General features: G+C 68.0%; 111 protein-coding genes and 4 tRNA genes (2 of these 115 cut by a window edge). 53 read left to right on the top strand and 62 right to left on the bottom strand.

Annotation, left to right across the window (positions count from 1 at the left end):
- The 9 genes from FS845_RS12150 to rpsT all read left to right on the top strand — a co-directional run.
- Positions 1-66 carry the 3' end of an ExbD/TolR family protein gene (locus tag FS845_RS12150; protein WP_144635088.1) on the top strand. Its footprint begins 348 nt before the window's first position, so only the last 66 of its 414 coding nucleotides appear in the window; the start codon falls outside the window, past its left edge; its stop codon occupies positions 64-66.
- Entirely contained in the window at positions 63-1,115 is a 1,053-nt protein-coding gene (gene lpxK / locus FS845_RS12145) for a tetraacyldisaccharide 4'-kinase (RefSeq protein ID WP_144635085.1), read from the top strand. The genes FS845_RS12150 and lpxK overlap by 4 nt, the downstream gene beginning before the upstream one ends.
- 54 nt (positions 1,116-1,169) lie before the next feature.
- Complete coding sequence (locus FS845_RS12140) at positions 1,170-1,364, top strand: Trm112 family protein (RefSeq protein WP_144635080.1); 195 nt, start codon at positions 1,170-1,172, stop codon at positions 1,362-1,364.
- Between the two features lie 181 nt (positions 1,365-1,545).
- A complete protein-coding gene (gene kdsB / locus FS845_RS12135; RefSeq protein WP_144635078.1) occupies positions 1,546-2,313 on the top strand; it encodes a 3-deoxy-manno-octulosonate cytidylyltransferase in 768 nt (255 codons plus the stop codon).
- 91 nt (positions 2,314-2,404) lie between these two features.
- Complete coding sequence (gene adk, locus FS845_RS12130) at positions 2,405-3,061, top strand: adenylate kinase (RefSeq protein WP_144635076.1); 657 nt, start codon at positions 2,405-2,407, stop codon at positions 3,059-3,061.
- A gap of 126 nt (positions 3,062-3,187) precedes the next feature.
- Positions 3,188-3,946, top strand: coding sequence for a 3-hydroxyacyl-CoA dehydrogenase (locus FS845_RS12125; protein WP_144635073.1), 759 nt, complete (start codon positions 3,188-3,190; stop codon positions 3,944-3,946).
- Positions 3,947-4,021: 75 nt separating this feature from the next.
- Positions 4,022-5,584: a murein biosynthesis integral membrane protein MurJ gene (murJ, locus tag FS845_RS12120; protein ID WP_144635070.1), complete on the top strand. Its 1,563-nt coding sequence runs from the start codon at positions 4,022-4,024 to the stop codon at positions 5,582-5,584.
- A 200-nt stretch (positions 5,585-5,784) separates the two neighbouring features.
- A complete protein-coding gene (locus FS845_RS12115) occupies positions 5,785-6,804 on the top strand; it encodes a FecR domain-containing protein (protein ID WP_260986260.1) in 1,020 nt (339 codons plus the stop codon).
- Between the two features lie 341 nt (positions 6,805-7,145).
- Positions 7,146-7,409, top strand: coding sequence for a 30S ribosomal protein S20 (gene rpsT / locus FS845_RS12110; RefSeq protein ID WP_066133630.1), 264 nt, complete (start codon positions 7,146-7,148; stop codon positions 7,407-7,409).
- A gap of 284 nt (positions 7,410-7,693) precedes the next feature.
- On the opposite strand, the gene garL is transcribed toward rpsT, so the two are convergent.
- From garL to FS845_RS12085, 5 genes are all read right to left on the bottom strand, one after another.
- Positions 7,694-8,461: a 2-dehydro-3-deoxyglucarate aldolase gene (gene garL / locus FS845_RS12105; protein ID WP_144635067.1), complete on the bottom strand. Its 768-nt coding sequence runs from the start codon at positions 8,459-8,461 to the stop codon at positions 7,694-7,696.
- Positions 8,462-8,696: 235 nt separating this feature from the next.
- Entirely contained in the window at positions 8,697-9,806 is a 1,110-nt protein-coding gene (locus FS845_RS12100) for an Ldh family oxidoreductase (RefSeq protein WP_260986259.1), read from the bottom strand.
- Positions 9,807-9,902: 96 nt separating this feature from the next.
- A complete protein-coding gene (locus FS845_RS12095) occupies positions 9,903-10,613 on the bottom strand; it encodes a FadR/GntR family transcriptional regulator (RefSeq protein WP_260986271.1) in 711 nt (236 codons plus the stop codon).
- Positions 10,614-10,732: 119 nt separating this feature from the next.
- The gene (locus tag FS845_RS12090) at positions 10,733-11,752 is read right to left on the bottom strand and encodes an SMP-30/gluconolactonase/LRE family protein (RefSeq protein ID WP_144635772.1); all 1,020 of its coding nucleotides are present in this window, start codon (positions 11,750-11,752) and stop codon (positions 10,733-10,735) included.
- Between the two features lie 300 nt (positions 11,753-12,052).
- On the bottom strand, positions 12,053-12,982 hold the full coding sequence (locus FS845_RS12085) for a dihydrodipicolinate synthase family protein (protein WP_144635061.1): 930 nt from the start codon (positions 12,980-12,982) through the stop codon (positions 12,053-12,055).
- A gap of 213 nt (positions 12,983-13,195) precedes the next feature.
- Between FS845_RS12085 and FS845_RS12080 the strand changes: the two genes are divergently transcribed.
- The 3 genes from FS845_RS12080 (at position 13,196) to FS845_RS12070 (ending at position 16,317) form a co-directional block, all read left to right on the top strand.
- The gene (locus FS845_RS12080) at positions 13,196-14,200 is read left to right on the top strand and encodes a Bug family tripartite tricarboxylate transporter substrate binding protein (protein WP_144635058.1); all 1,005 of its coding nucleotides are present in this window, start codon (positions 13,196-13,198) and stop codon (positions 14,198-14,200) included.
- Between the two features lie 106 nt (positions 14,201-14,306).
- Positions 14,307-15,272, top strand: a complete 966-nt coding sequence (locus tag FS845_RS12075; protein ID WP_144635055.1) for a Bug family tripartite tricarboxylate transporter substrate binding protein — start codon at positions 14,307-14,309, stop codon at positions 15,270-15,272.
- Positions 15,273-15,363: 91 nt separating this feature from the next.
- Entirely contained in the window at positions 15,364-16,317 is a 954-nt protein-coding gene (locus tag FS845_RS12070; RefSeq protein ID WP_144635052.1) for a 2-hydroxyacid dehydrogenase, read from the top strand.
- A gap of 39 nt (positions 16,318-16,356) precedes the next feature.
- Here the strand turns inward: FS845_RS12070 and FS845_RS12065 are convergent, their stop codons facing one another.
- Positions 16,357-16,647 (bottom strand): DUF3579 domain-containing protein, encoded by a 291-nt coding sequence (locus FS845_RS12065; RefSeq protein WP_144635048.1) that lies wholly within the window; start codon positions 16,645-16,647, stop codon positions 16,357-16,359.
- A gap of 323 nt (positions 16,648-16,970) precedes the next feature.
- On the opposite strand from FS845_RS12065, the gene FS845_RS12060 reads away from it, so the two are divergent.
- Both FS845_RS12060 and argF read left to right on the top strand, forming a co-directional pair.
- Positions 16,971-18,152, top strand: coding sequence for an aspartate aminotransferase family protein (locus FS845_RS12060; RefSeq protein WP_144635045.1), 1,182 nt, complete (start codon positions 16,971-16,973; stop codon positions 18,150-18,152).
- A 59-nt stretch (positions 18,153-18,211) separates the two neighbouring features.
- Entirely contained in the window at positions 18,212-19,156 is a 945-nt protein-coding gene (argF, locus tag FS845_RS12055; protein ID WP_144635042.1) for an ornithine carbamoyltransferase, read from the top strand.
- A gap of 61 nt (positions 19,157-19,217) precedes the next feature.
- Here the strand turns inward: argF and FS845_RS12050 are convergent, their stop codons facing one another.
- Positions 19,218-19,787 carry a DUF4286 family protein gene (locus FS845_RS12050; protein WP_144635039.1) on the bottom strand — a complete coding sequence of 190 codons (570 nt, stop codon included), beginning with the start codon at positions 19,785-19,787 and terminating at the stop codon, positions 19,218-19,220.
- Positions 19,788-20,123: 336 nt separating this feature from the next.
- Between FS845_RS12050 and argG the strand changes: the two genes are divergently transcribed.
- Together argG and FS845_RS12040 are read left to right on the top strand one after the other, a co-directional pair.
- Positions 20,124-21,476, top strand: coding sequence for an argininosuccinate synthase (argG, locus tag FS845_RS12045; RefSeq protein ID WP_144635036.1), 1,353 nt, complete (start codon positions 20,124-20,126; stop codon positions 21,474-21,476).
- A 26-nt stretch (positions 21,477-21,502) separates the two neighbouring features.
- A complete protein-coding gene (locus tag FS845_RS12040; RefSeq protein WP_144635031.1) occupies positions 21,503-21,877 on the top strand; it encodes a response regulator in 375 nt (124 codons plus the stop codon).
- Positions 21,878-21,997: 120 nt separating this feature from the next.
- Here FS845_RS12040 and FS845_RS12035 read toward each other — a convergent pair whose 3' ends face one another.
- From FS845_RS12035 to FS845_RS11980, 12 genes are all read right to left on the bottom strand, one after another.
- Complete coding sequence (locus FS845_RS12035; RefSeq protein ID WP_144635027.1) at positions 21,998-23,890, bottom strand: potassium transporter Kup; 1,893 nt, start codon at positions 23,888-23,890, stop codon at positions 21,998-22,000.
- Positions 23,891-24,010: 120 nt separating this feature from the next.
- Positions 24,011-25,132, bottom strand: a complete 1,122-nt coding sequence (locus tag FS845_RS12030) for a sensor histidine kinase (RefSeq protein WP_144635024.1) — start codon at positions 25,130-25,132, stop codon at positions 24,011-24,013.
- Positions 25,133-25,200: 68 nt separating this feature from the next.
- On the bottom strand, positions 25,201-25,872 hold the full coding sequence (locus tag FS845_RS12025; protein WP_066415600.1) for a response regulator transcription factor: 672 nt from the start codon (positions 25,870-25,872) through the stop codon (positions 25,201-25,203).
- A 62-nt stretch (positions 25,873-25,934) separates the two neighbouring features.
- Positions 25,935-26,417 carry an ExbD/TolR family protein gene (locus FS845_RS12020; protein ID WP_144635021.1) on the bottom strand — a complete coding sequence of 161 codons (483 nt, stop codon included), beginning with the start codon at positions 26,415-26,417 and terminating at the stop codon, positions 25,935-25,937.
- Positions 26,417-27,283 carry a MotA/TolQ/ExbB proton channel family protein gene (locus tag FS845_RS12015; protein ID WP_144635018.1) on the bottom strand — a complete coding sequence of 289 codons (867 nt, stop codon included), beginning with the start codon at positions 27,281-27,283 and terminating at the stop codon, positions 26,417-26,419. Before FS845_RS12015 ends, FS845_RS12020 begins: the two co-directional genes overlap by 1 nt.
- A gap of 1 nt (position 27,284) precedes the next feature.
- Positions 27,285-28,088, bottom strand: a complete 804-nt coding sequence (locus FS845_RS12010; RefSeq protein ID WP_144635015.1) for an energy transducer TonB — start codon at positions 28,086-28,088, stop codon at positions 27,285-27,287.
- A gap of 235 nt (positions 28,089-28,323) precedes the next feature.
- Complete coding sequence (locus FS845_RS12005) at positions 28,324-28,689, bottom strand: hypothetical protein (protein ID WP_144635012.1); 366 nt, start codon at positions 28,687-28,689, stop codon at positions 28,324-28,326.
- Positions 28,690-28,958: 269 nt separating this feature from the next.
- Positions 28,959-29,034: transfer RNA gene (locus FS845_RS12000), tRNA-Val, on the bottom strand.
- 119 nt (positions 29,035-29,153) lie between these two features.
- On the bottom strand, positions 29,154-29,426 hold the full coding sequence (locus tag FS845_RS11995) for an HU family DNA-binding protein (protein ID WP_003812968.1): 273 nt from the start codon (positions 29,424-29,426) through the stop codon (positions 29,154-29,156).
- 308 nt (positions 29,427-29,734) lie between these two features.
- Positions 29,735-30,976: a cystathionine gamma-synthase family protein gene (locus FS845_RS11990; protein WP_144635009.1), complete on the bottom strand. Its 1,242-nt coding sequence runs from the start codon at positions 30,974-30,976 to the stop codon at positions 29,735-29,737.
- Between the two features lie 34 nt (positions 30,977-31,010).
- Positions 31,011-31,748 (bottom strand): 23S rRNA (guanosine(2251)-2'-O)-methyltransferase RlmB, encoded by a 738-nt coding sequence (gene rlmB / locus FS845_RS11985; RefSeq protein ID WP_144635006.1) that lies wholly within the window; start codon positions 31,746-31,748, stop codon positions 31,011-31,013.
- Between the two features lie 159 nt (positions 31,749-31,907).
- On the bottom strand, positions 31,908-32,756 hold the full coding sequence (locus FS845_RS11980; protein ID WP_144635000.1) for an SDR family oxidoreductase: 849 nt from the start codon (positions 32,754-32,756) through the stop codon (positions 31,908-31,910).
- A 97-nt stretch (positions 32,757-32,853) separates the two neighbouring features.
- Between FS845_RS11980 and FS845_RS11975 the strand changes: the two genes are divergently transcribed.
- Positions 32,854-33,318, top strand: a complete 465-nt coding sequence (locus FS845_RS11975) for a winged helix-turn-helix transcriptional regulator (RefSeq protein ID WP_144634996.1) — start codon at positions 32,854-32,856, stop codon at positions 33,316-33,318.
- Here the strand turns inward: FS845_RS11975 and rnr are convergent.
- Positions 33,315-35,777 (bottom strand): ribonuclease R, encoded by a 2,463-nt coding sequence (rnr, locus tag FS845_RS11970; protein WP_144634993.1) that lies wholly within the window; start codon positions 35,775-35,777, stop codon positions 33,315-33,317. The two genes, FS845_RS11975 and rnr, sit on opposite strands and share 4 nt — an antisense overlap.
- A 166-nt stretch (positions 35,778-35,943) precedes the next feature.
- Between rnr and FS845_RS11965 the strand changes: the two genes are divergently transcribed.
- A tRNA-Leu gene (locus FS845_RS11965) sits at positions 35,944-36,028 on the top strand.
- A 221-nt stretch (positions 36,029-36,249) separates the two neighbouring features.
- Here FS845_RS11965 and FS845_RS11960 read toward each other — a convergent pair.
- From FS845_RS11960 to FS845_RS11945, 4 genes are all read right to left on the bottom strand, one after another.
- The gene (locus FS845_RS11960; protein WP_144634988.1) at positions 36,250-37,179 is read right to left on the bottom strand and encodes a phosphatidate cytidylyltransferase; all 930 of its coding nucleotides are present in this window, start codon (positions 37,177-37,179) and stop codon (positions 36,250-36,252) included.
- A 15-nt stretch (positions 37,180-37,194) separates the two neighbouring features.
- Positions 37,195-37,821 (bottom strand): lysophospholipid acyltransferase family protein, encoded by a 627-nt coding sequence (locus FS845_RS11955; protein WP_144634984.1) that lies wholly within the window; start codon positions 37,819-37,821, stop codon positions 37,195-37,197.
- Complete coding sequence (locus FS845_RS11950) at positions 37,818-38,429, bottom strand: CDP-alcohol phosphatidyltransferase family protein (protein WP_260986258.1); 612 nt, start codon at positions 38,427-38,429, stop codon at positions 37,818-37,820. Before FS845_RS11950 ends, FS845_RS11955 begins: the two co-directional genes overlap by 4 nt.
- Positions 38,430-38,578: 149 nt before the next feature.
- The gene (locus FS845_RS11945) at positions 38,579-39,367 is read right to left on the bottom strand and encodes a tRNA-uridine aminocarboxypropyltransferase (RefSeq protein WP_260986270.1); all 789 of its coding nucleotides are present in this window, start codon (positions 39,365-39,367) and stop codon (positions 38,579-38,581) included.
- A 129-nt stretch (positions 39,368-39,496) separates the two neighbouring features.
- Here FS845_RS11945 and FS845_RS11940 point away from each other — a divergent pair.
- The 6 genes from FS845_RS11940 (at position 39,497) to FS845_RS11915 (ending at position 44,632) form a co-directional block, all read left to right on the top strand.
- A tRNA-Leu gene (locus FS845_RS11940) sits at positions 39,497-39,581 on the top strand.
- A gap of 273 nt (positions 39,582-39,854) precedes the next feature.
- Positions 39,855-41,270, top strand: coding sequence for a cytochrome ubiquinol oxidase subunit I (locus FS845_RS11935; RefSeq protein WP_144634973.1), 1,416 nt, complete (start codon positions 39,855-39,857; stop codon positions 41,268-41,270).
- 1 nt (position 41,271) lies between these two features.
- On the top strand, positions 41,272-42,279 hold the full coding sequence (gene cydB / locus FS845_RS11930; RefSeq protein WP_144634968.1) for a cytochrome d ubiquinol oxidase subunit II: 1,008 nt from the start codon (positions 41,272-41,274) through the stop codon (positions 42,277-42,279).
- Positions 42,279-42,416 carry a DUF2474 domain-containing protein gene (locus FS845_RS11925; RefSeq protein WP_144634963.1) on the top strand — a complete coding sequence of 46 codons (138 nt, stop codon included), beginning with the start codon at positions 42,279-42,281 and terminating at the stop codon, positions 42,414-42,416. Before cydB ends, FS845_RS11925 begins: the two co-directional genes overlap by 1 nt.
- Before the next feature lie 243 nt (positions 42,417-42,659).
- The gene (locus tag FS845_RS11920; RefSeq protein ID WP_144634958.1) at positions 42,660-43,346 is read left to right on the top strand and encodes a c-type cytochrome; all 687 of its coding nucleotides are present in this window, start codon (positions 42,660-42,662) and stop codon (positions 43,344-43,346) included.
- A gap of 11 nt (positions 43,347-43,357) precedes the next feature.
- Positions 43,358-44,632, top strand: a complete 1,275-nt coding sequence (locus tag FS845_RS11915; RefSeq protein ID WP_144634955.1) for a c-type cytochrome — start codon at positions 43,358-43,360, stop codon at positions 44,630-44,632.
- Positions 44,633-44,645: 13 nt separating this feature from the next.
- Here the strand turns inward: FS845_RS11915 and FS845_RS11910 are convergent, their stop codons facing one another.
- Positions 44,646-45,086, bottom strand: coding sequence for a GNAT family N-acetyltransferase (locus tag FS845_RS11910; protein ID WP_144634948.1), 441 nt, complete (start codon positions 45,084-45,086; stop codon positions 44,646-44,648).
- Between the two features lie 101 nt (positions 45,087-45,187).
- On the opposite strand from FS845_RS11910, the gene FS845_RS11905 reads away from it, so the two are divergent.
- From FS845_RS11905 to FS845_RS11895, 3 genes are all read left to right on the top strand, one after another.
- The gene (locus tag FS845_RS11905) at positions 45,188-46,471 is read left to right on the top strand and encodes an arsenic transporter (RefSeq protein ID WP_144634943.1); all 1,284 of its coding nucleotides are present in this window, start codon (positions 45,188-45,190) and stop codon (positions 46,469-46,471) included.
- 72 nt (positions 46,472-46,543) lie between these two features.
- Positions 46,544-47,770, top strand: a complete 1,227-nt coding sequence (locus FS845_RS11900; protein WP_144634938.1) for a YeeE/YedE family protein — start codon at positions 46,544-46,546, stop codon at positions 47,768-47,770.
- A 180-nt stretch (positions 47,771-47,950) separates the two neighbouring features.
- Positions 47,951-49,630, top strand: coding sequence for an FMN-binding glutamate synthase family protein (locus FS845_RS11895; RefSeq protein WP_144634933.1), 1,680 nt, complete (start codon positions 47,951-47,953; stop codon positions 49,628-49,630).
- Between the two features lie 129 nt (positions 49,631-49,759).
- Here the strand turns inward: FS845_RS11895 and FS845_RS11890 are convergent, their stop codons facing one another.
- On the bottom strand, positions 49,760-51,172 hold the full coding sequence (locus FS845_RS11890; RefSeq protein WP_144634930.1) for a phospholipase D-like domain-containing protein: 1,413 nt from the start codon (positions 51,170-51,172) through the stop codon (positions 49,760-49,762).
- A complete protein-coding gene (locus FS845_RS11885) occupies positions 51,169-51,786 on the bottom strand; it encodes a hypothetical protein (RefSeq protein WP_144634927.1) in 618 nt (205 codons plus the stop codon). Before FS845_RS11885 ends, FS845_RS11890 begins: the two co-directional genes overlap by 4 nt.
- A 341-nt stretch (positions 51,787-52,127) precedes the next feature.
- On the opposite strand from FS845_RS11885, the gene egtD reads away from it, so the two are divergent.
- From egtD to FS845_RS11865, 4 genes are all read left to right on the top strand, one after another.
- On the top strand, positions 52,128-53,099 hold the full coding sequence (egtD, locus tag FS845_RS11880; RefSeq protein WP_144634924.1) for an L-histidine N(alpha)-methyltransferase: 972 nt from the start codon (positions 52,128-52,130) through the stop codon (positions 53,097-53,099).
- A gap of 29 nt (positions 53,100-53,128) precedes the next feature.
- Complete coding sequence (gene egtB / locus FS845_RS11875; protein WP_144634920.1) at positions 53,129-54,472, top strand: ergothioneine biosynthesis protein EgtB; 1,344 nt, start codon at positions 53,129-53,131, stop codon at positions 54,470-54,472.
- Positions 54,473-54,700: 228 nt separating this feature from the next.
- Positions 54,701-55,810: an S-(hydroxymethyl)glutathione dehydrogenase/class III alcohol dehydrogenase gene (locus tag FS845_RS11870; RefSeq protein WP_144634917.1), complete on the top strand. Its 1,110-nt coding sequence runs from the start codon at positions 54,701-54,703 to the stop codon at positions 55,808-55,810.
- Between the two features lie 147 nt (positions 55,811-55,957).
- Positions 55,958-56,248, top strand: a complete 291-nt coding sequence (locus FS845_RS11865; RefSeq protein ID WP_144634912.1) for a metal-sensing transcriptional repressor — start codon at positions 55,958-55,960, stop codon at positions 56,246-56,248.
- Positions 56,249-56,666: 418 nt separating this feature from the next.
- On the opposite strand, the gene FS845_RS11860 is transcribed toward FS845_RS11865, so the two are convergent.
- The 3 genes from FS845_RS11860 to FS845_RS11850 form a co-directional block, all read right to left on the bottom strand.
- A tRNA-Met gene (locus tag FS845_RS11860) sits at positions 56,667-56,743 on the bottom strand.
- A 107-nt stretch (positions 56,744-56,850) separates the two neighbouring features.
- Positions 56,851-57,702, bottom strand: coding sequence for a DNA/RNA non-specific endonuclease (locus tag FS845_RS11855; RefSeq protein WP_260986257.1), 852 nt, complete (start codon positions 57,700-57,702; stop codon positions 56,851-56,853).
- 103 nt (positions 57,703-57,805) lie between these two features.
- Positions 57,806-58,234 carry a bleomycin resistance protein gene (locus FS845_RS11850; RefSeq protein ID WP_144634906.1) on the bottom strand — a complete coding sequence of 143 codons (429 nt, stop codon included), beginning with the start codon at positions 58,232-58,234 and terminating at the stop codon, positions 57,806-57,808.
- 461 nt (positions 58,235-58,695) lie between these two features.
- Here FS845_RS11850 and FS845_RS26520 point away from each other — a divergent pair, with 461 nt between their 5' ends.
- Positions 58,696-59,079, top strand: coding sequence for a hypothetical protein (locus FS845_RS26520; protein WP_186332252.1), 384 nt, complete (start codon positions 58,696-58,698; stop codon positions 59,077-59,079).
- 149 nt (positions 59,080-59,228) lie between these two features.
- Here the strand turns inward: FS845_RS26520 and FS845_RS11840 are convergent, their stop codons facing one another.
- Positions 59,229-60,314: an AI-2E family transporter gene (locus FS845_RS11840; RefSeq protein ID WP_144634903.1), complete on the bottom strand. Its 1,086-nt coding sequence runs from the start codon at positions 60,312-60,314 to the stop codon at positions 59,229-59,231.
- A gap of 60 nt (positions 60,315-60,374) precedes the next feature.
- Positions 60,375-61,082: a DUF3053 family protein gene (locus FS845_RS26515; RefSeq protein WP_186332251.1), complete on the bottom strand. Its 708-nt coding sequence runs from the start codon at positions 61,080-61,082 to the stop codon at positions 60,375-60,377.
- A gap of 624 nt (positions 61,083-61,706) precedes the next feature.
- On the opposite strand from FS845_RS26515, the gene FS845_RS11830 reads away from it, so the two are divergent.
- Positions 61,707-61,994: a hypothetical protein gene (locus FS845_RS11830; RefSeq protein WP_144634898.1), complete on the top strand. Its 288-nt coding sequence runs from the start codon at positions 61,707-61,709 to the stop codon at positions 61,992-61,994.
- A 163-nt stretch (positions 61,995-62,157) separates the two neighbouring features.
- Entirely contained in the window at positions 62,158-62,847 is a 690-nt protein-coding gene (locus FS845_RS11825) for a cytochrome b/b6 domain-containing protein (RefSeq protein ID WP_144634895.1), read from the top strand.
- A gap of 54 nt (positions 62,848-62,901) precedes the next feature.
- Here FS845_RS11825 and FS845_RS11820 read toward each other — a convergent pair whose 3' ends face one another.
- Positions 62,902-63,357 (bottom strand): c-type cytochrome, encoded by a 456-nt coding sequence (locus FS845_RS11820; RefSeq protein ID WP_144634892.1) that lies wholly within the window; start codon positions 63,355-63,357, stop codon positions 62,902-62,904.
- 106 nt (positions 63,358-63,463) lie between these two features.
- Entirely contained in the window at positions 63,464-64,840 is a 1,377-nt protein-coding gene (purB, locus tag FS845_RS11815) for an adenylosuccinate lyase (protein ID WP_144634889.1), read from the bottom strand.
- A gap of 252 nt (positions 64,841-65,092) precedes the next feature.
- Between purB and FS845_RS11810 the strand changes: the two genes are divergently transcribed.
- Positions 65,093-65,704 carry a glutathione S-transferase N-terminal domain-containing protein gene (locus FS845_RS11810; protein ID WP_144634886.1) on the top strand — a complete coding sequence of 204 codons (612 nt, stop codon included), beginning with the start codon at positions 65,093-65,095 and terminating at the stop codon, positions 65,702-65,704.
- Positions 65,705-65,841: 137 nt separating this feature from the next.
- On the opposite strand, the gene FS845_RS11805 is transcribed toward FS845_RS11810, so the two are convergent.
- The 3 genes from FS845_RS11805 to FS845_RS11795 form a co-directional block, all read right to left on the bottom strand.
- Positions 65,842-66,657: a sulfite exporter TauE/SafE family protein gene (locus tag FS845_RS11805; protein ID WP_144634883.1), complete on the bottom strand. Its 816-nt coding sequence runs from the start codon at positions 66,655-66,657 to the stop codon at positions 65,842-65,844.
- 137 nt (positions 66,658-66,794) lie between these two features.
- Positions 66,795-67,907, bottom strand: coding sequence for a tRNA 2-thiouridine(34) synthase MnmA (gene mnmA / locus FS845_RS11800; protein ID WP_144634880.1), 1,113 nt, complete (start codon positions 67,905-67,907; stop codon positions 66,795-66,797).
- Between the two features lie 12 nt (positions 67,908-67,919).
- On the bottom strand, positions 67,920-68,846 hold the full coding sequence (locus FS845_RS11795) for a LysR substrate-binding domain-containing protein (RefSeq protein WP_144634877.1): 927 nt from the start codon (positions 68,844-68,846) through the stop codon (positions 67,920-67,922).
- 223 nt (positions 68,847-69,069) lie between these two features.
- Here FS845_RS11795 and FS845_RS11790 point away from each other — a divergent pair, with 223 nt between their 5' ends.
- The 7 genes from FS845_RS11790 (at position 69,070) to FS845_RS11770 (ending at position 74,533) form a co-directional block, all read left to right on the top strand.
- The gene (locus tag FS845_RS11790) at positions 69,070-70,053 is read left to right on the top strand and encodes a Bug family tripartite tricarboxylate transporter substrate binding protein (protein WP_144634874.1); all 984 of its coding nucleotides are present in this window, start codon (positions 69,070-69,072) and stop codon (positions 70,051-70,053) included.
- Positions 70,054-70,168: 115 nt separating this feature from the next.
- Positions 70,169-71,044, top strand: a complete 876-nt coding sequence (locus FS845_RS11785; RefSeq protein WP_144634871.1) for an N-formylglutamate amidohydrolase — start codon at positions 70,169-70,171, stop codon at positions 71,042-71,044.
- Between the two features lie 136 nt (positions 71,045-71,180).
- Positions 71,181-71,348: a hypothetical protein gene (locus FS845_RS26510; RefSeq protein ID WP_186332276.1), complete on the top strand. Its 168-nt coding sequence runs from the start codon at positions 71,181-71,183 to the stop codon at positions 71,346-71,348.
- A gap of 9 nt (positions 71,349-71,357) precedes the next feature.
- The gene (locus tag FS845_RS26505) at positions 71,358-71,516 is read left to right on the top strand and encodes a hypothetical protein (RefSeq protein ID WP_186332250.1); all 159 of its coding nucleotides are present in this window, start codon (positions 71,358-71,360) and stop codon (positions 71,514-71,516) included.
- A gap of 134 nt (positions 71,517-71,650) precedes the next feature.
- Positions 71,651-72,769, top strand: a complete 1,119-nt coding sequence (locus FS845_RS11780) for a Re/Si-specific NAD(P)(+) transhydrogenase subunit alpha (protein ID WP_144634868.1) — start codon at positions 71,651-71,653, stop codon at positions 72,767-72,769.
- Between the two features lies 1 nt (position 72,770).
- The gene (locus FS845_RS11775; RefSeq protein ID WP_144634866.1) at positions 72,771-73,094 is read left to right on the top strand and encodes an NAD(P) transhydrogenase subunit alpha; all 324 of its coding nucleotides are present in this window, start codon (positions 72,771-72,773) and stop codon (positions 73,092-73,094) included.
- The gene (locus FS845_RS11770; protein WP_144635769.1) at positions 73,094-74,533 is read left to right on the top strand and encodes an NAD(P)(+) transhydrogenase (Re/Si-specific) subunit beta; all 1,440 of its coding nucleotides are present in this window, start codon (positions 73,094-73,096) and stop codon (positions 74,531-74,533) included. The genes FS845_RS11775 and FS845_RS11770 overlap by 1 nt, the downstream gene beginning before the upstream one ends.
- Before the next feature lie 70 nt (positions 74,534-74,603).
- On the opposite strand, the gene FS845_RS11765 is transcribed toward FS845_RS11770, so the two are convergent.
- From FS845_RS11765 to FS845_RS11730, 8 genes are all read right to left on the bottom strand, one after another.
- On the bottom strand, positions 74,604-74,996 hold the full coding sequence (locus FS845_RS11765; protein ID WP_144634863.1) for a coiled-coil domain-containing protein: 393 nt from the start codon (positions 74,994-74,996) through the stop codon (positions 74,604-74,606).
- A gap of 212 nt (positions 74,997-75,208) precedes the next feature.
- The gene (gene glcF / locus FS845_RS11760) at positions 75,209-76,432 is read right to left on the bottom strand and encodes a glycolate oxidase subunit GlcF (RefSeq protein WP_144634861.1); all 1,224 of its coding nucleotides are present in this window, start codon (positions 76,430-76,432) and stop codon (positions 75,209-75,211) included.
- Positions 76,433-76,439: 7 nt separating this feature from the next.
- A complete protein-coding gene (gene glcE, locus FS845_RS11755) occupies positions 76,440-77,537 on the bottom strand; it encodes a glycolate oxidase subunit GlcE (protein WP_144634858.1) in 1,098 nt (365 codons plus the stop codon).
- 9 nt (positions 77,538-77,546) lie between these two features.
- Positions 77,547-79,049 carry an FAD-linked oxidase C-terminal domain-containing protein gene (locus tag FS845_RS11750; protein WP_144634855.1) on the bottom strand — a complete coding sequence of 501 codons (1,503 nt, stop codon included), beginning with the start codon at positions 79,047-79,049 and terminating at the stop codon, positions 77,547-77,549.
- Positions 79,050-79,146: 97 nt separating this feature from the next.
- On the bottom strand, positions 79,147-80,556 hold the full coding sequence (locus FS845_RS11745; protein ID WP_144634852.1) for an FAD-binding oxidoreductase: 1,410 nt from the start codon (positions 80,554-80,556) through the stop codon (positions 79,147-79,149).
- Positions 80,557-80,633: 77 nt separating this feature from the next.
- Positions 80,634-81,707 (bottom strand): 3-deoxy-7-phosphoheptulonate synthase AroG, encoded by a 1,074-nt coding sequence (gene aroG / locus FS845_RS11740; protein WP_144634848.1) that lies wholly within the window; start codon positions 81,705-81,707, stop codon positions 80,634-80,636.
- A 451-nt stretch (positions 81,708-82,158) separates the two neighbouring features.
- Entirely contained in the window at positions 82,159-83,619 is a 1,461-nt protein-coding gene (gene tldD, locus FS845_RS11735) for a metalloprotease TldD (RefSeq protein ID WP_144634845.1), read from the bottom strand.
- A gap of 9 nt (positions 83,620-83,628) precedes the next feature.
- Positions 83,629-84,450 carry a carbon-nitrogen hydrolase family protein gene (locus FS845_RS11730; RefSeq protein ID WP_409929291.1) on the bottom strand — a complete coding sequence of 274 codons (822 nt, stop codon included), beginning with the start codon at positions 84,448-84,450 and terminating at the stop codon, positions 83,629-83,631.
- A gap of 139 nt (positions 84,451-84,589) precedes the next feature.
- On the opposite strand from FS845_RS11730, the gene FS845_RS11725 reads away from it, so the two are divergent.
- Complete coding sequence (locus tag FS845_RS11725; protein WP_144634839.1) at positions 84,590-84,967, top strand: H-NS family nucleoid-associated regulatory protein; 378 nt, start codon at positions 84,590-84,592, stop codon at positions 84,965-84,967.
- A gap of 91 nt (positions 84,968-85,058) precedes the next feature.
- Here the strand turns inward: FS845_RS11725 and FS845_RS11720 are convergent, their stop codons facing one another.
- The gene (locus FS845_RS11720) at positions 85,059-85,703 is read right to left on the bottom strand and encodes a DUF4136 domain-containing protein (RefSeq protein WP_144634836.1); all 645 of its coding nucleotides are present in this window, start codon (positions 85,701-85,703) and stop codon (positions 85,059-85,061) included.
- A gap of 121 nt (positions 85,704-85,824) precedes the next feature.
- Between FS845_RS11720 and pepN the strand changes: the two genes are divergently transcribed.
- Both pepN and FS845_RS11710 read left to right on the top strand, forming a co-directional pair.
- The gene (gene pepN, locus FS845_RS11715) at positions 85,825-88,533 is read left to right on the top strand and encodes an aminopeptidase N (protein WP_144634833.1); all 2,709 of its coding nucleotides are present in this window, start codon (positions 85,825-85,827) and stop codon (positions 88,531-88,533) included.
- A 531-nt stretch (positions 88,534-89,064) separates the two neighbouring features.
- On the top strand, positions 89,065-90,090 hold the full coding sequence (locus FS845_RS11710) for a class 1 fructose-bisphosphatase (RefSeq protein ID WP_144634830.1): 1,026 nt from the start codon (positions 89,065-89,067) through the stop codon (positions 90,088-90,090).
- 113 nt (positions 90,091-90,203) lie between these two features.
- Here FS845_RS11710 and FS845_RS11705 read toward each other — a convergent pair whose 3' ends face one another.
- The 4 genes from FS845_RS11705 to alaC all read right to left on the bottom strand — a co-directional run bounded on the left by FS845_RS11705 (position 90,204) and on the right by alaC (position 94,679).
- Positions 90,204-90,425 (bottom strand): YgdI/YgdR family lipoprotein, encoded by a 222-nt coding sequence (locus tag FS845_RS11705; protein WP_144634827.1) that lies wholly within the window; start codon positions 90,423-90,425, stop codon positions 90,204-90,206.
- A 153-nt stretch (positions 90,426-90,578) separates the two neighbouring features.
- Complete coding sequence (gene thrC / locus FS845_RS11700) at positions 90,579-91,988, bottom strand: threonine synthase (protein ID WP_144634824.1); 1,410 nt, start codon at positions 91,986-91,988, stop codon at positions 90,579-90,581.
- A gap of 69 nt (positions 91,989-92,057) precedes the next feature.
- Positions 92,058-93,362 carry a homoserine dehydrogenase gene (locus FS845_RS11695; protein WP_144634821.1) on the bottom strand — a complete coding sequence of 435 codons (1,305 nt, stop codon included), beginning with the start codon at positions 93,360-93,362 and terminating at the stop codon, positions 92,058-92,060.
- Positions 93,363-93,422: 60 nt separating this feature from the next.
- Complete coding sequence (gene alaC / locus FS845_RS11690; RefSeq protein ID WP_144634818.1) at positions 93,423-94,679, bottom strand: alanine transaminase; 1,257 nt, start codon at positions 94,677-94,679, stop codon at positions 93,423-93,425.
- Between the two features lie 191 nt (positions 94,680-94,870).
- Between alaC and FS845_RS11685 the strand changes: the two genes are divergently transcribed.
- The 4 genes from FS845_RS11685 (at position 94,871) to pdxA (ending at position 98,591) form a co-directional block, all read left to right on the top strand.
- Entirely contained in the window at positions 94,871-95,329 is a 459-nt protein-coding gene (locus tag FS845_RS11685; RefSeq protein ID WP_144634815.1) for an Mth938-like domain-containing protein, read from the top strand.
- On the top strand, positions 95,329-95,793 hold the full coding sequence (locus FS845_RS11680) for a peroxiredoxin (RefSeq protein WP_144634812.1): 465 nt from the start codon (positions 95,329-95,331) through the stop codon (positions 95,791-95,793). Before FS845_RS11685 ends, FS845_RS11680 begins: the two co-directional genes overlap by 1 nt.
- Positions 95,794-95,877: 84 nt before the next feature.
- Positions 95,878-97,602 carry a PhoH family protein gene (locus tag FS845_RS11675; protein WP_144634809.1) on the top strand — a complete coding sequence of 575 codons (1,725 nt, stop codon included), beginning with the start codon at positions 95,878-95,880 and terminating at the stop codon, positions 97,600-97,602.
- A 2-nt stretch (positions 97,603-97,604) separates the two neighbouring features.
- Positions 97,605-98,591 (top strand): 4-hydroxythreonine-4-phosphate dehydrogenase PdxA, encoded by a 987-nt coding sequence (pdxA, locus tag FS845_RS11670; protein ID WP_144634806.1) that lies wholly within the window; start codon positions 97,605-97,607, stop codon positions 98,589-98,591.
- 88 nt (positions 98,592-98,679) lie between these two features.
- Here pdxA and FS845_RS11665 read toward each other — a convergent pair whose 3' ends face one another.
- Positions 98,680-99,366 (bottom strand): RraA family protein, encoded by a 687-nt coding sequence (locus FS845_RS11665; protein ID WP_144634803.1) that lies wholly within the window; start codon positions 99,364-99,366, stop codon positions 98,680-98,682.
- Between the two features lie 32 nt (positions 99,367-99,398).
- On the bottom strand, positions 99,399-100,364 hold the full coding sequence (locus tag FS845_RS11660; protein ID WP_144634800.1) for a Bug family tripartite tricarboxylate transporter substrate binding protein: 966 nt from the start codon (positions 100,362-100,364) through the stop codon (positions 99,399-99,401).
- 57 nt (positions 100,365-100,421) lie between these two features.
- On the opposite strand from FS845_RS11660, the gene FS845_RS11655 reads away from it, so the two are divergent.
- Together FS845_RS11655 and FS845_RS11650 are read left to right on the top strand one after the other, a co-directional pair.
- Positions 100,422-101,120 carry a GntR family transcriptional regulator gene (locus FS845_RS11655; protein WP_144634796.1) on the top strand — a complete coding sequence of 233 codons (699 nt, stop codon included), beginning with the start codon at positions 100,422-100,424 and terminating at the stop codon, positions 101,118-101,120.
- A 92-nt stretch (positions 101,121-101,212) separates the two neighbouring features.
- On the top strand, positions 101,213-102,193 hold the full coding sequence (locus FS845_RS11650) for a bile acid:sodium symporter family protein (protein WP_144634793.1): 981 nt from the start codon (positions 101,213-101,215) through the stop codon (positions 102,191-102,193).
- A gap of 102 nt (positions 102,194-102,295) precedes the next feature.
- Here FS845_RS11650 and FS845_RS11645 read toward each other — a convergent pair whose 3' ends face one another.
- From FS845_RS11645 to FS845_RS11600, 10 genes are all read right to left on the bottom strand, one after another.
- Positions 102,296-103,669, bottom strand: coding sequence for a replicative DNA helicase (locus FS845_RS11645; protein WP_144634790.1), 1,374 nt, complete (start codon positions 103,667-103,669; stop codon positions 102,296-102,298).
- 189 nt (positions 103,670-103,858) lie between these two features.
- Positions 103,859-104,314, bottom strand: coding sequence for a 50S ribosomal protein L9 (gene rplI / locus FS845_RS11640; RefSeq protein WP_144634785.1), 456 nt, complete (start codon positions 104,312-104,314; stop codon positions 103,859-103,861).
- Positions 104,315-104,328: 14 nt separating this feature from the next.
- Positions 104,329-104,601 (bottom strand): 30S ribosomal protein S18, encoded by a 273-nt coding sequence (gene rpsR / locus FS845_RS11635; protein WP_144634783.1) that lies wholly within the window; start codon positions 104,599-104,601, stop codon positions 104,329-104,331.
- A 74-nt stretch (positions 104,602-104,675) separates the two neighbouring features.
- Complete coding sequence (gene priB, locus FS845_RS11630) at positions 104,676-104,999, bottom strand: primosomal replication protein N (protein ID WP_144634781.1); 324 nt, start codon at positions 104,997-104,999, stop codon at positions 104,676-104,678.
- Between the two features lie 46 nt (positions 105,000-105,045).
- Entirely contained in the window at positions 105,046-105,423 is a 378-nt protein-coding gene (rpsF, locus tag FS845_RS11625; RefSeq protein WP_144634778.1) for a 30S ribosomal protein S6, read from the bottom strand.
- A gap of 207 nt (positions 105,424-105,630) precedes the next feature.
- Positions 105,631-106,428, bottom strand: a complete 798-nt coding sequence (folE2, locus tag FS845_RS11620) for a GTP cyclohydrolase FolE2 (RefSeq protein WP_144634775.1) — start codon at positions 106,426-106,428, stop codon at positions 105,631-105,633.
- Between the two features lie 160 nt (positions 106,429-106,588).
- Entirely contained in the window at positions 106,589-108,451 is a 1,863-nt protein-coding gene (gene dxs, locus FS845_RS11615; RefSeq protein WP_144634772.1) for a 1-deoxy-D-xylulose-5-phosphate synthase, read from the bottom strand.
- Between the two features lie 52 nt (positions 108,452-108,503).
- Entirely contained in the window at positions 108,504-109,415 is a 912-nt protein-coding gene (locus FS845_RS11610; protein WP_144634769.1) for a polyprenyl synthetase family protein, read from the bottom strand.
- 5 nt (positions 109,416-109,420) lie between these two features.
- Positions 109,421-109,690 carry an exodeoxyribonuclease VII small subunit gene (locus FS845_RS11605; protein WP_144634766.1) on the bottom strand — a complete coding sequence of 90 codons (270 nt, stop codon included), beginning with the start codon at positions 109,688-109,690 and terminating at the stop codon, positions 109,421-109,423.
- A 148-nt stretch (positions 109,691-109,838) separates the two neighbouring features.
- Entirely contained in the window at positions 109,839-110,687 is an 849-nt protein-coding gene (locus FS845_RS11600; RefSeq protein WP_144634763.1) for an IclR family transcriptional regulator, read from the bottom strand.
- 104 nt (positions 110,688-110,791) lie between these two features.
- Here FS845_RS11600 and FS845_RS11595 point away from each other — a divergent pair, with 104 nt between their 5' ends.
- Entirely contained in the window at positions 110,792-111,763 is a 972-nt protein-coding gene (locus FS845_RS11595; RefSeq protein WP_144634760.1) for a Bug family tripartite tricarboxylate transporter substrate binding protein, read from the top strand.
- Positions 111,764-111,946: 183 nt separating this feature from the next.
- Positions 111,947-112,045, top strand: partial view of an acyltransferase gene (locus tag FS845_RS11590; RefSeq protein WP_144634757.1) — the 5' end (the start) only. 912 nt of this gene lie beyond the right edge of the window; only the first 99 of its 1,011 coding nucleotides appear in the window; the start codon lies at positions 111,947-111,949; its stop codon lies beyond the right edge, outside the window.

Here is a 112,045-nt window from a genome sequence, read left to right as displayed (position 1 = left end):
GTCATGGAAGCGGCGCGCCTGGCCGGCATCGGCCGCGTCAACTTCGCCGCGCAGACCGTGCGGTGAACGCCCCTAGCTTCCTGCTCGCCTTCCTGCACCGGCAGTGGCGCCGCGGAGGCTGGCTGTCCGCGCTGCTGACGCCGCTGTCGGCCGTCACGGCGCGCGCCGTGCGCGCCAAGCGCGCCGCCTATCGCGACGGCCGCCGCCAGGCCTGGCGCGCGCCGGTGCCGGTGGCCATCGTGGGCAACCTGTACGTCGGCGGCACCGGCAAGACCCCCGTGGTGATCGCCGCGGTCGAGGGCCTGCGCGCGCTTGGCTGGACGCCCGGCGTGATCAGCCGCGGCTACGGCGTCGCCCTGGGCGCGGCGCCACGCATCGGCCAGGGCGCCCTGGCGCCGGCCGAATTCGGCGACGAGCCCGCCCTGATCGCGCGCGCCTCGGGCGCGCCGGTCGCCGTGCATCCCAGGCGCGTGCTGGCCGCCCAGGCGTTGCTGCAGGCATATCCCGACGTCGATGTCATCGTTTCCGACGACGGCCTGCAGCACCTGCAGCTGGCGCGCGACGTCGAGATCGTGGTGCAGGACGAGCGCGGCGTGGGCAATGGCCGGCTGCTGCCCGCCGGCCCGCTGCGCGAGCCCGCCCAGCGGCTGGACGAGGTGGACGCGGTGATCACCAATGCCCCGCTCGCCAAGGCCCCGCTCGGCGAAGGCGGCGCCGCGGCCGGGCCGCGCCAGTTCCAGATGCGCCTGGAGCCCGTCGGCGCCTGGCGCCTGGCGGATGGCGAACGGCAGCCGCTGGCGTGGTTCGCACAGGCGCCGCGGGCGGGCCGCGTCTCGGCCGCCGCAGGCATCGGCAACCCGCGGCGCTTCTTCCAGACCCTGCGGGAGGCGGGCATCGCCCCGGCCGCGGAACTGCCCCTGCCCGACCATTACGACTACGCCCGCTCGCCCTTCGGCGCGCTGCCTGGCGAGCACGTCCTGATCACCGCGAAGGACGCCGTCAAATGCGCTGGCCTGGACGAACCGCGGCTGTGGGAGGTCCGCGTGGCCGCGTGTTTCTCGGGCGATTTCGCGGCGTGGCTGTCGCAGGCCTTGAAGGCGGCCACCCGCGCCTGAGCGCACGCCATCCGGAACGGCCCCGGACGCCGCGTTCTGTTCTAGAATCGCGGCATGGAATCCCGCCTGCTCGACATCCTCGTTTGCCCGCTGTGCAAAGGCCGGCTCGACTACGACCGCCCGCACGCCGAACTGCTCTGCAAGGCCGACCGCCTGGCTTTCCCCGTGCGCGACGGCATTCCCGTCATGCTCGAATCCGAGGCGCGCGACCTCGACCCGACCCCCGCGCAACCCGCTCCCACGCTGTAGGCATGAGCCCGCCGAGCCGCCTCAAGGGCGAATACCGGAGTGCGCAGCACGAAGGCGCCCCGACCCTCCCGCCGAGCCGCCTCAAGGGCGAATACCGGGGTGCGCAGCACGAAGGCGCCCCGACCTTCCCGCCGAGCCGCCTCAACGGCGAATACCGAAGTGCGCAGCACGAAGGCACACGATGAGCTTTCTGGTCCTGATCCCGGCGCGTGCCGCGTCCACCCGCCTGCCCGACAAACCGTTGGCCGACATCGCCGGCAAGCCCATGGTGGTGCGCGTGGCCGAGCGTGCCAGCCTGTCGGGCGCGTCGGCCATCCATGTCGCCACCGATGACCAGCGCGTGCGCCAGGCCGCCGAATCGCACGGCCATTCCGCGCTGCTGACCCGCTCCGACCATGCCACCGGCACCGATCGCCTGTCCGAAGCCGTGCAGCAGCTCGGCCTGCCCGACGACGCCGTCGTGGTCAACGTCCAGGGCGACGAGCCGCTGATCGAACCGGCCCTCATCGACGCCGTGGCGGCGAAGCTGCTGGCCGCGCCCGGCGCCGACATCGCCACCTGCGCCTGCCCGCTGGCCGACGCCGAGGCGCTGTTCAACCCCAACGTCGTCAAGGTGGTCTGCGCCGCCGACGACCGCGCCCTGTATTTCTCGCGCGCGCCGATCCCCTGGGCGCGCGACGCGCTGGCGGGCGGCGAGCGTGTGCTTGCCCCCGATCTGCCCGCCTGGCATCACATCGGCCTGTACGCCTACCGGGTGGCGTTCCTGCGGCGCTTTCCCACGTTGCCGCAGGGCGCGCTGGAGCGTTTCGAGTCGCTCGAACAGCTGCGCGCGCTGGAGCATGGCCACAGCATCGTTGTGCACCGCGCCGACCAGCCTCCGGCGGCCGGCGTGGACACCCCCGCCGACCTCGAGCGCGTGCGGGCGTGGTTCTCCTCAAATCGGTTATAAGAGGCCTTATCCTCGCGATCCGGCAGGACATGCTGCGTTGCGGCATAATCGCCCCCGACCACAAAAACTACATTACTCTTCTGGAGCATCTATGCGTCTCATCCTGCTCGGACCTCCCGGCGCCGGCAAAGGCACCCAGGCCGCCTTCCTGACCCAGCATTACGGCATTCCGCAAATCTCCACCGGCGACATGCTGCGCGCTGCCGTGAAGGCAGGCACGCCGCTGGGCATCGAGGCCAAGAAGGTCATGGATGCGGGCGGCCTGGTGTCCGACGAGATCATCATCGGCCTGGTGCAGGACCGGCTGAAGCAGGACGATTGCGCCAAGGGCTACCTGTTCGACGGCTTTCCCCGCACCATTCCGCAGGCCGACGCGCTCAAGAGCGCCGGCGTCAAGCTCGACTACGTGGTCGAGATCGAAGTGCCCGACTCCGACATCATCGAACGCATGAGCGGCCGCCGCGTGCACCCGGCCAGCGGCCGCACCTATCACGTGCGCTTCAACCCGCCCAAGGCCGACGGCCAGGACGACGTCACCGGCGAACCGCTGGTGCAGCGCGACGACGACCGCGAAGAGACCGTGCGCCACCGCCTGTCGGTGTACCAGCAGCAGACCCGCCCGCTGGTCGACTACTACGCCGGCTGGGCGCAGCAGGATGCCGCCGTGGCGCCCAAGTACCGCAAGATCTCGGGCGTGGGTTCGGTCGAAGAGATCAAGTCGCGCCTGGCGCAAGCCCTGCAGAACTGACGACGACAAGGCTGTCCGGCACGGGCGTCCAGTCCGGGCCGATGGCCTGGACGGCCCTGGCGCCAGGCGCGCCGCCGTCCCCGACATACCCAATCCCCCCAAACACCGCGAGAGCAGAGAGCAGACATGGAAATCGCGAACAAGGTATTCATCGTGACCGGCGGCGCGTCGGGCCTGGGCGCGGGCACCGCGCGCATGCTGACCGAGCATGGCGCCAGGGTCGTCATCGCCGACCTGCAGGACGAGCCCGGCCAGGCGCTGGCCAAGGAACTGGGCCAGCGCTACGTGCACTGCGACGTCACGCAGGAAGCCGACGGCCAGCGCGTCGTGGCCGAAGCCAAGTCGCTGGGCGCCTTGTTCGGCCTGGTGAACTGCGCGGGCGTCGCCCCGGCCGCCAAGATCGTCGGCAAGAACGGCGCGCACGCGCTGGACCTGTTCCAGAAGGTCGTCTCGATCAACCTGATCGGCAGCTTCAACATGATGCGCCTGGCCGCCGAAGCCATGAGCGCCAACGAGCCGGAACCCACCGGCGAGCGCGGCGTGCTGATCAACACGGCCTCGGTGGCCGCGTTCGACGGCCAGATCGGCCAGGCCGCCTATGCGGCCTCCAAGGCCGGCGTGGCCGGCATGACGCTGCCCATCGCGCGCGACCTGTCCAAGGCCGGCATCCGCTGCATGACCATCGCCCCGGGCATCTTCGGCACGCCCATGATCTTCGGCATGCCCCAGGAAGTGCAGGATTCGCTGGCCGCCAGCATCCCCTTCCCCGCCCGCCTGGGCCGCCCAGAGGACTACGCCAAGCTGGTCCACGCCATCGTGACCAACGAGATGCTCAACGGCGAAACGATCCGCCTGGACGGCGCGATCCGCATGCCTCCCAAGTAAGCCCGGACCGTCCACAGGCCGCACGGCAATCCCCCTGCGCGGCGGCAACCGCCGCCGCGCCTTCCAAGAATCCACATGGCTTTGCTACGATCGGCCGCCACCGTCAGCGGCTTCACGCTGCTGTCGCGCATCACCGGCCTGATCCGCGACATCCTCGTCGCACGCGCATTCGGCGCCGGCCCCCTGACCGACGCCTTCTGGGTCGCATTCCGCATTCCCAACCTGCTGCGCAGGCTGTTCGCCGAAGGCGCCTTCTCGCAGGCCTTCGTTCCCATCCTGGGCGCCGCGCGCACCGAACGCGGCGACGACGACGTCCGCGACCTGCTGGACCGCGTGGCGATCCTGCTGACCGGCGCGCTGATGGTGCTGACCGTGATCGGCATCCTGGCCGCGCCGCTGGTAGTCACGCTGGTCGCCAGCGGCCTGCGCGACACCGGCCGCGGCGGCGAGTTCGCCAGCGCGGTGGTGATGACGCGCATCATGTTCCCGTACATCCTGTGCATGTCGCTGATCGCATTCGCGTCCGGCGTGCTCAATACCTGGCGGCGCTTCGCCGTTCCGGCCTTCACGCCGGTGCTGCTGAACCTGTCCATGATCGGCGCCTGCATCTGGCTGTCGCCCCGCCTCGACACGCCGATCTACGGCCTGGCCGTCGGCGTCATGATCGGCGGCGTCGCGCAACTGGTCGTGCAATGGGTGGCGCTGGTACGCCTGGGCATGGCTCCGCGCATGTCGTCCAGCCCGCGTACCGCGTGGCGCGACCCCACCGTGCAGCGCATCCTCAAGCAGATGGCGCCGGCCACGCTGGGCGTGTCGGTGGCCCAGATCTCGCTGCTGATCAATACCAACATCGCCACCTGGCTGGCGCCCGGCAGCGTCACGTGGCTGTCCTTCGCCGACCGCTTGATGGAATTCCCCACCGCCCTGCTGGGAGTGGCGCTAGGCACCGTGCTGCTGCCCAGCCTGTCGGCGGCGCATGCGCGGTCCGACCAGGCCGGCTACAGCGGCCTGCTGGACTGGGGCCTGCGCCTGGTGCTGCTGCTGGGCCTGCCCTCCAGCCTCGGCATGATGCTGCTGTCCGATGGCCTGGTGGCCACGCTGTTCCACTACGGCGCCTTCCAGGCGCAGGACGTGCAGCAGACCCGCCTGGCGGTGGTGGCGTATTCGGTGGGCCTGATCGGCCTGCTGGCCGTGAAGATACTGGCGCCCGGCTTCTATGCGCGCCAGGACATCCGCACCCCGGTCAAGATCGCCATCATGGTGCTGGTCCTGACCCAGGTGATGAACGCCCTGCTGGTGCCGCTGATGGCGCACGCCGGCCTGGCGCTGGCCATCGGCCTGGGCGCCTGCATCAACGCCGGCTCGCTGCTGGTGGGATTGCGCCGGCGCGGGGTCTACCGGCCCGCGCCGGGCTGGGGCCGCTTCCTGCTGCGCCTGCTGCCCGCGCTGGCGGCGCTGGCGGCGGTGCTGCTGTATGCCGACGCCCACATCGACTGGATCGCGCTGCAGGCCCACGCCGGCCTGCGCGGCGCGACCCTCGCCGGGGTGCTGGCCGCCTGCGGCATCGCCTATTTCGGGGCTCTGTTCGCGTGCGGCTTCCGTCCCCGCGACTTCGGCCGCCGCGGCGTTCGGTCCTGATTTCCCGTCTAAATCGAAAAAAATCGCTTTATTCGTCCGAAATAAGGCTCTTTTCGGCCCCTTGGGGTCGACAATTGCCGTTTCTTTAAGGTAAATTTTCGTAAAGTTAAGTATTTACTCACCATCTGCAAACATCGCAGACGGATTTTCACGATTAGGCAATAGTGCTCCTCGCAACCCAAGTCCCTTTAGGCTCGAGCGTGGAACCCGAATTCAGCGCCAGCCCCCAGCCTCCCTTGTCCGACCAGGTCGTGACATGGCTGGTGCTGCTGCGCTCGGGCCGCGCAACCCCCAAGGACTACGCCAACTTCCTGGCGTGGCGCGATGGCAACCCCCTGCACGAACGCGCCTGGCAGCAACTCACCGGCACGTTGAACAGCTCCATGCTGGGCCGGCTGGGCGACAACTACCCCGCCGGCTACGAAGGCGATACCATTTCCGATTCCCCCGAAGCCTCTTCCCTGCTGCCGGCCGCCGCCGCGGGCGTGTCGCTGGGCCGCCGCCATTTCCTGGGCGGCGCAATGGCGCTGGGCGCCTGCGCCGTGGGCGCCGCCTACGTCGGCAATGCCTATTACCCGCTCGACGGCCTTGCGTCCGACGCCGCCACGCAAACCGGCGAGCGCCGCCGCTACATGCTGTCCGACGGCAGCCAGTTGCTGCTGGACGCCCGTAGCCGGGTCGACCTGGAATACACGTCCAGCTACCGCATGCTGCACCTGCTCGAAGGCGCCATCTCGGTGGACGTGCAGGCCGACCCGACCCGTCCGTTTTTGGTGCGTACCGCCGAAGGCGTGGTGCGCTCGCTGGGCACCCGTTACATGGTGCGCCAGCAGGCGCGCCGCACCCTGGTCGTCGTGCACGAGCACGACGTCGAAGTCGAGACCATGGCCGGCTCGCGCATGGTGGTGCCCTCCGGCACAGGCACCCGGTTCGACAACGCCCGGATCGGCGTGCCGCGCGCCGACCTGATGCCCGACGCGGCCTGGGAGCACGGCTGGATCGAGGCGAACGACCGGCCCCTGGCCGAGGTCGTGGCGGCCCTGCGGCCGTATCGCCAGGGCACGTTGCGCGTTTCCATGGCGGCCGGTGGCCTGCCGGTGCGCGGCACCTATCCGCTGGACGATTCCGACGCCGCGCTGCGCGCCCTGGAAAACACCATGCCCATCCAGGTGTCGCGGCTGACGCCCTGGTTCGTTTCCATCAACGTACTGAGCACCTGATCCGCCCCGCGCGGCGCGGCTGCGGGGTGCGGCACCCACGCCACGCGCGTCTCCAGCACAAAGCTGTTTCCCTTGCAATCGCAGGCAAAGCTGATACAATCTTGGACTTTGCCGAATTCACAGGCTAGGCGCAACGCAGGGGCAGCCGTTTTCGATGACGTTTCTTGAAAGCGCTTCGAAAACCCATGCCCCCGCTATCCCGGCGGCTCCGGTCGACAGACAGGTCCGGATACGAGGAACAACCCCTGCGGGTACAGAACCCAGGGATGTGAACCTCACAGCCGAAGGTAAAGCCCCAAGCCAGACCCGAACCTAGTCATCCAGTAAGAGTCCTATTCCTTATGGCCAATACCGCCCAAGCTCGCAAGCGCGCCCGTCAATCGGTCGACCGCAACAAGCACAACTCCAGCCTGCGCTCGATGCTGCGCACCGCCATCAAGCGCGTTCGCCAGTCGATCGCCACCGGCGACAAAGCCGCTGCCGCCGAAACGCTGCAGAAAGCCACCAGCATCATCGACCGCGTGGCCGACAAGAACATCATCCACAAGAACAAGGCCGCTCGCCACAAGAGCCGCCTGTCGGCCGCCGTCAAGGCGCTGGCCTGATACCGGCTGCGGTCCGGCTTGCCGGGCCGCACGGCGCGCACGTACCCGTACGGCGCCCATTCGGCTTCATCGCCAAGCCTGTTTTCAGGCTGCCTGTGAATCACGGCAAGTAAAAAGGATGCCTCTTAGGCATCCTTTTTGCGTTTGGCTGGGCGGTGTCTTTTGCTCGCCGACGCATGGCCGCTTGACGCATGCGCGGCCTGACATTGCACCGGCCCGCGCACGCCGACCCAACGCCACCGAACCGCGGCCGCGCGCGTCGCCACGGCCCGGCAGCCCTGCCCTCACCCCGGAAACGCCTCGCGCAGCCCGAATACCGCCTGCTTGAAGATGCCCAGGTCGGTGCCCACCGACACGAAGTGCATGCCCATGTCCAGGTAGCGGCGCGCATCGGCCGCCACGGGCGCCAGGATGCCCACTGCCTTGCCCTGCGCGGTGATGCGGTCGTACAGATGCCCGATGGTCTCCTGCACCTCGGGATGGCCGGGGTTGCCCAGGTGGCCCAGCGCGGCCGCCAGGTCGGACGGCCCGATGAACACGCCATCCACGCCGTCCACGGCGGCGATCGCATCCACCGCCTCGACGCCCGGCCGGCTCTCGATCTGCACCAGCACGCAGATGTTGTCGTTCACGTCGCGCAGGTAGTCGGGCACCGTGCCATAGCGGTTGCTGCGCTGCAGGCCCGCCACGCCACGGATGCCAGCCGGCGGATAGCGCGTGGCGGCCACGGCGCGGCGCGCGTCGTCTTCCGATTCAACGAACGGGATCAGCAGATTGTAGAAACCGATGTCCAGCATGCGCTTGATCTCGACCGGGTCGTTCCATCCGGGCCGGCCCACGGCGGCGCTGGCGCTGCCCTGGATGGCCTGCAACTGCTGCACGAACAGCGGCACGTCGTTGGGCGAATGCTCCCCGTCGAACAGCATCCAGTCGAAGCCCGCCAGCCCGGCGACCTCGGCCGTGATGTGGCTGGTCAGGCTCATCCAGAGCCCGATCTGGCGCTCGCGGGCCAGGATGCGCTGTCGAAAACGGTTGGGGATAGGGGATGTCATGGAAAGGCTGGCCTCCTGAGGGAATGAATCTCGCGGCGGCGCCAGGGACCGGCGCCGTCACGAGGGGAAAACGTCGATGGAAAACCGGGTGGCCGCGCGCGAGGCACGGTGGCACCGCAGGCAGGATCGTGCGGCGCGCGGCACAAGGCCGCGCCACCCCAGGCAGGCGTTGCGCGGACCGCCGCGACAGGCCGCATGCCGACCCGCGCGATCGTCCAGGCGGAACGCATCATCGTCATCGCGGCAACACGTACGGCACGCCGCAACGTTCGCACAGGGGCCGAAGCACCGCCGCCAATGCCTCGGCGATCGGCACGCCCTCGCGCAGCCGGCGTGCGCGCTCGGCCATCTCGGGATCGCCGGGCACCAGCACGGGCTGCGACGGATCGGCGGGCGGCACCGCGTGCATGGTGTCGATCAGTTCGTCCATGTCCTGCGCAAAGCTGCCCGCCTCGCGGAATGCGGCCGGGTCCAGCGCCAGGAAGAAGTGGCCGATGTCGTCGGGATCGCCCGGTCCGCGGCGCACGGCATGCCGCGCGGCCAGCGCGCTGCCGCCCAGCGTGCCGCCCAGGACCTGCGCCATCAGCGCCAGGCCATAGCCCTTGTGGCTGCTCATGGCGGCCGTGCCGCCCAGCGGCGTCAGGCCGCCCTCGGCATGCTTGAAGATGTAGCGCATCGCCTCGGCCGCCTCGGTGATGACGCCGCCCGCGCCGTCGACGGCCCAGCCCGCCGGCAAGGCCTTGCCGTAGTAGTCGTAGACCTTGACCTTGTTGGCGGCCACGGTGGTGGTGGCCATGTCCAGCACCAGCGGATCGTTGCGCTGGGCCGGCGCGCCGAAGGCGATGGGATTGGTGCCCAGCACCGGCATGGCGCCATGCGTGGGCACCATGATCAGCGTGGTGGCGCTGCTGGTGACCAGGCCCACCAGGCCGCGCTGCACCGCCAGCCGCGCGTACACGCCCGCGGCGCCGAAGTGATGCGAATTGCGCACGGCGACCGCGCCCACGCCATGCGCCAGCGCCTTGTCGATGGCCATCGCCATGCCCTGCGCGGACACGGGATGGCCCAGGCCCGCGCCGCCGTCCAGCAGGGCGCTTGCCGTGCCGTCGCGCGCCACGCGCGGCCGCGCGTCGATGTGCAGGGTACCGGCGCGCAGCTTGTTCTCGTAGGAAGGCAGCATCGAGATGCCGTGCGAATCCACGCCCAGCAGGTCCGTCTCGGCCATCAGCCCGGCCGCGCTGTCGGCCAGATCATCGGGCATGCCCCACGCCCGCAGCACCAGAAGTATCTGTTCGCGTACCTGGCCGATCTGCGCACGCACCGTCCCTGCCGAATCGCCTGCCACTGTCTCGTCTCCCGTGCGGGTCGTCGCCCGCGGTTCTTTGCGGATGCCCGCCGCGCGCGGCCTGCGCAGGCCCGGCGCGGCGAACGCTGGATGCCTTCAGCCGTCGCGCTCGCGGTCCACCAGGCGATGCAGCGCCTGGCCCAGATGGAACTGCATGTTGACCCGCGCGCGCTCGGCGTCCTGTTCGCGGATCGCGATCAGGATGGCTTCGTGCTCGTCGGCCACGCGCTGCGCGCGCTGGCGCGAACCGGTGCGCGTCAGGCTCAGCGTCAGGCGCATGAAGCCGTTGATGGATTCGTGGATGCTTTCCAGCACACCCAGGAAGTAGTCGTTGCCGCTGGCTTCGGCGATGCTGGCATGGAAGGCCAGGTCGGCGGCCGGCGACACCTGGCCGTTCTGCAGGGCCCGCACGAATGCCTCGTGCGCCTGTTCGATGCGGCGCAACTGGTCGTCGGTGCGGCGCAGCGCGGCCAGGCGCGCGGCGTCGGCCTCGAGCGCCAGCCGCACTTCCTGCGCGCGTAGATAGGCCGACACGTTCTGCACGCCGTCGAAGGTCTTCAGGCGCGGCGCGGGCTGGTGGCTGACGAAGGTGCCCAACCCCTGGTGCGCCATGACCAGGCCATCGGCGCGCAGGCGCAGCAGGGCCTCGCGCACCACGGGCCGCGACACGCCGTACTTCTCGCAGATCTCGTGCTCGGACGGCAGCTTGTCGCCGACGTTCAGTCGCCCGGTCACGATCTGGTCGAAGATCTGGCCATAGAGCTGGTCCGCCAGCCGCACCCGCTGGCCGCGTTCGAGCGACGGCAGGACCTCGTCGCGCCCCTGCTCGGGGAGCGACGTCGCGGTCTGCGCTTTCCTGGGGGACACCTGGACTCCTTTGCTGCGGGCGGCTGCGGCTATGGTAGCCGTTCGCAGCCGCCGCGTCCTCAGCCGCCGATCGCGCCCTGCGTGTTCAGATGCACCGCGTACACCGACCGGCTGGCCGCCATGAACAGCCGGTTGCGCTGCGTGCCCCCGAAGCACAGGTTGGCGCAGCGCTCGGGCAGCCTGATGTGCCCCAGCAGCTTGCCCTGCGGCGACACGGCCATCACGCCGTCCTTGCCCTCGCCCATGCCCCAGCCGCACCACAGGTTGCCGTCCACGTCGCAACGCATGCCGTCGATGGTGACGCCGTCGACGGCCTCCAGGAATACGCGCCGGTTGGCCAGCTTCGTACCGCCTTCCTGCACGTCGTACACGTGGATCAGCCGGTTGGGCGTGGCGCGCCCCTCGATCACGTACAGCCGGGTCTCGTCGGGCGAGAAGCACAGGCCGTTGGGACCCTTCAGGTCGGTGATGATGGCGCCGGCCTCGCCGGTCTTGCCGTCGACGCGGTACACCGACTGCGGCAGCTCGGACGGCGCCGGACGGCCCTCGTAGTTGCCGCCGATGCCGAAGGGCGGATCGCTGAACCAGATCGAGCCGTCGGAGCGGCACACGATGTCGTTGGGCGAATTCAGGCGCTTGCCTTCGTAGCGGTCCAGCACCACGCTGATGGTGCCGTCGTATTCGGTGCGGGTCACGCGGCGCGTGAGGTGCTCGCAGGTCAGCAGACGCCCCTGGCGGTCGCGCGTATTGCCGTTGGCATGATTCGAAGGCTTGCGGAAGATGCTGACCGAGCCGGTCTCCTCTTCCCACTTCATGATGCGGTCGTCGGCCACGTCGCTCCACAGCAGATAGCGGCCGTCGCCCACCCACACGGGACCTTCGCACCAGCGCATGCCGGAGGCCAGCCGCTCGATGCCGGCGTTGAACAGGCGGTATTTGTCGAAGGCCGGATCGAGCGACACGATGGCCGGGTCCGGATAGCGCTCGGCGGGCTGCCAGGCGCGCGCCGCGCCGGGCAGGAAGACCGCCGCGCCCGCGACGCCCGCGGCGCGCAACAGCGAGCGCCGGCCGGTGTCCATGTGGCCAGCGCGCACGCCCAGGATCGCTTGCGCCCGCGCATCCTTGCGCGCGCCTGCATCCACGTGCGTGCCAGCATCCGCATCACCGCGCCCACCGGCTTGCCTGCCCGTGTCCACGGCTTCGTGCGCGCCCGCTGCCGGCGCATCGCCGGCTACCCCATATGCATCCTGCATGCGTGTCTCCTCGTTCATGCGCCGGCGTCATCGCGCCGTTTCCGTGATGGCCCTTGGCGCCAAGCGCCGCAAGCCGCAACCCTCCCCCGATGCGTCACGCCATGCCGCATGCCGCGCCCCGCGGCATCATTCAGCAGGCACCGTCCGGTCCCATTCCCGCAGGGCCCGCGCCACCGGCGCGACCTCCTCGCGTTCGGCCGCGTCCAGGCCCGTCAGCAACGGCAGCATCGGCCCCATGTCGGCCACGCCCGCCAGCGTGACCGCGTCGTGGAGCACGCGGATGGGGCTGATGCCGTCGCGGCAGTCTTCCAATGGCAGATAGTGCCGGCGCACCTGCTCGGCCTCGTCGAACCTGTCCTCGCCCAACAGGCGAAGCAGGCGCATCGAGCCGCGCGGCGCCACGCACACCGAACCCGAGGTGAAGGTCTTCAGGCCGAACGCGCGGCAATGATCGATGGCCGGGCGCTCGCCGATGCCGCTGACGATCCACTTGGCGTCCACCGCCTCGCGCAGCGCGGCCAGGTAGGGATCGTCGGTGGGATCCGGCCGCACGGCGGCGTACTTCAGCGCGGCGATGCGCCCTTCCTCGATCAGGCGCGCCACCGTGGCGGGCGCCAGGTAGTTGGTGTTCTTGATGTAGACCACGGCCGGCTTGCCCAGGGCATCGCTGAAGCGGCGCACGCCGTCGGCCAGGCCCGCGTCGGTGTAAGGGAACGACATGGGCAGCAGCATCGCGGTGGGAAAGTCGCGCGTGCGCAGGATCGCGGCCTGGTCCATCAGCTTGCCGTAGTCGGGCCCGGCGGAGGGCAGCACCCAGGTGTCCGGTCCCGCGGCCTCGGCCAGGAAATCCACCAGGCGGGCGTACTCGCTGACACCCACGTTGTAGAAGTTGGCATTGCCGCCGTACATCACATTGCGCACGCCGCCGTCTTCCAGGTGGCGCAGCAGCGCACGGTTGGCCGTCTCGTTCAGCGACAGGTCGGCGAGGCGCGCCAGCGGCGGCACCGCAATGACGGAACGCTGCAGGTCCGCGGGGGTGACCGGGGTGGTTTTCATGGAAGGGCCGTCTCCTGGGGTGCGTCCGCACGCGGGGCGCGCACCGCATACTTGTACGATGAGTTGTTTACTTGATTGACAAGCAAAAACTCTATACCTATATTGTCTGACAAGCAAGCATCCACATATTGGCCGCGACAGGGCTCGGATCACTGGGCGGCCCGCCGTTCCCACGACAGATGCGCGGCTACGCGCACACCCAGGAGACTACTCATGCTTGTCGTACCTCTACGCCTGCGTGCGGCTTGCGCCGCCCTCGTCGCGGGCGCCTGCCTGGCGCTTCCCTCCCACGCGCAGGAAGCCCGCGGCTATCCCGACCGCGACGTCCGCATCCTCGTGCCCTTCCCGGCCGGCGGCACCGCCGACATCGCCGCGCGCGTCGTCGCGGCCGAACTGGGCAAGGCCTGGGGCCGAGCCGTGGTGGTCGACAACAAGGCCGGCGCGGGCGGCAACGTCGGCACGGCCGAGGCCGCCCGCGCCAAGCCCGATGGCTATACCCTGCTGATGGGCACGGTCAGCACGCATGCCATCAACCAGTCCGTGTATTCGCAGTTGCCGTACGACCCGGTCAAGGATTTCGCGCCGGTCACGCTGGTCATCCCGGTGCCCAACATCCTGGAGCTGAACCCGGCCTTCGCCGACCAGCACAAGATCCGCAGCGTGGCCGACCTGATCGCCTACCTGAAGGCCAATCCCGGCAAGGTCAACATGGCCTCGACCGGCAACGGCACCTCCACGCACCTGTCGGGCGAGCTGTTCCAGGCCATGACGGATACCCGGATGACCCACGTGCCCTACAAGGGCAGCAGCCCCGCGCTGACCGACGTGATGGCGGGCTCGGCCGACCTGATCTTCGACAACCTGCCCTCGTCCATGGGCTTCCTCAAGGCCGGCAAGCTGCGTCCGCTGGCGGTGACCACCGCCACGCGCTCGCCGGCCCTGCCCGACGTGCCCACCATGGCCGAAGCCGGCGTGCAGGGCTACGAGGCCTCCAGCTGGTTCGGCCTGCTGGCGCCGGCCGGCACGCCGCCCGCCATCGTCGACAAGGTCCAGCGCGACGTCGCCCGCGCGTTGCAGCAGGAGGACGTGAAGCGCCAGTTGCAGGCCCAGGGCGCGGAAACCTCGGGCATCCCGCCCGCCGAGTTCAAGACCTTCATGGCCAGGGAAACCGAGAAGTGGGCGCAGGTGGTGCGCCAGTCGGGCGCCAAGGTCGACTGACCAGGCAGGCCAGGATTCGGCCGCGCCCCGTGCGCGGCCAGACGGACGCCGCCGCGACGCGCGGCCGGCGGCGCCTGACACAACGACACGCGCACCAGGAGACACCGTGTACAGACTGACCTGCGTCATCGCCGCGGCCTGCGCCCTGCTGGGCTCGGCCGCCCACGCCCGGCAGTACCCCGACAAACCCGTCACGATGATCGTGCCCTTCGTGCCCGGCGGCTCGTCCGACATCACCGGCCGGTCCGTCACGCCCGGTCTGGCCAAGCTGCTGGGCCAGACCTTCGTGGTCGAGAACAAGCCCGGCGCCAACAGCGCCATCGGTGCCCAGGCGCTGGCCCGCGCCACGCCCGACGGCTACACCATGATGGTGGGCTCCATCGGCACCTTCGCCATCAACGAAGCGCTGTACAGGAACCTCTCGTACAACCCCAGCAAGGACTTCATCTACCTGACCCAGGCGGTGCGCAATCCCAACCTGCTGGTCGCGCCGCCGTCGTTCCCCGCCGGCACGGTGGCCGAACTGGTGGCGTATGCGAAGAAGCATCCGGACAAGGTGTCGTATGCCTCGTCGGGCACGGGTTCGTCCGACCATCTGTCGGCCGTGCTGTTCCGCCAGCGCACGAACACCACCGGCGTGGACGTGCCCTACAAGGGCGGCGGCGCGGCCATCGCCGACCTGATCGGCGGCCAGGTCAACGTGTCGTTCCAGAACCTGGGCGCGGTGCTCAACCACGTGAAGGCCGGCAAGCTGAAGGCCCTGGCCGTCACGGGCGAGGCCCGCGTGCCCGGCTTGCCCGACGTGCCCACGCTGGCCGAGGCCGGCATCGCCGACATGGTGGTGTACTCGTGGCAGGGCTTCGCGGTGCCCACGGGCACGCCCGCGCCCGTGGTGAAGAAACTGTCAGACGCGCTGCGCACCACGCTGCGGGATCCGCAGGTGGCCAAGACCTTCGAAGCCCAGGGCTTCGAGGTCGTGGCCAACACGCCCGAGCAGTTCACCGCCTTCCAGCAAGGCGAAGTCAAGCGCTGGAAGGAGGTGATCAGCAAGGCCAACATCGAACTGCAGTGAGTCCTGCCCCCGTCCGCGGCGGGGCCGGTCCGCCCGCCCGCCGTGGAATCAAGTAGCATTTGTTTCACCTTCAACCGAACACCCGCAGACAATGACCAAGCCCCGCATCCTCCAGGTCGGACCGCTGTCCGGCTCGCCCTCCGCCAACGAACGTCTCGCCGCCGGCTACGACGTGTTCGAACTGTGGAAACACGCCGACCGCGACCGCGCGCTGGCCGAGCACGCCAAGGACATCACCGCCCTGGTCACCACGGCCAACATGGGCGCCAAGGCCGACCTGATCGACGCCCTGCCGTCGCTGAAGGCGATCTGCAGCTGGGGCGTGGGCTACGAGACCATCGACGTCGAGGCGGCCCACAAGCGCGGCATCCTGGTCAGCAACACGCCCGACGTGCTGACGGACTGCGTGGCCGACCTGGCCTGGGGCCTGATGATCGCCGGCGCGCGCCGCATGAGCCTGGGCGACCGCTTCGTGCGCGCCGGCCAGTGGGGCCAGGTGCATGGCAGCATCCCGCTGGGCACGCGTGTCAGCGGCAAGAAACTGGGCATCGTCGGCCTGGGCCGCATCGGCGACGCCATTGCCCGCCGCGGCCAGGGCTTCGACATGGAAGTCCGCTATCACAACCGCCGCGCGCGCGAAGACGTGCCGTACGGCTACGCCGCCTCGCTGGTCGAGCTGGCCGAATGGGCCGATTTCCTGGTGGTCGCCACGGTGGGCGGCCCGGGCACGCGCCACCTGGTCAACCAGGCGGTGCTGGAAGCGCTGGGCCCCAAGGGCCTGATCGTGAACATCGCCCGTGGTCCCGTCATCGACGAGACCGCGCTGGTCGCGGCCCTGCAGGCCGGCAAGCTGGGCGGCGCGGCGCTGGACGTGTTCGAACACGAACCCAAGGTGCCCGACGAACTGAAGCAGCACGGCAACACCGTGCTGCTGCCGCACATCGGCAGCGCCACCTACGAAACGCGCATGGAGATGGAAAACCTGATGCTGGAGAACCTGCAGTCGTTCTTCGCCACCGGCCGTGTCATCACGCCCGTGGAATGAGCCTGGATGAAGGCGGGCCGCAAGGCCCGCCGCGCGGCATCAGGCGTCGCGTTCCTCGGTCTTCAACTGGTTGTCGCGCGCGAAGTCGACGACGAACTTGTAGGCCAGCGGCTCGAGCTCGCGCAGACGCAGGTCGACCACGATGCCGCGCACGCCATCGATGACCACGGGAAGCACGTAGGGCGAATACGTCAGGTGGCTGCCGCCGCTGCCGGGCGGCTTGAACTGGGACATCACGCCGGCCAGGCGCTCGGCCCAGTCGCTGGGGCGGAATCGCGCACCGCTTTCGGTAACGCCATGGATAATGAATTGTCTGACAGGATTCGCCATGGATTCTTCACTGCGGGCTGCACACTGACGCCGGGATCGGCCGCGTCTGACAAGAAACCCCGAGACACGCTCCCGGGCACGACGGCACAGCAAGCGCAATGCCGGACCCGGGGAGCGGCCCGATGGTGAAAAGCGGCCCGCGCCGCGAATTGTATATGATTGATCCTTTCGCCCCGCGCTTCGTTCCCCAATAAACCGAAACCCGCGGACGGCCCCCGGTGCGTCCCCGCCGCTTTTTCGCTGCCTGCCCTCATGGCGCGCAACGCGCGTGCGGCAGCGGCAAGCCAGGGCGCACGGGGCAGTCGTCCACTGGAGCACCCGCGATGCCGTCGCCCTTGATCAACATCTATTCCCGCCTGCCGGTCTCGTTCACGCACGGCCAGGGCGTCTGGCTGTTCGACGCGCAGGGCCGCAAGTATCTCGACGGGCTGGCCGGCATCGGCGTCTCCTGCCTGGGCCACAACCATCCGCGCCTGGTGCAGGCCATCGCCGACCAGGCGGCGCGCGTCATCCATACCTCGAACATCTACGAAGTGCCGCAGCAGGCCGAGCTGGCGCAGCGCCTGGCCCAGCTGTCGGGCATGGAAGAAGTGGCCTTCGCCAACAGCGGCTCCGAGGCCAACGAGGCCGCCATCAAGCTGGCGCGCTACTACGGCCACCAGAAGGGCAATGACCTGCCCCACATCATCTCCATGGACTCGTCGTGGCACGGCCGCACGCTGGGCACGCTGGCCGCCACCGGCAGCGAGAAGGCGCGCAAGGGCTTCGAACCTTTGCCCGCCGGTTTCATCCAGGTGCCGTACAACACCCTGGACGCCGTATCGCGCGCCGGCGACGCCGAGCCCCGCACCGTGGCCGTGCTGATGGAAGTGCTGCAGGGCGAAGGCGGCATCCGCCCGTCCGACCTCGACTACGTGCGCGGCCTGCGCGATCTGTGCACCGCGCGCGGCTGGCTGCTGATGATCGACGAAGTGCAGTCCGGCATCGGCCGCACCGGCAAGTGGTTCGCGCACCAATGGGCGGACATCCGTCCCGACGTGATGACACTGGCCAAGGGCCTGGCGGGCGGCGTGCCCATCGGCGCCATGCTGGCGGCCGGACCGGCCGCGGGCGTGCTCACGCCGGGCAGCCACGGCACCACCTTCGGCGGCGGCCCGCTGGCCTGCGCCGCCGGCCTGGCCGTCCTCGACGCGCTGGAACAGGAGGACCTGCTGCAGAATGCCGAAGACGTCGGCGCCCATCTGCAGGCCGCGCTGTCGCGCGAGCTGGCCGGCGTGCATGGCGTGGCCGAGGTGCGCGGCCGCGGCCTGATGCTGGGCATCGAGCTGGACCGCCCGTGCGGCATCCTGGCCACGCGCGCCATGCAGGCCGGCCTGTTGATCAACGTCACGCGGGAACGCGTGGTGCGCCTCTTGCCCCCGCTGATCCTGTCCCGCGATGAAGCCGACGAAATCGTCCGCCTGCTGGTCCCGCTGATCAAGCAGTTCCTGGCCGACCAGGCATAATTTCCCGCGCGGGCGGGCGCCACGAGCGCCGGCCCGCCCTCCAGCCCCGCGAAACCATCATGACTCCTCCTGCGAATCAAAACGGCCCCTTGCGGCATTTCCTGCAGTTCAAAGATCTCTCGTCCGCCGAGCTGGCCTACGTGCTCGACCGCGCCCGCATCATCAAGGACAAGTTCAAGCGCTACGAGCCGCACATGCCGCTGCACGACCGCACGCTGGCCATGGTGTTCGAGAAGGCCAGCACGCGCACCCGCGTGTCGTTCGAGGCCGGCATGTACCAGATGGGCGGTTCGGTCATCAACCTCACCTCGAACGACTCGCAACTGGGCCGCTCCGAGCCCATCGAGGACACCGCGCGCGTCATCTCGCGCATGGTCGACATCGTCATGATCCGCACGTTCGAGCAGACCCGCATCGAACGCTTCGCCGCGCATTCGCGCGTGCCCGTCATCAACGGCCTGACCAACGAATTCCATCCCTGCCAGATCCTGGCCGACATCTTCACGTTCATCGAGCACCGCGGTCCCATCGCGGGCAAGACGGTGGCCTGGGTGGGCGACGCGAACAACATGTCGTACACCTGGCTGCAGGCCGCCGAGCTGCTGGGCTTCACGCTGCACGTCTCCACGCCCTCGGGCTACGAGCTGGAGCCCGTCCGCATCGGCACGCCGCCCGCCAGCACGCTGCGCCAGTTCAAGGACCCCATGGATGCCTGCCGCGGCGCGCACCTGGTCACCACCGACGTGTGGACCAGCATGGGCTACGAGGCCGAGAACGACGAACGCCGCGCCGCGTTCGCCGACTGGTGCGTCGACGAAGAGATGATGGCCGTGGCCGACCCGCAGGCCCTGTTCATGCACTGCCTGCCCGCCCACCGCGGCGAGGAAGTCACCGGCGAAGTGATCGACGGCCCGCAAAGCGTGGTCTGGGACGAGGCCGAGAACCGCCTGCACGCGCAGAAGGCGCTGATGGAGTTCCTGCTGCTGGGACAGGTCTCGGAATAAATCCGCGCCCGTTCGCGGACCCTCAGCTCGATTCGCGCCCCTTACCGGGGCGCGATGCGTTTCAGGCCACGCGCTGGAACATTGTCCGCTTGGTGTTGCGGAAGGCCGGCCGCACGCGGCTGCTCCAGTCGGTGGCGCGCACGGCCAGCCAGGGCGGGCTGCCGAAGGTCTCCTGCGTGTGCAGGTCATAGCAGGCGTGGTAGCGCGGCGAGCCGTCGCGGCACAGGTAGCGCTCGGCGCGCACCGTGCCGGGCACGCCCGCCAGGCCCGGCAGGTGTTCCTGGTCGTACCAGGCGTTAAGGTCCTGCTCCTGCTCGGGCAGCACGTCCGTCTCGACGATGTAATGCCAGGGCGCATCCTGGCCCTGCGACGCGCCCGCCAGCAGGCAGGCCGGCTCCAGCAGCCGTACCTGCGCGTCCGGGAACAGCGCGCGGGCTCGCGCGCCGGCCTGATCCAGCCTTGCCGCGGCAGCCTCGCGGCAATACACGTAGGTCTCGTCAAGTGCCAGCGCCGCGAAGACGGAGACCGCCACGCCGCCGCCTTCTTCCAGCGCGCGCCGCGCGGCTTGCGCGCCGGCCGCGTCCAGCTTCGCCGGCACTTTCACCAGCAGTACCTTGCCTTGCGTGTCCATCCATCCTCTCCTGTGCGCCCCGCCTGTCGCGGCGCGTGTCGATCATTGCGTAGGCGGCCCGGCCACCGTGCCCGGCGCCATGGACACGGCGAATGCCGCGGACGGCACGCGCGGGCGGCGCGGGCGCAAGCGGAAGATCATCGACCCGCCGCCGCCGCGCGCCAATGCCCTACGCGATATTTCAGATATAGACAAAACGAATACCCCCGCCGCCGGCCCTGGCAAACGCGCTAAAATCCCAGGTTGCATTCATGTATATGGCGGCGGCCTGCCGCTGTTTCATCCGGAGGCGGCCCCTTCCGCCGCCTTTTCGTTGGGCGTCCACAGTCGAAATCAATGACCACTATTCTCCCGAACCTTCCTACCGGCCAGAAGGTCGGCATCGCTTTCTCCGGCGGCCTGGACACCAGCGCCGCGCTGATCTGGATGCGTGAGAAAGGCGCGATCCCCTACGCCTACACCGCCAACCTGGGCCAGCCCGACGAGCCCGATTACGACGACATCCCGCGCCGCGCCATGCAGTACGGCGCCGAGAACGCCCGCCTGATCGACTGCCGCGCGCAACTGGTCGCCGAAGGCATCGCCGCCCTGCAATCGGGCGCGTTCCACATCTCCACCGCCGGCATCACCTACTTCAACACCACCCCCATCGGGCGCGCCGTCACGGGCACCATGCTGGTGGCCGCCATGAAGGAAGACGGCGTCAACATCTGGGGCGACGGCAGCACGTTCAAGGGCAACGACATCGAGCGCTTCTACCGCTACGGCCTCCTGACCAACCCCGAGCTGAAGATCTACAAGCCCTGGCTCGACCAGCAGTTCATCGACGAACTGGGCGGCCGGTCGGAGATGTCCGACTACATGCGCCAGGCCGGCTTCGACTACAAGATGTCGGCCGAGAAGGCGTATTCCACCGACTCGAACATGCTGGGCGCCACGCACGAAGCCAAGGATCTCGAGAACCTGAACTCCGGCATCCGCATCGTCAAGCCCATCATGGGCGTGGCGTTCTGGCGCGACGACGTCGCCGTGCCCGCCGAGGAAGTGACGGTGCGCTTCGAGGAAGGCCAGCCCGTGGCCCTGAACGGCGTCGAGTTCACCGACCCCGTCGAGCTGCTGGCCGAGGCCAATCGCATCGGCGGCCGCCATGGCCTGGGCATGAGCGACCAGATCGAGAACCGCATCATCGAGGCCAAGAGCCGCGGCATCTACGAGGCCCCGGGCCTGGCGCTGCTGTTCATCGCCTACGAGCGCCTGGTCACCGGCATCCACAACGAAGACACCATCGAGCAGTACCGCGAGAACGGCCGCAAGCTGGGCCGCCTGCTGTACCAGGGCCGCTGGTTCGACCCGCAGGCCATCATGCTGCGCGAAACCGCCCAGCGCTGGGTGGCACGCGCCGTCACCGGCGAAGTCACGGTGGAACTGCGCCGCGGCAACGACTACTCCATCCTGAACACGGTCTCCTCCAACCTGACCTACGCGCCCGAGCGCCTGTCCATGGAAAAGGTCGAGAACGCGCCCTTCACGCCGGCTGACCGCATCGGCCAGCTGACCATGCGCAACCTCGACATCGTCGACACCCGCGAGAAGCTCTTCACCTACGTGAAAACCGGCCTGCTGGCCCCGTCGGGCGGCGCCGCCCTGCCCCAGCTGCAGGACGGCGCGTCCGGCAAGAAGAAGTCTTGAGCCCTCATGCAGAAGAAGTTGTCGTCATGACGAAGATCCTCATCGTGGACGACGAGCCGCTCATCGCCGAGCTGCTGCAGGACCGCCTCGAGGCCGAGGGCTTCGAGGTCGTCACGCAGCACAACGGCCTGGACGCGCTGCAGACCATGCTGACGCTGCGTCCCGACGTGGTCATCTCCGACCTGATGATGCCCAGCATGGGCGGCGTGCCCATGCTGACGGCCATGCAGGAGAACGCCTACCTGGCCGATACGCCCGTCATCCTGATGAGCGGACGGCCGGAAGACGACGTGCCGCAGGACTGCCGCAACTACAAGGCCTTCCTGCGCAAGCCGATGAAGCTCGACGACGTGGTGGCCACGGTGCAGCGCGTCACGGCGGGCGAAGACGGTCAGGACTAGACTCGGCCGCCAGCCACAACCGCGCCTCTTTCTCCCTTCGCAAATACACGAGCGCCCGTCCAGGAGCCTGACCTGGACGGGCGTTCGACCTTCCGGCGCCACGATGCGCGCACGGGCGCGCTACAGCTCCACCTGCATGCCCATTTCCACCACCCGGTTGGGCGGGATCTTGAAGAACTTGGTGCTGCGCGTGCCGTTGCGCGCCATGAAGGCGAACACCGCGCGGCGCGAAGACCACATGGCCGGGCGATGGCCCGCCACCACGGTCTGGCGCGACAGGTAGAACGAGGTGCGCATGGGCTCCAGGTCGAGCTCGGGATAAGCCTCGGCCACCTCGCGCAGCGACTCGGGCACGTCGGGATCTTCCTTGAAGCCGTAGAACACCGACAACTGCCAGCTGGACGCGCTCAGGCGCTTCGCCGTGAAGCGCTCGTCGGGCGCGACGTAGGGCACGTCGGCCACGCGGATGGTCAGGAACAGCACCTGGTCGTGCAGCACCTTGTTGTGCTTGAGGTTGTGCAGCAGCGCGGGCGGCACGTAGCCGGAATTCATCGTCATGAAGATGGCCGTGCCATGCACGCGCGCCGGCGGGAATTCCTCGAGCTGCACCATGAATTCCTGCAGCGGCTGCCGGTCGCGCGCCTGCAGGTCGGCCAGCAGATGGCGGCCGCGCCGCCATGTCATCATCAGCGCGTACACCACCACGCCGACCGCCAGCGGCAGCCAGCCGCCTTCGTGCAGCTTGAGCACGTTGGAGCTGAACAGCAGCACGTCCACCACCAGCAGCACGCACAGCACGCAAAGCCACAGCACGCGGCGCCCGCCCATCACGGTGGGCAGCACGCAGAACGCCAGGATCGACGTGGTCAGCATGGTGCCCGTGACGGCGAAGCCGTAGGCCGCGGCCAGGTTCTCGGAATTCCGGAACAGCAGCACCAGCACCAGCACCGCGCACAGCAGCAGCGCGTTGACCTGCGGCAGGTAGATCTGCCCCTTCTCGAGCGCGGAGGTGTGCAGGATCTGCATGCGCGGCCAGAAACCCAGCTGCACCGCCTGCCGCGTGACCGAGAACGCCCCCGAGATGACGGCCTGCGAGGCCACCACGGTGGCCACCGTGGCCAGCGCCACCAGCGGCACTAGGCCCCAGTCGGGCGCCATCAGGAAGAAGGGATTGCGCAGCGCCGACGGGTCCCGCAGCAGCAGCGCGCCCTGCCCGAAATAGCAGGCTGTCAGCGCGGGCAGCACCATCCAGAACCAGGCCGTGCGGATGGCGGGACGGCCGAAGTGGCCCATGTCGGCATACAGGGCCTCGGCGCCGGTCAGCGCCAGCACCACCGCGCCCAGCAGCAGGAAGCTGGGACCGGGGTAGTCGAGGACGAAACGCACGGCCAGCAAGGGATTCAACGCCGCCAGCACCTCGGGATTCAGGATGATCTGCCACACGCCCAGCGCGGCCAGCGTGGCGAACCACAGCGCCATGATGGGCCCGAACAGCTTGCCCATCGTGCCCGTGCCGCGCGACTGGATGGCGAACAGCAGCACCAGCACCACCAGCGCCATGGGCACCACCCAATGATCCAGCCGATGCGATACGACACCGATGCCCTCGAGCGCGGACAACACCGAGATGGCCGGCGTGATCATGCTGTCGCCGTAGAACAGCGCCGCGCCGAAGATGCCCAGGCCCACCAGCACCGCGCGCATGCGCCCCTGCCTGCCGCGCACGGCCAGCTCCAGCAGCGCCAGCGTGCCGCCCTCGCCGCGGTTGTCGGCGCGCAGCACCAGCGTCACGTACTTCAGCGACACCACCAGCATCAGCAGCCAGAACAGGATCGACAAAATGCCCAGCACGTGGCCCGGCTGCACTTCGTCGAAGGTGGTCAGGCAGGCGCGCAGCGTATACAGCGGACTGGTGCCGATGTCGCCATACACCACGCCCAGCGCGCCCAGCACCAGGACGCGGCGGGACGAGGCAGTGCCGTGGGCGGGATGGGCGGGATGCGGAGCGCTCATTCTGGTTGACCTCCGTGCTGCGCACTTCGGTATTCGCCTTTGGGGCGGCCCGGCAGGCTCATTTTGATGGACCTCCGTGCTGCGCACTTCGGTATTCGCCTTTGGGGCGGCCCGGCAGGCTCATGGAAGGCGCTCGTGACGGGTTAATTGGGTGCCCTTGCGCGGGCCGGGAAACACGACGGACAGCCGCGTGCCGGGGTATTCGGGCCGGCTGGCCAGCTTCCACCAGGCGCCGTGCGCGTGCGCGATCTCGCGCACGATGGCCAGGCCCAGGCCGGAGCCGCCCGCCGCCGCGGTGGGCGAACGATAGAAGGCTTCGAACACGCTGTCGCGTTCTTCGGGCGTGATGCCCGGGCCGTCGTCCTCGACGGTGAGCGACGGCGGGTTGGTGCCGACAGTGAGCGTGATGCGGCCCTGCGGCTTGCCGTAGCGCAGCGCGTTGTCGATCAGGTTGCCCAGCAGCTCGTCCAGCAGCAGCGGATCGCCGTCGATCCACACCGGCAGGTCCGGCGCGGCCAGGTCGATGTCGACCTGCTGCGTGCGCGCGCGCGGAATCCATTCGGCGCCGCTTGCGCGCACCCATTCGCACAGGTCGATGCGCACGAAACGGTCCTGGGGCTGCGCGTCGGGGTCGGCACGCGCCAGCACCAGCAACTGCTGGCCCAGGCGGATCATGCGGTCGCTGACGACCTTGATGCGCTCGGCGCGCACCCGGACGTCGTCGGGCAGCGGCCGGGCCAGCATCAGTTCGGATTCGAGGCGCAGGCCGGACAGCGGCGTGCGCAGCTGGTGCGCGGCGTGGCCGATGAAGCGGCGCTGCGCCTGCAGCGAGGCATCCAGGCGGCCCAGCAGGTCGTTGATGTGGGTGACCAGCGGCGCGATCTCGGCGGGCAGGTCGGCCACTTCCATGGGCTGCATGTCGTCGATGGAGCGCTGGCGGATTTCCTCGGACAGGTCGTTGACCGAGCGTAGCCCGGACCGCACGCCCTGGATGATGACGCCCGCGAACAGGACGATCAGCAGCACCTGGCACACCACCATGAGCCAGAAGAAGTCTTCCAGCATCCACAGCGACAGTTCGATCTTGTGGGTGATGACCCACGTGGCGGCCAGGTCCAGCAGCACCAGGACCAGGATGGGCGGCATGAGCCGCTTGACCAGGTGGCGCGCCAGCGAGCCCGTGGGCAGCCAACGGTCGCCGGGCGGATTGGCCGGCGGCGTGGCGGAAGGATGCTGAGGCATGGAGAGGTAAGGAAGCGGCAGGCAGAGGGCCTACCGAGCGGCCGCGGCGTTGCGGGCCAGGAGGCGCGTCACGCCGCTTCCACGTCCAGCAGGTAGCCGAAGCCGCGTACCGTCTGGATGCTGGCGCCGGTGCCTTCCAGGCGCTTGCGCAGGCGGTAGACGTAGACTTCGACCGCGTTCTCGCTGAAGTCGGCATCCCAGGCCGACAGCGAGTTGACGATCTGACGCTTGGTGACCACGCGGCCGACGCGGGCCATCAGCATCTCGAGCACGGAGAGCTCGCGCACCGACAGCGACAGGCGCTGGCCGTTGACGCGGACTTCGCGGCCGACGGTGTCGAACACCAGCGGACCGACCTCGATGAAGGGCTGGGCCTGGCCGCTGCGGCGACGCGCCAGCGCACGTACGCGGGCGGCCAGCTCGGGCAGGTCGAAGGGCTTGGTGACGTAGTCGTCGGCGCCGGCATCCAGGCCCGCCACGCGGTCGTCGAGACCGTCGCGCGCGGTAAGGATGAGCACCGGCACCTGGTTGCCGTCCAGGCGCAGCTGGCGCAGCACCTCCAGGCCGCCCAGACCAGGCAGATTCAGATCCAGCAGGATCAACTCGTACGATTGGCCGACCATGGCGCCTTGGACTTTGTCGCCCTCGGTAAGCCAGTCGACCGCGTACCCCTGGTCGGACAGGAACTCCTGGAGGGCATGCCCCAGGGTGGTGTCGTCTTCGATGACTAGAACTCGCATGGCGCAGATTCTAGCGCTTTCCCGGCCCCTGCGGGGCCGGTTTTTAGCGTGTCAGGAGACCGTCAGCGCGGGGCGCCTGCGGCGCCCTGCGCCGCGGGCGCGGCGGGCGACGGAATGGGCGCCACGCCGGGGGCCGGCGTGGTCACGAAGCCGATGCGGCTCATGCCCGATCGGCGCGCCGAGGCCATCACCTTGGCCAGCGTTTCGTAACGGGTGGCCTGGTCGGCGCGGATGCGGATCTCGGGCTGCGGCTTGTCGCGCGCCACGGTCAGGAAGCGATTCGGCAGGTCATCGATGTTGACCGGCTGCTCGTTCCAGAACAGGGCGCCGTTGGCGTCGATGGCCAGGTCGATCGTCTTGGGATCTTCCTGGATCTGCTCGGCGCTGACTTGCGGCATGTTGATCTTGATCGAGTGGGCCAGCAGCGGCGCCGTGATGATGAAGATCACCAGCAGCACCAGCATGACGTCGATCAGCGGCACCATGTTGATGTCGGATACCGTGTGGCTGCCCGAGCCTTTGTTGTCGAAGCCGCCGAATGCCATTATTCGCTCCGGGCGCCGACGGCGGGCGCGGCGGATTGGCGCAGCGCGCGCACCTTGCCGCTGGGCATGGCGACTTGCTGGCCGGTGGTCAGGAACGCGAACAGGTCATGTGCGAAGGCATCCAGGCGCGACAGGTAGACGCGGTTGTTGCGCACGAACGCGTTGTAGGCCAGCACCGCCGGAATGGCCACGGCCAGGCCCAGGCCGGTCATGATCAGGGCCTCGCCCACCGGGCCGGCGATACGGTTGATGGTGACGCCATCGGAAAGGCCGATGCCAACCAGCGCGTGATACACGCCCCACACCGTGCCGAACAGGCCGACGAACGGCGCGGTGGAACCCACCGAGGCCAGCACCGTCAGGCCGTTCTCCAGCTTGGCGGTCTCTTCGTCAATGACCTTGCGCATCGTGCGCGTGACGAACTCGCCGTTGGAACCCACCTCTTCCAGCTTGGTGGCGCCGAAGCGGGCGTGGTGGCTCTGCGCGTGGATGGCGTGGCTGGCCAGGTGCGAGAAGGGATCGCGCGCGCCGTGCGTGGCGATCTCGTTCTCGACCTGCGCCAGCGACGACGCGTTCCAGAACTTGTTCAGGAAGGCGCCCGTGCGCTTGCGCATGCTCATGTTGCCGAAGGCCTTGACCACGATCAGGTACCAGGTCACCAGCGACATCACGATGAGGATGATGAACAGCGTCTTGCCGACGAAATCGGCCTGGGTGACGAAGTGCATGAAGCCCATGTCGGGCACCGGCAGCGGCGCGTTGGCCGCGGCGGCGGCGGCGGGCTGCATCGGCGCTGCAGCGGGCGCGGCGGGTGCGCCGGTCGTCGCCTGAGCCAGCAGCGTGGCGTTTTGGATGGCGTTGGACATCTCAGTTCCTCATCGTGAAATCGAACGGAATTCGGGCGCGGGCCGGCAAGGCCACCCCGTTTCGCATAAGTGGTTTGAAGCGGGCTTTGCGGACTGCGGCCAATGCCGACTCGTCCAGGCGCGAATAGCCTGAAGACGTATCGATGCGCACGGTTTCCGGCAGGCCTTGGGTATTGATGTCGACCAGCACCACCACACGGCCTTCCTCGCGCATGCGCATCGAGATCGATGGGTAATTGGGCTTGGGCTGGCCACCCAGGTATTCGACGTTGGTCAGCGTTTCCGGCTCGCTGGGCTGCGGCGCCTGGCGCGGGGCCTGCGTCACCTTCTGCTCGCCCACGGGGCTGGGCGGCGGCGGCGTCACGGGCTGCGGCTTCGGTTCCGGCTTCGGCTCGGGCTTGGGCTGCGGTTTCGGCTGCGGCTTGGGCTTGGGTTTCGGCTTGGGCTTGGGCGCGGGCTCCGGCGGCTTCTCGACGATGGGCTCGGGCTCCGGCTCCGGCTCGACCTGAGGTTCGGGCTCGGGCGGAGGCGGCTCCTCGACGGGCGGCGGCGGAGGCGGCTCTTCCACCGGCGCAGGCGGCTCGGGTTCGGGCTGTGCCTGCGCCAATTCGGGCACGGGCGCTTCGATCACGCTGACCATCACCGGCTCTTGCTCGAGCATCTGGGGCGGCTCTTCATTGCCGAAGTAATACGCGACGGCAACCACCGCAACGTGCATGGCGACAATGAACACACCTGCCGCGCCGCGCCACAAGAAGGAAGACAGGGAAGAAGAAGCGTACTGGCCGTATTGGGGGCTAGGCATGAATCAGCCGAGGAACTATCTATGGACAATCAGGCCGACGCTGCCGCGCATCCGCAGAAAGCGCGCGCAGCCCGCCGGCGGCTTCGGAATCCGACACGATATACTAAATGCGAATGATTCGCAAGTTAAGTTGCCGCAAGTTTCGCAATGGCAAGATGCCGACGATACGGGAGCCGCAGGATGGCGACAACCGCCGGTGTGCAAGCAGGTGTGGCGCATGCCGCGCCGCGTGCGGTCAGCGGCCGGGCTTGCCCCAGCCCTGTTCGGGCAGGATCTTCACGCATTCCCGATAGGCCGTGTCCGCGAAATCCGCGACCACCTGCTCGCGCTCGTCCCGCGTGCGATAGGCAGGGAACTCGTAGGCGCCCACCACGATCATGCCCATCAGGTTGCGCACGGCGTCGTTGTCGGTGTTGCGCGTCAGGTCCATCACCTGCGCCATCGGCATACCGAGCTGGCGTGCCGTCATGATCTTGCGGGATGCCGCGTCGACGATCCGGCACATGGCCAGCACATCGTCGGAATACGCCTGTCCGGCCCGCGCCGCGCCGGCGGCGCAGGCCAGCAGGCAGGCAACGATCGATCCCAAGGCACGCATCATGGTGCAGTCTCGCGTTCTGGAAGAGGCAGCGGATGGAAGATGCACGGGCAGGCTCGGCGTCCGCAGGGCTCGAACCGTGCGGCGGCGGTGTCGGCGCGTACGCAGCGCCGCCTGCCTTGTGTCGGCGCACCGGGCGATACGGCCATGAAAAAAGCCTCCACGGAAACCCCGACAGTGGATGTGCCGGATTTCCAATCACCCAGGTCTGCAGGAACGAGGCCTGCTTGGGAAATCGTGGAGGCTTTCAGCTTTGATTCTGTGCGCGATGGTGGTGGGTGCTACAGGGGTCGAACCTGTGACCTACGCCTTGTAAGGGCGCCGCTCTACCAGCTGAGCTAAGCACCCCGGGACCTGCATTGTGGGGCCACTTCTGCAACGCGGACCGCAGTATAGCGGAGCGCTGCGCGGGTGGGCAAATCGAGGGCGCGCGCCCTCGCCTTTGCCGCGACATCCGCCGGCGCCTGTCAGTTGACGGCGTCCTTCAGGGCCTTGCCCGGGCGGAACTTCGGCACCTTGGCCTTCTTGATCTTGATGGTTTCGCCGGTGCGCGGATTGCGGCCCGTGCGAGCGGCGCGCGCCGAGACGGCGAACGTGCCGAAGCCCACCAGCGTAACCGTGCCGCCCTTCTTCAAGGTGGTCTTGACGGCACCGATCAGCGCGTCCAGCGAACGGCCGGCGGCCGCCTTGGAGATGTCAGCCTTGCTGGCGATGTGATCGATGAGTTCGGTTTTGTTCATGCAGGATTACCCCTCACGGAATATAGGCCAGCCGCGCACGCAGCGTGGATCGCATGCCGTGCGTCAGCGGACGGTAGAACGAGTGGATGTCTGGTTTCTTGCGCTGCTAAGCACAACTTGTGAACTGCTACGTCGCGATTGCTTCGAGTCTGGAGCGCCATGCTGGCCGCTGCGACGTAGAGACGTATTAGGCATCCGGGCAAGGCCGCTGTCAAGCACAAACCGGGTTACAAGCCGCGCCAGCATTGGGTTTGCCGGCATCTGCGCATCCCCGCGCGGCTGCAGCGCCGCGCGGGGATGCGCGGCATTCACTTCATGCTGCCTTGCAGGGCCTGGTCGAAATCGTGCAGCAGGTCGGCCTCGTCCTCGATGCCCACCGACACCCGGATCAGGCTGTCCGCGATACCCATCTGCTTGCGGCGTTCGGGTCCCATCTCGTAGTAGATGGTGTGCGCGGCGGGCAGCGCCAGGCTGCGCGTGTCGCCCAGGTGCGTGGCCATCAGCACGATTCGCAGGCGGTTGAGGAAGTCGAAGCAATCGATGCCGCCGGCCAGCTCCACGCCCAGCAGTCCGCCGAAGCGGCCCTTGAACAGCGCGGCGGCGCGCTCGTGCTGAGGATGGCTGGACAGGCCCGGGTAATGCACCTTGGCCACGCCCGGGTGGGTGTCGAGGAAACGCGCCAGCGCCAGTGCGTTGGCGCAGTGGCGGTCCATGCGCAAGGCCAGCGTCTCGGCGCCGATGGCGATGCGGTGCGCGGGCTCGGCGGCCAGCGTGCCGCCCATGTCGCGCAGGCCCTTCTTCTTGACCTGCGTCAGGCCCCAGCCGGTGGACGGGCCCTTCTTGTACGCATCGTAGATGTTGCCGTAGTCCGTCCAGTCGTACAGGCCGGTGTCGGTGATCGAGCCGCCCAGGGCGTGGCCGTGGCCCGCGATGTACTTGGACAGCGAGTTCATCACCAGCGAAGCGCCCACGTCGCGCCCCTGGAACAGCCAGGGCGAGGTCAGCGTGTTGTCGATGAGGTAGACCAGGCCGCGCTCGCGGCACAGATCGCCTATGCCTCGCAGGTCGGCGATCTGCGTGCCGGGATTGGCAATGGTCTCGGTGAACACCATGCGCGTCTCGGGACGCAGCGCGGCGCGCACCTGCTCGACGTCGGTGGCGTCGACCGTGGTGATCTCCACGCCCAGGTCGGCCAGTGTGCCCAGCAGGCTGTTGGTGTTGCCGAAGATGTACTGGCTGGACACCAGGTGATCGCCACGGCGCAGCAGCGTGCCGAACACGGCCGCCAGCGCAGCCATGCCGGTGGCGAAACTGACGGAATTCTTGCCGCCTTCCATCAGCGTGACCTTCGCTTCCAGCGCGGTGGTGGTGGGCGTGCCCTGGCGCGCATACGTGAAGCCCGCCTTACCCTGGAACACCGCGGCCAGTTCGCGCGCGTCGTCGTACGCGAACTCGGACGACGGGTGCATCGGCTTGTGCACGGCGCCGTGCTCGACGGACTGGCTGCGGTCGGAATGGAGAATGCCGGTGGTAAAGCCGTTCTGATGCATGGTGTCGGTATTTCGGAAGGAAGAGAAAATGGGCTCAGGCCTGGCGCTGGCGCACGGATTCGTACAGGCACACGGCGCTGGCGACGCTGACGTTCAGGCTCTCGACCGAACCCAGCATGGGAATGTGCACCAGCTGGTCGCAGGTCTCGCGCGTCAGGCGGCGCATGCCCTCGCCTTCGGCGCCCATGACCCAGGCCATGGGCTGGCGCGCGTCGACGGCGTGCATGCCGTCGCTGGCCTGGTCGTCGGTGCCGACCAGCCATACGCCGCGGTCCTTCAGGCCGCGCATGGTGCGCGCCAGGTTGGTGACGGTGATGTAGGGCACGGTGTCGGCCGCGCCGCACGCCACGCGCTGCACGGTGCTGGTCAGGCCCACCGCGCGGTCGCGCGGCGCGATGACCGCATGCACGCCGGCCGCGTCGGCCGTGCGCAGGCAGGCGCCCAGGTTGTGCGGGTCCGTCACGCCGTCCAGGATCAGCAGGAAGGCGGGACCCTCGATGACGTCGAGCACTTCGTCCACGTCCACGGCGAGCTGGCGTTCGTCGGCCAGCGCCACCACGCCCTGGTGGCGCGTGCCGCGCGACAGGCCGTCCAGGCGGTCGATGGCGACGGGATGCACGCGCCGGCCGGCGCGTTCGGCCGCCTCGATCAGGCTTTGCATGCGCTTGTCGCGCCGCGAGGCCTCGACGTAGATTTCCTTGATCGATTCGGGGGCGTGGCGCAGGCGTGCGATGACCGCATGGAACCCGGCGAGGACTTGGGCCGAAGCCATAGAGCGTAATACCTTCTGATGAGCGATGGGCGCATTGGCCGCGCGCCCTTCAGGACGTGCCGCGGCGGCGCCGATCCCGCCATGTTACCGCTGCGCGCGCCGCGACGGGGCCAGCGGGGCGCGGGAGCCTGCCCTGCCCCCTCGCCCGTCGAGGCGCAGTCAGGCCCGCAGCGTGGCCGCCACGGTGGCGGCCAGCGGCGTGGTCGGCCGGCCGATCAGGCGCGACAGCGCGCGCCCGTCGTCGAACAGCGCGCCCTGCGACGCGCCCACGTCCCATGAAGCGATGCCTTCGGCCAGGAATTCGGGCAGGCCGTGCTGCCTGAGGACGGCGGCATAGTCGGCCTGCGGCAGGTCGCGATACGGAATCTCGCGGCCGGCATGGCCAGACAGCAAGGCGGCCAGTTCGGCCATCGTCCACGCCGTATCGCCGGCCAGTTCGTAGATCCTGCCCTCATGGCCCTGCCCCGTCAGCACGGCCACGGCGGCCGCGGCATAGTCCTGGCGCGTGGCGGACGAGATCCTGCCGCTGCCGGAACTGCCCACCAGCTCGCCCTGCGCCAACGCGCCGCCGAACGAGCCCGCATAGTTCTCGGTGTACCAGCCGTTGCGCAGCACGGTGTAGGCCAAGCCCGATTCCTTCAGCAGGGTTTCGGTGGCCATGTGCTCGCCGGCCAGGCTGAGCGGCGAGCGGTCGGCATGCAGCAGACTGGTGTAGACGACGTGCCCGACGCCCGCGCGGCGGGCGGCATGGATCACGTTGCGATGCTGGGCGACGCGCTGGCCGACCTCGCTGGACGAGATCAGCAGCAAGGCCCGCACGCCGGCCAGCGCGGCATCCAGCGAGGCCGGATCGGCGTAGTCGGCGGCGCGCGCGGTCACGCCCAGGCCGGCGGCCTTCGCGGGACTGCGCACCAGCGCGACGAGATCGGCCGCGGGGACCTGCCGCTTCAGTTTCTCTACGACGATGCGGCCCAGCTGGCCGGTGGCGCCGGTGATGGCAATGGTCATGGTGGCACTCCTGTACTTGGTTTCCAGAGGAAGGAGCGCTAGACTCTACGCGCCATACTAATTTTTTGTAAGTACGCACATAAAGGTAAGTATCGACATGGCCGACCCTCATTCCGCCGACCGCCCCGCCTCGCTGTCGGAGAAACTCGACCGCGGCGATCTCATGGCGGTCGCCTGCCCGTCGCGCGAGGTGCTCAAGCACATGACCAGCCGCTGGGGCGTGCTGGTGCTGATCGCGCTGCTGCCGGGCACGCAGCGCTTCAGCGACCTGCGGCGCAAGATCAGCGGAGTCAGCGAGCGCATGCTGGCCCAGACCCTGCAATGGCTGGAAGGCGACGGCATCGTGCAGCGGCGTGCGTTCAAGGTCGTGCCGCCCCACGTGGAATATTCGCTGACCCCGCTGGGGCGCGAGGCGGCCGAGCGCGTGCAGGGCCTGGCCGACTGGATCGAAGTGAACATGCCTGCCATCGCGGCGCACTGGGACGCCGCCGGCATGCAGGCGGAGCAGGAAAAAAGCCGACCCTCGGGTCGGCTCTCTGCCCAGCGCAGCGTCCGGGCCTAGCGGGCGCGCGGCGCCTTCTTGGCCGGCCGCGGGGCCGTCTTGGCCGGCTTGCTGGCCCGCTTGGCCTCGGCGCGGCGCTGCTTGGCCGTCTGCCCCTTCAGGGCCTGCGGCTTGGGCGCCGCGGCGCGCTTGATGCGGCGCGGTGGTTCGTCGGGGCTCTTGGCGGCCTGCTTGCGCAGCGCGTCGAAGCTGGTGCCCTTGACCAGGCGGAACTCGATGCGGCGCGCCTCCAGGTCCACGCGCGCCACCTGCACCTGCACCTTGTCGGTCAGGCGATAGCGCATGCCGGTGCGCTCGCCGCGCAGCTCGTGCAGGCCGTCGTTGAACTGGAAGTATTCGCCGCCCAGCTCGGACACGTGCACCAGGCCTTCGACGTGCAGCGTATCCAGCGTGACGAAGATGCCGAAGCTGGCCACGCCGGTGACGGTGCCGCTGAAGTCCTCGCCCACGCGTTCCTTCACGAACCAGCATTTCAGCCAGGCCTCGACGTCGCGCGAGGCCTCGTCGGCACGGCGTTCGCGCGACGACAGCAAGAGGCCCGTCTTCTCCCAGATGTCGTGCTCGTGCTCGCGTTGGCTGGCGCCCACGACGGCGACGGGCTGGTCTTCCAGCCTGGGCACATAGCGCTCGCCCACCAGCAAGGCCTTGATGACGCGGTGGGTCAGCAGGTCGGGGTAGCGGCGGATCGGCGACGTGAAGTGCGTATAGCCGGGATACGACAGGCCGAAGTGGCCGACGTTGTCGGGGCTGTAGATGGCCTGCTGCATCGAGCGCAGGCACATGGTCTGCAGCAGCGGGAAGTCGGGCCGGCCGCGCACGCTGTCGAGGAACTCGCCGTAGTCGCTGGCCGTGGGCTCGTCGCCGCCGCCCATCGACAGGCCCATCGTGCGCAGGAACTCGCGCAGCGACTTCAGGCGCTCGGGCGTGGGGCCTTCGTGCACGCGGTACAGGCCCGGATGCTTGCTGCGCAGCATGAAGTCGGCCGCGCAGGTGTTGGCCGCCAGCATGCACTCTTCGATCAGCTTGTGCGCGTCGTTGCGCACCGAGGGCACGATCTGTTCGATGCGGCCCAGCTGGTTGCAGACGATCTTGGTCTCGACCGTGTCGAAGTCGATGGCGCCGCGCTTGCGGCGCGACTGCGCCAGCAGCTGGTACAGCTCGTACACGTGCTGCACGTGCGGCATCACGCTGCCCAGCGCCGCGGCCGCAGGGCCGCCGGGCTGCTGCAGCGCCGCCCAGATGTTGGTGTAAGTGGTGCGCGCCTGCGAATGCATGACCGCGTTGTAGAACTGGTAGGCGGTGATGGTGCCGGCCTTGGCGCCGGTGGCCGGGATCACCATGTCGCACACCAGCACCAGCCGGTCGACGTTGGGGTTGAGCGAGCACAGTCCGTTGGACAGCGACTCGGGCAGCATCGGGATGACGCGGCGCGGGAAGTACACGCTGGTGCCGCGCTCGAAGGCGTCCACGTCCAGCGGGTCGTCGCTGCGCACGTAGTGGCTGACGTCGGCGATGGCCACCAGCAGGCGCCACGCGGGACGCTTGCGCGTGCCGGTGCCCAGGTCGACGGGCTCGCAGTAGACGGCGTCGTCGAAGTCGCGCGCATCCTCGCCGTCGATGGTGATCAGCGGGACGTCGCGCAGGTCGACGCGGCCCTTCAGGTCGTTCTTGCGCACGACGTCGGGCAGGCGTGCGGCCTGCTTCAGCGCGGGCTCGCTGAAGTCGACCGGCACGTCGAACTTGCGCACGGCGATCTCGATCTCCATGCCGGGATCGTCGATCTCGCCCAGCACTTCGTACACCCGGCCCAGCGGCTGGGTGTGGCGGGTCGGCTGCGCCATGATCTCGACCGACACCACTTGGCCGTGCTGCGCGCCGTTGGTGTCGGCGGGCGGGATCAGGATGTCATGCTTGATGCGCTGGTCCTCGGGCACCACGATGGACAGGCCATGCTCGTGCAGGAAGCGGCCAACCAGCTTGTTGGTGCGCCGCTCGATGACCTCGACGATGGTGCCTTCGGGCTTGCCGCGGTATTCGCCGGTGGGCTTGACCAGCACGCGGTCGCCATGCAGCACCTTGGACATCTCGCGGGCGGCCAGGAAGATGTCCGGGCCGCCGTCGTCGCGCAGCAGAAAGCCGAAACCGTCTCGATGGCCCTGGACCTTGCCGGCCACGAAATCCAGCTTGGTGGCCAGCAGCAGCACGCCCTTGCGGTTGGGCATCAGTTGGCCATCGCGTTCCATGGCCGTGAGGCGGCGTTCGAAACCGACCAGGGTGGCGGGCCGCTCGACGCCCATGCGCTGCGCCAGTTCTTCCGGCGACAGAGGCGCGGCAGCCGAACGCAATGCAGTCAGGATGGCTTCGCGCGAGGGGACATCTGGATCGAAATCGGGCGGCGCATCGGGCAAGACGGACGTGGAGCGGTTGTTATTCGAGTCGTTATTCGGTCGCTTTGCCAAAGGTGAAAATCCTGTATATAATGCTTAGCTTCTGTTCGCCGGAGCTGAAAAAGATACCGGCAGTTTTCCGGTAATCACTTCGGAAAAGCGTATCACAAAGCCAGTGCGGCCTTATTGCACCAGGCCTTGATAAACAGAAAAGCAGTAGTAGAAGCAGTGATGCAGTGCCCAGGTGGCGGAATTGGTAGACGCGCATGGTTCAGGTCCATGTGCCGCAAGGTGTGGAGGTTCGAGTCCTCTCCTGGGCACCACCCGCATTCATCGAAAGGCGGTTACCAACGGTTCATGCATATGCGCCGCGCCTCTCGAAGCCAGCTCGTGTTGGCAAGTCACCGATGTAAGCCCGCTTATAAGACGCTCTCTCAAGACGTCCTCATATGCGGGCTTTTTGTTTTTCCGGCGGGTGTTGTTTTGCTGGCGCCGGGTTTTGCGGCGCACGGCCCTGGCGCTTGCCGCGCTCCGCCTAACCGCCCTAGCCGTACCAGAACCGCGTCAGGTGAAAGAAGATCGGCGCGGCGAACGCGATCGAGTCCATGCGGTCCAGCATGCCGCCATGCCCGGGAATGCTTGCCCCCCAGTCCTTGGCGCCCAGCGAGCGCTTCACCGCCGACAGCACCAGGCCGCCGATCACGCCCGCCACCACGATGGCCAGCGCCAGCAACCCGGCCTGCCATGGCCGGAAGGGCGTGAAGGAATACAGCGCCGTCCCCACCGCGGTGGCCAGCAGGCCGCCGCCGATCAGGCCTTCCCAGGTCTTGCTGGGACTGAGCGCCGGCGCCAGCTTGTGCCGGCCGAACAGCTTGCCGCACACGTACTGCAGCACGTCGGAAATCTGCGTCACCAGCAGGAAGAACAGCAGCAGCACGCCGTCGGCCGCGTCGTAGCCGGGAATGTCCAGGAACATCAGCGCGGGCGCATGGCTGATGCCATACACGCACACCATCACGGACCATTGGATCTTGGCGGTGCGCTCCAGATAGTGCTGGGTGTCCTGCGCCACGGCGGTCAGGGCCGAGATCACCAGGAAGCCATATACCGGCAGGAAGATGGCGAACAGGCCATACCAGTTCGCGCCCACCAGGACGTACTGCGCCGGAATGGCGACGAAGAACGCCGCGAACAACGCGGGCCGGTCGCCCGGCCGGGTGGGCGTCAGCGAGAGGAACTCGCGCAGCGACAGGAAGGACGCGAACGCGAACAGCACGATGGCCGGCGCGCGGCCCGCCGCGATGGCCGGAATGCCGATGCCCACCAGCAGCCACCAGGCATCGACGCGCTCGGCCAGGTTGCGAATGGTGGGATTGTCGCGGCCCACTCGCCAGACCAGGATATGGCTGAACACGGTGGATGCCGCCAGGAAGCCGATGATGCCCAGGGCGAGCCGCCAGAAATCGGTATTCATGGATTCCATTCCATCTCAATGGCCGGGCGACAGGCGGGTGACCGCCTCGTGGGCGCGGGCCAGGAAGTCTTCCTTGGATTCATCGTCGACGCGCGCCAGCACCGGGCCGAAGTGCACCTTGTTGATCAGCGGCAACGGCAGCAGCGCGCCCTTGGGCAGGATGCGATGCAGGTTCTCCAGGTACACGGGCGCCAGGTTCATGGCCGGAAACTCCTGCGCCAGCCGGTACAGGCCGCTCTTGAAGGCGCCGGGCAGTTCCTGATCGCCGCGCGTGCCTTCGGGAAAGAAGATCAGCGAGGCGCCCTCTTCCAACGCCTGGCGGACCGGCGCCAGCGGGTCGCCCCCGGTGGCGCGCTGCCGGTCGATGAAGACGACGTTCAGAATTTTCTCGGCCACCCACCGCCGGCCGTTGGTCTTGCACCAGTAGTCGCGCGCGGCCACCGGCCGCACCCGCGAGCGGGCACGCAGCTTCAACGCGGCCAGGATCACCAGCGTATCCAGGTGGCTGGTGTGGTTGGCGAAATACAGGGTCTGCCGATGCGCCGGCGGCATGTCCCCGCTGGGATACGCCCCGACCAGGAAACGCACCAGTCCGCACAGCAGCTCGCGCAGCACGCGATAGCTACGCCCGCGCTGGATCATTGCGCCTCCTCGGTGAGGCCGGCGGCGATGGCGCGCGTGCGCGTCCAGCAGGTCCAGGCCGAGCCCACCGCGATGATGATGAGCCCGATGCGCAAGGCGGCGGGATCCAGGGGAAACGACGGCGCCAGCGGCGCGCAGGCCGCCGCGGCCAATGCCACGGTGGCCACCGCCATGCGATGCTGCTTGGCCATGGGGCCCAGGAACCGCTGCGGCTGGCCCATCGCGCCGCCGAAGACCCGCACGTACGCCGTCAGCGCGGCCAGCAGCGCGCACAGCCAGCCCAGTTCGACGCTTTGCGCGGCATGGCCCAGCGACACCAAAATGATCGAATCGGCCAGGCGATCGGGAAACTCGTTGTACAGCGCGCCCATCGCCGAGCCCTTGCCGCCCTCGACGGCCACCAGGCCATCGAGCACGTTGGCCAGCAGGCGCAGCTGGATGCCCAGGATGGCCAGCGACGCGCCGCCCGGCCCGCCGATGGCCAGCAGGCCCAATGGAGCCAGCAGCGAGGCGGCCACGCTGGCAACGGAGATCTGGTTGGGCGTGACGCGCGTGGTGGCCAGCCGCCGGGCCATGCCCCGGATAATGGCGTTAGACCGTGAAGACACTGCCCTGCGTTCCATGCGCGCCACCCCTGTCTGGTCGGACCCGCGAAGCATTATGCCGATCGCCGCGCGGCCTCACAAATCCTGGGACGCCGGATCGCCGCACGCCGTGCAGCCTCCGCGACGCGGCTGGCGAGCACACCGTCGACGCGCTATCGCGACCGCGCGCCCGCCCGACGCACGTGGTGGCGTTCGTACACGTCCGCGCCCATGGCGGCGATCTGCCCATCGACCAGCGCATCGAAGGGCCGCAGCAGCGCGTCGAACGCAGCCTGCGCCTCCAGTGCGTTCAGCGCCTGCACGATGGCTTCCAGCGTGGACAGCGCACCGGATTCGCGCGCCTGCCGCACACGATAGCGCGACACCGAACCCGCCGGCAGCGCGACGCGCGGCAGCTCGGCCAATTCGGGATTGAGCCGCAGCAGATTGCGCGCATGGCGCCAGGTGCCATCGGGCACGACGAGCAGGCAAGGCGCGGCGGGCCGTGGCGAGGGCGCTGCGCATTCGCAGCAGGCTTCCTCGCTGCCGTGGCCATGGCCCTTGGTGGCGCCGCCATCGTGGGCGCCGCAGTTGCCTTGAGCGTCCCCGTTACTGCCGCCGTGGCCTTCGACAATGCCGTTGCCGTCGCCACCATCGCGGCTTTCGCCGCCGGAAATCATGTTGCCGTCGCCCCGAACCAATATGCGCGCCGCGGCACCGGGAAACAGCAGATGCGGCACGTAGCCAGGCGTCCGCCAGGCATCCGATGTGAACCGATCTCCCACCAGCAACCGCGCGTTGCGCAGGCCAAGCACGGCCAGGCGCGCGGTGTTCAGGGCATGGCGGGCCTCGCCGGGATGCTGCAGCACGACTACCCGCGTGCGGCTGGGCAGCGAGGGAATCATCGGGCATAGGCAGCGGGTCAGCGGGCGGGCGCAGCGGGAGCAAGCGGGTCGACTCATGGCCGAACTATAAATATTTTGAAAAAAGACGCCAGCCGCTTGCACAAACCAAAAAACGTGTGCATAATCTCGTTCCTCTGCTGATGACACAGCGAATCGCGAAAAACGAAACGCTTGCGGAATCACAGTGCCCAGGTGGCGGAATTGGTAGACGCGCATGGTTCAGGTCCATGTGCCGCAAGGTGTGGAGGTTCGAGTCCTCTCCTGGGCACCACCGCTTTAGTACCCGCAGCTTGGCCGACACTACCAAGTCGGCACAGCAAGAAGCCACGCAACCGCGTGGCTTTTTTGCTTTCCGGGCCAATCCTGCCGCACAGGATCCACGCCTGCGGATCATTGCGCCGTCCGAGCGCTCGCACGTGCGGCGCATTCCCCCTTCCCGCTCCTGCCGCGTCCACGCGGGCACGCCGCGTGCGGATTCACGCCCCGCCAGATCCACGCGCATCGCGCGGCGGCGTCATGCCGCCGCGCACACCGGAGCACCCAGATGGACAGCGACGCGCTCCTGCTCGCCCGCATACAGTTCGGCTTCACCATTTCGTTCCACATTATCTTCCCGGCCATCACCATCGGCCTGGCCAGTTATCTGGCGGTTCTGGAAGCATGCTGGCTGCGGACACGCAGGCAGGTCTACCGCGACCTGTACTTCTTCTGGCTGCGCATCTTCGCCGTCAACTTCGGCATGGGCGTCGTGTCGGGACTGGTGATGGCCTATCAGTTCGGCACGCACTGGAGCGGCTTTTCCCGCTTCGCCGGCGGCGTCACTGGCCCGCTGCTGGCGTACGAAGTCCTCACCGCGTTCTTCCTCGAAGCGGGTTTTCTGGGCGTCATGCTGTTCGGCTGGTCGCGCGTCGGACCCGCGCTGCACTTCCTGTCCACCGTCATGGTGGCCATCGGGACGCTGATCTCCACGACCTGGATCCTGGCCTCCAACAGCTGGATGCACACGCCGGCAGGCTATGACATCCAGGACGGCCGCGTCGTGCCCGTGGACTGGCTGGCGGTCATCTTCAACCCATCGTTTCCGTACCGGCTGGCGCACATGAGCCTGGCGGCATTCCTGGCCACGGCGCTGATCGTGGGCGGCGCAGCCGCGTGGCACCTGCTGCGCGGCGACCGCAGCAAGTCCGTGCGCAAGATGTTCGCCATGGCGATGGGCATGCTGGTGATCGTCGCGCCGCTGCAGGCCGTGGTGGGCGACTTCCATGGCCTGAACACGCTGGAGCACCAGCCCGCCAAGATCGCCGCCATGGAAGGGCACTGGGAGAACGAGCCCGGCAAGGGCGTGCCGCTGACGTTGTTCGGCATCCCGGACATGGAGAACGAGACCACGCGCTACGCCGTGAACATCCCCCGCCTGGGCAGCCTGATCCTCACGCACAGCTGGGATGGCCAGTTCGCGGGGCTCAAGGCGTTTCCAAAGGAAGACCGGCCCAATTCCACCATCGTATTCTGGACCTTCCGCATCATGGTCGGCCTGGGACTGCTGATGATCGGGCTGGGCCTGTGGGCGGCCTGGGCGAGATGGCGCGGCACGCTCTATCAGTCGCGGGCGCTGCAACGCTTTGCCGTATTGATGGGGCCGGCCGGCGTGGTGGCCATCCTGGCGGGCTGGTACACCACCGAGATCGGACGGCAGCCCTGGATCGTCTATGGGGTGATGCGCACGGCGGACGCCGCCACGCCGCACGCCACCGGCGATCTCGCGCTGACGCTGGCGGTGTTCGTGGCGTCGTACCTGCTGGTGTTCGGCGCGGGGGTGTCGTACGTGCTGCGCCTGATCCGCATGGGCCCCACGCCGGCGCCGGGACACGCGCCCCTGAGCGGCGGCCCGGGTGAACCGCGCCAGCCCATGCGCCCGCTGTCGGCGGCGTCCGCCACCGCCACTCAAGAGGAAGCCTGACATGGGCATCGATCTTTCTCTGATCTGGGCCGCCATCATCCTGTTCGGCATCATGATGTACGTGGTGATGGACGGGTTCGACCTGGGCATCGGCATTCTCTTTCCTTTCACGCCCGGCCACGACGACCGGGATGTGATGGTCAATACCGTTGCGCCGGTCTGGGACGGCAACGAAACCTGGCTGGTGCTGGGCGGCGCGGGCCTGCTGGCGGCATTTCCGTTGGCCTACGCGATCATCCTGGATGCGCTGCACCTGCCCCTGGTGGCCATGCTGCTGGGGCTGATCTTCCGCGGCGTCGCGTTCGAGTTCCGCTTCAAGGCGGACGAGCGCCACCGGCCGTTCTGGGACAATTCGTTCACGGCGGGGTCGTTCGTCGCCGCTTTTTTCCAGGGTGTCACGCTGGGCGCCTATATCGAAGGCATTCCGGTGGCGAATGGAACCTATGCAGGCGGGCCGCTGGACTGGCTGCAGCCGTTCCCGCTGTTCACCGGCGTGGGGCTGGTGCTGGCGTATGCGCTGCTGGGCAGCACCTGGCTGATCCTGAAGACCGAGGGCGAGCTGCAGCGGCGCATGGTCCGGCACGCGCGCGTGCTGACCTGGGCGCTGCTGGCGGTGATCGCGGCCATCAGCATCTGGACGCCGCTGGCGCAGCCCGGCATCGCGCAGCGCTGGTTCGCCTTGCCCAACCTGATCTGGTTCGCGCCCGTGCCCGTGCTGGTGGCCGCGGCCGGCTGGATGCTGTTGCGCCAGTTGCGCGGCACGCCGCATGGCGGTCCGTTCGTGCTGTCGCTCGTCCTGGTGTTCCTGGGCTATAGCGGGCTGGGCATCAGCCTGTGGCCCGCCATCGTGCCGCCCAGCCTGTCGATCTGGGACGCGGCCGGTCCGCCGCAAAGCCAGGGGTTCGCACTGGTGGGCGCGCTACTGATCGTGCCCATCATCCTCATGTACACCGCGTGGTCGTATTACGTGTTCCGCGGCAAGGTGCGGGCCGGCGAGGGGTACCACTGATGCGGCCCGGCTACGCGCCGAACTGGCCGCGCCGCCTGTTGTGGCTGGTGCTGATCTGGGCGGCCAGCGTGGCCGCGCTCGGGCTGGCGGCGTATGGATTGCGCTTGCTCATGGGTGCGGCGGGCATGACGGCCTGATGATCGGGCACCCCACGCCCCCTGTGAGGGCGCGCACCGCGCCTGTACCGACCGGGCAATGCATCGTATGCTAGTGCCCGGCAGTTCCCCATACCAAGCCGGCTCTCCGCCGGCGCCATAACGACAATGCCGATGCCGAACGCCCCCTGCACGCCCCGCGCTGCGCGCCGACGCAGCCTCACGCCGCCCTTGGCCCGCGCCGCTGCGGTGCCGGCCGCCGCACTTTTCGCCGCACTCGCCATCATGGCCTGCCTCGCCGCCGCGCCCGCCCGCGCGGCAGACGCCGACGCCAAAGCCGTCCTGCAGCCCGGCACCATGGCCGCGCGCGTCGCGGCCTGTACGGCCTGCCATGGCGAACAGGGCCGCGCCGGCAGCGACGGGTACTACCCACGCCTGGCCGGCAAGCCGCAGGACTACCTCTACCACCAGTTGTTGAACTTCCGCGACGGGCGCCGCCAGTACCGCCCGATGCAGCACCTGCTGGCCAACCTGCCGGACGCCTATCTGCACGAGATCGCCGGCTACTTCGCGCAGCAGCACGTGCCCTATCCGGCCGCGGCGTCGTCGAACGTGCCCGCGGTGCAGCTCGATCATGGCCGCATGCTGGTCACGCAGGGCGACCCCGCGCGCGGCCTGGCCGCCTGCGCGGCCTGCCACGGCGCCGCCCTGGGCGGCATGCAGCCGGCCATCCCCGGCCTGCTGGGCCTGCCGCGCGACTATCTCGTGTCGCAGATCGGCGGCTGGAAGAATGCCCGCCGCCAGGCCGCGGCCCCCGATTGCATGGCCGAGGTGGCCAGCAAGCTCACGCCGGAGGACATCAGCGCGGTATCGGCCTGGCTGTCATCGCAGCCGGTCGAACCCGGCTACGCGCCCGAGCCCGCCGGTTCGGCCACCCTGCCCGCGCAATGCGGCAGCCAGTCACAACGCTGAACGGATCTCCCATGAGACTGATTGCACGCATCCTGCTGGCCTTGCTGCTGCTGATCGCGGCGGCCGCGGGCGCCACGTATTGGCTGGGCACGCGCGAGGACGCCGGCCCGCCTTCCGTGCCCGCCACCGATCCCGCCGCCCAGCTCGAACGCGGCCGCTACCTCGCGCTGGTCGGCAACTGCATGACCTGCCACACGGCGCGCGGCGGCAAGGCGTATGCGGGCGGCACGCCAGTGCCCACGCCGTTCGGCACGCTGTACGGGCCCAACATCACGCCCGACGCCCAGACCGGCATCGGGGCGTGGACCGCGGACGAGTTCTGGAACGCGTTGCACAACGGCAAGTCGCGCGACGGGACGCTGCTTTATCCAGCCTTTCCGTATACCGAGTACACGCGCGTGTCGCGCGCGGATTCGGACGCGCTGTATGCCTATCTACGCACGATACCGGCGGTGAGCCAGGCCAGCCGCGCCCCCGAGCTGCGCTTCCCGTATGACCAGCGGCCGCTGCTGGCAGCCTGGCGCGTGCTGTACTTCACGCCGGGCGTGCTGGAAGACGACGCGGACCGCCCGGCTCAATGGAACCGCGGGCGCTACCTGACGCAGGGCATGGGCCATTGCGCGGCCTGCCATGCGCCGCGCAATGGCATGGGCGCCACCGTGGACGGCGCCGCCCTAGGCGGTGGCCTGATCCCGATGCTGGACTGGTATGCGCCGGCGCTGAGCGGCTCGCCCGCCACGGGCCTGGGCAACTGGTCCGCCGAAGACATCGCCGCGCTGCTGCGCACCGGCATGGCCGCGCACTCCACGGCCAGCGGCCCGATGGCCGAAGTGGTCCAGGGCAGCACACAGCACCTGAGCGCCGACGACGCCCTGGCAATCGGCGTCTATCTGAAGAGCCTGGCGCCCGCCACGCAGGCGCCGCGCACCACGGCCCCGCAGCCCGCGGCGCTGGAAGCCGGCGGCAAACTGTACGCCCAGCACTGCGCGCAATGCCACCAGGCATCGGGCGAAGGCAGCACGCAGGCCTGGCCGCCGCTGGCGGGAAATCCGACCGTGACGGCGCCGTCGCCCATCAATGCCATCCGCATGGTGCTGGAGGGCGGTTTCGCCGCGCCCACCGCGGACAACCCGCGGCCGCACGGCATGCCGCCGTTCGGGCAGGTGCTCAACGACAACGACACGGCGCTGCTGGTCACGTACATCCGCAACAGCTGGGGGAACTCGGCGGCAGCGGTGACCTCGCTGGAGGTGAAGCGGGCACGGGAGTCGGCGTCGGCGAACTGACGGCAGGCCGGGTTCAGTCCAGCGCCAGCCGCATCGACACGTGCGGGATGCCCGCCTCGACGAACTCGTCGCCCTCCGCCACGAAACCATGGCCTTCGTAGAAGGCCCGCGCATGGGTCTGGGCATTGAGCGCCACCTCGGCGTGGCCCTGGGCGCGCGCCCGCTCGATCAACGCCCGCAGCACCTGTCCGCCGACGCCCGCGCCGCGCGTGCGCGCCATCACCGCCATGCGACCGATATGGCCGTCTGGCAACAGGCGGCCGGTGGCCACGGGCCTGCCCTCGGCATCGTAGGCCACGGCATGGACCGACACGGCATCCTGGTCGTCCATCTCGATCTCGACCGGCACCGACTGCTCGACCACGAACACCGCGTGCCGCACCACGCTGGCATCGTCGCGCAGGCGTTCCCAGGCGTCGACGACCATGCGGGCAGCGGGCGAACTGTTGGACATGGGCGAACTCCTTCGATGCGATGACAAGGGCGCGATTCTGACAGCGATCCGCCGCGCGCGAAACACGCTACCATCGCGGCTTTCCTTCCGCACGCCGCACCATGCCGCTCGCCATCGCCATTTTCGCCCTGACCCTGGTGCTCGTCATCGCCCAACCGCGCGGGCTGGGCATCGGCTGGAGCGCCTGCATCGGCGCGGCGCTGGCCCTGCTGACCGGCGTGGTGCACTGGAGCGACGTCGGCGCGGTCTGGCACATCGTCTGGAACGCCACGGCCACCTTCATCGCCATCATCATCACCAGCCTGATCCTGGACCAGGCCGGCTTCTTCGAATGGGCGGCGCTGCACGTGGCCCGCTGGGGCGGGGGCAGCGGCCGGCGCCTGTTCGTGCTGATCGTGCTGCTGGGCGCGGTGGTGACCGCCCTGTTCGCCAACGACGGCGCGGCGCTCATCCTCACGCCCATCGTCATGGAGATGCTGCTGGCGCTGGGCTTCGCGCCGGCCGCCACGCTGGCCTTCGTGATGGCGGCGGGCTTCGTGGCCGACACCGCCAGCATTCCGCTGATCGTCTCCAACCTGGTCAACATCGTCTCGGCCGATTTCTTCGGCATCGGCTTCGGCGAGTACGCGGCCGTGATGGTGCCGGTCAACGTCGCGGCCGTGGCCGCCACGCTGGCCGTGCTGATGCTGTTCTTCCGGCGCGGCATCCCCGACCGCTACGACCTGGCCCAGCTGCCCGATCCGCGCAGCGCCGTGCGCGATCCCGTCACGTTCCGCGCCGGCTGGGTGGTGCTGACGCTGCTGCTGGTGGGCTTCTTCGTGCTCGAGCCCATGGGCATCCCCATCAGCGCCATCGCCGCCGCCGGCACGGCCGGCCTGCTGCTGGTGGCGGGACGCCAGCACATCGTCGGCACGCGCCGCATCATGCGCGAGGCGCCCTGGCACATCGTCGTCTTCTCGCTGGGCATGTACCTGGTGGTATATGGCCTGCGCAACGCCGGCCTGACCTCCTACCTGACCACCCTGCTGGACCGCTGCGCCGAATACGGCGTCTGGGGCGCGGCCATGGGCACGGGCCTGATCACCGCCTTCCTGTCCTCGGTGATGAACAACCTGCCCACCGTGCTGGTGGGCGCGCTGTCCATCGCCGACACCAGCGCAACGGGCCCCGTGCGCGACGCCATGATCTATGCCAACGTGATCGGCAGCGACCTGGGCCCCAAGATCACGCCCATCGGCAGCCTGGCCACGCTGCTGTGGCTGCACGTGCTGGCCCGCAAGGGGCTGACCATCGGCTGGGGGTATTACTTCCGCGTGGGCATTGTGCTGACGCTGCCGGTGCTGCTGGTGACGCTTGCCGCGCTGGCGTGGCGGCTGCAATATTGATATTTCCAAAAGAAATTAAAAAATCAAATTTGATTATTTTGAGAAATTAGATGCGGTAGGTAGACTGCCTCGATGAATCAAACCGCCTCGACACTGCCCTTCCCGTCGGCCTTGCCGCCGATCCGCATCAACCGCAAGCCGCTCTGGATCGCCCTGCTGCTGGTCCTGGCCGGCGCGGCCTACCTGCTGGAATCCGTCGGCTGGCGCCAGAGCGCGCTGTGGATCACCGGCGCCTTGCTGGGCGTCACGCTGTACCACGCGTCGTTCGGCTTCACGCAGGCCTGGCGTGTCTTCGTCGCCGACCGTCGCGGCGCCGGGCTGCGCGCGCAGATGGCCATGCTGGCCGTCGGCGTGCTGCTGTTCTTCCCGTTCCTGGCGGCCGGCACGCTGTTCGGCCAGCCCGTCGCGGGCCTGGTGTCGCCGGCCGGCGTCTCGGTGCTGCTGGGCGCCTTCCTGTTCGGCATCGGCATGCAGTTGGGCGGCGGATGCGCGTCCGGCACGCTGTTCGCCGTCGGCGGCGGCAACACCCGCATGATCGTCACGCTGGTGTTCTTCATCATCGGCTCGGTGCTGGCCACGGCGCATTTTTCGTGGTGGTCCGCTCTGCCGGCGCTGCCGCCCACCTCGCTCGTCAAGGCCTGGGGCGTGCCCACTGCGCTGCTGGCCAACCTGGCCGTGTTCGCGGCCATCGCCTGGCTATCCACCGTGCTGGAGAAGCGCCGCCACGGCCAGCTCGTCTCGTTCGCCGCGCGCACCTCGCGACCCGCGTCGCTGCTGCGCGGGCCCTGGCCTCTGATCTGGGGTGGCGTGGCGCTGGTCGCGCTGAACTTCGCCACGCTGGCGCTGGCCGGCCGGCCCTGGGGCATTACCTCGGCGTTCGCGCTGTGGGGCGCCAAGACGCTGGACGGCCTGGGCATGGACGTCGCCAGCTGGGCGTACTGGACGAAGCAGCAGGCCGCCCTGGCCGCGCCGCTGCGCCAGGACGTCACCACCGTCATGGACATCGGCCTGATGCTGGGCGCGCTGGCCGCGGCCTCGGCGGCCGGCAAGTTCGCCCCCGTCTGGAAGGTGCCCGCACGCCAGTTGGCCGGCGCCGTCATCGGCGGCCTGCTGCTGGGCTACGGCGCGCGCCTGGCCTACGGCTGCAACATCGGCGCCTACTTCAGCGGCATCCTGTCCGGCAGCCTGCATGCCTGGCTGTGGCTGCCCGCCGCCTTCGTGGGCAACGTCCTCGGCGTGCGCCTGCGTCCCGCCTTCGGGCTGGCGGTCGAGAAAACGCCGTCCCCGTCCAGCTGCTGAACGGGGGTACAGGCCGGGCCGCGTAGGCGGGCCGGGTTCGATGGCACGGCGATCGGCCCGGTCGTATCGCCAGGGCCGCGCGGCCGGTGCGGCGCCCACACTGTCCGTGCGCCTTCCGGCAGTATCTGCCGTGATCCGCATCTGGTAAGGTGGCCCCCATCCTCGTACCGGAGAGATGGGATGAGCTGGATCGCCGGCCGCTTCACGGCCTTTGCATTGATACTAATAGGTGCCGTCGTCACGCTGGCGCTGGCCGTGGCCGTGTCGGCCTGGTGGCTGTTCGCGGCCGTGCCGCTGGCGGCGCTGGCGGTGCTGGGCGTGTACGACATGATCCAGACGCGCCACGCCATCCGGCGCAACTACCCGGTGCTGGGCAATCTGCGTTTCCTGTTCGAATTCATCCGGCCCGAGATCCGCCAGTACTTCCTGGAAGACGACACGCAGGCCGCGCCGTTCTCTCGCGCGCAGCGCTCCATCGTCTACCAGCGCGCAAAGGAAGAGATCGACAAGCGCCCCTTTGGCACGCAGGAAGACGTCTACGGCGACCGCTACGAGTGGATCAACCACTCGATGACGCCGGCGCACGTGGCCGACGCGGACTTCCGCGTCAACATCGGCGGCCCCGACTGCCGCCAGCCGTATTCCATGTCGGCCTTCAACATCTCGGCCATGAGCTTCGGCGCGCTGTCGGCCAATGCCGTGCTGGCCCTGAACGAAGGCGCGCGCCAGGGCAACTTCGCGCACGACACCGGCGAAGGCGGCATCAGCCGTTATCACCGCGAGCCGGGCGGCGCGCTGGTCTGGAACATCGGCTCGGGCTACTTCGGCTGCCGCGACGAGAATGGCGCGTTCTCCGAGGAAGCCTTCGTGCGCAACGCCAGCCTGCCGCAGGTGAAGATGATCGAGATCAAGCTGTCGCAGGGCGCCAAGCCCGGCCATGGCGGCATCCTGCCCGGCAGCAAGGTCACCATCGAGATCGCGGATGCGCGCGGCGTGCAGCCCTGGCGCGATTGCAACTCGCCGTCCAGCCACAGCGCGTTCAACTCGCCCATCGGCCTGATGCACTTCATCGCGCGCCTGCGCGAGCTGTCCGGCGGCAAGCCCGTGGGCTTCAAGTTCTGCATGGGCCATCCGTGGGAATGGTTCGCCATGGTCAAGGCCATGCTGGAAACCGGCATCACGCCCGACTTCATCGTGGTCGACGGCGCGGAAGGCGGCACGGGCGCGGCCCCCGTCGAATTCGTCGACCACGTCGGCACGCCGCTGCGAGAGGCGCTGCGCCTGGTGCACAACACCCTGATCGGCGTGAACCTGCGCGAACGCATCCGCATCGGCGCCTCGGGCAAGATCATCACCGCTTTTGACATGGGGCGCGCCATGGCCCTGGGCGCCGACTGGTGCAACGCGGCGCGCGGCTTCATGTTCGCCATCGGCTGTATCCAGGCGCAGGCCTGTCACACGGGCAAGTGCCCCACCGGTGTCACCACGCAAGACCCCGTGCGGCAACGCGCGCTGGTCGTGCCGGACAAGGCGCAGCGCGTGGCGCACTTCCATCGCAACACGCTGCACGCACTGGCCGAACTGATCGGGGCCGCAGGCCTCACGCATCCCAGCCAGCTGCGCCCGCATCACATCGCGCGGCGCGTGTCGTCATCCGAAGTGAAGCTGCTGTCGGCGATCTTTCCCGAACTGGCGCCGGGCGAATTGCTGCGCGGCGAGTTCCGCCACGATGTCTATCGCGTGGGCTGGGGCATGGCACGCGCGGACTCGTTCCAGCCCGCAACCGACATCACGTCGGCCCTGGCGCAGCTGAACCGCCCCGACGAGCCGACGGAACCGCTGCAACCCGTCGCGGCCTGAGGTGCCGGGCACCCAGGCGCGCAGGTACGCAGCCATGCAAGCGGAAGGCTTGCGCCTCCCGCAGCGCGTCTGGTCAGGCATTGCCGGGCGCGGTGCATCCTGCCCAGTTGGCCGGCCTCGGCGGCGCCGTCACAGCCACCGCTCGAACAGCCGCGACACTCCCTCCATCACGCGCTCGCCCACTCCGCGGTCTTCCCAGGCCTGCAGATCCACGGGCGTGGCGTTGGCCACGTCCTGCTTGAACATGGCCTCCATTTCAGCGCCGAACGCGCTGCCCAGGATGACGGCGTTCACCTCGTAGTTCAATGCGAAGCTGCGCCAATCCATGTTGCTGGAGCCGACGGTGGACCATACCCCGTCCACCACGGCCGTCTTGGCATGCAGCAGCGCGTCGCGCCGCTCGTAGATCTTCACGCCCGCCCGCAGCAGGTCGCCATAGTGCGACTGTCCCGCATACAGCACCAGCGACGAATCGCTGAAGCCGGGCAGCACCATCGCCACGTCCACGCCGCGCCGCGCGGCATCGGCCAGCACTTCCACGAAGGCCGGGTCCGGCGCGAAATACGCCATGGTGATGTGAATGGACTGGCGTGCGCTGGCGAACGCCGACATCATGGTCAGGTACACCGTGTAGCCGTCGGCGTCGTCGGGCTGGTTGGCCAGGATGCGCACCGTCAGGTCGCCCTGGCTGGGCGGCGGCGCGGCGGTGATCCATTCGGTCAGCGGCGGCCCTTTCTGCGAGGCCCAGCCGTCGCGGATCACCTGCTCGAGCTGCGCCACGCCGGGCCCGCGGATCTCGACGTGCGTGTCCCGCCACGGCGCCTCGCTCTTGCCGCCGCCCGAGCCCGAGGCGCTGCTGGCGCGCGACGAATACACGCCGCTGATGTTCATGCCGCCCAGATATCCGATGTGGCCGTCCACCACCAGCACCTTGCGATGGTTGCGCTCGTTAGGCGACCAGCCGGCGCGGGCCTCGACGGGATTGAGCGGGTTGAATACGGCCACCTGCACGCCCGCGTCGCGCAACTGCTTGAACAGCGCTTCGGAGGTGTTCATCGTACCCACCGCGTCCACCATCAGCGCCACTTCGACGTTGCGCTGGCGCGCCGCGATCAACGCGTCGACGAACCGGCGGCCGTCCTCGTCGTCGTCGAAGATGTAGGTCTCCATGTGGACGTAGCGCTGCGCCTGGCCGATGGCGCGCAGCATGGCGCCATACGCCGTGGGCCCATCCTCCAGCAGCTTCACCTGATTGCCTGCCACCAGCGGGACGCCGCTGACGGCCTGCTCCACTTCGAGGTGATGCGCCAGGAAGTCCTTCTGGCTGCCCGCGCCCTGCGCACCTGCGTGCTTGCTCGCCAGGTCGCGACCGCGCTCATAACTCTGCCAGCCGATGTCCTTCGAACGCGCGGCCTGTTGGCCGCGCTCGCGAAGTAAAGTGGTGTCGGGAACGCTGGCACAGGCCGCGAGCAGGGCTATCAACCCCGCCGCGCCGCAGCGCGCCAGCAGAGTCAGGAAGGACGCGCCACCCGTGGCACTCAAGGCTGCCACTGCGTGCGGCGCGCGGCGGCGGGCCGCACCGCGGCGACGGGACGCCACACCCGTGCCTTTTCCTTTTCAACGGGCTGCTGGGCGGGCTTCCAGTAATCCGCCACCTGCCACGGGCCGCGTGCCTGCGCGACATGCACGCCGCCCGCGTCGCGCAGCAGCGCCGTCACCATCGGCACGCCGGCCGTATGCACCTGCACGGCCACCAGTATGGTCTTGCCGAACAGGCCGCTGTTCAGGCCGCCCGCCTGTCCCGGCAGGGCGCCCACCATCCACAGCGTTCCCAGCAGCGCGCCCAGATAACCGCCGGCAGCGGCGCCGGCCGCCAAGGCCATGCCGTCGCTCCATTGCGGCAACGAGAACAGTGCCGTGCCGATCAATGCGCCCAGCGCGGACACCGCGGCAACGACCGAGACGGCGCCTTTGCGCCCCACGGCCGTGCCCAGGTCGGGACCGCCCCGCAGGCTGTGCTCGCCCGCATCGCCCACGGACGACTCGCCATGGAACATGCTGACCGCCTCTTCCGCGAAGCCGTCCGCAACCAGGGCATGTGCCGCACTGCGAGCCGACGCAAGACTATCGAACCGGGCAACAACGATGGTGGACATACAAGCCTCCTGGCAAGTGCTGCCGCGGCAGACGCAGTGCCGCAACACGATGGCCTTATTCTTACCAATGCCGCTTTGGCGCGCCCTGATGAATGGCAACGAGCCGTAGCACGGTATTTCTGGCAAGCGAAACACCGGCTTGCCCGCCGCATTTCGTAAAAGTCCTTTGCAATCCGACTACGCCCGCTTGACACTCCGACTGGCCCGGCAGGCACAATAAGCACAGAGAATAAGAAATCGCCCACGGAGAATAAGACGACAAGTTCGCCAGGGTAGACGACCGCAGATCGGCTCGCATAGCGCTCCCCCCTTCCCCCCTCCCTCAGGACGGACTCGAACGCATGGCACGCTCCCTGACTTCCCTGGCTCCGGCTTCGGCATCCGCCGCCCCGGTCTCCCGCACCGGCACCGCGGCCGATGAATTGCGCGCCGGCCTGACCGCCGCCAACCCCACCATCAGCCCCAAATACCTGTATGACTCGCTGGGATCCAGCCTGTTCACCGCGCTGACCCTGCTGCCCGAGTACTACCCCACCCGCTGCGAAGCCGAGATCCTGCGTGAGCAGGCGCCGCGCATCGCGCGCCACGTCGGGCGGATCGAATCGCTGATCGACCTGGGCGCGGGCGATTGCGTCAAGGCCGAGAAGCTGTTTCCGGTGCTCAAGCCCGCGCGCTACGTGCCCATCGACATTTCGGCCGATTATCTGAACGACGCCGTGGCGCGGCTGCGCCACGCCCACCCCGCCCTGGACATCTGCGCGCTGGGCCGCGACTTCTCGCATGCGTTCGAGTTGCCCGACAGCGTGCCCGCCGAGAACCGCCTGTTCTTCTATCCGGGATCCAGCATCGGCAACCTGACGCCCGACGAGGCCCTGGCCCTGCTGCAGCGCATCCGCGCCCTGTGCCCAGGCGGCGGCCTGCTGGTCGGCGTGGACCGCGTCAAGCCGCGCAGCGTACTGGAGCCCGCGTATGACGACGCACTGGGGCTGACGGGCGCGTTCAACCTGAACATGCTGCGGCACGTGAACACGCTGCTGGGCAGCAATTTCCGCGTCGAGGACTGGCGCCACGAAGCGCACTTCAACGAGACCGAGTCGCGCGTGGAAATGCACCTGCGGGCCGCGGCCGACGTGCTGGTGAAGTGGCCGGGCGGCGAGCGCCGCTTCGCGCGCGGCCAGAGCATCCACACCGAAAGCTCGTACAAGTACACCGTCGAGCGCTTCGCCGCCCTGCTGCACGAGGCCGGCTTCGCCGACGTGCAGCACTGGTCCGACCGGCGCGACTGGTTCTCCGTCTTCAGCGCGCGTGCCTGATGCGAGTCCTGCCCTTTCCTGGAGCCCCGATGGATCCTGCCTGTGTGTTGACGCATCCGGGCGCCGCGACATCCGACCTGCCGCGCGCCGACCGTACGCCCATGCAGCGCTACGAGGCCGTGCGCGCCACGAGCGCGGCACTGGCCGCCCCCCTCAGTCCAGAGGACTGCCAGGCGCAGTCCATGCCCGACTGCAGCCCCGTCAAATGGCACCTGGCGCACACCACGTGGTTTTTCGAGACCTTCGTGATCGGCCGCTTCGATGCCGGTCGCGCGCCGTTCCATCCGCAGTACCGGATGCTGTTCAACTCCTACTACAACGCCATAGGCGACAAGCATCCGCGGCCGCAGCGCGGCCTGCTGACGCGTCCGCCGCTTGCAGATGTGCTGCGCTATCGCCAACACGTCGACGAGGCCATGCGAGCGCTGCTGGCGCGGCACGAGGGCGATCCCGAGTTCGAGGCGCTGGTCATCCTGGGCCTGAACCACGAGCAGCAGCACCAGGAACTCATCCTGACCGACGTGAAGCATCTGCTGTCGTGCAACCCACTGCGGCCGGCCTACCGGGAAGAGCCGCCCGCGGGCAGCCTGCCGCCGGGCACGCCCGCCGGCTGGACGCGATACGACGGCGGCATCGTCCGCGTCGGCCATGAGGGCGCCGAATTCGCCTTCGACAACGAAAGCCCCGCGCACGACGTGCTGCTGCGTCCCTACTGCCTGGCCAACCGCCTGGTCACGCAGGGCGAGTACCTGGAGTTCATGCTGGACGGCGGCTACCGGCGGCCCGAGTTCTGGCTGTCGCTGGGCTGGGACATGGTCAACAGCGCCGGCTGGCGCGCCCCCATGTATTGGGAAGGCCAGAAGCGCGAGTGGCAGGCCTTCACGCTGCATGGCATGCACCCCATCGATCCGCATGCGCCGGTCACGCACGTCAGTTATTTCGAAGCGGACGCGTACGCGCGCTGGGCGCGCGCGCGCCTGCCCCGCGAAGCCGAATGGGAACATGCCGCGCGCCTGCGCGACGCCGCACTGGCGGGCACCGGCAGCGCCCTGGCCGAAGGCCGCGCCAACATGCTGGACAACGGCCACCTGCAGCCCCGGTCCGCAGGGGCGCGAGACGGCGCGGGCCCTAGCCAGATGTATGGCGACGTGTGGGAATGGACCTGCAGTGCGTACGACGCCTATCCTGGCTTTGCCCCGCCGGAGGGTGCCGTGGGCGAATACAACGGCAAGTTCATGTGCAACCAGTACGTGCTGCGGGGCGGATCGTGCGTCACGCCGCGCGACCACATCCGCGCGAGCTACCGGAATTTCTTTCCGGCGGATGCGCGGTGGCAGTTCTCGGGCATCCGGTTGGCGCTGGATGCGACGTAGCAGGCCTGTCGCCGGAGTGCGCTCTGTCGCCTCCGGCGGGTCCCGACGTGATGATGCCCCGTTGGCCCGGCCTGTCGCCGGGCCAATTTCTTGATGGGGGATGGATACGGCGCGCCTATACTCCCCCGCAGTATGCTCTAATACTCCCATGGGGTATAGGATCACGCGCCGATGCGCGCACGACTCGACGTACCCTCCTCTCCAACTCATTTTGCAAGGCCCTCAGCCATGAAATCACGTGCAGCAGTCGCTTTCGCGGCCGGAAAACCGCTGGAAATCGTCGAGATCGACGTGGAGCCGCCCCGCAAGGGAGAGGTCCTCGTCAGGATCACCAACACCGGCGTCTGCCACACCGACGCGTTCACGCTGTCCGGCGACGATCCCGAGGGCGTGTTTCCCGCCGTGCTGGGCCATGAAGGCGCCGGCATCGTGGTCGAGGTCGGCGAAGGCGTGACCAGCGTGAAGCCGGGTGACCATGTCATCCCGCTCTACACCGCCGAGTGCGGCGAGTGCCTGTTCTGCAAGTCGGGCAAGACCAACCTGTGCGTGGCCGTGCGCGCCACCCAGGGCAAGGGCCTGATGCCGGACGGCACCACGCGCTTCTCGTACAACGGACAGCCCATTTACCACTACATGGGTTGCTCGACCTTCAGCGAATACACCGTCGTGGCCGAGGTCTCGCTGGCCAGGATCAATCCCGACGCCAACCCGCAGCACGTCTGCCTGCTGGGCTGCGGCGTGACCACCGGCATCGGCGCGGTGCACAACACCGCCAAGGTGCAGGAAGGCGACACCGTCGCCGTGTTCGGCCTGGGCGGCATCGGCCTGGCCGTGATCCAGGGCGCGCGCCAGGCCAAGGCCGGCCGCATCATCGCCATCGACACGAACCCGGACAAGTTCGGGCTGGCCCGGGTCTTCGGCGCCACCGATTGCGTCAACCCCAAGGACCACGACAAGCCGATCCAGGAAGTCATCGTCCAGATGACCGGCTGGGGCGTGGACCATTCGTTCGAGTGCATCGGCAACGTCAACGTGATGCGCGCCGCGCTGGAATGCGCGCACCGCGGCTGGGGCCAGTCCATCGTGATCGGCGTGGCCGGCGCGGGCCAGGAAATCTCCACGCGCCCGTTCCAGCTGGTCACCGGCCGCCGCTGGCTGGGCTCCGCCTTCGGCGGCGTCAAGGGCCGCTCGCAGCTGCCCGGCATGGTCGAGGACGCCATGGAAGGCAAGATCGACCTGGCTCCGTTCGTCACGCATACGCTGGGCCTGGAAGACATCAACGAGGCCTTCCACCTGATGCATGCGGGCAAGTCGATCCGCACGGTGATCAATTACTGATCGCGAACCACGGCGCGTGGACGCCGGCCGTGCCCTCGCGGCACACCGGCGACGCCGCCGGGCGGCCGGCCGGTTCGTCATGGAAGGGCCGGCGAACGTCCCCCGCTTTCACGCGCCATCCGGCCCGATCACCAGGAGCGCCGACTCATGCCCCATTCGCCCGAAGACAAGAAGCGGGCCATTACGCGACTGCGCCGCATCCAAGGACAGGCCACGGCACTGGAACGGGCCGTCGAAGAGGGCACCGACTGCCGGGCCTTGTTGCAGCAGATCGCCGCGCTGCGCGGCGCGGCCAACGGATTGATGGCTGAAGTGCTGGACAGCCATCTGCGGGAACTGTTCGGCACCGCGAGCGGCGCCTCGGGCGGCCACCACCATGCGCACGCCGAGGCCGATATCGACGATCTGATGAAGCTGCTGCGGACGTATCTCAAGTAGATGCCGGCCAGGCCCGATGCGTCGATCGAGGCCGGACGGCACGGCTTGGCGGCAAGCCGGGCCGTCGGCGGTCATCCGGGCAGCGCTCGAGGGGCAGGTGCTAGCAGTTGCCCTTCTTCGCCTGTCCGGGCGGACAGAAATTTCCGCCGCCCCCATGCCCATAGCCAGGGCTCGGATCGACGATCACCGATCCATCCGGTGTGTGGACCGCACAGCCTGCGAGGCTGAGCGCTAGGGCAAGAGCTGCGAGGATTTTCATGAGTCGTACCTTCTGCAAAACGGGACGCCAGTGTATGGCGTCGCCGCGCGGCTCGGCGAACCTCAAGGTAACCAGATGGAAACGTCCATATTTCTGCGGACATCGTCCCTGGACGCGGAAAGCAAAACGGCCCGCATCGCTGCGGGCCGCTTTAAATTCTGGTGGCGCATCCCTGATTCGAACAGGGGACCTGCGGATTATGATTCCGTCGCTCTAACCGGCTGAGCTAATGCGCCATGCATCTTGCGATGCCACTTGAACCGGCTTGGAAGCGCGTTCAAGCGAAGAACAAGATTCTAACACGAGATTTTTCCACATTGCAAACGCAAGACGCTGGGCATCGTCACTCCTTCAACAGGTGCAACCCCGTCCGCCGCACGAACTCCGCATAGCTGATCGGCGCCCCCGCCTGCGCATCCGCCTGGTTTGCCTGCCAGTGCACCCAGGACTTGCGCGTCGTGGCGTCGTAGACGACCTTGTACACGTAGCTGGGCACGGCCACGCCCGAGCCGATGGTCTTGGGCCGGTCGCTGTAGATCGGCCCCGTGTACACGTATACATCGCCAGCCGCGCGCATCACGTACTTCCGCGTGTCCTGCTCGATGCGGCTCCAGGGCCCCGAGTTCTGCGTCGTGTTCTGCGGCACGATGTTCGCCAGCGAGAAGCTCTGCGCCATGGCCTCTTCGGTGGCCATGTCTCCTGCCGGCGCCATGTGGCCGCGCGCGTAGCCCGAGCCGCGATAGTCGTCCAGCTGCGCCCGCTCCCAGATCGGCAGGCGCGCCTCGGCATAGAAGCGATCGGTGCGTTCCAGGTCCTGCCCCTGCTGCAGCAGGCGGCGATTCAGGCGTTCGGCAACGAAGATCGGCGTCTTGCGGGCGCCGTCATACAGGACGGCAAACCCGGAGAAGCACAGCTCGCGCCGCGCACCGGTGTCTGGTGCGGCGGGTGGCGCGGCGTCGGGGAAAAAGTGGCGGCACGCCGCGAAGCGGGTGGGCGCCTGCGCCCGTGACTGCGCGTCGGCTGGCGCGGCGGGAAACGGATCGGGTACCCGTATCCACGCGGGCAGCCCCGAATGCAGGTAATACGTGGCCGCGCTGAAGGAGACAGTCGCGGAGGCGACCAGGGCGCGCAGGAATCTTGACGCGGAACCCGCTTTACGCGAGGCGGGCTTTCGAGAGGAACGACGTGTAGGCACGGGGACGGATTGTACGGCACCGGCATGCATCGATGCCTGCGCGCCTAGCCCAGCCGCCCCTTCGCCGCAAGTCCGGTGCGCGTTTTATGTCACAGCGGCGGACCTATCGCGCGCACGGCCGTTCGCCTATACGCGCCGAAAAGCGCAGCAGATAGCCGTCGGGGTCCTGCACCAGGAATTCCCGCACGCCGATCTCCCTATCGTCGCTGCGATACCACTGCTCTTCAGGCTGCCGGAACAGCGGCCACGCTGCCCGCGCCAATGTCGCGACGATGGGTTCGATGGCATCCACCTTGATCTCGAGATTCATGCCTCGACCCAGCGGCCGATCCAATGGCGCGGTGATCCAGTATCCGTCGCCACGCTGTTCCACCAGCATGACCTGCGCGCCATGCAGATCCAGGTATACGAACCCGGCCTCGTCGCGACGGTAGAAAACCGAGAATCCGCATAACCCGATCCAGAACGCCAGGCTGGCGGACAGATCAGCCACCAGCAGTTCCGGAACCAGCCTTGCCCGACGATCATCCATGGCCTATTGCTTCTGTCGTTGTGTCGCGGCGAATCTTAAACTGGCCATTGTTGGACAACGCAGGTTAACTGGCCATTGTTGGACAACGCAAGTTTACAGTCGCCGTCTCGTCTTCAATCGCGCCGGCGTGCATCCTCTGGGTATTCCACCCGATCGAAGTCATGCTCGATAGCCCGACGTCTCCGAGGCCTCCCCCCAGTCGACCCAGCTACCTGCCCGCCCCCGTTTTATGCCCCGCCGAGCCCGCCTGCCCGGCTGGCGTCTTGCCGTCCTGCACAGAATTGGCGGTCGAACCCTTGACCGTGCCTTGTCCCGGCGTGGGCTGGGCGGCCGGCTGCCCAGGCGCGGGCTGGCCCGCGGCGGGTGGGGTCGCGGCGGGCGCCGGATTCTGTCCCGCCTGCTGGCCCTGTGATGCGCCGTTCCGAGTCTGCTTTCCTTGCGCGGGTTTTGCTCCGGCCTCCTTGGACGCAGGCGTCTTCGACGCGGATGCCTTCGAGGATGAGCCTGCGGCCCCCTTCGATGAAGCCCCCTTCGATGAAGCCCCCTTCGATGAAGCCCCGTTCGATGAGGAACCGGAAGCCCCTTTCGATGAAGGTCCCTTGGTCGAAGATTCGTTCGAGGTCCCATTCGACGACGTCGGCTTCGAACTCGACGTGCCCTGTTGGCCAGCCCCCTTGCTCTCCTGTTGCACGGCCTGCTCTTTCGGCGCCGCGGCACCGGGCTGTCCCGTGGACGGTTGCGCGCTCGCGCTCGCCGCCGCGTACAAGGCCAGCAAGGCCGCCGCGCTCAGGCGCAACGGGTACGAAAAGCGCATCGCATTCGATCGGGGCATGGTCCACTCCTGAAGTAAAAGAACGGTCCAGGGCGGCAGCAATCGCCGTACCTGCCCCGCTCCAACGGTCCATTTACGCTCGCGTCCAACTGCGAGGAGCGCCCACGAAAAAGCCCGCCAGTCGGCGGGCCAATTCAAGCCAAAAACGAAACGATCAACCGATCACGACACCCCCGGCGGCGGGGTGGACTGGTCGCCCACCTCTTCCGGCGGCGAGAACAGATCCCAGCACGCCACGAACAGCGCCGCGATCAACGGGCCGATGACGAAGCCGTTCAGCCCAAACAGCGCCATGCCGCCCAGCGTGGAGATCAGCACCACGTAGTCGGGCAGCTTGGTGTCCTTGCCCACCAGGATGGGGCGCAGCACGTTGTCGACCATACCGATGACCAGCACGCCGAACAGGATCAGCACCACGCCCTGCCAGATGTCGCCGGTGAGCAGGAAGTAGGCGGCCACGGGCGCCCAGATCAGGCCCGCGCCGATGGCCGGCAGCAGCGACAGGAACGCCATCACCACGCCCCACAGCAAGGCGCCCTGGATGCCGAGGATCCAGAAGATGATGCCGCCCAGCAGGCCCTGCACGGCGGCCACGGCGACGTTGCCCTTCACCGTGGCGCGGATCACCGTGGTGAACTTGCGGAACAGGTGCTGCTTGTGCATGTCGCTGAGCGGCACCGCGCGCCGCACGCGGCGCGACAGCGCCGAGCCATCGCGCAGGAGGAAGAACAGCAGATACATCATGACGCCGAAGCTGACCAGGAACTGGAACGTGTCCTGGCCGATGTTGAACGCCTGCGTGGCCAGGAACTGGCTGGCCTGCATGGCGCCGGCGGTCAGCTTGTCCTGGATGCTCTTGACGTCGCCCACGTCGAAGCGGGCCAGCAGCTCGTGCACCGGCATGGGCAGCGCCTCGATCGCCTGCTGGAAGAAGCGGCCGAAATCCAGGTTGCCCGAGCGCATGCTCTGGTACAGGTTGGCGCCTTCCTGCACCAGCGACCCCGCGATCAGGGTCAGCGGTAGGATGACCAGCAGCAGCACCAGCGCCAGCGTCAGGAGCGCGGCCAGGTTGCGCCGCCCGTGCACGCGATGGAGGATGCGGCGCTGCACGGGCGCGAACAGGATCGCCAGCGTGCCGCCCCAGAATACAGCGCTCCAGAAGGGCAGCAGCACCCATGCGAAGGCCACCGTCACCACGATCAGCAGATAGTGGAAAGTCCTGCTGTGCATCAAGCTAATCTTGCTCATGAGCCATCCATAGGGCCGCGGCGGCCGCGAGACCGGCCATTGTACAAATTGCCAATCGGTTCAGGGGGCCGGCGGTCCAAGCGCGCGCAGCTGTCGCGCCGCCGCATCGATATCGCCCGAGCGGCCATTGAGCTGGGCCAGCAGCGTATTGAACTGCGCCTGCACCGAAGGATCCTTGACCTGCGCCAGCGCGCCGTCCACCAGCAACTGTCCCGCATGCGCCTGCGCATAGGCCGCCACGCGCTGCGCGTCGCCCAGGGTGTCGTCGATGAGGGGATACAGCGCCAGCAGCACGGCGGCGGGCTCCGTCACCGCCTTGTGATACGCCGGCGCATAGGCCTGCTTGAGATCGTCGGCCTGCAGCAACGCGGCGCGGTCTTCGTCGGCGCGCACACGGGCGCGCTCCAGCGCCTGCCGTGAGCGGGCCAGGCGAGCCCGCAGCGAGTCGAACTGCACGGCGCGCGCGGCGACCTCGCCCAGGCTGTGCAGCGTCAGCGCGCCCAGCGCCTGGTCCAGGTCGGCCATGCCGGCCCGCAGTGTCTGCTGGAAATCCTCGATCACCTCGTATTGGCGGTCGTAGCCGCCCAGCGCGCGGCGCTCGTCGTCGGACGGCGGACGCACCAGTGCCCCGGGCGCCGCGACAACGCGGGACTGCAGGAATTGGATGAAGGCCGCGCGCTGTTGTGGCTCGTGATCGACGCAACCGGCCAGCGCCGCCAGGCACAGGATCAGCGTGCAGCAGGACTGTCTGAAAAAGCGGAGAGACAAGCGGATTCGCATGGGCGGCCGGGTTCGTGCAGCGGCATGGCTGCGCAGCTTATCCCACGGGGACGCATGCGGCCACGCGAAGCAAAAATTGTTGCCATCGAAGCGGACTGTGACAGGAGCGCGACGAAATGTCTTGACAAAACAAGTGGTTACGCTTATGCTGTTGAAAGTTTGAATAAGCAGCCACAGAATAACCAAGCAGAACGGCTGCGACCTCGTCTGGTATCGACCTCCCCCAAGATCCGCCAAACGCACTGACCGAAGCTCGTTTTCGGCCAGACGTGGTTGATCGTCGTCGAACCGGATGCCGGGTTCCGGTGCCGGGTCTTCCGGTATCGATCGGCAACCCATCGGCAAACCCGTCTCGGGCCTTCGGGCCGAGGTTCCGCGTCGAAACGTCCACGCCGAAAGGCATGGGCCTCGTCGCACCCACCCCGACAGTGCCGCGTTCTGCGCGGCATGCCAGGCGCCCTGGGCTCCTGGGTCGAAAAGCAGCCGTTTTGTCGCGTCGTCGCGATGCGCGGTCACGCTGCTGCAACGCACCCGGGCCATATTGGCCCGGCCACCTGCCCTGGTTTGCCAAGGCATTGCAGTCCCCATAACTACAACGTAAAGAGAGTATCCATGAAGAATCTGATCACCCCCATGCTGCTGCGCCGTCCGCAGCACAGCTCGCTGGACGACACGCCCATCCACGTCGGCGACATCGTCCATCTGCAGCCCGCCGAAGGCCCGTCGATCCGCGCCCAGGTCATCTACAACGCGCCGCTGAACGGCACGGTCACCTACACGACCGACCTGGTCCGCTGCAACGGCGCCGATGCCGCCACGCAGACGCGTATCCGCTTCCGCCACGAGCACGTGCATCGCATCGAGCCGGCCCAGCGCCGCTCGGCCGCGAACGTCCGCTGAGCTGAACCGGCGCTCCTCGAAGGGGCGCCGGGCATTTTGCCCCTCCAACGGGTGCTTTTCACCGGGCACCCTTCAAATGCCTCGCGCACGGCGCCGGGCAATACGGCAGCCGCGTCCCCCTGCGTGATAGAGTGCCCCGATTCCCCACTCCCGCCGTCACGCCATGCCCTATTCCCGACTCTCGGTGCGCATCTGGGATGTGCCCACCCGCCTGTTCCACTGGGCCCTGGCCGCCTGTGTGATCGGCGCCTACGTCTGCGTGAAGCTGGGCGGCCTGTACATGGATTGGCACGTGCGCCTGGGCCTGGCGGCCCTGGGTCTCGTGATGTTCCGCATCGTCTGGGGCTTCATCGGTCCACGCCATGCCCGCTTCGCCAACTTCGTGCGCGGGCCGCGCGCGGTGCTGGCCTACCTGCGCGGCGGCGCCGTCAAGGGCGGGCACAATCCGCTGGGCGCCCTGTCGGTGCTGGCCATGCTGCTGGCCTTCGGCGTGCAGGCCGCCTCGGGCCTGTTCGTCACCGACGACATCATGGTGCAGGGGCCGCTGTATGGGCGCGTCGATGAGTCCGCGTCCAGCTTCCTGGCGTGGCTGCATCACAGCAATGAATGGATCATGATCGCGCTGGTGGCGCTGCACGTGGCGGCCATCGCCTGGTATGCGCTGGTGCGCCGCCAACGTTTGGTGCGGGCGATGATCACCGGCGACATGCCGGCCGGCCAGCTGGCCGATGATGCCCAGCCTAGCGAGGACGGGCCCGCCGTGTGGCTGCGCGGCCTGGTACTGGCCCTCTGCGTGGCCGGCCTAGTGTGGTGGATACAGTCGCTGGAAACGGCGGCCTCGATGTCGTACTGAGACCGGGCCGCCTGCCGAGGGCCAGGACGGCCCTCGGTGCCCACAAGGCGCCCTTCAGCGCTTTTGGCGGTACGAGTCGTGGCAGGCCTTGCAGCTGGCGCCCACGTCGCCATAGGCGGCACGCAGCTGCGCCAGGTCGCCCGAGTCGGCGGCCGTGGCCAGCTTGTCCACGTTGGCGCGGAAGGCGTCCTGCTTCTGCTTGAAGTCGGCGGCATCGCTCCAGACCGCCGGCAGCGCGTGGCCGCCCTGGGCGTCCGGACCGAAGGCCGTCCACGGCAGCGCGGACAGCGTCTGCAGCACCTGCACGTTGGCCTTGATCTGGGCGGCGTCGAACGGCGCCTGGCCGCGCACCACCGGCTGCATGCGGCCGAAGTGCGAGGCGATCAGGGTCAGGGCCGATTGGCGGTACTTGACGGCGTCTTCAGGCTTGGCGAATTGCGCTTGCGACGGCGCGGCCCAGAAGGCCGTGCCCATACAGGCCGCGACGGCGACCGCAACCAATTTCTTCATCTATCAACTCCTGGAGTGAATCGAACGGTGCGCGCCCGCGGCACGCACCGCCTCGACGGACAGGAGCGGCCGCCAGCGGCGCGCGCTTCCACGCGCCCCGCTTGGACTATACCTGCCGGGCAAGGTTCGCGGCCAACCCCAGGTAGGAACGCGGCGTCATGTCCAGCAGGCGCTGTTTGGCGTCAGCGGGCAGGGCCAGGCCCGTGATGAACTCGCGCAGGGCCTCTTCGGTGATGCCCTTGCCGCGCGTCAGCGCCTTGAGTTGTTCATAGGGTTGCGGCAGGCCATAGCGGCGCATGACCGTCTGCACCGGCTCGGCCAGCACTTCCCAGCACGCGTCGATGTCGCCGTCGATGGCGGCCGTGTTGACCTCGAGCTTCTCCAGGCCGCGCAGGCAGGCGTCCCAGGCCACCAGGCAGTAGCCCAGGCCGACGCCCAGGTTGCGCAGTACGGTGGAGTCGGTCAGGTCGCGCTGCCAGCGCGAGACCGGCAGCTTCTCGGACAGGTGGCGCAACACCGCGTTGGCCAGGCCCAGGTTGCCTTCGGAGTTCTCGAAGTCGATCGGGTTGACCTTGTGGGGCATGGTCGACGAACCGACCTCGCCTTCCTTCAGGCGCTGCTTGAAATAGCCCAGCGAGACGTAGCCCCAGATGTCGCGGTCCAGGTCCAGGATGATGACGTTGGCGCGCGCGATGGCGTCGAACAGCGCGGCCATCCAGTCGTGCGGTTCGATCTGGATGGTGTGGCGGTTCTGCGTCAGGCCCAGGCCGGCCAGCACGTTGCGGCTGAACTCGGGCCAGTCGATCTCGGGATAGGCCGACAGGTGCGCGTTGTAGTTGCCGGTGGCGCCGTTCAGCTTGGCCAGCGGCTCGACGCGCTCGATGGCCTCGATGGCGCGCAGCAGGCGCGCGGCCACGTTGGCGAACTCCTTGCCCAGCGTGGTGGGGCTGGCTGGCTGGCCGTGGGTGCGCGACAGCATGGGCTGGTCGGCCTGGGCGGCGGCCATGTCGGCCAGCTTGGCGGCCAGCTGGCGCAGGCGCGGCACCACCACGTCGGTGCGGGCGCGGCCCAGCATCAGCGCGTGCGAGGTGTTGTTGATGTCTTCCGAGGTGCAGGCGAAGTGGATGAACTCGGCGGCGGCAGCCAGTTCGGCGTGGTCGGCCACCTGTTCCTTCAGCCAGTATTCGACGGCCTTGACGTCGTGGTTGGTGGTGCGCTCGATTTCCTTGATGCGGCGGGCGTCGGCTTCGGAGAAGTCGCGCACCAGCGCGGCCAGGCGCTGGCGCGCCTCTTGGGTGAAGGGCTTCAGTTCGGGCAGGCCGGCATCGGACAGCGCCACCAGCCAGGCCACCTCGACCTCGACGCGGTGCGCCATGAAGCCGGCCTCGGACAGCAGCCCCCGCAACGCGTCGCCGCGCGACGCGTAGCGTCCGTCCAGTGGCGAAAGCGCATTGAGTTGGGTAAGCTGGTCGGCAATCTGCATGATCTGTATCGGGAAATAAAGAGAAGAATTGGGTAGGCTGCGCTGCGGCCAGACGGATGCGGGCACGCCGGCGCCGTCTTCCGAGATCGGGAGGAAGCGTTACGGACGCTTCATGAAACGGGCCCGATTTTATCATTGCGCCCCCTGTAACACTGTCGCACCCACGCATCGCCACGGGCCGGCCAGGGCCGGCCGCCCCGCCGGGCCTGCTATACTTCGGCCGCTTTCCGACTCTGCCTTTTCCGTGACTCCATGAAACTGATCGGCTCGCTCACCAGTCCTTACGTGCGTAAAGTACGCGTCGTCATGGCCGAGAAGAAGCTGGACTACAAGCTCGAGCTCGAGAACGTCTGGGCTGCCGACACGCAGATCCAGAAGTTCAACCCGCTGGGCAAGGTTCCCTGCCTGGTCATGGAAGACGGCGGCGCGCTGTTCGATTCGCGCGTCATCGTCGAATACCTCGACACCCTGTCCCCCGTGGCGCGCCTGCTGCCCCAGTCGGGCCGCGAGCGCGCGGCGGTCAAGTGCTGGGAAGCCATCGCCGACGGCCTGCTGGACGCCTGCGTGCTCATCGTCAAGGAACGCCAGCGCCCCGAGGCCCAGCAAGGCGCCGACTGGATTGCCCGCCAATACGGCAAGATCGAGGCCAGCCTGGACGCCATGGACAAGAGCCTGGGCGAGCACCCGCACTGCATGGGCGTGAACTACAGCCTGGCCGACATCGCGCTGGGCTGCGCGCTGGGCTACCTGGACCTGCGCTTCTCCGACCTGAACTGGCGCGCCAACCACGCCAACCTGGCCCGCCACTACGACAAGTTGTCGGCCCGCCAGTCGTTCATCGATACGGCACCGCAGACGGCCTGATCCGGCCTCGCATTGCAAAAAGGCGGACCACGACGGTCCGCCTTTTTTGTTTGTCTACCCCCGCGCACTTGCCGCACGGCAGGCTGCATGCCTGCAAGCCGGCCGTGCGCCGTGCCCGCGGCGCCGCGGGCCTCGGCTCAGGCGAATGCCTGCCAGGCCTTGAACAGCATGTAGGCCGCCAGCCCGAACAGCAGGCACGCGAACACGCGCTTCAAGGTCAGCACGGGCAGCCGGTGCGCCATGCGCGCGCCCGCGGGCGCGGTCAGCACGCTGGCGCAGACCAGCGCCAGCAATGCCGGCCAGTAGATGTAGCCCAGCATGCCGGGCTGGGTGCTTTCCTCCTGCAGGCCCGACAGCACGTAGCCCACGCTGTTGGCCAGCGCGATGGGAAAGCCCAGCGCGGCCGAGGTCGACACGGCGCTGTGCAGCGCCACGTTGCACCACACCATGAACGGCACGGACAGGAAGCCGCCGCCCGCGCCCACCAGGCCCGAGATGAAGCCGATGCCCACGCCGGCCGCGCTGGTGCCGGCGAAGCCGGGCATCTGGCGGCTGGGCTTGGGCTTGGTGTTGCGCAGCATGCTGAATGCCGAATAGCCCACGAACACCGCGAAGAACAACGACAGCCAGGCCGTGTTCAACGCGGCGAACGCCGCGCCGCCCGACAGCAGGCCGCCCACGATGATGCCGGGCGCCAGCGCGAACACGATGCGCCACTGGATGGTGCCCTTCTTCTGGTGCGCGCGGATGCTGGACAGCGAGGTGAACAGGATCGAGGTCATCGACGTGGCGATGGCCGCATGCACGACCAGGTCGGAGGGCATGCCCTGCCAGGTGAAGATCATGGTGAGGAACGGCACCAGCACCATGCCGCCGCCGATGCCCAGCAAACCCGCCGCGAAGCCGGCCACCGCCCCCAGCGCCACCAGGCACAGCACGATCGAAATATCCACGCCTCACTCCCCCTACCCTTATGTTTGTATGGATGGCGGGCCGGCCCCCGGCGCCGCGCGGGGCCAATCTTAGCGGATCGTGCCGCCCCGCGCAGACTCGATGTGCAACGACGTGACGCCGCTGGGCCGGGAGGCGGTCAGGCGATGATTCCGCCCCCGAGGCAGACGTCACCGTCGTACAGCACGGCCGACTGGCCGGGCGTGACGGCCCATTGGTCCTGCCCGAAGGCCAGCGAGAAGGTGCCGTCCGACGCGGCGGCCAGCGTGCAGGCCGCGTCGGCCTGGCGATAGCGGGTCTTGGCGCCGTAGACGCCGGCGTCGGGCGCAAAACCGGCGATCCAGCTGGCGTCCTGCGCCTTCAGCGCGCCGGACAGCAGCCACGGGTGGTCATGGCCCTGCACCACGTACAGCACGTTGTTTTCCAGGTCCTTGCGCGCCGCATACCAGGCGTCGGCCGTGCCATCGTCGTTCTGGCGGCCCTTCACGCCGCCCACGCCCAGGCCCTTGCGCTGGCCCATGGTGTAGAACGACAGGCCGTGGTGCGTGCCCACCTGCTGCCCCTCGGGCGTCAGGATGGGGCCCGGTGCGGTAGGCAGGTAGCGGTTGAGGAATTCGCGGAACGGCCGCTCGCCGATGAAGCAGATGCCGGTGGAGTCCTTCTTGGCCGCGTTGTGCAGGCCGATCTCGTGCGCGATGCGGCGCACCTCGGTCTTGTGCAGCTCGCCCAGCGGGAACAGCGTGCGCTCCAGCTGCGCCTGGTTCAGGCGATGCAGGAAATAGCTCTGGTCCTTGCTGGCGTCCACGGCCTTCAGCAGCTGGTGCCGAGGGCCGTCGGGGCCCTGCACCGTGCGCGCTCGCGCATAGTGGCCGGTGGCGATGTGCTCGGCGCCCAGCGCCATGGCGTGATCCAGGAAGGCCTTGAACTTGATCTCGGCGTTGCACAGCACGTCGGGATTGGGCGTGCGGCCGGCCGCGTATTCGCGCAGGAAGTCGGCGAAGACGCGGTCCTTGTATTCGGAGGCGAAGTTGACGAACTCGAAGTCCACGCCGATGCGGTCGGCCACGCTGGCGGCGTCCAGCAGGTCCTGCCGGGTGGAACAGTATTCGGAGTCGTCGTCTTCCCAGTTCTTCATGAACAGGCCGACGACCTCGTAGCCCTGCTGCTTGAGCAGCCAGGCGGTGACGGAGGAATCGACGCCGCCCGACATGCCGACGACGACGCGGCCAGGCTTGGTGATGGATACGGACATGATGGCGGTAGTTTAATCGGTCGAGGCAGGATCGACGCTGGCAGGACGCGGCTCGGCCGCCAGCGAGACCTCCATCAGCCAGGCGCGGAACGCCTGCAGCATGGGCAGGTTGGCCTTCTGCTCGGGGTAGCAAAGGTAGTATCCCTGGCGCGCCCGGATCGGCAGCTGCACCGGCACCACCAGCGTTCCGTCGTCCAGTTCGTCGCCGATCAGGCAGCGCGGGATCAGCGCGATGCCGAAGCCCGCGGCCGCTGCCTGCGACAACAAGGCGTACTGGTCGAAGCGCGCGCCTTCCCGGGCGCGGCGCGTGTCGCAGCCGGCCTGCTCCAGCCAGTCCAGCCAACCTTCCAGGGCCGACGTGTGGTGCAGGAGCGGATAGTCCGGCAGTTCGGCCGCGCGGGCGCCTTCGTGGGGGATCAGGCGCGGGCTGCACACCGGCACCACGTCGCGGCCCACGATGTAGTCGGCGCCGCTGCCCGGCCAGATGCCTTCGCCGAAGCGCACCGCGGCGTCCAGTTCGGGCGTGGAGAAGTCGTAGCCCTGGCGATGCGGCAGGAATTCCACGTGGATGTCCGGCCGCAGGCGCATGAATGCCGCCAGCCGCGGAATCAGCCAGCGCGCCCCGAAGGTGGGCATGCAGGTCAGGTGCAGCGTGCCGCCGCGCCCCTGGTGCGCCATGAGCTCGACCGTGGCCGCCTCGATCTGGCCCAGGCCGGCCTGGACCTTTTTCAGATAGGCGCGGCCGGCCTCGGTCAGCACCAGCCCTTGCCGGATGCGCAGGAATAGCTGGACGCCGACGAAGTCTTCGAGGTGCTTGACCTGTTTGCTGACGGCGCCCTGCGTGACGCACAGTTCCTGCGCGGCGCGCGTGAAGCTGCTGTGGCGGGCCGCGACTTCGAAGGCCTGCAGATCAGTGAGGGAAGGACAGAAACGACGCATGGCGGACGCCCGGGCGCGGACGAGGCGAGACGGGCGCGGGAGGAATGGAAACAGAAGGAAGCAGGAAGGCGACGCCGGGCGCGAGGCCAGACAGCCATGACAAAACGGAATAGATTACGGAGAATCTTTCGTTTGCGCAAATCGTGCGCGCCCGGCCAGAATCGGCAGTTGTACCGAAAGTTATCGGCTTCTTAGAACAGTATCTCCCCCAAGGAAAGAAATCATGCAACGCCGTTCCGCCCTGCTGGGCCTGTCGCTGGCCGCCCTGGCCACCCTGCCGCTGTTCTCGGGCGTGGCCCACGCCCAGGACTATCCGAACAAGCCCATCCGCCTGATCGTTCCCTTTCCCCCCGGCGGCACCACCGACATCGTCGGCCGCCTGTTCGCCGACAAGCTCTCCCGCGCGCTGGGCCAGACCGTGGTCGCCGAGAACCGCGGCGGCGCCGGCGGCTCGATCGGCAGCGCCTTCGTGGCCAACAGCGCTCCCGACGGCTACACGCTGGGCATCGCCACCGTCAGCACGCACGGCATCAACCCGGCCATCTACCCCAACCTGCCGTTCGACGTCACCAAGGACTTTACGCCGATCTCGAACCTGGCGGCCGTGCCGAACATCATGTCGATCAACCCGAAGGTGCAGGCCAAGGACATGGCCGAGTTCATCAAGCTGGCCAAGAGCGAGCCGGGCAAGCTGACCTACGCGTCGGCCGGCAACGGCTCGGTTTCGCACATGATGGGCGAGATGTTCAAGATGGCCTCGGGCACCAGCCTGATGCACGTGCCCTACCGCGGCGTGGGCCCGGCGCTGAACGACACGCTGGCCGGCCAGGTCGACATCCTGTTCGACAACCTGCCCTCGACCCTGCCGCACGTGCAGGCCGGCAAGCTGGTGGCCATGGCCGTGGCCGCGCCCAAGCGCGTCGCCGCGCTGCCCAACGTACCGACCTTCGCCGAAGTGGGCCTGGGCCCGGTGAACGACTCGTCGTGGTTCGGCCTGGTGGGCCCGGCCAAGCTGCCGCAGGCCATCCAGGACAAGCTGTACAAGGCGGTGGTGGAAGTCAGCGCCGACCCCGAGGTCAAGAGCAAGCTGGAAGGCCTGGGCGCCGCGCCGGTGGCCAACACGCCGGCCGAGTACGCCAAGCAGATCAGCGATGAGGTCGCCAAGAACAAGCGCATCGCCAAGGAAGCCAACGTCAAGATCGACTGAGTCATCGCAGGGCCCGCCGGCGCACGTGCGCCGGCAGCCGCCAGGACTTGAACCCCGCGCGCACCGGCGCGGGGTTCCGATCCCAAACAGCAGTACCGAAGCAGCACCCCAAGCCATGCTCATTCAGCAACCCCTTTCGTATCGCCTCGAAGTGCCGGCCGACTATCCGGCCGCCGCCCTCTCCGCCCCGCTGGTGCTCGACTCGCCGCACAGCGGCACCACCTATCCCCCGGACTTCAAGGCCATCGTCGACCCCGGCGTGCTACGCACGGCGGAGGACACCTGGGTCGATGACCTGTGGAGCGACGCCATCGAGCTGGGCGTGCCCCTGCTGGGCGCCACGTTTCCGCGTGCCTACATCGACGCCAACCGCGGCGAGCAGGACATCGATCCCGACATGCTGGACGCCCCCTGGCCCGGCCCGCTGTCGGACTCACCCAAGATCCGGCTGGGCAAGGGCCTGATCTGGCGCATGATGGACGATGGCACGCCGCTGTACGACCGCAAGCTCGGCGTGGACGAGGTGCGCCATCGCCTGGAAGCCTGCTGGCGCCCGTACCACCAGGCGCTGGGCCGCGTGCTGGACCAGGCGCATGCGCGCTTCGGCAAGGTGTGGCACATCAACTGCCACTCCATGCCCAGCGTGGCCGCCAAGTTCGCCACCGACAAGCCCGGCCTGGTGCATCCCGACTTCGTGCTGGGCGACCGCGACGGCGCCACCAGCGACCCCGCCTTCGCCCAGTTCGTGGCCGGCTTCCTGCGGCCGCGCGGCTATGACGTCGCCATCAACGACCCCTACAAGGGCGTCGAGCTGGTGCGCGAATTCGGCCGCCCCGCCGAAGGCCGCCACAGCCTGCAGATCGAGATCAACCGCAAGCTGTACATGGACGAGGTCTCGCTGCGCCCGACCGCCAACTACGGCAAGTTGAAGAACGACCTGCGCGAACTGACCCAGGCGCTGGTCCAGTGGACGCGCGCGCAGACGGCGTGATGCGGGCATAGCAGGCTCGCGCCTGCGCGTAGGTGTAAAGCCCCCACGGGATCGCATCCCTGGGGGCTTTTTTGTCCAACGACCGCCGTTGTAAAATCCACGCGTCTGCTTCTGCTCCAGCCAACGACTTGCGGTGATGAAGATCATGAACAAATACGGCATCGTCATCAAACCTCGCACGGAGGCAACACGGCCCGTCGACATCAAGCTGACGGGAAAAGAAGGCTCCAGAGTTGTCCTCAGCGCGGCCAAGCGGGTACTGGTAACGCATGAGAAAGTCATCAAGGCCTTGGCCAATCGATGAATTGACGTAGTGTCTGCCATTACCCCGGAAATGGTCCAGGAGATTCACGATCTCATCCTGAGTACGGAATCCGGACTGTCGGGGGAGGACATCATGGTCGACGTCGCCGAGGGCACGCTTGACGCCCAACTGTTAGCCGAGATTCTTTATTCGCTCGCGCCGCCTTGATGCGGCGAGCCGGCAAGGCGCCGAGCACGACCATACAGTCCTACGACAAACCGCATTCCACCCTAGTAGTTACCCTCCTCGACCTCGGCAAGCGTTTATGTATAACTATGCGCAGCCTTCCGAGGAGGAGCGTGATGCAGATCGGGATACCTAGAGAAACCCGAGACGGGGAAGCCCGTGTCGCAGCAACGCCGGAGACCGTCAAGCGCTACGCCGCGGCCCAGCACCGGGTGTGTGTCGAGCGCGGCGCGGGCATGGACGCGCGATTTCCGGACCAGGCGTACGAAGCGGCCGGCGCGCAGCTGTGCGAGGCCGATGCCGCGCTGGGCAGCGAGCTGGTGCTGAAGGTGCGCGCGCCCTCGCCGGAGGAATTGCCGCGCATGAAGGCCGGCAGTGTCGTGGTGGGCATGCTGGACCCGTACGACACCGGGGGCATCACGGCGATGGCGCAGGCGGGCCTGACGGCCTTCGCGCTGGAACTGGCGCCGCGCATCACGCGCGCGCAGAGCCTGGACGTGCTGTCGTCGCAAGCCAACCTGGCCGGCTACAAGGCGGTGCTGCTGGCGGCGCACTACTATGGCCGGCTTTTTCCCATGATGATGACGGCCGCCGGCACGGTGAAGGCCGCGCGCGTGGTGGTGCTGGGCGCGGGCGTGGCCGGCCTGCAGGCCATTGCCACCGCACGGCGGTTGGGCGCTGTCGTCGAGGCATCCGACGTGCGGCCCGCCGCGCGCGAGCAGATCGAATCGCTGGGCGGCAAGTTCATCGACGTGCCCTACGAAACCGACGAAGAGCGCGAGATCGCGCAAGGCACGGGCGGCTACGCGCGCGCCATGCCGCCTGCCTGGATGGCGCGGCAGGCCGAACGGGTGGCCGAGCGCTGCAGGCAGGCCGACATCGTCATCACCACGGCGTTGATTCCGGGGCGACCCGCACCTCTGCTGCTGTCGGCCGAGACCGTGCAGGAGATGAAACCCGGCTCGGTCGTGGTGGACCTGGCCGTCGAGCGTGGAGGCAATTGCCCGCTGAGCGAGAGGGGCCTGGTGACGCGCAAGCACAACGTGACCATCGTGGGACTGACCAACCTGCCTGGCATGGTGGCCACCGATGCGTCGGCGCTGTATGCCCGCAATCTGCAGGATTTCCTGAAACTGATCACGGACGCGGAGGGCCGGCTGGCAATCAACCGCGACGACGAGATCGTGGCCGCCTGCCTGCTGTGCGAAAGCGGCAACCTGACGAGGAAAGTCTGACGTGGAAGCCATCGACCATACCCTGATCAACCTGATCATCTTCGTGCTGGCCATCTATGTGGGCTACCACGTCGTCTGGAACGTGACGCCGGCGCTGCATACGCCGCTGATGGCCGTCACCAACGCCATCTCGGCCATCATCATCGTGGGCGCCATGCTGGCCGCGGCGCTGACCGAAGGCGGGCTGGCCCGCACGATGGGCGTGGCCGCGGTGGCGCTGGCGGCCGTCAACGTGTTCGGCGGCTTCCTGGTCACGCGGCGCATGCTGGAGATGTTCAAGAAGAAGGACCGCCGCGCCGCGCCCGGGCAGGAGAAGCGCTCATGATGATCTCGATGAACCTGGTGACGCTGCTGTACCTGGTGGCGTCGGTGTGCTTCATCCAGGCGCTGAAGGGCCTGTCGCATCCGACCACGTCGCGGCTGGGCAATGCGTTCGGCATGGCCGGCATGGCCATTGCCGTACTGACCACGGCGGTGCTGATCGTCGGCCTGGCTCGGGACGGCCAGGCGGGCATCGGCCTGGGCTGGGTGCTGCTGGGCCTGCTGGTGGGCGGCAGCGTGGGCACGCTGATGGCCCGCCGCGTGGAGATGACCAAGATGCCCGAGCTGGTGGCCTTCATGCACAGCATGATCGGCCTGGCTGCCGTGGCCATCGCGGTGGCGGTGGTGGCAGAACCGCACGCCTTCGGCATCGCGGCGGCGGGCCTGCCCATTCCCGTGGGCAATCGCCTGGAACTGTTCATCGGCACCTTCGTGGGCGCGATCACGTTCTCGGGCTCGGTCATCGCCTTCGGCAAGCTCTCGGGCAAGTACAAGTTCCGCCTGTTCCAGGGCGCGCCGGTGGTGTTCGGCGGCCAGCACGTACTGAACCTGCTGCTGGCTCTGGCGATGCTGGGCTGCGGCTTCTGGTTCATGGCCACGCAGGCGTGGCTGCCCTTCGTGCTGATGACCGCAATCGCCTTCGTGCTGGGCGTGCTCATCATCATTCCGATCGGCGGCGCTGACATGCCGGTGGTGGTGTCGATGCTCAACAGCTATTCGGGCTGGGCGGCGGCGGGCATCGGGTTCTCGCTGAACAACCCCATGCTGATCATCGCGGGGTCGCTGGTAGGATCGTCGGGCGCGATCCTGTCGTACATCATGTGCAAGGCGATGAACCGCTCGTTCTTCAACGTGATCCTGGGCGGCTTCGGTGGACAGGCCGGCGGCGCGTCCGCCGCCGGCGATGGCCAGCAGCGCGGCGTTAAGTCGGGCAGCCCCGAGGACGCGGCCTTCCTGATGGCCAATGCCGAGACCGTCGTGATCGTGCCCGGCTACGGCCTGGCCGTGGCGCGCGCGCAGCATGCGCTGAAGGAGCTTGCGGCCAAGTTGGGCGAAAAAGGCATCACGGTGAAATACGCCATCCACCCGGTGGCGGGCCGCATGCCGGGCCACATGAACGTGCTGCTGGCCGAGGCCGAGGTGCCCTACGATCAGGTATTCGAGATGGACGACATCAACGGCGAGTTCGGCCAGGCGGATGTGGTGCTGGTGCTGGGCGCCAACGACGTGGTGAACCCCGCCGCGAAGAACGACCCGCAGTCGCCGATCGCGGGCATGCCCATCCTGGAGGCCTACAAGGCGCGCACGGTGATCGTGAACAAGCGTTCGATGGCGGCGGGTTATGCCGGGCTGGACAATGAGCTGTTCTACCTGGACAAGACCATGATGGTGTTTGGAGACGCGAAGAAGGTGCTGGAGGAGATGGTGAAGGCGGTGGAGTGAAGAGGCTGTCGCGCCCCACCTACCCCCACGGCAGACGGGCTGGAAGCAATCCATGAGGCCACGTGAACCGTCAGGGCGTGGACATGCCCACGAACAGCTTGTACATGACGGACATCGACATGACCAGCAGGAACCCCGTCATCCAGCGCAGCAGGTTGAACTGGCCCATGCAGAACTGCTTGAACTCGCGCAGCTCGTGGCGTACGTCGGCGATCTCGGTTTTCAATTCCGTACGGACTGCAGCGATGTCGGCCTTCAATTCCGTACGGACCGCAGCGATGTCGGCACCCAATGCTCGCTCGGTATCCAGCAGATCGCCCCGCGACGCAGACCCCAGCCTTTCCAGATTGATCACATCCGCCAGCACCTCGGCCTGCGTCTCGGCCTGCTCGCGCGTGAAACCGCCGCGTTCGAGGCGGTGGGCAACGTCCAATGTGTCGAACTTGAGCGCCATGTCGTTCATGAGAGAAATCCTGATGCGATGATGGTAGCGCGGCAGAGGTGCGCGCTCTATAGGACGAGTCTGAAAATCACTCGTCCCACAGGCATCAAGATACCGACGAGGCCGGCCTGAAAATAGACGTAGATACCGCAGTCGTAGAAGCCGCAATGCGGTTCATCGGCACGCTGTCTTTACGCTAACCCTCGCTTCATGTAGCGCGGCAGCGCAATGCCTCAGCCCCGCAACGCCATATCCACCGCCTCGATCCAGTGCCGCACCGGCGTGTCCGTGCCGCCCTGCAGGTGCCCGATGCATCCCATGTTGGACGACACGATCATGTCCGGCCTGGCCTCTGCGATGTTGCCCAGCTTGCGGTCGCGCAGCGTCTGCGAGATCTCCGGGTTCAGCACCGAATATGCCCCCGCGGAGCCGCAGCACAGGTGCGTCTCCGCGAACGGCTGTAGATCGAAGCCCAGCGCCACCAGCATCTGCTCGGACAAGGGCCGCAGCCCCTGCCAGTGCTGCAGCGTGCACGGCGGGTGGAACGCCGCGCGCGGGCCGGGTGCAAGGCGTGCCTTGAGTTCGGCCGCGTGCGGCGCGACGATCTCGGCCACGTCCTTCACCAGCGCCACGATGCGCGCGGCGCGCTCGGCATACTTCGGATCGCGCCGCAGATGATGCGCATAGTCTTTCACCATGGCGCCGCAGCCCGAGGCATTCATCACGATGGCCTCGACGCCGCCCTGCTCCACCAATGGCCACCACGCGTCGATGTTGGCGCGCATCTGCGCCAGGCCATCCTCCTGCGCATCCAGGTGGAAGTTGATGGCGCCGCAGCAGCCCGCGCCCGGCGCCACGCGCGTGCCGATGCCGATTGCATCCAGCACGCGTATCGTCGCCGCGTCGATGGTCGGCATCATGGCCGGCTGCACGCAACCTGCCAGCAGCAGCACCTGCCGCGCATGCCCCGTCGCGTCGGGCACGCGGCCCGGCGAACGGCGCGGCGGCACCTTCAGCTTCAGCGCCGCCGGCAGCATGGGCCGCACCGCCTGGCCCAGCCGCATGGCCGTGCCGAACAGTGGCGAGTTCATGGTTTTGCGCAGCAGCAGGCGGCGCATGCGGTCGGACCAACGGCGCGTGACGCGTTCGTCCACGATCTTGCGGCCGATGTCCACCAGGTGCCCGTACTGCACGCCCGACGGACAGGTGGTCTCGCAATTGCGGCAGGTCAGGCAGCGGTCCAGGTGCTGCTGCGTGGCCTGCGTGGGCTCGACGCCCTCGAGCACCTGCTTGATCAGGTAGATGCGGCCGCGCGGCCCGTCCAGTTCGTCGCCCAGCACCTGATACGTCGGGCACGTGGCGGTACAGAAACCGCAGTGCACGCAACGCCGCAGGATGGCGTCGGCATCCTCGCCCAACGGGGTGTCGCGCGCCCAGCTTGCCAGATTCGTCTGCATGGATTCGTCATAGCTCCAGGTACAAGCGGCCCGGATTGAACAGGCCGGCTGGATCGAGCTCTTGCTTCAGGCGCCGCGTGATGGTGGCCACGCCCGGCGCCAGGGGATGGAAGACGCCGTCGGCCGGCGTGGCGGACGGCCCCGCGCGGAACAGCGTGGCATGGCCGCCGGACTGCGCCGCGGCGTCGCGCATCTCGCGCGCATCGGCCTGCCCGCTGAACCAGCGCTGGCCACCGCCCCATTCCAGCAGCATGGGCCCCACCGACAGCGCGGGCGCCGCTGGCGGCAACGCCAGCCGCCACAGGGGCTGCGCGCCGTCGAAGAAGGGATGCGTCTGCTCGCGCAGTGCGCGCCACCAGGCGGCGGCATCGTCCAGCGCCTGCCCGCCGATACGCGCGGAGGCGGCTTCGATGGCGGCAGGCGCGCCGGACAGGCGCACCGCCAACTGGCCGCGGCCGTCCGGCTGCGGCACCCAGCAGGACGCCGAGATCGGCATGGGCCGGCTGCGCCATTGCGAAAAAGCGTTCAACGCCTCGTCCTGCGTGGCCTCCAGCAGCAGCGTGCGCTCTTCCATGGGACGCGGCAGCACCTTCAGCGAGACTTCGAGGATGGCGCCGAAGATGCCCAGCGAACCCGCCAGCAGGCGCGACACGTCGTAACCCGCCACGTTCTTCATGACCTCGCCGCCGAAGGACAGCAGGCGCGCGTGCGAGTCCAGCAGCCGGGCGCCCAGCACGAAGTCGCGCACCCCGCCCGCGGCCATGCGCCGAGGCCCGGCCAGGCCGGCCGCCACGCAGCCGCCCACCGTGGCGTCGGGCCCGAAGTGCGGCGGCTCGAAGGCCAGCATCTGACCCTGCGCGGCCAGTTCGGCCTCCAGTTCGGCCAGCGGCGTGCCGGCGCGCGCCGTCACCACCAGCTCCGAGGGTTGGTAGTTGATGATGCCGCGGTAGGCCGTCATGTCCAGCAGGCAATGGCCATCCTGCGGCGTCAGCGCACGATGGTTGCCGTAGAACGACTTGGTGCCCCCGCCCGCGATGAACAGCGGCTTCTGGCCCGCGCGAGCGGTCAGGACCTGTTCGCACAGTTCCGACAGGACGAATTCCATGATTCGCCTCTAGAAACGGGACAGGTCGGGAAACCGCATGTCGCCGCCGTGCACGTGCATCTTGCCGTACTCGGCACAGCGCGCCAGCGTGGGAATGACTTTTTCGGGATTCAGCAGCAAGGGCGGGTCGAAGGCCCGCTTCACGGCAAGAAAGGCGTCCAGCTCGTCACGCGAAAATTGCACGCACATTTGATTGATCTTCTCCATACCCACACCGTGTTCACCTGTCACGGTGCCTCCGACCTGCACGCACAGTTCGAGAATGGCGGCGCCGAACTTGTCGGCGCGCTCGATCTCTTCCGGCTTGTTGGAATCGAACAGGATCAACGGATGCAGGTTTCCGTCTCCCGCATGGAACACGTTGGCGCAGCGCAGCCCGTACTCGTCCTCCATCTGCTCGATGGCGTTGAGCACGCGGCCCAGGTGCCGGCGCGGAATCGTGCCGTCCATGCAATAGTAGTCGGGCGATACCCGGCCCGCGGCGGGAAATGCATTCTTGCGGCCCGCCCAGAAGCGCAGCCGCTCGGCCTCGCTGGCCGACACCTGGCAGCGCGTGGCGCCGGCCTGGCGGCACACCGCCTCGACGCGCTCGATCTCGTGCGCCACCTCTTCCGGGGTGCCGTCGGACTCGCACAGCAGCAGCGCCTGCGCCTCGAGGTCGTAGCCCGCCTTCACGAAGGGCTCGACCATGTGGATGGCCTGGCGGTCCATCATCTCCAGCCCCGCAGGAATGATGCCGGCGGCGATGATCTGCGCCACCGCGTTGCCCGCGGTTTCAACACTGGGGAAACTGGCCAGCACCACCTGCGCGCACAGCGGCTTGGGCACCAGCTTGACCGTGACTTCGGTCACGATGCCCAGCATGCCCTCGGAGCCGACGAAGACCGACATCAGGTCCAGCCCCGCCGCATCCGGCGCCTCGCTGCCCAGTTCGACGATCTCGCCCTCGATGGTGACCATGCGCACGCGCAGCACGTTGTGCACCGTCAGGCCGTACTTCAGGCAGTGCACGCCGCCGGAGTTCTCGGCCACGTTGCCGCCGATGGTACAGGCGATCTGGCTGGACGGATCCGGCGCGTAGTACAGGCCGTGCATGGCGGCGGCCTCGGACACGGCCAGGTTGCGCACGCCCGGGCCGACCACGGCCGTGCAGGCCCGCGGATCGATCTTCCCGATGCGGTTGAACTTGGACATGCCCAGCAGCACGCCGCGCGCATGCGGCATGGCGCCGCCGGACAGGCTGGTGCCCGCGCCGCGCGCCACGATGGGCACGTTCATGCGCTTGCACAGGCGCAGGATGTCCTGCACCTGGGCCTCGGTCTCGGGCAGCGCCACCGCCGCCGGCAGGCAGCGGTACAGCGACAGGCCATCGCACTCGTAGGGCCGCGTGTCTTCTTCGCGGAACAGCACGCAATGCGCCGGCAGGATGGCGCACAGGGCATCGATCACCGCTTTCGCGGAAAAGGCATCCTGGCTACCGACGGCCAGGCCGGTATCGGCCAGTGTGTTCATGCGTCAACGATAACGCGGGCAAACGCCCCGCACACGACGGGATTTACCCGCATCCAGGGGACGGATCGGGCGCGTCCGCGAGCGATCCGCAAGCTGCTCACCAGGCGATGATCTTGCCGGGATTGAGGATGTTGTTGGGATCGAACGCCTGCTTGAGGCTGCGCATCAGCGCCAGCGCGTCGGCGCCATGCTCGCGTTCCATGAACTGCATCTTGTGCAGCCCGACCCCGTGCTCGCCGGTGCAGGTGCCGTCGGCCGCGATGGCGCGCTCGACCATGCGGCGGCTGATGGCCTCGGACTCGCGCCATTCTTCCTGGCTGTCCTGGTCCAGCAGCATCAGCACGTGGAAATTGCCGTCGCCCACGTGGCCCACGATGGTGTACGGGAAGCTGGCGCGGTCCAGGTCCTCGACCGTCTCGCGCACCACGTCGGCCAGGCGCGAGATCGGCACGCAGACGTCGGTGGTGCTGGCGCGGCAGCCGGGACGCAGCTGCAGGCCGGCGAAATAGGCGTTGTGCCGCGCGGTCCACAGGCGGCTGCGGTCCTCGGGGCGCTCGGCCCAGGCGAAGTCCATGCCGCCATGCTCGGCCGTGATGGCCTGCACCGTCTGGGCCTGCTCCTGCACGCCGGCCGGGCTGCCGTGGAATTCGAACAGCAGCAGCGGCGATTCGGTCAGGTCCAGCTTGCTGTGCAGGTTGACCGAGCGCACCGCCGCGGTGTCCATGAACTCGACGCGCGCCACCGGCACGCCCATCTGGATGATTTCGATGACACTCTGCACCGCGTCGTCCAGCGTGGGAAAATTGCACACCGCGGCCGAGATGGCCTCGGGTTGCGGATACAGCCGCACGGTCACTTCGGTGATGATGCCCAGCGTGCCTTCGCTGCCCACGAAGATGCGGGTCAGGTCGTAGCCCGCCGAGGATTTGCGCGCCCGACCGGCGGTGCGCACGATGCGTCCGTCGGCCGTGACCACTGTCAGCGACATGACGTTCTCGCGCATGGTGCCGTAGCGCACGGCGTTGGTGCCGGACGCGCGCGTGGCGGCCATCCCGCCCAGGCTCGCGTCCGCGCCCGGATCGATGGGAAAGAACAGCCCGGTGTCGCGCACTGCTTCGTTCAGTTGCTTGCGCGTGACGCCGGCCTGCACGGAAGCGGTCAGGTCCTCGGCATTGATGGACAGCACCGCGTTCATCTGCGACAGGTCGACGCTGATGCCGCCCTGCACGGCCAGCAGGTGGCCTTCGAGCGAAGAGCCGGCGCCGTAGGGAATCAGCGGCACGCCGTGCAGGTTGCACTGCCGCGCGACCTCGGCGACTTCCTCGGTGGTGTGGGCGAAGACCACCGCGTCGGGCGGCATCGCGGGATAAGGGGACTCGTCGCGGCCGTGGTGGTCGCGCACCGCCGCGGCCACGGACAGGCGATCGCCGAAGCGGGCGCGCAGCGCGTCCAGGCAGGCGTCGGGCACGGCGCGGCGCAGGGCTTCGGTTTCGATGGAAGCATTCATGGCAAGGCTCGTTCGGGTGGACGATGCGACGATTTTACGCCTGCGCCGCCCACGCCGCCGTCAAGGCCCGCAATGCGTCACTTGCCCGACATGGTGGCCACGCGGCGGCGTTCCCGCACCGCGTCGGCCAGGCGCTGCAGCACCTGTTCCGAGGCGTCCCAATCGATACAACCATCGGTGATGCTCTGGCCGTAGGTCAGCGGCTTGCCCGGCACCAGGTCCTGGCGGCCGGCCACCAGATGGCTCTCGATCATCACGCCCACGATGCGCGCCTCGCCCTGCTCCATCTGGCGCGCCACGTCGTCGATCACCGCCGGCTGGTTTTCGGGTTTCTTGCTGCTGTTGGCGTGGCTGGCGTCGATCATCACGCGCTGCGCCATGCCGGACTTGCTCATGTCCTGGCAAACGGCCTCGACGCTGGCCGCGTCGTAGTTCGGCGCCTTGCCGCCGCGCAGGATCACGTGGCAGTCCTCGTTGCCCGCCGTGGACACGATGGCCGAATGGCCGCCCTTGGTCACCGACAGGAAATGGTGCGGCTGCGACGCCGCCTTGATGGCGTCCACCGCGATGCGGATGTTGCCGTCCGTGCCGTTCTTGAATCCCACCGGGCACGACAGCCCGGAGGCCAGTTCGCGGTGCACCTGGCTTTCGGTGGTGCGCGCGCCGATGGCGCCCCACGACACCAGGTCGGCGATGTACTGCGGCGTGATCATGTCCAGGAATTCGCAGCCGGCCGGCAGGCCCATGCTGTTGATCTCCAGCAGCAGCTCGCGCGCCGTGCGGATGCCCTTGTTGATGTTGAAGCTGCCGTCCAGGTCGGGATCGTTGATCAGCCCCTTCCAGCCCACCGTGGTGCGCGGCTTCTCGAAATACACGCGCATGATGATCTCGAGCTCGCCCGCGTGGCGCTTGCGCGCCTCGCGCAGCCGCTCGGCGTATTCCAGCGCGGCGCGCGTATCGTGGATCGAGCAGGGCCCGATCACCACGATCATGCGGTCGTCCATGCCGTGCAGGATGCGGTGCGCGGCCTGGCGGGCGGCATACACCGTCTCGGAGGCTTCGCGGGTACACGCGAATTCGCGCATCACGTGCGACGGCGGCGTCAGTTCTTTGATTTCGCGGATGCGAAGGTCATCGGTATTGTGCGACACGGGACTGCTCCTGGTATGACCCGCCCTTTTTCGACCGGCAGCAACAAAAAAGCCGCCAGGTTCGCTGGCGGCTTTCTTGAGGGATTCTGCGACTTTTCAGTTTGAACGCGACCCTTCCTCCGCCAGCGGCTTCAGAAAAGCAAAAAAATAAAAATAAAAGGCGGGACGCGCGAAGTTCATGAGAGGCACTCTAGCACAAAAAATCTGAACAAGTCATGACAGACTTTTCTTCATTCGAAAAATCGGCTTGGCCGACACACCGGCGCCAGGACGACACGCCTCCGACGCCAGCCAGCGCAGGGTGTGCCCGCGCGTGGCGGCCAATTGGAGGGCGGGAAGCCCCGCAGGGGCCGAGGGCGCCTGATGGCGCGCCCAAGCCGCCCGACTTGGCCGCCACGCGCGGGCACGCCCTGCGCTGGCGACTCAAGAACCAACGTCCTCACACAAAGATTCAGGCCGTCCCACCCACGGTCAGCCCATCCATCCTTACGGTAGGCATGCCGACGCCCACCGGCACGCTCTGCCCGTCCTTCCCGCATGTACCCACGCCCGAATCCAGCCGCATGTCGTTGCCGATCAGGCTGACCCGGTTCATCGCATCCGGCCCATTGCCGATCAGCGTCGCGCCCTTGACCGGATACGTGATCTTGCCGTCCTCGATCATGTAGGCCTCGGACGCCGAGAACACGAACTTGCCGTTGGTGATGTCCACCTGCCCGCCGCCGAAATTCGCGGCATACAGGCCCTTTTTCACCGACGCGATGATTTCCTCGGGCGGGGTGGCACCGGCCAGCATATAGGTGTTGGTCATGCGCGGCATCGGCAGGTGCGCGAACGATTCGCGGCGGCCGTTGCCGGTGGCGGCGGTCTTCATCAGGCGCGCGTTCAACGTGTCCTGCATGTAGCCGCGCAGGATGCCGTCCTCGATCAGCACGTTGCGCTGCGTCGCGTTGCCTTCGTCGTCGATGTTCAACGAGCCGCGGCGGTCGGGCAGCGTACCGTCGTCGACGACGGTGACGCCCGGTGACGCCACGCGCTCGCCGATGCGGCCCGAGAACACGCTGGAGCCCTTGCGGTTGAAGTCGCCTTCCAGGCCATGGCCCACGGCCTCGTGCAGCAGGATGCCGGGCCAGCCCGAGCCCAGCACCACCGTCATCTCGCCGGCAGGCGCGGGGCGTGCTTCCAGGTTCACCATGGCCTCGTGCACGGCCCGGTCCACGTATTCCTTCAAGAGGTCGTCCGAGAACAGGTTCAGGCCGCTGCGGCCGCCGCCGCCGCCATGCCCCATCTCGCGCCGGCCATTGCGTTCGGCGATGACCGTGACGGAAAGGCGCACCAGCGGGCGCACGTCGGCGGCCAGGCGGCCATCGCTGCCGGCGATCAGCACCACGTCGTATTCGGCGCCCAGGCCGGCCATGACCTGGATGACGTGCGGATCCGCGGCGCGCGCCATGCGCTCGACGCGTTCCAGCAGCGCCACCTTCTCGGCGGCGGTCAGCGTGGTCAGCGGGTCGATGTCGGTATAGAGGCTCAGGCTGTCGTCCTGCGGCCGGTGGGCAGCCACCTTGACGCGGCCGGCGCCGCGGCGGGCGATGCCGCGCACGGTATGTGCCGCCGATTGCAGGGCTTCGACGGACAGGCTGTCGGAATAGGCGAAGGCGGTTTTCTCGCCACTGACGGCGCGCACGCCCACGCCCTGGCCGATGGAGAAGCTGCCCGTCTTGACGATGCCCTCTTCCAGGCTCCAGCCTTCGCTGCGCGTGTACTGGAAATACAGGTCGGCATAATCGACCTTGTGCGTGAAGATTTCGCCCAAGGCACGGGCCAGGTCGGCCTCGGTAAGGCCCCAGGGGTCCAGCAACAGGGATTTGGCGGTGGCCAGGGACTGGATGGCGGGATCGATCAATTTCATGGATGTCGTCTACAGGACTCGGTGACGCAGGGCGGGCAACGCGGCCCGCACCTCGGACAGGCGATCAGCCTCTATCGTACCCCCGATCACGCCAGGCTCTTCGGGCAGCACGTCCACGATATCGCCCCACGGGTCGATCAGCATGGAATGTCCCCACGTGCGGCGGCCGTTGGGATGTTTGCCGCCCTGCGCGGGCGCCAGTATGTAACATTGATTCTCGATGGCGCGGGCGCGCAGCAGCACTTCCCAATGCGCGCGGCCGGTGGTGTACGTAAATGCCGCGGGCACCAGTATCAGGCTGACCTGCCCCATCGCGCGATACAGCTCGGGAAAGCGCAGGTCATAGCAGGTGGACAGCCCGACCGGGCCGCATGGCGCGTCGAAGGTCTGCACCGTGGTGCCTGCGTGAATGGCCACCGATTCGTCATAGGACTCGGCGCCGCGCTGGAAATTGAACAGATGGATTTTGTCGTAGCGCGCGCGCTGGCCGCCGTCCGGCCCATATACGAACGCGGTATTGAATACGCGGTTCGGATCCGGGCATGCCAGGGGCAGCGTGCCGCCCACGATCCAGATCCCCAGCTGGGCGGCCAGGCCCGCCAGGAACGCCTGGATCGGCCCCTGGCCTTCGGTCTCTTTAATCGCAAATTTGTCGATATCCCGCTTGCCCATGAAACAGAAGTATTCGGGCAGAGCGACCAGGCGGGCGCCAGATTCGGCGGCCTTGCGGATTAACTCGCCGGCCTGTTCCAGGTTTTCAGCGACGTTTGGCGTACTGACCATCTGGACAGCAGCCACGCGCCATGAGCCCGACAATTCTTTCGATTGCATTTCAGTCATGATACAAAATTGTCTCTGTTCAGATACAGTTGGAACGCAATAACCGAGTATTATTCACGCACAAAACCAAAGCAGTAACTTGTTCTACAGCCGGCGAAGGCTATCAACTATTGATAATCAGGAATAAACCATGCCCCGTGAGTCTTACGCTACCCAGCAAGCCAAGATCGAAAAGGAAATCAACAAGCTCCAGAAGCGGGCCGAGGTCTTGCTGACCAAGCGCCGCAAGCCGGTGCTTGCTTCCATCGTCAAGTCGATGCGCGACTACGATATTACTCCCGAGGAAATCGCGACCGCCTTCGGCGCCGCCAAACCCGCCGCCCGCGCCCCGTCCGCTGGCGGCCGCCGCAAGGCCGCATCGACCGGCGCCGCCAAGCGCGCCGTGGCGCCCAAGTACCGCCACCCGCAGACCGGCGAAACCTGGAGCGGCCGCGGCAAGGCGCCGCGCTGGCTGGCTGCCGAGGAAGCCAATGGCGCCGATCGCGCCAGCTTCCTGATCGCTGCATAATCGCAGGGTATTTGCCGCAAAGAAATGGCGCGCCCCGGCGCGCCATTTTCATTGGCGCGTCAATGATTATCGACGCGACCCATTGGGCAGCCTACCGGCCGACCGGATATTCGATCTGCCGCTCGCTGCCGTTGTTGCCGGGAAAACCGTCGAATATGGCGCGCACCAGATAAGGCATGGCCCGCAAAAGATTGTCGCCGCGGCTCAGGGTATAGGACGACGAGCGATAGACTTCCGCCCCGCCGCGCTCGCGGTCGTGGATCTCGACATTCAGGCTATGGCGGAACGCCGGTTCCGGCACGTCGACCCATTCTGGGCCCCAGAAACCCGGTCCCCAGAAGCCGTAGCCCCAACGGCGCGGTCCGTAATAGCCGGGATAACCGCCATACATGTACGGATCGTAGGCCTGCCGCGTCATGACGGTGGTTTGCGACGTGCCGTAACTGTACGACACGGAGAACCGGGCCGGCTGGCCGGCGGCGGCCTCGACCAGGCCGGTGGCTCCAAGGCCGGCGCGCATCGTATCCCGGTAAGCCTGGTATTCGAGGTTGTTCGCCTGCTCGGGCGGCACCACGGCGAAGGCATAGCGCTGCCCTTCCACGCCCTGGGGCCAGCGCTGGAAGGACGTGACGTGCGTCGAGACAGTGGGCGCCGCGCAGCCGGCCAGCAGCACGCTGCCCAGCGCCAGAGACGCCCCGGCCATGCGCAGGCCGCGCGACCAGGAGAAGTGGGACATGACTTGATTCCTCCGCGCCCTGCTTGGGCGACATGCAGATACGACCGCGCGCAGTCTGGAAAGTTTTCGCGCGGCATGCCACTACAATAACCCGGTCTTCCCTCTGCATCCTGGAAAGCCCATGCGTACCGACATGCCCGTGACGATTTACCGCAAGGATTACCGGCCCTATCCGTACGCAATCCCGCAGGTGGCGCTGGAGTTCGACCTCGACCCGCAGACCACCACGGTGCGCTGCACCATGCAGGTCGAACGCCGTGCCGACGCGGCCCCCGACGCCGCGCTGCAACTGGACGGCGAAGCGCTCGAACTGGTGTCGCTGCTGGTCAACGGCCAGCCCTGGCCGGCCGAGCAATACACCGTCGGCGCCCACGTGCTGGCCATCTCCGGCCTGCCGGAACGCGCCGAGATCGAGACCGTCAGCCGCTGCCATCCGGCCGCCAATTCCACGCTGATGGGCCTGTACGTCTCCGGCGACAGCTTCTTCACGCAGTGCGAGGCCGAGGGCTTCCGGCGCATCACCTGGTTCGCCGACCGTCCCGACGTCATGTCGCGCTACCGCGTCACGCTGCGCGCGCCCGCCGCATACCCGCTGCTGCTGTCCAACGGCAATCTCATCTCCACGAGCCAACTGCCCGACGGCCGCGGCGAGGCCCAGTGGGAAGACCCCTTCCCCAAGCCCTGCTACCTGTTCGCGCTGGTGGCGGGCCGCCTGACTCACCGCGAGACCCGCGTCAACACGGCCTCGGGCCGCGAAGTGCTGCTGCAGGTCTATAGCGATCCCGGCTCGGAATCGCGCACGCAATGGGCGCTCGATTCGCTGGTGCGCGCGCTGCGCTGGGACGAAGCGCGTTTCGGCCTGGAACTGGACCTGGACCGCTTCATGGTGGTCGCCGTGCGCGACTTCAACATGGGCGCCATGGAAAACAAGGGCCTGAACATCTTCAACGCGGCCTACGTGCTGGCCGACGCCGACACCGCCACGGACGCCAACTACGAAGGCATCGAATCGGTCATCGGCCATGAATACTTCCACAACTGGACCGGCAACCGCGTCACCTGCCGAGACTGGTTCCAGCTCAGCCTGAAGGAAGGCCTCACCGTCTTCCGCGATCAGGAATTCAGCGCCGACATGATGGCGCGCGACCTCGATCCGGCCGCGGCCGCCAGCGCCCGCGCGGTCAAGCGCATCGACGACGTGGCCACGCTGCGCGCGGCGCAGTTCCCCGAGGATGCAGGCCCCATGGCGCATCCCATCCGTCCCGACAGCTACCAGGAGATCGGCAACTTCTACACCGCCACGGTGTACGAGAAGGGCTCGGAGGTCATCCGCATGCAGCACACGCTGCTGGGCGAGGAAGGCTTTCGCGCGGGCATGGACGAGTACTTCCGCCGCCACGACGGCCAGGCCGTCACCTGCGACGACTTCGTCGCCGCCATGGAATCGGTCTACGTCCGGCAGCATCCCGGGCGCGACCTGGAAGTGTTCCGCAACTGGTACCGCCAGGCCGGCACGCCGCGCGTGGCCGTCACGCTGGACTACGATGCCGCCGCGCAGCGCTGCACCGTGACGCTGGCGCAGCAGTGCCAGCCGGTGGGCGTCGAACGCCGCGCGGGCACAGCCGCCAAGCAGCCCTTCCACATTCCGTTCGCGCTGGGCCTGCTGGATCGCCAGGGCGAGCCCATCCTGCTGCGCCACGAGGGCCGCGAGCAGGAAACCGCCCTGCTCGAACTGACCACCGCGCGCCAGCAATGGGTCTTCGAGGGCGTGCCTTCGGCGCCCGTGCCGTCGCTGCTGCGCGGCTTCTCCGCGCCCGTCATCGTCGAGTACGGCTGGAGCGATGCCGACCTGGCGCTGCTGTCCGCGCACGACACCGATCCGTTCGCGCGCTGGGAGGCCGGCCAGGAGCTGGCCACGCGGCAGATCCTGGCGCTGGCCCGCCAGCACCAGACGGGCGACGCGCTGCACGCCGACGATGCCTTCGTCGAGGCCTGGCGCGCCCTGCTGACCGACCCGGCGCTGGATGCCGCATACCGGGCGCGCACGCTGACGCTGCCGTCCGAGAAGACGCTGGCCGAGCGCATGGCGCAGATCGATCCGCCGGCGCTGGCCGCCGCGCGCGACTACCTGCGCGCCGAACTGGGCCGCCGCCTGCACGCCGAATGGCGCGCCGCCTTCGACGCCAACCAGACGCCCGGCGAATACAGCCCCGCCCCCGGCCCCGCCGGCCGCCGCGCGCTGAAGAACCAGGCGCTGGCGCACCTGATGGCCGCCGGCCTCGACGGCGCGCAGGCGCTGGCTCAGCAGCAATATGCGTCCGCCGGCAACATGACCGACAGCATGGCCGCACTGTCGGCGCTGCTGAACTACGGCACGGGCGACGCTCCCGCGCAGGCGCTGGAGGCCTTCTACGAACGCTGGAAGAACGACCCGCTGGTGGTCGACAAGTGGTTCACGCTGCAGGCCACGTCGCGTTCTGCCACGGTGGAAACCGTGCGCGCGCTGATGCAGCACCCCGCCTTCACGCTGCGCAACCCCAACCGCGCCCGCGCCCTGGTGTTCCAGTTCTGCCTGAACAACGCACGCGGCATGCACCGCGCCGACGGCCAGGGCTATGCCTACTGGACGGAACAGGTCATCGCGCTGGACGCGCTGAATCCCGAGGTCGCCGCACGCCTGGCGCGCGCGCTGGACAACTGGTCGCGCTTCGTGCCGGCGCTGCGCCAGCCCATGCAGCAGGCGCTGCAGGCGGTCAGCGCGCATCCCGGGCTGTCGCGGAACGTATTGGAGATCACGTCGAAGGCTTTGGAGTTCGCGGCGCAGGGGTAAACGGGGCTTGGGCTGGGTGGTTGAGGTGGTGTTTCTTTTGAGGTGGTGTTTCTTCGTAGGGCGTCCTCGGCGGGGGTGGGGCACGCGGGCCGGCCAAGTCGTCGGGCTCGGGCGCGCCATCAGGCGCCCTCGGTCCCCTTCGGGGACTTCCCCTCCTCCAATTGGCCAGGCCGCGTGCCCCACCCCCGCCGAGGACTCACTGCAATGACATGCCCCGACCTGACGTCCGAGTCTCTGCGTCCTGCAAGCCCAGGACGTGAGGCGAGCGGTCAAGCCCAGGACGTGAAACGAGAGATCATTTGAACCAGAGACGTTGCGAGCCTGGGGAGGCCAATGGGGTCGAGCCGGCCAATTGGAGGCGGGGGAGTCCCGCGTAGCGGGACCGAGGGCGCCTGATGGCGCGCCCGAGCCGAACGACTTGGCCGGCTCGACCCCATTGGCATCCCCAGGCGCCTGAAGAACCCACCAGATTCACATCAAGAACACCAGACTCACCCGAATACCCCTCCACCGATCAAGACAGGAGAATCAATGAAACGCAAAACCCTCACTCAATACCTGGTCGAACAGCAGCGTTCGGCCGAACAGGTGCAGCCCGAGGTCCGGCTGCTCATCGAAGTGGTGGCGCGCGCCTGCAAGGCCATCAGCCACGCCGTCAGCAAGGGCGCGCTGGGCGGCGTGCTCGGCAGCCTGGAAAGCGAGAACGTCCAGGGCGAAGTGCAGAAGAAGCTGGACGTGCTGTCCAACGAGATCCTGCTGGAAGCCAACGAATGGGGCGGCCACCTGGCCGCCATGGCCTCTGAAGAGATGGAAACCGTCCATCCCATCCCGAACCGCTATCCCAAGGGCGAATACCTGCTGCTGTTCGATCCCCTGGACGGCTCGTCGAACATCGACGTCAACGTGTCGATCGGTACCATCTTCTCGGTGCTGCGCGCCCCGCACACCGTGGACGGCGCCACGCCCATCACCGAGCAGGACTTCCTGCAGCCGGGCAGCCAGCAGGTGGCTGCGGGCTACGCGGTGTACGGCCCGCAAAGCATGCTGGTGCTGACCGTGGGCAACGGCGTGGTGGGCTTCACGCTGGACCGCGAGATGGGTTCCTGGGTGCTGACGCACGAAAGCATGCGCGTGCCGGAAGACACCAAGGAGTTCGCCATCAACATGTCGAACATGCGCCACTGGGCGCCGCCGGTGCGCCGCTACATCGACGAATGCCTGGCCGGCACCACCGGCCCGCTGGGCAAGGACTACAACATGCGCTGGGTGGCCTCGATGGTCACCGACGTGCATCGCATCCTGACCCGCGGCGGTATCTTCATGTACCCCTGGGATGCCCGCGAACCGGGCAAGGCGGGCAAGCTGCGCCTGATGTACGAAGCCAACCCCATGAGCATGCTGATCGAGCAGGCGGGCGGCGCGGCCATCACCGGCACGCAGCGCATCCTGGACGTGCAGCCCGAGAAGCTGCACCAGCGCGTCAGCGTGATCCTGGGCTCGAAGAACGAAGTGGAGCGCGTGGGCAAGTACCACGCCGAGGCCGCCTCGAAGGCATGAAGACACAGGGCCCGCGGATCACGTCGGCGTGATCCGCGGGCCCTGGCCTTGCCGGGCGCGCACCGCAATGGGCGCGGCCCCATGGCCGGCGATGGCGCTGGCCGGACGTCGCGTCAGTCGACGTCCTCGATGGACTTCACGTCATCCTTGTTGACGCGGATGACGCGTCCACCCTGGTTGTATTCGTAGAAGCCGCTGTCGTCGTTGTACTTCGGCCGATCGGCGGTGGTGATCTGCGTACCGTCGTTCTTGTGGATGATGGTCGGCGTGGAGCAGCCGGCCAACACCGCCATGCTGGAGACGGCGATTACCATCATCAGGGTTTTCGGGCTCATAAAGCCTCCGTGTGTTGTCATGAGGGTGACTCCACTGTAGAGGCGGCCCGGCCTCGCTACCGTGACCGGATGTCTGGAAAATGTAAAGCCTGCCCGGGTATGTCAGGCCTTGTATCCCCGGCCCGGGGAATCCAAGGCCCGCGTACCGAAGTCTTACACTTTGGCGTGGTCTTCGATGTAGCGCCGCACCGACACCGTATCGCAATCCAGCACGGTGACGCGCTGCGGCAGCGACTCCAGGTTGGCGAGCGCGGCCGGCGGCGGCGCGGGCTGGCCCAGCGCGGCCTCGATGGTCTCGGAGAACTTGGCCGGCAGCGCGGTCTCCAGCACCAGCATGGGGATGCCCGGCTCGATGTACTGGCGCGCCACCTTCACGCCGTCGGCGGTGTGCGGGTCGATCAGCACGCCGCACGTGTCGTACGTGGACTTGATGGTGGACAGGCGGTCGGCATGCGTGCTTGCGCCCGCCACGAAGCCGTGGTCGGCGTCGAAGCGCGACAGCTGGTCCGAGAGATCGAACTGGCCGTCGCGTGCCAGGTCGGCCCACAGGGCCTTCACGCGCTCCGGATCGGCATCCACCAGGTCGTAGACGAAGCGCTCGAAGTTGGACGCGCGCGAGATGTCCATCGACGGGCTGGAGGTGGCGTAGGTCTGGGCCGGGGCGCGCGGACGATAGATGCCCGTCCGGAAGAATTCCTCCAGCACGTTGTTCTCGTTGGTGGCCAGCACCAGGCGGCGGATCGGCAGGCCCATGCGGCGGGCGATGTGGCCCGACAGGATGTTGCCGAAATTGCCCGAGGGCACGGCGAACGACACCTGCTGGCCGGCGCCGGTGGTGGCGGCCAGCCAGCCGCGGAAGTAGTACACCACCTGCGACGCGATGCGCGCCCAGTTGATGGAGTTGACCGCACCCAGGCGCCAGCGCGTCTTGAACTGCAGGTCGCTGGACAGGGCTTTGACGATGTCCTGGGCCTCGTCGAATACGCCATGCACGGCGATGTTGTGGATGTTCTCGTCCTGCAGCGAATACATCTGCGCACGCTGGAAGGCGCTCATGCGGCCGTGCGGCGACAGCATGAACACGGCCACGCCGCGCTTGCCGCGCAGGGCGTACTCGGCCGCGGACCCCGTGTCGCCGGATGTGGCGCCCAGGATGTTCAGCGTGGTGCCGCGGCGCGTGAGCACGTACTCGAAGACCTGGCCCAGGAACTGCATGGCCATGTCCTTGAAGGCCAGCGTGGGGCCCTCGGACAGGCCCAGCAGGTGCAGCCCGTCGGACAGCGGACGCAGCGGCACGATGTCCTCGCTGTTGAAGACGCCCTGGCGATAGGCCGCGCGGGTCAGGCCGCGCAGGTCGTCGGCCGGGATGTCGGTGGCGAAGCGCGACAGCACCTCGAACGCCAGGTCGGCGTACGACAGGCCGCGCCAGGATTCGAGCGTGGCCGCGTCGACGCGCGGCAGGGTCCCGGGCACGGCCAGGCCGCCGTCGGGCGCCAGGCCCTCGAGCAGGATGTCGGAGAAGGCTTGCGGGGCCATGCCGCCGCGGGTGGATACGTACTTCATGTCAGCCTCGCTGGGCAGCCCCGAAAGGCTGGCGCGCCCCTCGCGGGGCGCAAGACGGTTGAACGCGGGTCAGGCCAGGTGCTCGATGCGCAGGCGCGTGACCTTGGAACGGACGAAGGAGGTGGACTCGATGCTGGCGATGGCCTGGTCGACGTCCCCTTCCAGCGCCTCGTGCGTCAGGAAGATGAGATCGGCGCCGCCGATGTGCGACGGCTGCTGGATCATGGAGCCGATGGAGATGCCGCGGTCGGCAAGAATGCGCGCGATGTCGGCCAGCACGCCGGGCTGGTCGTCGACGCGCACGCGCAGGTAATAGGACGTGCTGACCTGCTCGATCGGCAGGATCTGCACGTCGGACAGCGCATCGGGCTGGAACGCCAGGTGCGGCACGCGGTTGCCCGGATCGGCGGTGTGCAGGCGGGTGACGTCGACCAGGTCGGCCACCACCGCCGAGGCGGTGGGCTCTTCGCCGGCGCCCTGGCCGTAGTACAGCGTCGGGCCCACGGCATCGCCGCGCACCAGCACCGCGTTCATCGCGCCCTCGACGTTGGCCAGCAGGCGCTCGGCGGGCACCAGGGCCGGATGCACGCGCAGCTCGATGCCCTCGGCGCGGCGTTTGGTGATGCCCAGCAGCTTGATGCGGTAGCCCAGCTTCTCGGCGTGGCCGATGTCTTCCTGGGCCAGCTGCGAGATGCCTTCGATGTGCGCGCGATTGAACTGCACCGGCACGCCGAAGGCCAGCGAAGCCAGCAGCGTCAGCTTGTGCGCGGCGTCCACGCCCTCGACGTCGAAGGTGGGATCGGCTTCGGCGTAGCCCAGGCGCTGGGCTTCGGCCAGCACGTCGGCGAACGGCAGGCCGCGTGTGCGCATCTCGGACAGGATGAAGTTGGTGGTGCCGTTGATGATGCCGGCCACCCACTGGATGCGATTGGCGGTGAGGCCCTCGCGGATGGCCTTGATGATGGGGATGCCGCCGGCCACGGCGGCTTCGAACGCAACCATCACGCCGCGCTCGGAGGCCGCGGCGAAGATCTCGTTGCCGTGCTTGGCCAGCAGCGCCTTGTTGGCGGTGACCACGTGCTTGCCCTGCGCGATGGCCTCGAGCACCAGCTCGCGCGCCAGCGTGTCGCCACCGATGAGTTCGACCACGATGTCGATCTGCGGATCGCGCACCAGCGCGTGGCCGTCGGTGGACACCTCGACGCCCTCGCCCACCTTGCTGCGGGCCTTCTCGACGTCGCGCACGGCGATGCGCGCGACCTCGATGCGGCGGCCCGCGCGGCGGGCGATTTCCTCGGCGTTGCGCGCCAGCACCGTCCAGGTGCCGCCGCCCACCACGCCCAGGCCCAGGAGGCCGACTCGCATCGGTTGCATGCCCTGCGCCGTGGGCGCGGAGGACTCGGAGTGTAGGGGTTGTACAGCCTGGATCATGGTTTAAGCCTCGTTGTCGCTGCGCGACCCTTCCCCGCGGGAAGGCGCGTGTCCTTCGGACGGCCGCGCGGACGCGCCCGGCAGTCCGTCCTTGCGGAACATTTCCTTGATGCCGCGCACCGCCTGGCGGGTGCGCTGCTCGTTCTCGATGAGCGCGAAGCGCACGTACTCGTCGCCGTATTCGCCGAAGCCCACGCCGGGCGAGACGGCGACCTTGGCCTCGGACAGCACGCGCTTGGCGAACTCGAGCGAGCCCATGGCGCGATAGGGCTCGGGGATGCGGGCCCATATGTACATCGAGGCCCTGGGCACCTCGACGTTCCAGCCTGCCTCGTGCAGGCCGCGCGCCAGCACGTCGCGGCGCGCCTTGTACTGCTCGACGACTTCGCTCACGCAGTCCTGCGGGCCCTCCAGCGCCGCGATGGACGCGACCTGGATGGGCGTGAAGGTGCCGTAGTCATGGTAGCTCTTGATGCGCGCCAGCGCATTGACCAGCTCGCGGTTGCCCACCATGTAGCCGATGCGCCAGCCGGCCATGTTGTAGCTCTTGCTCATGGTGAAGAACTCGACCGCGACCTCGCGCGCGCCGGGCACCTGCATGATGGACGGCGCCACGTAGCCGTCGAAGCAGATGTCGGCATAGGCCAGGTCGTGCACCACCAGGATGTCGTGCTCGCGCGCCAGCGCCACCACGCGCTCGAAGAACGCCAGGTCGACGCACTGCGCGGTGGGGTTGCTGGGAAAGCCCAGGATCATCATCTTGGGCTTGGGAATGGATTCGCGCACCGCGCGCTCCAGTTCCTCGAAGAAGTCCACGCCCGGCGTCATGCGCACCGAACGGATGTTGGCGCCGGCGATGACCGCGCCGTAGATGTGGATGGGATAGCTGGGATTGGGCACCAGCACCGTGTCGCCCTGGTCGAGCGTGGCCAGCATCAGGTGCGCCAGGCCTTCCTTCGAGCCGATGGTGACGATGGCTTCGGAGTCGGGATCGAACTGGACGTCGTAGCGGCGCTGGTACCAGTCGCAGATGGCCTTGCGCAGCCGCGGAATGCCCTTGGACACCGAATAGCCATGCGTGGTGGGCCGCATGGAGGCCTCGACCAGCTTGTCGACGATGTGCTTGGGCGTGGCGCCGTCGGGGTTGCCCATGGACATGTCGATGATGTCCTCGCCGCGGCGGCGCGCCGCCATCTTGAGCTCGGCCGTGATGTTGAACACGTACGGCGGCAGGCGCTCGATGCGGGAGAACTTCCTCATGGTGGGGACCGGTCCTGAAAATGGGGCGGGAAGAGAACGAGGGCGCGCGGGAATATTCGCGGGCAAACCCTGTAATCTATCGTAAGCACGGCTGGGCGGCAAATAGGAACAAGCCGTCCCCGCCCCCTTAATTCCCCTGCGGCGCCGCGCCATGCGATGCGCTATCATCGAACCGTCTAGCGGAGTTTTTATTGAAGCTGCATAACGATCCTGCGATGGCGCTCAATACCGTCACCGCCTATGGTGAAGGCTATATCGAGGTCAACCAGGTACGCTTTTCCCATTCGGTAGCCTTCGGCCCCGAAGGCGCGGTCGCCGAATGGCCGGCCAGATCGCCGGCCGACATCACCTCCGCGCTTCTCCAGCAGGCCGCCGGCATCTCGCTGGCCGCGCGCGACCCGATGTCCTTCCTGGACGAGCCCGAGCACAACGCGCCCGCCCGCCCCGCCAATGCGCCGGAAGTGCTGCTCATCGGCACGGGCCGTCGCCAGCGCATGCTGCCGCCCGAGGTCCTGCGCCCGCTGCTGGCCGCCGGCATCGGGGTCGAGGCCATGGATACCGAAGCCGCCGCCCGTACCTACAACATCCTGATGGCTGAAGGACGGCGCGTGGTCGTCGCCCTGATCCCCACCGACGGAGCCTCTTCCTGATGACCGCCCTGATAGGCAAGCCCGCGCCGCTGTTCGTCGCCGAAAGCACGATCGGGCCGCTGTCCCTCGAGCAATGCCGCGGCCGCGCCGTGATCCTGTACTTCTATCCCAAGGACAACACGCCCGGCTGCACCACCGAGAGCCAGGACTTCCGCGACGCGCACGGCGAGTTCCTCGCCTCCAGCACGGTGGTCATCGGCATCTCGCGCGACTCGCTCAAGTCCCACGAGAATTTCCGCGTCAAGTACGACCTGCCCTTTCCGCTGATCGCCGACACGGACGAGAACGTCTGCAACCTGTATGGCGTCATCAAACAGAAGAACATGTACGGCAAGCTGGTGCGCGGAATCGAGCGCAGCACCTTCCTGGTCGACGCCTACGGCGTGCTGGTGCAGGAGTGGCGCGGCGTGAAGGTCCCCAACCATGCCAAGGAGGTCCTGCAGGCCGCCCGCAGCATCGGCTGACGTTCCCCGCAGCAACCCGCAGGTCCCGTTTTCCAGGTCTCGTAGCCGCCCAGGGCCCATAGCCCACACAGGAGAGTGATGCGTATGCCGCTTCCGAAGTTGCCCACCCGCCCCGCAGCCATCCTGACCTTCCCGAAGGGCGAAGCCGCCCGAGCATCCGTCCGTACCGAGAAACCCGCTGCCGCCGGCAATCTGTCTGTGCAACCCGAACTGGCCGGCATGGCCGCGCTGCGCGCCCCCGTCGAGGACGACGAGGTGCTCGAGGCGCTGGACATGCCGGCCACCGTTCCGGCCCAGAAGCCGGCCAGGCCCGCCACCGCGCGGCAGCCCGCCGCGCCGCGCGCCGGCAAGGCGCAGGCGCCGGCTGCCCCGTCCGCCGCGACGCCCGCGGCCGCCCCGCGCAAGTCGAAGACGGCCGCGCAATCGGCCGTGCGCAAGCTGTTCGTGCTGGACACCAACGTGCTGCTGCACGACCCCAGCTCGCTGTTCCGCTTCGAGGAGCACGACATCTTCCTGCCGATGATGACGCTGGAAGAGCTCGACCACCAGAAGAAGGGCATGTCCGAGGTGGCGCGCAACGCCCGCCAGGTCAGCCGTTCTCTGGATTCGCTGGTGCAGGACATCTCCAACCTGGACGACGGCCTGCCGCTGTCCGCGCTGGGCAACAAGGACGCCACCGGCCGCCTGATGTTCCAGACCACGGCCATCCACAGCACCCTGCCCGCCGACCTGCCCATGGGCAAGGCCGACAACCAGATCCTGGGCGTGGTGCGCGCCCTGCAGGAGAAGTATCCGCAGCGCGAGGTCGTGCTGGTGTCCAAGGACATCAACATGCGCCTGAAGGCGCGCGCGCTGGGCATGCTGGCCGAGGACTACTACAACGACCACGTCCTGGAAGACAGCGACCTGATGTACACGGGCGTGATGCAGCTGCCCGAGGACTTCTGGAACCGCCACGGCAAGGACGTCGAGTCGTGGCAGCAGGGCGGCACGACGTTCTACCGCATCCGCGGCCCGCTGTGCTCGCAGTTCATGGTCAACCAGTTCGTGTTCTTCGAAGGCCAGATGCCGCTGTACGCGCAGGTGCGCGAGGTCAGCGGCAAGACGGCCGTGCTGGCCACGCTGCGCGACTACACGCACGGCAAGAACAACGTCTGGGGCATCACCGCGCGCAACCGCGAACAGAACTTCGCGCTGAACCTGCTGATGAATCCCGAGTGCGACTTCATCTCGCTGCTGGGCCAGGCGGGCACCGGCAAGACGCTGCTGGCCCTGGCCGCCGGCATCACCCAGGTGCTGGAGACCAAGCGCTACACCGAAATCATCATGACCCGCGTCACGGTACCGGTGGGCGAGGACATCGGCTTCCTGCCGGGCACCGAGGAAGAGAAGATGATGCCCTGGATGGGCGCGCTCGAGGACAACCTCGACGTGCTCAACATGGGCGACGGCGAAGGCAGCGGCGACTGGGGCCGCGCGGCCACGATGGACCTGATCCGTTCGCGCATCAAGGTGAAGTCGCTGAACTTCATGCGAGGCCGCACCTTCCTGAACAAGTACCTGATCATCGACGAGGCGCAGAACCTGACGCCCAAGCAGATGAAGACGCTGGTCACGCGCGCGGGCCCGGGCACCAAGGTGGTCTGCCTGGGCAACGTGGCGCAGATCGACACGCCCTACCTCACCGAGGGCAGTTCGGGCCTGACCTTCGTGGTCGACCGCTTCAAGGGCTGGCCGCACGCGGGGCATATCACCCTGCAGCGCGGCGAACGCTCGCGCCTGGCCGACTACGCGGGCGACGTGCTGTAGCCATGGGCCACGACGCGCCCGTCGGCTTCACCATGGGCGATGCCGCGGGCATCGGGCCGGAGATCATCGTCAAGGCGTATGCCCAGGGACTGGGGGCGCCGACGGTGGTCTACGGCGATGCCGGCGCGCTGCGCCGCGCGGCGCAGCTGCTGGGCGCCCGCGTCGAGGTGGTCGAGATCGACTCGGTGCGCCGGGCCCGCTGCGAGGCGGGACGCCTCGAGGTCGTGGCATGTCATACCGCCCTGCCCGCCGACCTGCCCGTGGGCAAGGTCAGCGCGGCGGCCGGCGCGGCGGCCTATGCCTATCTTTGCGCCGCCATCGACGACGCCCAGGCCGGCGCGCTGCGCGCCATCGTCACGGCGCCGCTGAACAAGCATTCCATGCACCTGGCCGGAATCGACCAGCCGGGCCATACCGAGATCCTGGCCGAAAAGTCGCACACCGCCGACTACGCGATGATGCTGGCCAATGACGAGCTGCGCGTGCTGCTGGTCACCATCCACGTGGCGCTGGCGGACGTGCCCGCACGCATCACGCCCGCGGCCGAGGCGCGTGCCATCCGGCTGGCCGACCGCGCCTGCCGCCAGATGGGCATCGCCCGGCCGCGCATCGCCGTGGCGGGACTGAATCCCCATGCGGGCGAGGACGGCAAGTTCGGCCGCGAGGACATCGACGTCATCGCGCCCGCCATCGCGCAGGCCCGCGCGGAAGGACTGGACGCCTCGGGCCCCTGGCCCGGCGACACCATCTTCATGCGAGCGCGCCGCGGCGAGTTCGACATCGTGGTCGCGCAATATCACGACCAGGGGCTGATCCCCGTGAAGTACCTGGGCGTGGACCACGGGGTGAACGTCACCGTGGGGCTGCCCTTCGTGCGCACCAGCGTCGACCACGGCACGGCGTTCGACATCGCCTGGCAAGGCGTGGCGGACCATGCCTCGCTGGTGGCGGCGTTCGACCTGGCGCTGGCGATGACGCCGCGGGACTGAACGCGTCCTTCCCATCCGCCAGGCCGGCAAGCGGGCAAAGCCAGCGCGTGGCCAGGCCGCGCCCGCAGCCAGGCCCTTCCTCCCGAACCTAGCCCTTCGCCGCCGGGCTCTCCTCCTGATACTCGGGGCTCTGCAGCACGTGGTACTGATGCTGGATACGCGCCTGGTCCAGCCGCGCGCCGGCGCGGATCGCATCGCGGATGGCCGACTCCTTGCGCGTGATGTCCTCGGCCACGTCCAGCAGCACGTCTTCATGGCTGCGCGGCAGCACCACCACGCCGTCGGCGTCGCCGCGCACGATGTCGCCAGGATTGACCACCACCCCGCCGATGGTGACGGGCACCTGCAGGGCCTTGAGCTGGATGCGGCCCTTGCCGGTGCGCATCCACCAGTCGCGGCTGAAGATGGGATAGCCGATGCTGCGCGACAGCGCGACGTCGCGGCAGTTGCCGTCGATCAGCGTGCCGGCCATGCCGCGGCGGTGCGCCATCTCGGTCAGGATGTTGCCCCAGGTGCCGACGTCGTCGCGGCCCCGGTTGTCGATGACGATGATGCTGCCCGGCTCGACGTCGTCGATGAATTCGCCGACGTGGCCCTCGCTGGTGGTGGCGGGTTCGTACTGCACGGTATAGGCCCGGCCCGTCATGCGGAAGGACGGATCGCGCGGCTTGATCTTGTAGCATTGGCCTGCGATGGACAGGCGGTCCAGCGCATCGCTGAGCGAAGCGCAGTCGAGTTCGGCCGCGCGCGCGACATTGCGGTCTTGGGTAGTCATGGCTGTTTCCCGGAAAGAAGAAGAAGAGGCGGTCAGTCGACCTTGATGTTGGCGTTGCGGATGACGGGCTGCCACCGCGCGATGTCGGCGTCGACCTGGCGCGCGAGATCTGCCGGCGACAGATAGCTGGGCGAGGCGCCCGCGGCGTCCAGCGACTTCGCCACCGCGGGGTCCTTCAAGGCGTCGTTCACGGCGGCGGACAGTTTGTCGATGACGGGCTGGGGCGTCTTGGCAGGCGCGAAGAAGGCCACCCAGGCTTCCAGCTCGAAACCGGGGAAGCCGGCCTCGGCCGCGGTAGGCACGTCGGGCAACAGCGGCGAACGCGTCTTGCTGGCCACCGCCAGCGCGCGCAGCTTGCCGGCCTTGATGAAGCTGGCCACCGAAGGCAGCGTGGCGACGATGCTCTCGACGTTGCCGGCCAGCACGTCCTGCACCGCGGGACCCGCGCCCTTGTACGGCACGTGCACCACCTGGATCTGGTTGGTCTGCTTGAAGAGCTCCATGCCCACGTGCGGCACCGAGCCGTTGCCCGACGTGGCGTAGTTCAGCTTGCCCGGATGGGAGCGCGCGTAGTCCACGTACTCCTTCAGCGTACTCACGGGCACCGAGGGATGCACCGCCACGACGTGCGGCGACACCACCAGCATGGCGACCGGGGAGAAGTCGCGCACCGGGTCCCAGTCGATGTTCTTGAACATCACGGGATTGCCGACGTGAAACATGGAATAGCCCGACAGCAGCGTGTAGCCGTCGGGATGGGCGCGGGCCACGCTGTTGGCGGCGATGTTGCCGCTGGCGCCGGGACGATTCTCGACGACGATGGTCTGGCCCAGGCGCTTGGACATGGCCGGCGTGATGATGCGGGTGACCTGGTCGATGATGCCGGCCGGCGGCACGGGCACGGTGACGACGATGGGGCGTTCGGGGAATTCCGCCAGGGCGGAGGCGGAAATGAGCAGGCCGAGCGAGGCAGCGGCGGCGCGCGCGTATCGAATCATGAGGGGTGTCTCCTGTGGTACCGTTGGGTGTTTTTGTAGACGGCAGTAATAATCTACATGCCCCTCGTAATTACACAAGTCTCCGAATCTGCGGATATCGCTGCCGCCGGCCGTCCCAGCAACACGCCGGAACGCATCCGTGTCCTCATCGAACGGGAAATCGAGCGCGGGCACCTGGCGCCGGGCGCCGCGCTGGACGAGAAGGCGCTGGCGCGCACCTATGCGGTGTCCCGCACCCCCGTGCGCGAGGCCCTGCTGATGCTGGCGGCGCAGAAACTGGTGAACATCGTGCCGCGCCTGGGCACCTTCGTGCACCGGCCGGCGGCCGACGAACTGATCGCGCTGCTGGAGTACCTGGGCGAGGCGGAAGGCGTGGCGGCGCGGCTGGCGGCCAGCCGCATGGCGCCGGAGCAGCGTGCCCGGCTGCGCGCCCTGCACGAGCACTGCGCCGAGCTATCGCAGCGCGGCGACCGCGTGGGCTACGAGGCCGCCAACCTGCAGTTGCACGACGCCGTGCACCAGGGCGGGGGCAACGCCGTCATCGTCGAGCAGATCGTGGGCGCACGCCGCCGCCTGGCCAGCTTCCGCCGCAATGTCTTCGACCGCCCCGGCCGGCTGCAAGCCTCGCATGCCGAACACGGACCGATCGTCGACGCCGTTTGCGCCGGCGATGCCCAGGCCGCCGCCGATGCCATGCGCGACCACATCATCGGCAAGGGCAAGGCCTATGCCGACCTGGTTCTTGCAAATGGCTGAACGCCAATGCCCGCGCGGCTGCGCGCCCTGTGCCGCCGCGCACGTGCCACTACAATAGTCGCGCCCTTTTTCTGTCTCTCTGGCCTCATCCCATGTCACGCCTCACCCGCTTTTTGCCGGATCGCTTCACCCTCCTGCTGATCACCGTCGTCATCATCGCAAGCCTGCTGCCCGCGCATGGGCAAGGCATCGTCATCTTCGGCTGGATCACGAACCTTGCCGTCGCGCTGCTGTTCTTCCTGCATGGCGCGCGCCTGTCGCGCGAAGCCATCGTGGCCGGCATCACGCACTGGCGCCTGCACGCCACGATCTTCACCGCCACGTTCATCATGTTTCCGCTGCTGGGCCTGCTGCTCAAGCCCGTGCTGGAACCGCTGGTCACGCCCGAGCTGTACCTGGGCGTGCTGTTCCTGTGCTGCCTGCCCGCCACGGTGCAATCGGCCATCGCCTTCACGTCGATGGCGCGCGGCAACGTGCCCGCCGCGGTGTGCAGCGCCTCCGCATCCAGCCTGCTGGGCATTTTCCTGACCCCGCTGCTGGTGGGCACGGTGATCGCCCAGGCCGCCAGCGCGCCCATCTCGTTCGACGCGGTGGGCAAGATCATGCTGCAACTGCTGCTGCCCTTCGTGCTGGGCCAGCTGCTGCGCCCGTGGATCGGCGCGTGGGTCACCAAGCGCCGCGCGATGCTGAAGTGGGTGGACCAGGGCTCGATCCTGCTGGTGGTCTACACGGCGTTCTCCGAGGCCGTCAACGAAGGCCTGTGGCAGAAGACGCCCGTGCCGGCGCTGCTGGGCCTGGTGGTGTGCTGCGCGGTGATTCTGGCGCTGGCCCTGCTGGGCTCGCAGCTGCTGGGCAAGGTCTTCGGCTTCAACCTGCCCGACCGCATCACGCTGCTGTTCTGCGGCTCGAAGAAGAGCCTGGCCAGCGGCATTCCCATGGCCCAGGTCATCTTCGCCGGCCAGGCGGTGGGCGCCATCGTGCTGCCGCTGATGCTGTTCCACCAGATCCAGCTGATGGTGTGCGCGGTGCTGGCCGCGCGCTACGGCCGCCGCCCCGACGGCGACGACGAATAAAGGTCGGCGACGGCCGGCCTTCGGGCCGGTCTGGCCGCCGCATGCGAAAAGGCCATGGCTCGCGCCATGGCCTTTTGCTTTGCAGCCCAGTGCGGGCTGGCGTCAGTACTGCGGCGCCGCCGTGTAGTTCAGGAAGCGCGTGCTCATGCCCTGGAAGGTCAGGCGCACGGTGCCGATGGGGCCGTTACGCTGCTTGCCGATGATGATCTCGGCCGTGCCCTTGTCCGGCGAGTCGGGGTTGTAGACCTCGTCGCGATAGATGAACAGGATCACGTCCGCGTCCTGTTCGATGGCGCCCGATTCGCGCAGGTCGCTCATCACGGGCCGCTTGTTGGGCCGCTGTTCCAGGCTTCGGTTCAGCTGCGACAGGGCGATCAGCGGGCAGTTCAGCTCTTTGGCCAGGCCCTTGAGGGAGCGGCTGATTTCCGACACTTCGGTGGCCCGGTTCTCGCCCGAGCCGTTGCCCGACATCAGTTGCAGGTAGTCGATGATGATCAGGCCCAGCTGGCCGCACTGGCGTGCCAGCCGGCGCGCGCGCGCGCGCACTTCCATCGAACTGAGCGCGGGCGTCTCGTCGATGTAGACCTGCGCGTCCTGCATCAGCTGCACCGCGTGGGTGACGCGCGGCCAGTCTTCGGCGATCAGCTTGCCGGTGCGCATGCGGTGCTGGTCCAGCATGCCGACCGAGCCCAGCATACGCATGGCCAGCTGCACCGCGCCCATTTCCATGGAGAACACGGCCACGGGCAGGCCCTGCTCGATGGCGACGTGCTCGCCGATGTTCATCGAGAACGAGGTCTTGCCCATGGAAGGACGGCCAGCCACGATGATGAGGTCGCCGCCCTGCAGGCCGGAGGTCATCTTGTCCAGGTCGTCGAAGCCCGTGGGCACGCCAGTCACGTCGGAGGTGCTGTCGCGGTGATAGAGCTCGTCGATGCGCTCGACCACCTGGCTGAGCAGCGGCTGGATCTCCTGGAAGCCAGCGGAGCCCCGCTCGCTTTCCTGGGATATCTTGAACACCTTGGACTCGGCCTCGTCCAGCAGCTGGCGCGCCTCCTTGCCCTGGGGGTTGAAGGCGGTGGACGAGATCTCGTCGGCGATCGACACCAGCTTGCGCAGCATGGAGCGCTCGCGCACGATTTCCGCGTAGCGGCGGATGTTGGCCGCCGACGGCGTATTGTGCGCCAGCGCGTTGATGTAGGCCAGGCCGCCGACGTCTTCCGACTTGCCGGCGCTGTGCAGCGATTCGTTGACGGTGATGACGTCGGCCGGACGCGCCAGGCCGATCAGGCGCGCGATGTGATGCCAGATCAGCTGGTGGTCGTGGCGGTAGAAATCGTCCTCGATCAGGACGTCGGCGATGCGGTCCCAGGCCGCATTGTCCAGCAGCAGTCCGCCCAGGACGGCCTGTTCGGCCTCGACCGAGTGAGGCGGAACGCGCAGGTATTCAAGCTGGGGATCGGCGGGAGTATTCATGGATGCAATAGTAACCCTGGGCGGCGGACGCGGGACGGGCGCGAAGGCGGCGGGCCACGCCGTTGCGGCGGGCGGCGGGACGCTGCGGCGGCCACGCGGAAGACGCAAAGAAAAAAGCCGGCACAGGCCGGCTTGAGGTCGAAGCCGGGGCCGTCTGCTGACCCCGGTTCGAAACTGCGAGGGACAGGCTCAGGCCATGTCGCCTTCGACTTGCACGTTGATGTCGACCAGCACGTCGGGGTGCAGCGACACTTGCAGCGGGTACTCGCCGACGGCCTTCAGGTGGCCGTTGGGCAGGCGCACTTGCGCCTTTTCGATGCCATCGAAACCCGACTTGCGCAGGGCTTCGGCGATGTCGGCGTTGGTGACCGAACCGAACAGGCGGCCGTCGACGCCGGCCTTCTGGTTGATCTTCAGCTGGTAGCCGTTGACGCGCTCGCCCAGGGCCTGGGCGGCGGCCAGCTTCTCGGCCTGGATCTTTTCCAGTTCGGCGCGGCGGGCTTCGAATTCCTTCAGCGCGGCGTCGGTGGCGCGGCGCGCCATCTTCTGCGGGATCAGGAAGTTGCGGGCATAGCCGTCGCGCACGCGCACGACTTCGCCGAGGTTGCCCAGGTTGACGACTTTCTCGAGCAGGATAACTTGCATGTCAGCGCCCCGGATTAGTTATGGTTGTCGGTGTAGGCCAGCAGGGCCAGGAAACGGGCGCGCTTAACGGCCGTATCCAGTTGGCGCTGATAGATCGCACGGGTGCCGGTCAGGCGGGCCGGGATGATCTTGCCGTTTTCTTGCACGAAGTCGCGCAGGGTGTCGAGATCCTTGTAGTCGATCTCTTCGACGCCGGCAGCGGTGAAGCGGCAGAACTTGCGACGCTTGAAGAGCGGGTTCTGCTGCGTGAATTTGCGTTTTTCCTTGCGTTTTCCGAAAGCCATGATGTGCCTTTAGTTTGCTTGGGCGGAGAGCGCCGTATCGGCCGTCTCGCCTGCCCTGATCTGTATTGTCCGAACCGTCATGCCACGGCAGGATCGCCTCCGGCGCTGCCGGCGATGCGCCCCGCACGCTGCAGATGCAGCCTGAGCTTTACCGAATCCTTGCGCACCGGGGCCAGGAAGCCCTGTACGCGCAGTTCGGTGCCCAGCGGGACCTCGGCCAGCAACATCGCCAGGTCGCCCAATGCCACTGCGGCAATGGTGAGCGCGACGCGGCGCGGATGCCCTGCCTCGACCACGTCCGACTCATGGGAGAACAGGAACTCGATCGCCGGCAGTCCGCCTGGCGTATGGCGCATGGGTTCGCGTTCGAGTACGCGTACGTCCAGCTCCACGAGGTTCATGCTGTGCTCCAACGAGCCGGGCGACGGGTCCGGCCTGTCGTCCTGCTTACTCGGCGGCCTGGGCCGCGGTCGCTTCAGCCGAAGCCTTGCGGGCTTCTTCGCGCTCGACCGACTTCATCATGATCGAGGCGGCCGTGGGGGCCTTCTTGGTCTTGATGACCAGGTGGCGCAGCACGGCGTCGTTGTAGCGGAACGAGTGCTCGAGCTCGTCCAGGGTGGCCTGGCCGCACTCGATGTTGATGCAGACGTAGTGGGCCTTGACCAGCTTCTGGATCGGGTAGGCCAGCTGACGGCGGCCCCAGTCTTCCAGACGGTGCACGGCGCCGCCGTTGCCCGTGACCAGCGACTGGTAGCGCTCGACCATGGCGGGCACTTGCTCGCTCTGGTCGGGATGGACGATGAACACTACTTCGTAGTGACGCATAGGGTGAGACTCCTTGAGGATGTCTTGCGGAAACCGGGACCCATTCAGCCCGTCCGCAAGGGGCAGCCCGCCGCCAGCGAAGATGGCAGTCGAGCAAGAAAGCTTTCGATTATCGCCGAATTGTCACGCTATCGCAAGGAAAGCGTTGACGAACCGCAACGGCAGGATGTAACCCCGGGGACCGACCCCGGGATGCCGGCCGGGCGATCAGCCCTCGACCACGGCGTAGGCCGAGTGGTTGTGGATGGACTCGAAATTCTCGGCCTCGACGCGGAAGCGCGCGATGCCCGGATGGGCCTGCAGGCGGGCCGCGACGTCGCGCACCAGGTCTTCGACGAACTTGGGGTTGTCGTAGGCGCGTTCGGTGACGTATTTCTCGTCGGGGCGCTTGAGCAGGCCCCACAGCTCGCACGAAGCCTCGTCCTCGACCAAGCGGATGACCTGGTCCATGGCCACGTCGCCATCCAGCACGGCCGACACGGTGACGTGCGAGCGCTGGTTGTGCGCGCCATAGTTGGAAATGGCCTTGGAACAGGGGCACAGGCTGGTGACCGGCACCAGAGCCACCAGTTCGAACTCGACGTCGTCGCCGTTGGCGCGGGCGATCCACTGGACTTCGTAGTCCAGCAGGCTCTGCACGCCCGACACGGGGGCCGACTTGTTGATGAAATACGGGAAGGTGACAGTGATGTCGCCGCGCTCGGCGTGCAGCAGGGTCAGCATCTCGCGCGCCATGTCGGCGAATCGCGCCGGCGTGACCGGCGTGGCACGGTGCTTCTCGAGCAGGGCGATGAAGCGGGACATGTGCGTGCCCTTTTCCTCGGGCGGCAGGGCCACCGTCAGCGTCCAGGTGCCCACCGTGGGCTGCGCGCTGCCGTCCGCGGCCTGCACGAGCATGGGGTGGCGCACGCCGCGGATACCGACGCGCTGGATGGGGATGTGCCGCGTGTCCGCGGAGCTTTGCACATCGGGCATCACCACGGCGGGATCGATCGGGGAATTCATGTCGCTTACCTGTTCAGGGCGCGCGCCACGCGCGCTCGCTGGAAACAAACTGGAGGGCCATTATGACCCAAATCCACGGCGGGGTCGGGGAAAACCCTTTTGACGACAGGCGGGCGCGGCGCAACAGTGCGTTCCGCGCCGCCCGGGTGTTGCGCGCGGATCAGTCCTGCGCCTGGCCGAAACGGGTACGGATGGAGGACGCGATGCCGGCCGCGTCCAGCCCCAGGCCGGCCAGCAGCGCAGCCTGGTCGCCGTGGTCGATGAACTGGTCGGGCAGCCCCAGTTGCAGCACGGGGATGGTGATGCCCGCTTCGTTCAGTGCCTCGACGACGGCGCTGCCGGCGCCGCCCATGATGGCAGCCTCCTCCACCGTGACCAGCGCCTCGTGGCGCGCGGCCAGGTCGAGGATCAGCTCGCGGTCGATCGGCTTGACGAAGCGCATGTCGGCCACCGTAGCGTCCAGCGTTTCCGCCGCCTGCAGCGCGGCCTGCACCAGCGTGCCGAAGCCCAGGATGGCGATGCGGCGGCCTTCGCGGCGCACCACGCCCTTGCCCAGCGGCACGGCGTCCAGCGACTCGGCGGTGGGCGCGCCCACGCCCGCGCCGCGCGGATAGCGCACGGCGGCGGGGCCGGGGTGCAGATAACAGGTCGTCAGCAGCAGCCGGGTCTCGTTCTCGTCGGACGGCGTGGCCACCACCATGTTGGGCACGCAGCGCAGGTAGGCGATGTCGTAGTTGCCGGCATGCGTGGCGCCGTCGGCGCCGACCAGGCCGGCGCGGTCCAGCGCGAAGGTGACGTCCAGGTTCTGCAGCGCCACGTCATGGATCAACTGGTCGTAGCCGCGCTGCAGGAAGGTCGAATAGATGGCGACCACCGGCTTCTGGGCCTCGCAGGCCAGGCCGGCGGCGAAGGTCACGGCGTGCTGCTCGGCGATGCCCACGTCGAAATACCGTTGCGGGAAACGCTGCTCGAACTCGACCAGGCCACTGCCCTCTCGCATGGCGGGCGTGATGCCGACCAGGCGTTCGTCCTGCTGCGCGGTGTCGCACAGCCACTGGCCAAACACCTGCGTGAAGGTCTTCTTGGAAGGCGTCTTGGCCTTCTGGATACCGACCGCGGGATCGAACTTGCCGGGGCCGTGATACAGCACGGGATCGGCCTCGGCCAGCTTGTAGCCCTGCCCCTTGCGCGTAACCACGTGCAGGAACTGCAGGCCCTGCAGCTGGCGCAGGTTCTGCAGGGTGGGTACCAGCGCGTCCAGATCGTGCCCGTCGATGGGGCCGACGTAGTTGAAGCCCAGCTCTTCGAACATCGTGGCCGGCGTGACCATGCCCTTGGCGTGCTCTTCGAAGCGGCGCGCCAGTTCCAGCATGGGCGGCACGTGCTGCAGAACGGCCTTGCCAACGTTGCGCGCGGTCGCATAGAAGCGGCCGGACATCAGGCGCGCCAGGTAGCGATTGAGCGCGCCCACCGGCGGCGAAATCGACATGTCGTTGTCGTTGAGCACCACCAGCAGGTTGACGTCGGGCGTGACGCCCGCGTTGTTCATGGCCTCGAAGGCCATGCCCGCCGACATGGCGCCGTCGCCGATGACGGCGATGTGCTGGCGCGGGATGCCCGCGTTGCGCGAGGCCACGGCCATGCCCAGCGCGGCCGAGATGGAGGTGGACGAGTGCGCGGTGCCGAAGGCGTCGTATTCGGATTCGCTGCGCTTGGGAAAGCCCGAGATGCCGCCCTGCTGGCGCAGGCGGGCCATGCCGTCGCGGCGGCCCGTGAGGATCTTGTGCGGATAGGACTGGTGGCCGACGTCCCACACGATGCGGTCGTGCGGCGTGTCGAACACGTAGTGCAGCGCCAGCGTCAGTTCCACCGTGCCCAGATTGGAGGACAGATGGCCGCCCGTGCGCGAGACCGATTCGAGCACGAAGCCGCGCAGCTCGTCGGCCAGGCGCTTGAGTTCGCGGCGGTCGAGGCGTCGCAGTTCTGCGGGGGAAGCGATGCGGTCCAGGATATCTGTGGTCATACGGGGTATCGGAATGGAGGCTATCCGGTGCGCGGTTGCCGCGCGTGAAAGGTCAGCGGTCTCGCAGGACGATGAAGTCGGCCAGTTGTGCCAGGCGCGCGCCGCCCTCGCCCAGGGGCTCGAGCGCGCGGTGCGCGGTCTGGCCGAGTTCGCGGGCGAACCGGCGGGCCTCGTCCAGGCCCAGCAGCGATACGTAGGTGGGTTTGTTGTCGGCGGCGTCCTTGCCCGGCGTCTTGCCCAGGCTGGCCGAATCGGCGGTGACGTCCAGCACGTCGTCGACCACCTGGAAAGCCAGGCCGACGGCCTGCGCATAGACGTCCAGCGCCTGCCGCACGCTGGAGCTCGCGCCCGCCACGATGCCGCCCAGCGACACGCTGCACGCCAGCATGGCGCCGGTCTTCATGCTGTGCATGGTCTGCAGTTCGTCACGCGACAGCGTGCGGCCGACGCTGCCCAGGTCGATGGCCTGCCCGCCCGCCATGCCCAGGCTGCCCGCCGCGCGAGCCAGCACGCGCGTGGCCTGCAGGCCCAGCGCAGGCGCGATGGGCATTTCGGCCAGCAACTCGAAGGCCAGCGGCTGCATGGCGTCGCCCGCCAGCATGGCGGTGGCTTCGTCGAACTGGATGTGGGTGGTGGGACGGCCGCGGCGCAGCATGTCATCGTCCATGCAGGGCATGTCGTCGTGCACCAGCGAATAGGCGTGGATCAGCTCGACGGCGGCCGCGGCGCGGTCCAGCGAGGCGTCGACGGCGACCGTGCTGCCGCTGATCGGGCAGGCTTGCCCCGCCGCGTAGACCAGCGCCGCGCGCACGCGCTTGCCGCCGCCGAGCACGGCGTAGCGCATGGCTTCATGCAGGCGCGCGGGCGCGGTGTCGGCGGCCGGCAGCAGGTCGTCGAGCACGTGTTCCACATGCTCCGCGCATTCCTGCAGCCAGTCCGCGAAAGCGAGGTGATTCTGCGTCATCCGTTCTATTCGTCGTCGAGCGCGGTCGGATCCAGCGGCCGCAACAGGTCGCCTTCCAGCACCTTGACCTGCTGCTCGGCCTGCGTCAGGCGCTCCTGGCAGACGCGCGTCAGTTCGACGCCGCGGCGATAGGCGGCCAGCGATTGTTCGAGCGGCAGGGTGCCGTCCTCCATGGCTGCCACCAGGGATTCGAGCTCGGCCAGCGCCGTCTCGAAATCCTGCGGCAGGGGCCGGTCGTTAGGGGTCTGAGGATCGGCTTGCTTCGTCGGGGCCAAGCGGGTCTCCGGAGCGCAACAGAAATAAGGAGGGGGAATCCCGGGATTGTACGGGATCATGGGCGATGGAAGCCGCGAGGCGGCCGTGCCGCACGCTTGCGATGCGGGATTGCCGGACATGCCCGGCAGGCGGCGTGCCTGGCCGCGCTCAGCGCACGAGCGGCGGCGCAGACAGGTGCGCCGCGGCGGTTCGCAGCATGGCGGCGACGCGGCCGCGCAGGTCGGTCTCGGGCAACAGGCTTTCGGGGCCGCCGCAACTGAGCACGAAGCGGCCCTCGCCGGTGGCCGAGGTGAACGGCACGGCCACGGCGTTGATGCCGGCCTGCCATTCGCCGATGGCGTAGCAGCAGCCGTCGCGCAGCAGTTCATCGGCGGCGCGCTCGACCAACTCGGCCGACGGCCCGGCCGCACCCAGGCGCGCCAGCACGGCATCGCGCTGCGTGCGCGGCAGGCCGGCCAGGCAGGCACGGCCCATGGCGGTATCCAGGCTGGCGCGATAGCCGACCGGCAGACGCAGATAGAGCGCGGACGAGCCGTGCACGGCTTCCAGGTAGACCATGGCGTCGCCGTCCAGCGCGCCCAGCGCCACCGCGCCGCCCGTGTCCTGCGCCAGCTGGAGCATGGCGCCGCGGGCCAGCTCGCGCACCTCCATGCCCGCCAGCAGGCCGAAGCCCAGCGCCAGCACGCCGTAGCCGGGCGAGTACTTGCCGGTGTCCGGGTGATAGCGCAGGTAGCCCAGTTCGGTCAGCGTGTACGTCAGGCGGCTGACGGTGGCCTTGGGCAGGCGGGTGAGCCGGGCCAGGTCCTGGTTGCCCAGCGCCTGGTTGCCGGGCGCGTGGGCGCTGGGCTGGAAGCAACGCATCACCGACAGGCCGCGCGCCAGGGCCGTGACGAATTCCGGACGGCTGGCGGCATCGCCCCCCGCCTCGGCCCGTTTGCGCCGCGCCGGGCCGGAAGGCTCCGCGGGCGGGTTATCCCGGTCAGAAAAGGGTTGCATGGTGGTCGCAAGGTTTTTATAGTTTGTTTCGAATGACAAAACTAAATTCCATAATACGGAATTTAACTACACACCAGCGTCATACGCAACACAAGGGAAAGACCATGCTTCGCAACGGATTCAAACTACTTGCCGCCGCCCTGCTGTCGTCGGCCTTCGCCACTGCCGCCACCGCGGCCGGCTACCCGGAACGCCCCATCTCGGTGGTGTCCCCCTTCCCCGCCGGCGGCGCCACCGACGTGCTGACTCGCGTGCTGGCCGAGCGCATGGGCAAGGAACTGAACCAGTCGATGATCGTGGAGAACAAGGCCGGCGCCGGCACCAACATCGGCGCCGCCTTCGTGTCGCGCGCCAATCCGGACGGCTACACCATCCTGATGGCGACCAACTCCACGCTGGTCACCAACCGCTTCCTGTACAAGGAACTGCCGTACGACCCGGACGGCTTCGCGCCGATCGGCATGGTGGGCATCGGCCCGCTGGTGCTGCTGGCCAGCCCCAAGGCGCCCTTCAAGAACACCAAGGAGCTGGTGGAGTACGCGAAGAAGAATCCCGGCAAGCTGAGCATGGCCAGCTTCGGTCCGGGCACGTCGTCGCACCTGGCCGGCGAGCTGTTCAAGGAACAGGCCGGCATCGACATGCTGCACGTGCCGTTCAAGGGCGCCACGCAGGCCCTGCCCGCGCTGATCAGCGGCGACGTCGACGTGTTCTTCGACATGGTGGCCACCGGCATGCCGCAGGCCGACGCGGGCAAGGTCAATGCCTTCGGCATCACCAGCCCGACGCGCCTGCCCTCGCTGCCGAAGCTGGCAACGCTGGCCGAGGAAGGCTATCCCAAGTTCGACATGACGGCATGGTTCAGCTTCGTCGCGCCCAAGGGCACCCCGCCCGAGGCGGTGGCGCGCCTGCAGCAGGCGCTGCAGGTCACGCTGAAAGACGAGGCCGTGCGCAAGAAGCTGCTGGAGATGGGCATCAATCCGCGCAACGGCACCGCCGAGGAACTGGCCGCGCAGATGAAGAACGAACAGCCTGTTGTGGGCCAATTGGTCAAGCAGGCCAACGTGCAGGTGCAATAAGCCTCGCCGCGCGGTAACAAACCGTGCGGCATGCGCGCCCCTGGGCGGGGCGCGCGACGTGCCTGGGTCCGGCCGCGAAGGGCTAACAGCTCGAAACAGCCGTTTCTCCCGGGGCGCTGCTAAGGTGGACATGGCCCGTACGTGGACCGATGCCCGGTCCGCACGGCAGCCGCGTTCCGAGCAATGTCCGACCCGATCGACCGCTACGCAAGACTGGACGCCGCCCGCTGGCTGGCAGCGTTGGCGGTCGTACTGCTGCACAGCGCCGCGCAGACGGTCTCC

It is taken from the genome of Bordetella genomosp. 13, assembly GCF_007679965.1.
Lineage (GTDB): Bacteria > Pseudomonadota > Gammaproteobacteria > Burkholderiales > Burkholderiaceae_B > Bordetella.
Note: the sequence above shows the minus strand (reverse complement) of the source record. Positions and strands in the feature narration are given on the sequence as shown.

Bases quoted from the DNA above. Each gene is read 5' to 3' on its own strand.
- FS845_RS12140 (WP_144635080.1), top strand. From the start codon at position 1,170: ATGGAATCCCGCCTGCTCGACATCCTCGTTTGCCCGCTGTGCAAAGGC.
- kdsB (WP_144635078.1), top strand. From the start codon at position 1,546: ATGAGCTTTCTGGTCCTGATCCCGGCGCGTGCCGCGTCCACCCGCCTG.
- adk (WP_144635076.1), top strand. From the start codon at position 2,405: ATGCGTCTCATCCTGCTCGGACCTCCCGGCGCCGGCAAAGGCACCCAG.
- FS845_RS12125 (WP_144635073.1), top strand. From the start codon at position 3,188: ATGGAAATCGCGAACAAGGTATTCATCGTGACCGGCGGCGCGTCGGGC.
- murJ (WP_144635070.1), top strand. From the start codon at position 4,022: ATGGCTTTGCTACGATCGGCCGCCACCGTCAGCGGCTTCACGCTGCTG.
- rpsT (WP_066133630.1), top strand. From the start codon at position 7,146: ATGGCCAATACCGCCCAAGCTCGCAAGCGCGCCCGTCAATCGGTCGAC.
- garL (WP_144635067.1), bottom strand. From the start codon at position 8,461: ATGACATCCCCTATCCCCAACCGTTTTCGACAGCGCATCCTGGCCCGC.
- FS845_RS12090 (WP_144635772.1), bottom strand. From the start codon at position 11,752: ATGGACACCGGCCGGCGCTCGCTGTTGCGCGCCGCGGGCGTCGCGGGC.
- FS845_RS12085 (WP_144635061.1), bottom strand. From the start codon at position 12,982: ATGAAAACCACCCCGGTCACCCCCGCGGACCTGCAGCGTTCCGTCATT.
- FS845_RS12080 (WP_144635058.1), top strand. From the start codon at position 13,196: ATGCTTGTCGTACCTCTACGCCTGCGTGCGGCTTGCGCCGCCCTCGTC.
- FS845_RS12070 (WP_144635052.1), top strand. From the start codon at position 15,364: ATGACCAAGCCCCGCATCCTCCAGGTCGGACCGCTGTCCGGCTCGCCC.
- FS845_RS12065 (WP_144635048.1), bottom strand. From the start codon at position 16,647: ATGGCGAATCCTGTCAGACAATTCATTATCCATGGCGTTACCGAAAGC.
- FS845_RS12060 (WP_144635045.1), top strand. From the start codon at position 16,971: ATGCCGTCGCCCTTGATCAACATCTATTCCCGCCTGCCGGTCTCGTTC.
- argF (WP_144635042.1), top strand. From the start codon at position 18,212: ATGACTCCTCCTGCGAATCAAAACGGCCCCTTGCGGCATTTCCTGCAG.
- FS845_RS12050 (WP_144635039.1), bottom strand. From the start codon at position 19,787: ATGGACACGCAAGGCAAGGTACTGCTGGTGAAAGTGCCGGCGAAGCTG.
- argG (WP_144635036.1), top strand. From the start codon at position 20,124: ATGACCACTATTCTCCCGAACCTTCCTACCGGCCAGAAGGTCGGCATC.
- FS845_RS12040 (WP_144635031.1), top strand. From the start codon at position 21,503: ATGACGAAGATCCTCATCGTGGACGACGAGCCGCTCATCGCCGAGCTG.
- FS845_RS12035 (WP_144635027.1), bottom strand. From the start codon at position 23,890: ATGAGCGCTCCGCATCCCGCCCATCCCGCCCACGGCACTGCCTCGTCC.
- FS845_RS12030 (WP_144635024.1), bottom strand. From the start codon at position 25,132: ATGCCTCAGCATCCTTCCGCCACGCCGCCGGCCAATCCGCCCGGCGAC.
- FS845_RS12025 (WP_066415600.1), bottom strand. From the start codon at position 25,872: ATGCGAGTTCTAGTCATCGAAGACGACACCACCCTGGGGCATGCCCTC.
- FS845_RS12020 (WP_144635021.1), bottom strand. From the start codon at position 26,417: ATGGCATTCGGCGGCTTCGACAACAAAGGCTCGGGCAGCCACACGGTA.
- FS845_RS12015 (WP_144635018.1), bottom strand. From the start codon at position 27,283: ATGTCCAACGCCATCCAAAACGCCACGCTGCTGGCTCAGGCGACGACC.
- FS845_RS12010 (WP_144635015.1), bottom strand. From the start codon at position 28,088: ATGCCTAGCCCCCAATACGGCCAGTACGCTTCTTCTTCCCTGTCTTCC.
- FS845_RS12005 (WP_144635012.1), bottom strand. From the start codon at position 28,689: ATGATGCGTGCCTTGGGATCGATCGTTGCCTGCCTGCTGGCCTGCGCC.
- FS845_RS11995 (WP_003812968.1), bottom strand. From the start codon at position 29,426: ATGAACAAAACCGAACTCATCGATCACATCGCCAGCAAGGCTGACATC.
- FS845_RS11990 (WP_144635009.1), bottom strand. From the start codon at position 30,976: ATGCATCAGAACGGCTTTACCACCGGCATTCTCCATTCCGACCGCAGC.
- rlmB (WP_144635006.1), bottom strand. From the start codon at position 31,748: ATGGCTTCGGCCCAAGTCCTCGCCGGGTTCCATGCGGTCATCGCACGC.
- FS845_RS11980 (WP_144635000.1), bottom strand. From the start codon at position 32,756: ATGACCATTGCCATCACCGGCGCCACCGGCCAGCTGGGCCGCATCGTC.
- FS845_RS11975 (WP_144634996.1), top strand. From the start codon at position 32,854: ATGGCCGACCCTCATTCCGCCGACCGCCCCGCCTCGCTGTCGGAGAAA.
- FS845_RS11960 (WP_144634988.1), bottom strand. From the start codon at position 37,179: ATGAATACCGATTTCTGGCGGCTCGCCCTGGGCATCATCGGCTTCCTG.
- FS845_RS11955 (WP_144634984.1), bottom strand. From the start codon at position 37,821: ATGATCCAGCGCGGGCGTAGCTATCGCGTGCTGCGCGAGCTGCTGTGC.
- FS845_RS11945 (WP_260986270.1), bottom strand. From the start codon at position 39,367: ATGAGTCGACCCGCTTGCTCCCGCTGCGCCCGCCCGCTGACCCGCTGC.
- FS845_RS11935 (WP_144634973.1), top strand. From the start codon at position 39,855: ATGGACAGCGACGCGCTCCTGCTCGCCCGCATACAGTTCGGCTTCACC.
- cydB (WP_144634968.1), top strand. From the start codon at position 41,272: ATGGGCATCGATCTTTCTCTGATCTGGGCCGCCATCATCCTGTTCGGC.
- FS845_RS11925 (WP_144634963.1), top strand. From the start codon at position 42,279: ATGCGGCCCGGCTACGCGCCGAACTGGCCGCGCCGCCTGTTGTGGCTG.
- FS845_RS11920 (WP_144634958.1), top strand. From the start codon at position 42,660: ATGGCCTGCCTCGCCGCCGCGCCCGCCCGCGCGGCAGACGCCGACGCC.
- FS845_RS11915 (WP_144634955.1), top strand. From the start codon at position 43,358: ATGAGACTGATTGCACGCATCCTGCTGGCCTTGCTGCTGCTGATCGCG.
- FS845_RS11910 (WP_144634948.1), bottom strand. From the start codon at position 45,086: ATGTCCAACAGTTCGCCCGCTGCCCGCATGGTCGTCGACGCCTGGGAA.
- FS845_RS11905 (WP_144634943.1), top strand. From the start codon at position 45,188: ATGCCGCTCGCCATCGCCATTTTCGCCCTGACCCTGGTGCTCGTCATC.
- FS845_RS11900 (WP_144634938.1), top strand. From the start codon at position 46,544: ATGAATCAAACCGCCTCGACACTGCCCTTCCCGTCGGCCTTGCCGCCG.
- FS845_RS11895 (WP_144634933.1), top strand. From the start codon at position 47,951: ATGAGCTGGATCGCCGGCCGCTTCACGGCCTTTGCATTGATACTAATA.
- FS845_RS11885 (WP_144634927.1), bottom strand. From the start codon at position 51,786: ATGTCCACCATCGTTGTTGCCCGGTTCGATAGTCTTGCGTCGGCTCGC.
- egtD (WP_144634924.1), top strand. From the start codon at position 52,128: ATGGCACGCTCCCTGACTTCCCTGGCTCCGGCTTCGGCATCCGCCGCC.
- egtB (WP_144634920.1), top strand. From the start codon at position 53,129: ATGGATCCTGCCTGTGTGTTGACGCATCCGGGCGCCGCGACATCCGAC.
- FS845_RS11870 (WP_144634917.1), top strand. From the start codon at position 54,701: ATGAAATCACGTGCAGCAGTCGCTTTCGCGGCCGGAAAACCGCTGGAA.
- FS845_RS11865 (WP_144634912.1), top strand. From the start codon at position 55,958: ATGCCCCATTCGCCCGAAGACAAGAAGCGGGCCATTACGCGACTGCGC.
- FS845_RS11850 (WP_144634906.1), bottom strand. From the start codon at position 58,234: ATGGATGATCGTCGGGCAAGGCTGGTTCCGGAACTGCTGGTGGCTGAT.
- FS845_RS11840 (WP_144634903.1), bottom strand. From the start codon at position 60,314: ATGAGCAAGATTAGCTTGATGCACAGCAGGACTTTCCACTATCTGCTG.
- FS845_RS11830 (WP_144634898.1), top strand. From the start codon at position 61,707: ATGAAGAATCTGATCACCCCCATGCTGCTGCGCCGTCCGCAGCACAGC.
- FS845_RS11825 (WP_144634895.1), top strand. From the start codon at position 62,158: ATGCCCTATTCCCGACTCTCGGTGCGCATCTGGGATGTGCCCACCCGC.
- FS845_RS11820 (WP_144634892.1), bottom strand. From the start codon at position 63,357: ATGAAGAAATTGGTTGCGGTCGCCGTCGCGGCCTGTATGGGCACGGCC.
- purB (WP_144634889.1), bottom strand. From the start codon at position 64,840: ATGCAGATTGCCGACCAGCTTACCCAACTCAATGCGCTTTCGCCACTG.
- FS845_RS11810 (WP_144634886.1), top strand. From the start codon at position 65,093: ATGAAACTGATCGGCTCGCTCACCAGTCCTTACGTGCGTAAAGTACGC.
- mnmA (WP_144634880.1), bottom strand. From the start codon at position 67,907: ATGTCCGTATCCATCACCAAGCCTGGCCGCGTCGTCGTCGGCATGTCG.
- FS845_RS11795 (WP_144634877.1), bottom strand. From the start codon at position 68,846: ATGCGTCGTTTCTGTCCTTCCCTCACTGATCTGCAGGCCTTCGAAGTC.
- FS845_RS11790 (WP_144634874.1), top strand. From the start codon at position 69,070: ATGCAACGCCGTTCCGCCCTGCTGGGCCTGTCGCTGGCCGCCCTGGCC.
- FS845_RS11785 (WP_144634871.1), top strand. From the start codon at position 70,169: ATGCTCATTCAGCAACCCCTTTCGTATCGCCTCGAAGTGCCGGCCGAC.
- FS845_RS26510 (WP_186332276.1), top strand. From the start codon at position 71,181: ATGAAGATCATGAACAAATACGGCATCGTCATCAAACCTCGCACGGAG.
- FS845_RS11780 (WP_144634868.1), top strand. From the start codon at position 71,651: ATGCAGATCGGGATACCTAGAGAAACCCGAGACGGGGAAGCCCGTGTC.
- FS845_RS11770 (WP_144635769.1), top strand. From the start codon at position 73,094: ATGATCTCGATGAACCTGGTGACGCTGCTGTACCTGGTGGCGTCGGTG.
- FS845_RS11765 (WP_144634863.1), bottom strand. From the start codon at position 74,996: ATGAACGACATGGCGCTCAAGTTCGACACATTGGACGTTGCCCACCGC.
- glcF (WP_144634861.1), bottom strand. From the start codon at position 76,432: ATGCAGACGAATCTGGCAAGCTGGGCGCGCGACACCCCGTTGGGCGAG.
- glcE (WP_144634858.1), bottom strand. From the start codon at position 77,537: ATGGAATTCGTCCTGTCGGAACTGTGCGAACAGGTCCTGACCGCTCGC.
- FS845_RS11750 (WP_144634855.1), bottom strand. From the start codon at position 79,049: ATGAACACACTGGCCGATACCGGCCTGGCCGTCGGTAGCCAGGATGCC.
- FS845_RS11745 (WP_144634852.1), bottom strand. From the start codon at position 80,556: ATGAATGCTTCCATCGAAACCGAAGCCCTGCGCCGCGCCGTGCCCGAC.
- tldD (WP_144634845.1), bottom strand. From the start codon at position 83,619: ATGAAATTGATCGATCCCGCCATCCAGTCCCTGGCCACCGCCAAATCC.
- FS845_RS11730 (WP_409929291.1), bottom strand. From the start codon at position 84,450: ATGCAATCGAAAGAATTGTCGGGCTCATGGCGCGTGGCTGCTGTCCAG.
- FS845_RS11725 (WP_144634839.1), top strand. From the start codon at position 84,590: ATGCCCCGTGAGTCTTACGCTACCCAGCAAGCCAAGATCGAAAAGGAA.
- FS845_RS11720 (WP_144634836.1), bottom strand. From the start codon at position 85,703: ATGTCCCACTTCTCCTGGTCGCGCGGCCTGCGCATGGCCGGGGCGTCT.
- pepN (WP_144634833.1), top strand. From the start codon at position 85,825: ATGCGTACCGACATGCCCGTGACGATTTACCGCAAGGATTACCGGCCC.
- FS845_RS11710 (WP_144634830.1), top strand. From the start codon at position 89,065: ATGAAACGCAAAACCCTCACTCAATACCTGGTCGAACAGCAGCGTTCG.
- FS845_RS11705 (WP_144634827.1), bottom strand. From the start codon at position 90,425: ATGAGCCCGAAAACCCTGATGATGGTAATCGCCGTCTCCAGCATGGCG.
- thrC (WP_144634824.1), bottom strand. From the start codon at position 91,988: ATGAAGTACGTATCCACCCGCGGCGGCATGGCCCCGCAAGCCTTCTCC.
- FS845_RS11695 (WP_144634821.1), bottom strand. From the start codon at position 93,362: ATGCAACCGATGCGAGTCGGCCTCCTGGGCCTGGGCGTGGTGGGCGGC.
- alaC (WP_144634818.1), bottom strand. From the start codon at position 94,679: ATGAGGAAGTTCTCCCGCATCGAGCGCCTGCCGCCGTACGTGTTCAAC.
- FS845_RS11680 (WP_144634812.1), top strand. From the start codon at position 95,329: ATGACCGCCCTGATAGGCAAGCCCGCGCCGCTGTTCGTCGCCGAAAGC.
- FS845_RS11675 (WP_144634809.1), top strand. From the start codon at position 95,878: ATGCCGCTTCCGAAGTTGCCCACCCGCCCCGCAGCCATCCTGACCTTC.
- pdxA (WP_144634806.1), top strand. From the start codon at position 97,605: ATGGGCCACGACGCGCCCGTCGGCTTCACCATGGGCGATGCCGCGGGC.
- FS845_RS11665 (WP_144634803.1), bottom strand. From the start codon at position 99,366: ATGACTACCCAAGACCGCAATGTCGCGCGCGCGGCCGAACTCGACTGC.
- FS845_RS11660 (WP_144634800.1), bottom strand. From the start codon at position 100,364: ATGATTCGATACGCGCGCGCCGCCGCTGCCTCGCTCGGCCTGCTCATT.
- FS845_RS11655 (WP_144634796.1), top strand. From the start codon at position 100,422: ATGCCCCTCGTAATTACACAAGTCTCCGAATCTGCGGATATCGCTGCC.
- FS845_RS11650 (WP_144634793.1), top strand. From the start codon at position 101,213: ATGTCACGCCTCACCCGCTTTTTGCCGGATCGCTTCACCCTCCTGCTG.
- FS845_RS11645 (WP_144634790.1), bottom strand. From the start codon at position 103,669: ATGAATACTCCCGCCGATCCCCAGCTTGAATACCTGCGCGTTCCGCCT.
- rplI (WP_144634785.1), bottom strand. From the start codon at position 104,314: ATGCAAGTTATCCTGCTCGAGAAAGTCGTCAACCTGGGCAACCTCGGC.
- priB (WP_144634781.1), bottom strand. From the start codon at position 104,999: ATGAACCTCGTGGAGCTGGACGTACGCGTACTCGAACGCGAACCCATG.
- rpsF (WP_144634778.1), bottom strand. From the start codon at position 105,423: ATGCGTCACTACGAAGTAGTGTTCATCGTCCATCCCGACCAGAGCGAG.
- folE2 (WP_144634775.1), bottom strand. From the start codon at position 106,428: ATGAATTCCCCGATCGATCCCGCCGTGGTGATGCCCGATGTGCAAAGC.
- dxs (WP_144634772.1), bottom strand. From the start codon at position 108,451: ATGACCACAGATATCCTGGACCGCATCGCTTCCCCCGCAGAACTGCGA.
- FS845_RS11610 (WP_144634769.1), bottom strand. From the start codon at position 109,415: ATGACGCAGAATCACCTCGCTTTCGCGGACTGGCTGCAGGAATGCGCG.
- FS845_RS11600 (WP_144634763.1), bottom strand. From the start codon at position 110,687: ATGCAACCCTTTTCTGACCGGGATAACCCGCCCGCGGAGCCTTCCGGC.
- FS845_RS11595 (WP_144634760.1), top strand. From the start codon at position 110,792: ATGCTTCGCAACGGATTCAAACTACTTGCCGCCGCCCTGCTGTCGTCG.